The 98342-nt window shown below is 61.0% G+C and carries 93 protein-coding genes, 1 tRNA gene, 1 other RNA gene, 2 pseudogenes and 2 riboswitches; of the genes and pseudogenes, 41 read left to right on the top strand and 56 right to left on the bottom strand.

Going from position 1 to position 98342, the window contains the following annotated elements; all coding sequences use genetic code 11:
• Window positions 1-308 precede the first annotated feature (308 nt).
• The 5 genes and pseudogenes from ACTRWK_RS04090 to ACTRWK_RS04070 form a co-directional block, all read left to right on the top strand.
• Window positions 309-548, top strand: a pseudogene (locus ACTRWK_RS04090) (transposase); the annotation flags it as partial.
• 240 nt (window positions 549-788) lie between these two features.
• Complete coding sequence (locus ACTRWK_RS04085) at window positions 789-1259, top strand: IS110 family transposase (protein WP_462843801.1); 471 nt, start codon at window positions 789-791, stop codon at window positions 1257-1259.
• A 41-nt stretch (window positions 1260-1300) separates the two neighbouring features.
• Window positions 1301-2200, top strand: a complete 900-nt coding sequence (locus ACTRWK_RS04080; protein WP_462843800.1) for a transposase — start codon at window positions 1301-1303, stop codon at window positions 2198-2200.
• Window positions 2201-2208: 8 nt separating this feature from the next.
• Window positions 2209-3124, top strand: a pseudogene (locus ACTRWK_RS04075) (IS3 family transposase); the annotation flags it as partial.
• 9 nt (window positions 3125-3133) lie between these two features.
• Window positions 3134-3505 carry a hypothetical protein gene (locus tag ACTRWK_RS04070; RefSeq protein WP_081858721.1) on the top strand — a complete coding sequence of 124 codons (372 nt, stop codon included), beginning with the start codon at window positions 3134-3136 and terminating at the stop codon, window positions 3503-3505.
• A 261-nt stretch (window positions 3506-3766) separates the two neighbouring features.
• Here the strand turns inward: ACTRWK_RS04070 and ACTRWK_RS04065 are convergent, their stop codons facing one another.
• The 10 genes from ACTRWK_RS04065 to mutM all read right to left on the bottom strand — a co-directional run bounded on the left by ACTRWK_RS04065 (window position 3767) and on the right by mutM (window position 15397).
• Window positions 3767-4621: an SDR family oxidoreductase gene (locus ACTRWK_RS04065; protein ID WP_289081605.1), complete on the bottom strand. Its 855-nt coding sequence runs from the start codon at window positions 4619-4621 to the stop codon at window positions 3767-3769.
• 19 nt (window positions 4622-4640) lie between these two features.
• Window positions 4641-5213 (bottom strand): TetR/AcrR family transcriptional regulator, encoded by a 573-nt coding sequence (locus ACTRWK_RS04060; protein ID WP_289081606.1) that lies wholly within the window; start codon window positions 5211-5213, stop codon window positions 4641-4643.
• Between the two features lie 667 nt (window positions 5214-5880).
• A complete protein-coding gene (gene gyrB, locus ACTRWK_RS04055) occupies window positions 5881-8295 on the bottom strand; it encodes a DNA topoisomerase (ATP-hydrolyzing) subunit B (RefSeq protein WP_005850135.1) in 2415 nt (804 codons plus the stop codon).
• A 78-nt stretch (window positions 8296-8373) separates the two neighbouring features.
• Window positions 8374-8994, bottom strand: a complete 621-nt coding sequence (locus ACTRWK_RS04050; protein ID WP_005850134.1) for a LysE family translocator — start codon at window positions 8992-8994, stop codon at window positions 8374-8376.
• Window positions 8991-10088, bottom strand: coding sequence for a DNA replication/repair protein RecF (gene recF, locus ACTRWK_RS04045; RefSeq protein WP_037941130.1), 1098 nt, complete (start codon window positions 10086-10088; stop codon window positions 8991-8993). The genes ACTRWK_RS04050 and recF overlap by 4 nt, the downstream gene beginning before the upstream one ends.
• Window positions 10089-10134: 46 nt before the next feature.
• Window positions 10135-11253, bottom strand: coding sequence for a DNA polymerase III subunit beta (dnaN, locus tag ACTRWK_RS04040; RefSeq protein WP_462843799.1), 1119 nt, complete (start codon window positions 11251-11253; stop codon window positions 10135-10137).
• Window positions 11254-11388: 135 nt separating this feature from the next.
• Window positions 11389-12747 (bottom strand): chromosomal replication initiator protein DnaA, encoded by a 1359-nt coding sequence (dnaA, locus tag ACTRWK_RS04035; protein ID WP_289081607.1) that lies wholly within the window; start codon window positions 12745-12747, stop codon window positions 11389-11391.
• Window positions 12748-13272: 525 nt separating this feature from the next.
• Complete coding sequence (rpsT, locus tag ACTRWK_RS04030) at window positions 13273-13536, bottom strand: 30S ribosomal protein S20 (protein ID WP_005850127.1); 264 nt, start codon at window positions 13534-13536, stop codon at window positions 13273-13275.
• Window positions 13537-13704: 168 nt separating this feature from the next.
• Window positions 13705-14481 carry an enoyl-CoA hydratase gene (locus ACTRWK_RS04025; protein ID WP_005850125.1) on the bottom strand — a complete coding sequence of 259 codons (777 nt, stop codon included), beginning with the start codon at window positions 14479-14481 and terminating at the stop codon, window positions 13705-13707.
• Between the two features lie 64 nt (window positions 14482-14545).
• Entirely contained in the window at window positions 14546-15397 is an 852-nt protein-coding gene (gene mutM, locus ACTRWK_RS04020; protein ID WP_037941132.1) for a bifunctional DNA-formamidopyrimidine glycosylase/DNA-(apurinic or apyrimidinic site) lyase, read from the bottom strand.
• Window positions 15398-15486: 89 nt separating this feature from the next.
• Between mutM and ubiE the strand changes: the two genes are divergently transcribed.
• The 5 genes from ubiE to tdh all read left to right on the top strand — a co-directional run bounded on the left by ubiE (window position 15487) and on the right by tdh (window position 20733).
• Complete coding sequence (gene ubiE / locus ACTRWK_RS04015) at window positions 15487-16239, top strand: bifunctional demethylmenaquinone methyltransferase/2-methoxy-6-polyprenyl-1,4-benzoquinol methylase UbiE (RefSeq protein WP_289081608.1); 753 nt, start codon at window positions 15487-15489, stop codon at window positions 16237-16239.
• 3 nt (window positions 16240-16242) lie between these two features.
• Entirely contained in the window at window positions 16243-17775 is a 1533-nt protein-coding gene (gene ubiB / locus ACTRWK_RS04010) for a 2-polyprenylphenol 6-hydroxylase (RefSeq protein ID WP_037941134.1), read from the top strand.
• 45 nt (window positions 17776-17820) lie between these two features.
• Window positions 17821-18387: a helix-turn-helix domain-containing protein gene (locus tag ACTRWK_RS04005; RefSeq protein ID WP_009825419.1), complete on the top strand. Its 567-nt coding sequence runs from the start codon at window positions 17821-17823 to the stop codon at window positions 18385-18387.
• A gap of 118 nt (window positions 18388-18505) precedes the next feature.
• Window positions 18506-19693: a glycine C-acetyltransferase gene (locus ACTRWK_RS04000; protein ID WP_132998342.1), complete on the top strand. Its 1188-nt coding sequence runs from the start codon at window positions 18506-18508 to the stop codon at window positions 19691-19693.
• Window positions 19690-20733, top strand: a complete 1044-nt coding sequence (gene tdh / locus ACTRWK_RS03995; protein ID WP_289081609.1) for an L-threonine 3-dehydrogenase — start codon at window positions 19690-19692, stop codon at window positions 20731-20733. The genes ACTRWK_RS04000 and tdh overlap by 4 nt, the downstream gene beginning before the upstream one ends.
• Before the next feature lie 153 nt (window positions 20734-20886).
• Here tdh and serA read toward each other — a convergent pair whose 3' ends face one another.
• Both serA and ACTRWK_RS03985 read right to left on the bottom strand, forming a co-directional pair.
• Entirely contained in the window at window positions 20887-22482 is a 1596-nt protein-coding gene (gene serA / locus ACTRWK_RS03990; protein ID WP_009825417.1) for a phosphoglycerate dehydrogenase, read from the bottom strand.
• Window positions 22483-22563: 81 nt separating this feature from the next.
• Window positions 22564-23703 carry a phosphoserine transaminase gene (locus ACTRWK_RS03985; RefSeq protein WP_009825416.1) on the bottom strand — a complete coding sequence of 380 codons (1140 nt, stop codon included), beginning with the start codon at window positions 23701-23703 and terminating at the stop codon, window positions 22564-22566.
• A gap of 105 nt (window positions 23704-23808) precedes the next feature.
• On the opposite strand from ACTRWK_RS03985, the gene ACTRWK_RS03980 reads away from it, so the two are divergent.
• From ACTRWK_RS03980 to ACTRWK_RS03970, 3 genes are all read left to right on the top strand, one after another.
• Window positions 23809-25158, top strand: coding sequence for a glycosyltransferase family 4 protein (locus ACTRWK_RS03980; protein ID WP_235183664.1), 1350 nt, complete (start codon window positions 23809-23811; stop codon window positions 25156-25158).
• 211 nt (window positions 25159-25369) lie between these two features.
• Window positions 25370-26050: a sugar transferase gene (locus ACTRWK_RS03975; RefSeq protein WP_037941146.1), complete on the top strand. Its 681-nt coding sequence runs from the start codon at window positions 25370-25372 to the stop codon at window positions 26048-26050.
• A complete protein-coding gene (locus tag ACTRWK_RS03970; protein WP_037941149.1) occupies window positions 26044-27012 on the top strand; it encodes a glycosyltransferase family 2 protein in 969 nt (322 codons plus the stop codon). Before ACTRWK_RS03975 ends, ACTRWK_RS03970 begins: the two co-directional genes overlap by 7 nt.
• Here ACTRWK_RS03970 and ACTRWK_RS03965 read toward each other — a convergent pair.
• Window positions 27003-27956, bottom strand: coding sequence for a NodZ family protein (locus tag ACTRWK_RS03965; RefSeq protein WP_289081610.1), 954 nt, complete (start codon window positions 27954-27956; stop codon window positions 27003-27005). The two genes, ACTRWK_RS03970 and ACTRWK_RS03965, sit on opposite strands and share 10 nt — an antisense overlap.
• Before the next feature lie 205 nt (window positions 27957-28161).
• Between ACTRWK_RS03965 and ACTRWK_RS03960 the strand changes: the two genes are divergently transcribed.
• Together ACTRWK_RS03960 and cueR are read left to right on the top strand one after the other, a co-directional pair.
• Window positions 28162-30618, top strand: a complete 2457-nt coding sequence (locus ACTRWK_RS03960; protein ID WP_289081611.1) for a heavy metal translocating P-type ATPase — start codon at window positions 28162-28164, stop codon at window positions 30616-30618.
• Window positions 30619-30638: 20 nt separating this feature from the next.
• Window positions 30639-31025 (top strand): Cu(I)-responsive transcriptional regulator, encoded by a 387-nt coding sequence (gene cueR, locus ACTRWK_RS03955; RefSeq protein WP_005850098.1) that lies wholly within the window; start codon window positions 30639-30641, stop codon window positions 31023-31025.
• Between the two features lie 9 nt (window positions 31026-31034).
• Here cueR and cobF read toward each other — a convergent pair whose 3' ends face one another.
• From cobF to cbiE, 7 genes are all read right to left on the bottom strand, one after another.
• Window positions 31035-31787, bottom strand: a complete 753-nt coding sequence (gene cobF, locus ACTRWK_RS03950; protein ID WP_278425170.1) for a precorrin-6A synthase (deacetylating) — start codon at window positions 31785-31787, stop codon at window positions 31035-31037.
• Window positions 31788-31848: 61 nt separating this feature from the next.
• Window positions 31849-32532 (bottom strand): energy-coupling factor ABC transporter permease, encoded by a 684-nt coding sequence (locus ACTRWK_RS03945; protein ID WP_009825407.1) that lies wholly within the window; start codon window positions 32530-32532, stop codon window positions 31849-31851.
• Between the two features lie 72 nt (window positions 32533-32604).
• Window positions 32605-32818: riboswitch (cobalamin riboswitch) on the bottom strand.
• 28 nt (window positions 32819-32846) lie between these two features.
• Window positions 32847-33563 (bottom strand): uroporphyrinogen-III C-methyltransferase, encoded by a 717-nt coding sequence (cobA, locus tag ACTRWK_RS03940; RefSeq protein WP_005850092.1) that lies wholly within the window; start codon window positions 33561-33563, stop codon window positions 32847-32849.
• Window positions 33560-34885 carry a cobyrinate a,c-diamide synthase gene (locus ACTRWK_RS03935; protein WP_009825405.1) on the bottom strand — a complete coding sequence of 442 codons (1326 nt, stop codon included), beginning with the start codon at window positions 34883-34885 and terminating at the stop codon, window positions 33560-33562. Before ACTRWK_RS03935 ends, cobA begins: the two co-directional genes overlap by 4 nt.
• Complete coding sequence (cobM, locus tag ACTRWK_RS03930) at window positions 34882-35667, bottom strand: precorrin-4 C(11)-methyltransferase (RefSeq protein ID WP_037941160.1); 786 nt, start codon at window positions 35665-35667, stop codon at window positions 34882-34884. Before cobM ends, ACTRWK_RS03935 begins: the two co-directional genes overlap by 4 nt.
• On the bottom strand, window positions 35664-36023 hold the full coding sequence (locus ACTRWK_RS03925; protein WP_289081648.1) for a cobalamin biosynthesis protein: 360 nt from the start codon (window positions 36021-36023) through the stop codon (window positions 35664-35666). Before ACTRWK_RS03925 ends, cobM begins: the two co-directional genes overlap by 4 nt.
• Window positions 36020-37216 carry a precorrin-6y C5,15-methyltransferase (decarboxylating) subunit CbiE gene (gene cbiE, locus ACTRWK_RS03920; RefSeq protein ID WP_289081612.1) on the bottom strand — a complete coding sequence of 399 codons (1197 nt, stop codon included), beginning with the start codon at window positions 37214-37216 and terminating at the stop codon, window positions 36020-36022. Before cbiE ends, ACTRWK_RS03925 begins: the two co-directional genes overlap by 4 nt.
• On the opposite strand from cbiE, the gene ACTRWK_RS03915 reads away from it, so the two are divergent.
• Complete coding sequence (locus tag ACTRWK_RS03915) at window positions 37215-37964, top strand: cobalt-precorrin-6A reductase (RefSeq protein WP_289081613.1); 750 nt, start codon at window positions 37215-37217, stop codon at window positions 37962-37964. The genes cbiE and ACTRWK_RS03915 overlap by 2 nt on opposite strands.
• Here ACTRWK_RS03915 and cobJ read toward each other — a convergent pair.
• Genes cobJ through ACTRWK_RS03880 form a run of 7 tightly spaced genes read right to left on the bottom strand, consistent with a single transcriptional unit; the run spans window position 37940 to window position 45840 of the window.
• Window positions 37940-38677: a precorrin-3B C(17)-methyltransferase gene (gene cobJ / locus ACTRWK_RS03910; protein WP_288959664.1), complete on the bottom strand. Its 738-nt coding sequence runs from the start codon at window positions 38675-38677 to the stop codon at window positions 37940-37942. The genes ACTRWK_RS03915 and cobJ overlap by 25 nt on opposite strands.
• Window positions 38674-39390, bottom strand: a complete 717-nt coding sequence (locus tag ACTRWK_RS03905) for a precorrin-2 C(20)-methyltransferase (RefSeq protein WP_132998156.1) — start codon at window positions 39388-39390, stop codon at window positions 38674-38676. Before ACTRWK_RS03905 ends, cobJ begins: the two co-directional genes overlap by 4 nt.
• Window positions 39391-39392: 2 nt before the next feature.
• Window positions 39393-40022, bottom strand: a complete 630-nt coding sequence (locus tag ACTRWK_RS03900) for a precorrin-8X methylmutase (protein WP_005850082.1) — start codon at window positions 40020-40022, stop codon at window positions 39393-39395.
• A complete protein-coding gene (gene cobG, locus ACTRWK_RS03895) occupies window positions 40023-41165 on the bottom strand; it encodes a precorrin-3B synthase (RefSeq protein ID WP_462843798.1) in 1143 nt (380 codons plus the stop codon).
• Entirely contained in the window at window positions 41162-44422 is a 3261-nt protein-coding gene (gene cobN / locus ACTRWK_RS03890) for a cobaltochelatase subunit CobN (protein ID WP_462843797.1), read from the bottom strand. The genes cobG and cobN overlap by 4 nt, the downstream gene beginning before the upstream one ends.
• A 6-nt stretch (window positions 44423-44428) precedes the next feature.
• On the bottom strand, window positions 44429-45463 hold the full coding sequence (gene cobW, locus ACTRWK_RS03885) for a cobalamin biosynthesis protein CobW (RefSeq protein WP_009825395.1): 1035 nt from the start codon (window positions 45461-45463) through the stop codon (window positions 44429-44431).
• Window positions 45460-45840, bottom strand: coding sequence for a DUF1636 domain-containing protein (locus ACTRWK_RS03880; RefSeq protein ID WP_289081616.1), 381 nt, complete (start codon window positions 45838-45840; stop codon window positions 45460-45462). Before ACTRWK_RS03880 ends, cobW begins: the two co-directional genes overlap by 4 nt.
• A gap of 94 nt (window positions 45841-45934) precedes the next feature.
• A riboswitch (cobalamin riboswitch) is annotated at window positions 45935-46152 on the bottom strand.
• 167 nt (window positions 46153-46319) lie between these two features.
• Here ACTRWK_RS03880 and ACTRWK_RS03875 point away from each other — a divergent pair.
• Both ACTRWK_RS03875 and ACTRWK_RS03870 read left to right on the top strand, forming a co-directional pair.
• Window positions 46320-47780 (top strand): cobyric acid synthase, encoded by a 1461-nt coding sequence (locus ACTRWK_RS03875; RefSeq protein ID WP_289081617.1) that lies wholly within the window; start codon window positions 46320-46322, stop codon window positions 47778-47780.
• Window positions 47781-47875: 95 nt separating this feature from the next.
• Entirely contained in the window at window positions 47876-48421 is a 546-nt protein-coding gene (locus ACTRWK_RS03870; RefSeq protein ID WP_289081618.1) for a biotin transporter BioY, read from the top strand.
• Between the two features lie 75 nt (window positions 48422-48496).
• Here the strand turns inward: ACTRWK_RS03870 and ACTRWK_RS03865 are convergent, their stop codons facing one another.
• From ACTRWK_RS03865 to ACTRWK_RS03845, 5 genes are all read right to left on the bottom strand, one after another.
• Complete coding sequence (locus ACTRWK_RS03865) at window positions 48497-49918, bottom strand: mannose-1-phosphate guanylyltransferase/mannose-6-phosphate isomerase (RefSeq protein WP_289081619.1); 1422 nt, start codon at window positions 49916-49918, stop codon at window positions 48497-48499.
• 54 nt (window positions 49919-49972) lie between these two features.
• Window positions 49973-50941 (bottom strand): GDP-L-fucose synthase, encoded by a 969-nt coding sequence (gene fcl, locus ACTRWK_RS03860; protein WP_289081620.1) that lies wholly within the window; start codon window positions 50939-50941, stop codon window positions 49973-49975.
• 4 nt (window positions 50942-50945) lie between these two features.
• Window positions 50946-52070 carry a GDP-mannose 4,6-dehydratase gene (gene gmd, locus ACTRWK_RS03855; RefSeq protein WP_289081621.1) on the bottom strand — a complete coding sequence of 375 codons (1125 nt, stop codon included), beginning with the start codon at window positions 52068-52070 and terminating at the stop codon, window positions 50946-50948.
• A 91-nt stretch (window positions 52071-52161) separates the two neighbouring features.
• A complete protein-coding gene (locus ACTRWK_RS03850) occupies window positions 52162-53646 on the bottom strand; it encodes a phosphomannomutase/phosphoglucomutase (RefSeq protein WP_289081622.1) in 1485 nt (494 codons plus the stop codon).
• Between the two features lie 216 nt (window positions 53647-53862).
• A complete protein-coding gene (locus tag ACTRWK_RS03845) occupies window positions 53863-56076 on the bottom strand; it encodes an NADP-dependent isocitrate dehydrogenase (protein ID WP_289081623.1) in 2214 nt (737 codons plus the stop codon).
• Window positions 56077-56595: 519 nt separating this feature from the next.
• Here ACTRWK_RS03845 and ACTRWK_RS03840 point away from each other — a divergent pair.
• From ACTRWK_RS03840 to ACTRWK_RS03830, 3 genes are read left to right on the top strand one after another with little or no spacing between them, the layout of a single operon-like run.
• Window positions 56596-57267 carry a TetR/AcrR family transcriptional regulator gene (locus tag ACTRWK_RS03840; protein ID WP_037941187.1) on the top strand — a complete coding sequence of 224 codons (672 nt, stop codon included), beginning with the start codon at window positions 56596-56598 and terminating at the stop codon, window positions 57265-57267.
• 30 nt (window positions 57268-57297) lie between these two features.
• The gene (locus ACTRWK_RS03835; RefSeq protein ID WP_184581393.1) at window positions 57298-57876 is read left to right on the top strand and encodes a histidine phosphatase family protein; all 579 of its coding nucleotides are present in this window, start codon (window positions 57298-57300) and stop codon (window positions 57874-57876) included.
• Window positions 57869-58816, top strand: coding sequence for a 3-hydroxyacyl-CoA dehydrogenase NAD-binding domain-containing protein (locus ACTRWK_RS03830; RefSeq protein WP_462843796.1), 948 nt, complete (start codon window positions 57869-57871; stop codon window positions 58814-58816). Before ACTRWK_RS03835 ends, ACTRWK_RS03830 begins: the two co-directional genes overlap by 8 nt.
• A 12-nt stretch (window positions 58817-58828) precedes the next feature.
• Here ACTRWK_RS03830 and recR read toward each other — a convergent pair whose 3' ends face one another.
• The 4 genes from recR to ACTRWK_RS03810 form a co-directional block, all read right to left on the bottom strand.
• Entirely contained in the window at window positions 58829-59422 is a 594-nt protein-coding gene (recR, locus tag ACTRWK_RS03825; RefSeq protein ID WP_005850052.1) for a recombination mediator RecR, read from the bottom strand.
• 72 nt (window positions 59423-59494) lie between these two features.
• Entirely contained in the window at window positions 59495-59839 is a 345-nt protein-coding gene (locus tag ACTRWK_RS03820) for a YbaB/EbfC family nucleoid-associated protein (protein WP_005850050.1), read from the bottom strand.
• Window positions 59840-59949: 110 nt separating this feature from the next.
• The gene (locus ACTRWK_RS03815) at window positions 59950-61698 is read right to left on the bottom strand and encodes a DNA polymerase III subunit gamma/tau (protein WP_462843795.1); all 1749 of its coding nucleotides are present in this window, start codon (window positions 61696-61698) and stop codon (window positions 59950-59952) included.
• 34 nt (window positions 61699-61732) lie between these two features.
• Entirely contained in the window at window positions 61733-62095 is a 363-nt protein-coding gene (locus tag ACTRWK_RS03810) for a DUF202 domain-containing protein (RefSeq protein ID WP_005850045.1), read from the bottom strand.
• A gap of 63 nt (window positions 62096-62158) precedes the next feature.
• On the opposite strand from ACTRWK_RS03810, the gene ypfJ reads away from it, so the two are divergent.
• Window positions 62159-63004 (top strand): KPN_02809 family neutral zinc metallopeptidase, encoded by an 846-nt coding sequence (gene ypfJ, locus ACTRWK_RS03805; protein WP_462843794.1) that lies wholly within the window; start codon window positions 62159-62161, stop codon window positions 63002-63004.
• 254 nt (window positions 63005-63258) lie between these two features.
• Here ypfJ and ffs read toward each other — a convergent pair.
• Window positions 63259-63356, bottom strand: an RNA gene (ffs, locus tag ACTRWK_RS03800) — signal recognition particle sRNA small type.
• 148 nt (window positions 63357-63504) lie between these two features.
• On the opposite strand from ffs, the gene nudC reads away from it, so the two are divergent.
• Entirely contained in the window at window positions 63505-64473 is a 969-nt protein-coding gene (gene nudC / locus ACTRWK_RS03795) for an NAD(+) diphosphatase (protein ID WP_348001939.1), read from the top strand.
• 36 nt (window positions 64474-64509) lie between these two features.
• On the top strand, window positions 64510-64977 hold the full coding sequence (locus ACTRWK_RS03790) for an SRPBCC family protein (RefSeq protein WP_005850040.1): 468 nt from the start codon (window positions 64510-64512) through the stop codon (window positions 64975-64977).
• 23 nt (window positions 64978-65000) lie between these two features.
• Here ACTRWK_RS03790 and ACTRWK_RS03785 read toward each other — a convergent pair whose 3' ends face one another.
• On the bottom strand, window positions 65001-65849 hold the full coding sequence (locus tag ACTRWK_RS03785; protein ID WP_037941199.1) for a prephenate dehydratase: 849 nt from the start codon (window positions 65847-65849) through the stop codon (window positions 65001-65003).
• 132 nt (window positions 65850-65981) lie between these two features.
• Here ACTRWK_RS03785 and ACTRWK_RS03780 point away from each other — a divergent pair, with 132 nt between their 5' ends.
• The 5 genes from ACTRWK_RS03780 (at window position 65982) to ACTRWK_RS03760 (ending at window position 72433) form a co-directional block, all read left to right on the top strand.
• Window positions 65982-66491 carry a c-type cytochrome gene (locus ACTRWK_RS03780; protein ID WP_005850037.1) on the top strand — a complete coding sequence of 170 codons (510 nt, stop codon included), beginning with the start codon at window positions 65982-65984 and terminating at the stop codon, window positions 66489-66491.
• A gap of 187 nt (window positions 66492-66678) precedes the next feature.
• Complete coding sequence (locus ACTRWK_RS03775) at window positions 66679-68628, top strand: extracellular solute-binding protein (RefSeq protein WP_064215880.1); 1950 nt, start codon at window positions 66679-66681, stop codon at window positions 68626-68628.
• 9 nt (window positions 68629-68637) lie between these two features.
• Window positions 68638-69726 (top strand): microcin C ABC transporter permease YejB, encoded by a 1089-nt coding sequence (locus ACTRWK_RS03770; RefSeq protein ID WP_005850034.1) that lies wholly within the window; start codon window positions 68638-68640, stop codon window positions 69724-69726.
• A gap of 5 nt (window positions 69727-69731) precedes the next feature.
• The gene (locus tag ACTRWK_RS03765) at window positions 69732-70838 is read left to right on the top strand and encodes an ABC transporter permease (protein ID WP_260003896.1); all 1107 of its coding nucleotides are present in this window, start codon (window positions 69732-69734) and stop codon (window positions 70836-70838) included.
• Window positions 70835-72433 (top strand): ABC transporter ATP-binding protein, encoded by a 1599-nt coding sequence (locus tag ACTRWK_RS03760; RefSeq protein ID WP_289081628.1) that lies wholly within the window; start codon window positions 70835-70837, stop codon window positions 72431-72433. The genes ACTRWK_RS03765 and ACTRWK_RS03760 overlap by 4 nt, the downstream gene beginning before the upstream one ends.
• A gap of 11 nt (window positions 72434-72444) precedes the next feature.
• On the opposite strand, the gene ACTRWK_RS03755 is transcribed toward ACTRWK_RS03760, so the two are convergent.
• The gene (locus tag ACTRWK_RS03755) at window positions 72445-73953 is read right to left on the bottom strand and encodes a D-alanyl-D-alanine carboxypeptidase family protein (RefSeq protein WP_462843793.1); all 1509 of its coding nucleotides are present in this window, start codon (window positions 73951-73953) and stop codon (window positions 72445-72447) included.
• A 245-nt stretch (window positions 73954-74198) separates the two neighbouring features.
• On the bottom strand, window positions 74199-74891 hold the full coding sequence (locus tag ACTRWK_RS03750) for an HAD family hydrolase (RefSeq protein ID WP_132998173.1): 693 nt from the start codon (window positions 74889-74891) through the stop codon (window positions 74199-74201).
• 90 nt (window positions 74892-74981) lie between these two features.
• On the opposite strand from ACTRWK_RS03750, the gene clpS reads away from it, so the two are divergent.
• Genes clpS through hemF form a run of 4 tightly spaced genes read left to right on the top strand, consistent with a single transcriptional unit; the run spans window position 74982 to window position 78070 of the window.
• Window positions 74982-75323: an ATP-dependent Clp protease adapter ClpS gene (gene clpS / locus ACTRWK_RS03745; protein WP_005850026.1), complete on the top strand. Its 342-nt coding sequence runs from the start codon at window positions 74982-74984 to the stop codon at window positions 75321-75323.
• Window positions 75324-75326: 3 nt separating this feature from the next.
• Window positions 75327-76319, top strand: a complete 993-nt coding sequence (locus ACTRWK_RS03740; protein WP_005850024.1) for a class I SAM-dependent methyltransferase — start codon at window positions 75327-75329, stop codon at window positions 76317-76319.
• Window positions 76320-76348: 29 nt separating this feature from the next.
• Entirely contained in the window at window positions 76349-77149 is an 801-nt protein-coding gene (locus tag ACTRWK_RS03735; protein ID WP_005850022.1) for an SDR family NAD(P)-dependent oxidoreductase, read from the top strand.
• 27 nt (window positions 77150-77176) lie between these two features.
• Window positions 77177-78070, top strand: coding sequence for an oxygen-dependent coproporphyrinogen oxidase (hemF, locus tag ACTRWK_RS03730; RefSeq protein WP_289081631.1), 894 nt, complete (start codon window positions 77177-77179; stop codon window positions 78068-78070).
• Between the two features lie 107 nt (window positions 78071-78177).
• Here hemF and ACTRWK_RS03725 read toward each other — a convergent pair whose 3' ends face one another.
• Complete coding sequence (locus ACTRWK_RS03725; RefSeq protein WP_037941218.1) at window positions 78178-78744, bottom strand: fasciclin domain-containing protein; 567 nt, start codon at window positions 78742-78744, stop codon at window positions 78178-78180.
• Between the two features lie 102 nt (window positions 78745-78846).
• A complete protein-coding gene (hemC, locus tag ACTRWK_RS03720) occupies window positions 78847-79800 on the bottom strand; it encodes a hydroxymethylbilane synthase (RefSeq protein WP_289081632.1) in 954 nt (317 codons plus the stop codon).
• Window positions 79801-79909: 109 nt separating this feature from the next.
• Between hemC and hemE the strand changes: the two genes are divergently transcribed.
• From hemE to ACTRWK_RS03695, 5 genes are all read left to right on the top strand, one after another.
• Window positions 79910-80959, top strand: a complete 1050-nt coding sequence (gene hemE, locus ACTRWK_RS03715) for a uroporphyrinogen decarboxylase (protein ID WP_289081633.1) — start codon at window positions 79910-79912, stop codon at window positions 80957-80959.
• A 62-nt stretch (window positions 80960-81021) separates the two neighbouring features.
• Window positions 81022-81098 (top strand) — tRNA-Met (locus tag ACTRWK_RS03710).
• Between the two features lie 214 nt (window positions 81099-81312).
• Entirely contained in the window at window positions 81313-82347 is a 1035-nt protein-coding gene (locus ACTRWK_RS03705) for a TRAP transporter substrate-binding protein (RefSeq protein ID WP_037941222.1), read from the top strand.
• 95 nt (window positions 82348-82442) lie between these two features.
• Window positions 82443-83024 (top strand): TRAP transporter small permease, encoded by a 582-nt coding sequence (locus tag ACTRWK_RS03700; protein ID WP_005850008.1) that lies wholly within the window; start codon window positions 82443-82445, stop codon window positions 83022-83024.
• 1 nt (window position 83025) lies between these two features.
• Window positions 83026-84342 carry a TRAP transporter large permease gene (locus tag ACTRWK_RS03695; RefSeq protein ID WP_037941225.1) on the top strand — a complete coding sequence of 439 codons (1317 nt, stop codon included), beginning with the start codon at window positions 83026-83028 and terminating at the stop codon, window positions 84340-84342.
• A gap of 76 nt (window positions 84343-84418) precedes the next feature.
• Here ACTRWK_RS03695 and ACTRWK_RS03690 read toward each other — a convergent pair whose 3' ends face one another.
• Both ACTRWK_RS03690 and fahA read right to left on the bottom strand, forming a co-directional pair.
• Window positions 84419-86086 (bottom strand): ABC transporter substrate-binding protein, encoded by a 1668-nt coding sequence (locus ACTRWK_RS03690; protein ID WP_009825365.1) that lies wholly within the window; start codon window positions 86084-86086, stop codon window positions 84419-84421.
• Between the two features lie 301 nt (window positions 86087-86387).
• Window positions 86388-87641 (bottom strand): fumarylacetoacetase, encoded by a 1254-nt coding sequence (fahA, locus tag ACTRWK_RS03685; protein ID WP_289081634.1) that lies wholly within the window; start codon window positions 87639-87641, stop codon window positions 86388-86390.
• A gap of 99 nt (window positions 87642-87740) precedes the next feature.
• On the opposite strand from fahA, the gene ACTRWK_RS03680 reads away from it, so the two are divergent.
• Window positions 87741-88187: a MarR family winged helix-turn-helix transcriptional regulator gene (locus ACTRWK_RS03680; RefSeq protein WP_132998177.1), complete on the top strand. Its 447-nt coding sequence runs from the start codon at window positions 87741-87743 to the stop codon at window positions 88185-88187.
• Between the two features lie 57 nt (window positions 88188-88244).
• Here the strand turns inward: ACTRWK_RS03680 and ACTRWK_RS03675 are convergent, their stop codons facing one another.
• From ACTRWK_RS03675 to ACTRWK_RS03620, 12 genes are all read right to left on the bottom strand, one after another.
• Window positions 88245-89054, bottom strand: a complete 810-nt coding sequence (locus ACTRWK_RS03675; protein WP_005849997.1) for a division plane positioning ATPase MipZ — start codon at window positions 89052-89054, stop codon at window positions 88245-88247.
• 155 nt (window positions 89055-89209) lie between these two features.
• The gene (locus tag ACTRWK_RS03670) at window positions 89210-89527 is read right to left on the bottom strand and encodes a hypothetical protein (protein ID WP_286760259.1); all 318 of its coding nucleotides are present in this window, start codon (window positions 89525-89527) and stop codon (window positions 89210-89212) included.
• Between the two features lie 205 nt (window positions 89528-89732).
• Window positions 89733-89954 (bottom strand): 50S ribosomal protein L31, encoded by a 222-nt coding sequence (gene rpmE, locus ACTRWK_RS03665; protein WP_005849993.1) that lies wholly within the window; start codon window positions 89952-89954, stop codon window positions 89733-89735.
• Window positions 89955-89965: 11 nt separating this feature from the next.
• Window positions 89966-90349: a 50S ribosomal protein L19 gene (gene rplS / locus ACTRWK_RS03660; RefSeq protein ID WP_005849991.1), complete on the bottom strand. Its 384-nt coding sequence runs from the start codon at window positions 90347-90349 to the stop codon at window positions 89966-89968.
• Window positions 90350-90584: 235 nt separating this feature from the next.
• Window positions 90585-91544 (bottom strand): phosphoribosylaminoimidazolesuccinocarboxamide synthase, encoded by a 960-nt coding sequence (locus ACTRWK_RS03655; protein WP_260003871.1) that lies wholly within the window; start codon window positions 91542-91544, stop codon window positions 90585-90587.
• Window positions 91545-91563: 19 nt separating this feature from the next.
• Entirely contained in the window at window positions 91564-92355 is a 792-nt protein-coding gene (gene trmD, locus ACTRWK_RS03650) for a tRNA (guanosine(37)-N1)-methyltransferase TrmD (RefSeq protein WP_037941238.1), read from the bottom strand.
• A 39-nt stretch (window positions 92356-92394) separates the two neighbouring features.
• Window positions 92395-92916: a ribosome maturation factor RimM gene (gene rimM, locus ACTRWK_RS03645; RefSeq protein WP_005849988.1), complete on the bottom strand. Its 522-nt coding sequence runs from the start codon at window positions 92914-92916 to the stop codon at window positions 92395-92397.
• The gene (locus ACTRWK_RS03640; protein WP_005849987.1) at window positions 92913-93062 is read right to left on the bottom strand and encodes a hypothetical protein; all 150 of its coding nucleotides are present in this window, start codon (window positions 93060-93062) and stop codon (window positions 92913-92915) included. The genes rimM and ACTRWK_RS03640 overlap by 4 nt, the downstream gene beginning before the upstream one ends.
• A gap of 181 nt (window positions 93063-93243) precedes the next feature.
• Window positions 93244-93630: a 30S ribosomal protein S16 gene (rpsP, locus tag ACTRWK_RS03635; RefSeq protein WP_005849986.1), complete on the bottom strand. Its 387-nt coding sequence runs from the start codon at window positions 93628-93630 to the stop codon at window positions 93244-93246.
• A gap of 46 nt (window positions 93631-93676) precedes the next feature.
• Complete coding sequence (locus tag ACTRWK_RS03630; RefSeq protein ID WP_005849985.1) at window positions 93677-93973, bottom strand: chorismate mutase; 297 nt, start codon at window positions 93971-93973, stop codon at window positions 93677-93679.
• An 88-nt stretch (window positions 93974-94061) separates the two neighbouring features.
• Window positions 94062-95570 carry a signal recognition particle protein gene (gene ffh, locus ACTRWK_RS03625; protein WP_289081635.1) on the bottom strand — a complete coding sequence of 503 codons (1509 nt, stop codon included), beginning with the start codon at window positions 95568-95570 and terminating at the stop codon, window positions 94062-94064.
• A gap of 202 nt (window positions 95571-95772) precedes the next feature.
• The gene (locus ACTRWK_RS03620) at window positions 95773-96354 is read right to left on the bottom strand and encodes an FMN-dependent NADH-azoreductase (protein WP_289081636.1); all 582 of its coding nucleotides are present in this window, start codon (window positions 96352-96354) and stop codon (window positions 95773-95775) included.
• Between the two features lie 123 nt (window positions 96355-96477).
• Between ACTRWK_RS03620 and ACTRWK_RS03615 the strand changes: the two genes are divergently transcribed.
• Together ACTRWK_RS03615 and ACTRWK_RS03610 are read left to right on the top strand one after the other, a co-directional pair.
• Window positions 96478-97353 carry a LysR family transcriptional regulator gene (locus tag ACTRWK_RS03615; RefSeq protein WP_005849981.1) on the top strand — a complete coding sequence of 292 codons (876 nt, stop codon included), beginning with the start codon at window positions 96478-96480 and terminating at the stop codon, window positions 97351-97353.
• Complete coding sequence (locus ACTRWK_RS03610; RefSeq protein ID WP_462843792.1) at window positions 97353-98243, top strand: DMT family transporter; 891 nt, start codon at window positions 97353-97355, stop codon at window positions 98241-98243. The genes ACTRWK_RS03615 and ACTRWK_RS03610 overlap by 1 nt, the downstream gene beginning before the upstream one ends.
• Window positions 98244-98342 lie beyond the last annotated feature (99 nt).

Genomic DNA, 98342 nt, shown 5'->3' with positions numbered 1-98342 from the left:
GATTTAGCGAATAGGCCGCAGTCGAAAGACTCGCGGCCTTTTTGATGTACCCAAAGCGCAATAGTTTCAACAACTTACCCGCCAGCAGCGCCGTATGACCGCGCTCTGCATCGTGATGGATCGTAATGCTGTCAATAAGTTCTCCAAGGGTAATCCCCCCTAAAATTAGTGGTGTTCAAAAGTAGAATTTTTTCGGCAAGATATCTGAGGAGATTTACGATGAAGAACGGACGATTTAGCGACGCACAGAGAATAGCCCCTAGATTTGTAGACGCTTTCTTCCCTAACTTTGAGGCAAGGAGGCCGTTATGGGGAAGCCAAATTTCAGTGAAGATTTCAAGCGCGATGCAGTCCATCAGATACCAGTGCGGGGGTATGCCGTTCGCGAGGTTTCGGAACGGTTGGGCGTCAGTACATATTCGCTCTACAAATGGATGAAGCTCTACGCAAAAGCTGCGTCACAGGCATCATCTGTTGACCATGAAGCTGAGAACCGCAGGCTCAAGCGTGAGTTGGCGCGGATGACGGAGGAGCGTGACATCCTAAAAAACCGATCCGGGTTGTGGCCCGCTTGTGCGGGGTAGAAACAGCCTGTGCTATGTTGCGCTATGAAGGGCAGCGGCCGTTCGCTTATTGGTGGTCTGTCTTGGGTCAGAACCCCGTTAAAAAACGTGGTCCATGGGTTGATGCGAACTTGCGAGTGGTGAAGCTGTTTTGCAGTGATCCCGGTTGAGGCAAGATGACGGATTTGCATAGCCCACGCCCTTCGGTTGCCAACAGGAGGACAGATGATGGCAAAGCAAAAGACCGAACGGCCCCCTACCATTGAGACCGTCAACATTGGCGCTGCCGCTGTTGATATCGGTTCGCGTGAACACATGGCTGCAGTGAACCCTGACGTGACAGATGCACCCGTGCGTGCGTTTGGAACTTTCACGCATGATCTGCATGATTTGGCCTATTGGTTCAAATCGCACGGTGTGACCAGCGTCGCGATGGAGTTCACGGGCGTGTATTGGATCCCAGCCTACGAGATACTCGAACAGCATGGCTTCGAGGTTATACTGGTCAACGCCCGCTACGCCAAGAACGTCCCAGGTCGGAAGACGGACGTCAGCGACGCAAGTTGGCTGCGCCAGTTGCATTCATATGGGCTCCTGCGGGGCAGCTTTCGACCATCTGCACAGATCGCGACGTTGCGGGCTTATCTGCGCCAGCGCGAACGGTTGGTGGAATATGCAGCTGCTCACATCCATTGACCGGCAGGGTATCGCATAGCGATGTCCCGAGAGGGGAGCACATGCAGAAGGCACTGATGGAGATGAACGTCCAGCTGCATCATGTCGTCTCTGATATCACCGGCGTGACGGGGATGAAGATCATCCGTGCGATTGTTGCGGGCGAACGGGATTTGGACGTGTTAGCCGCGTATCGCGACGTGCGTTGCAAGGCTTCAACAGAGACAATCAAAGCCGCGCTCAATGGGAATGATCGCCCCGAACACATCTTCGAGCTGACCCAGTCGTTAGAACTTTATGACTTCTATCAGGCCAAGATGCTGGAATGTGATCGCCATCTTGAGGCGACACTGGCGGCATTGGGCGCGGACACCGGACATGACCCCGGCGAGTTGCCCCACCCGCGAACCAAAACCAGGCAGGTCAGCACCCCTTCGTTTGATATCAGAGCAGCGTTGTTCAACGTCCTCGGCGTTGATCTGACGCAGATCCATGGAATGGGGCCGTCCCTGTCGCTCAAGCTGGTTGGAGAATGCGGCACTGACCCGCGCGCCTGGCCAAGTGCCAAACACTTCACGTCGTGGCTCTGCCTGGCACCGGGGAACAAGATCTCCGGCGGGAAGGTCCTATCATCTCGGACGCGCCGGTCATCAAGTCGTGCTGCGGCTTTGTTGCGATTGGCAGCGGTCACGATCGGGCGCAGCGATACCGCTCTAGGGGCTTTCTACCGCCGACTGGCAGCACGCGCGGGCAAGGCCAAAGCAATCACTGCGACAGCGCGCAAGATTGCCGTCCAGTTCTACAATACCCTCCGATACGGCTTGACATACAAAGACCCCGGTGCGTCCCATTATGAAGAACGATACCGCAATCGCGTGCTTGGCAATCTCAAACGTCGAGCCAAGTCATTCGGGTATGATTTGCAAGAATTGCCACTGGAGGCTGACATGGCTGTTTCTTAGAAAGCGGCCGCGTACTTCGCAAAGGATGCAAGGTGAAGTACGCGTTCATTGCCAAGCACCGCGCTCAGTATCCGGTACGCAGGATGTGTCGTTGCCTCAATATCCATCCCAGCGGGTTCTATGCATGGATTAAAAATCCATTAAGCCACCGTGCGCGTGAGGATACGCGTCAGACCAAGCTGCTCGAAGAAGCTTGGAACGACAGTGGCAAGGTCTACGGATACCGTAAGCTGCATGACGATCTGGTGGAGTTGGGTGAGACCAGTTGCCCAAACCGTGTTACTAGGTTGGCCCGTTTGGCCGGGATCCGCGCTGAGATCGGGTACAAACGTAAGCCGGGCAAGTATGGTGGAAGGCCGTCAGTCGTCGTCGACAACACGTTAGACCGGCAGTTTGATGTGACAGCGCCAGACACCGCCTGGGTGTCTGATATTACTTATGTCAAAACCTATGAGGGGTTCCTCTATCTGGCGGTTATCATCGACCTCTACTCACGACGTGTGATCGGCTGGGCGACACAAACGCGGCAACCAACAGACCTCGTGCTGCAAGCCCTTCTGATGGCTGTCTGGCGACGCAAACCTAAGCTACGCGTCCTGATCCACACGGATCAAGGCAGCCAATACACCAGCAGGGACTGGGCGGCGTTTCTGCGGGCCCACAATATCGAACACTCGATGAGCAGGCGCGGAAATTGCCATGACAATGCGCGCGTCCATTGTCCTCGGACCAATGGCGGACAAAGACTTGCCTGAGAGCTTCTTCAACCCGCTCAAACGGGAACGCGTCCGGCATCGAACATATAAAACCCGCGAGCAGGCCAGACAGGACATCTTCGACTACATCGAAATGTTCTATAACCCGAAACGCAAACATGTCAGAAACGGTATGCTGTCGACTTCGAAAACAGACAGTCCAATGTGAACCAAGAAGGTGTCTAGGAAACCAGGGGCTATTCAGGATTGGGCGGCCAAAGGGGTTGCGCTTCTGGGTGTCAGAGCTGTTATCGCACGCAGCTTTGAGCGTATCCACCGTACTAATCTGATCGGTATGGGAATTTTGCCTGTACAAATTACTGACGATTTTGACCCGCAATCTGCTGGCTTGTCAGCGTTAGACACTTTGGAAATTGATGCGTCATTGGCAAGAATAGGTGTCCAGAAAGAGGTACCAGTTCGACTTTACCGACCAAATGGATCTGTGCAGAGTATTGTGTGTCGCGCCGCCGTGGAAACTCGACACGAGGTCGAACTCCTCAGAGTGGGTGGTGTGTTGTCTGGTATCCTGACATCTTGTTTAAGTTGACATATTGTCAGGCGTTTTTGACAGAAAACCTGCTGAGGCCACCACAGCTGGTCAAATGCTCCGCACCATTTGACGAATGACCGGTTCGGTGAAGCCGCGTTGGGGCAAGGTAAGGTGGCACCGATGTCCGGAGAAGGCCGACTTGGGCCGGTTCTGCGAAGCGTAGAAAAGGCAAATATGCGTCGCAAACGTCGCCAAATTTCATAGCGACGTTTGATTTGATTATGAAACAGAAAAAGGCAGAGGCCCCGAACGCCTAGACTATTTCAGGAACTGTTCGGCGACCAGCGATTGTTGTTTTAATCCATCCGGATCAAGGCCAGTCTTTAGTTTGCTGAAGTCTTCGGACCATTCAGAAGTCCGCGTGCGGACAGGAGGATGTTCTGAACCCATTACCTTCATGACAATCGCAGCGACCTCATCCGCGGTCTGGTAAATGCCCGTCTCTTGGCGGTTTTGAGAACCTGCAATATATTTTTGAAGGATCGGCAGGTATTCGTCCTCCAACATGCCACCCGTCTGTTCGACTTGCTCCAGCACCGTATTGGCGAACTCAGAAGCTATGCCGCCTGGCTCAACGGCGGTGAAGTGGATGCCGAACGCTGGGGTGATGTAGCTGGCCATTGCCTCTGTCAGGCCTTCGACAGCAAATTTCGCACCGCAGTAGATTTCGTTGAAAGGCTGACCAACCAAGCCACCGACAGAACTGATGTTGATCACATGGCCGGCGCGGGCTTTGCGCATGTGTGGCATGACCGCCTTGATGCAGCGCGTGACGCCTGTGTAGTTGATGTCGAGGATCTTTTGGATATCAGTTTCTTCGGCCTGCTCAAGGCTGCGCACATACCCCATGCCAGCGTTGTTGATCAGCACGTCAATGTGGCCCTGTTCGGCAATAACGGTATCGACTGCTGCGTTGACAGAGCCCGTATCCTGCACGTCGAGTTGCAGCACGTTCAGCGATACCCCCGCAACCTGTGCAGCCGCATCAAGTGTGCCGCGTTTTTGTGTGTTGCGCATGGTGGCATACACGGTGTGTCCTGCCTGTGCAGCCTGAACGGCGGTGGCCACGCCAAGGCCAGTGGATGTGCCTGTGATGAGTATAACTTTCGGCATGGTTTGATCCTTTTGATTGCTATTTTGCGATCGAAAGCCAGACCCGCTCAAAGGTCTGTTCGATCAGTGTTTCGGGGATTTTCTGACCTAAAAGGACGGCACTGCGTGCGAGCTGCATGGCGGGAGCGACCAACAAAAGCGAAAGCAGACTGGTATCAAGATCGGCCAGAGTGCCGTCATCCACCCCGCGTTTTAGGAGTGCCGCAATATCAGCGGCATATTTGTCTGTGATGGCTTGTTGCTCTGGTGAGAGTATCTTTGCAGCACTCACATAATCGAGAAACAGGAAGTCCTGCGGGCGGATACGCACAAAGTCGAACATCGCAAACCACATATTTCGTACAAGTTGCGCGCTGTCGGTCTCGACCTGGTGTTTGGTGACGGTGTGGTGGAAGTCTGCCTTGAGCTCCATGTACACCTTCCGGAGCATGTCATCCTTGTTTTCAAAATGGACGTAGATCGTGCCTGCGGAGACCTTTGCCCGCGCAACGATGCCTGCTACATTTAACGAGGAAATCCCGTTTTCCACAACTTCGGCGACCAAAGCGTCGCGGAGTTTTTCTCTGGTCTCTGATTTGCTCAGTCTTGGCATTTATCATCCTCACCGCGGGCCATGGTCAATTTAGGTAATGAATATTCATTATCAATATCGGTGTAGCAACTTTTCCTGCTTTTGTATGTTTAAGGTTTTAGGTGAGCGACCGAAGCACTCAACGTGCGGATGCTGCTGGCCAAGCGTAAGGCTCGACCTTCGCAGGTCACATGGCTATTGGTTCAGTCCGTGCAGGTGGCTTGCAGCTAAGTTCTGCCAAGGGCCATAGTAACCGTCTTGCAATGCAACGTTTGCCCGCACTGCTGACCTCATCCTGCCAAATTATGCTGCACGATGCCACCGATGGCTGGTTTGAGGAAGCAACAGCCTAGCAATGATCAGCCCAACGAATGTCAGTTTAGGGCCGTAAGCGGCCGCCTGCCCTAAGCGAATGTAGTTGTAAGCATAAAATGCGGAGCTGATTGGGGCGGGGGTAAGGGGCCAGTCCAATGTCATGGGCAATGAGCATGGAGTGATTGAAGGCTAATTGGAATGTTCACTCGGATCTGAAAGGGGAGGCGGCAAGCCTGGCGCGATCCTATAAGCCCTCCGTATTTGGATGAATCAAATAAGTTATTGAATTAAAATGATTTCATATTGCTTGGCATCATCGGCGACGCGCAAACTTATGCGCGCCACGCAATTTTACCCGCTTCCCTACAAACGCTCAAAAATCCAGGTTCTCGACGCTCAGCGCGTTTTGCTGGATGAATTCGCGGCGGGGTTCTACGACGTCGCCCATCAGCTTGGTGAACAGGTCGTCTGCTTCGGCCATATCCGCGACCTTAACCTGCAACAGGGTGCGGGCGTCGGGGTCGAGCGTGGTTTCCCACAGCTGATCGGGGTTCATTTCGCCCAGACCTTTGTAGCGTTGCAGGGACAGGCCTTTTTCACCTTCGGCAAGGATCGCTTCAAGCAGGTCCATGGGGCCGTGGATCAGCTGGCTACGGTCTTTGCGCACCAGTTTGGCGGGCGTGCCGTAGACGTCTTGCAGGTGCTCTGTGAACCCGCCCGAACGTTTGGCCTCGCCCGACCGCAGCATACGACCGTCGAGGGTACGCACCTCTTCCACGCCGCGCAGGATGCGGGCGAGGCGGACGCCGTGGTCTTGGGTGATGCGGCCTTGCCAGCCACGTTCCCATTCCAATGCGATCAGGTTCAGGCGCTCTGCGACCTTGTCGGCCACGCCTTGCAGATCAGCATCAACCGCGCCCGGCACAAAGGCACCGGCGATGGCGGCCTGTTCCAGAATATGGCGGGGGTAATGGGTCGGGAAAGCTTCGAGAACACGACGCATCTGGCGGGCCAGATCGACGACGCGGGCCAGATCCTGACCGGTGATTTCCTCGCCATTGCCCTGTTTTAGCATAGCGCCTTCAATGCCTTGCTGGATCAGGTAGTCCTCCATCGCGGCCTGATCCTTGAGGTAGACCTCGGACTTGCCACGCGACACTTTGTACAAGGGCGGCTGCGCAATATAGAGGTGGCCGTTCTCGATCAGCTGCGGCATCTGACGGTAGAAGAACGTGAGCAGCAGCGTGCGGATGTGCGCGCCGTCAACGTCCGCATCGGTCATGATGACGATCTTGTGGTAGCGCAGTTTATCGATGTTGAATTCATCGCGGCCAATTCCGGTGCCGAGCGCCATAACAAGGTTACCGATTTCCTGACTGCCCAGCATCCGGTCAAACCGGGCGCGTTCGACGTTCAGGATCTTACCTTTCAGGGGCAAGATCGCCTGTGTCTGGCGGTCACGGCCCGTTTGCGCAGAGCCCCCGGCGGAGTCACCCTCCACCAGAAAGACTTCGGTTTTGGACGGGTCTTTTTCGGAGCAATCCTTGAGCTTGCCCGCAAGGAAGTTCACATCCATCGCGGTCTTGCGGCGGGTCAGGTCGCGGGCCTTGCGCGCCGCTTCGCGGGCGTGGGCGGCTTCGATGATCTTGCCGACGACGATCTTGGCAATCTGCGGGTTTTCTTCAAACCATTCGGCCAGCTTTTCGTTCACCAAGCCTTCGACGGCGGGGCGCACTTCAGAGCTGACAAGTTTGTCCTTGGTCTGCGAGCTGAACTTTGGGTCCGGCACCTTGACCGACAGCACGCAGGTCAGGCCTTCGCGGGCGTCATCCCCGGTGAAGGATACTTTTTCCTTCTTCGCGATACCTGAAGATTGCGCGTAGTTGTTGATTGTCCGCGTCAGCGCCCCGCGGAAGCCCGCGGTGTGGGTGCCGCCGTCACGCTGCGGGATGTTGTTGGTAAAGGGCAGCACGTTTTCATGGTAGCTGTCGTTCCACCACATCGCGACTTCAACGCCGATATCGTCTTTCTCGCCCGAGATGAAAATCGGTTCGGGCATGACAGAGGTTTTCGACCGGTCGAGGTATTTCACGAATTCCTTCACGCCGCCTTCATAGAAAAGCTCGGTCCGCAGAGGTTCGGCAGGGCGTTCATCAGTCAGGATGATGCGCACACCGGAGTTCAGGAACGCCAGTTCGCGCAGACGTTTTTCCAGCGTCTCGAAGCTATAGTCGAGGTTCGAAAATGTCTCGGTCGAGGCCATGAACCGGACTTCGGTGCCGGTGCGTTCGGTGGGGCCCACGACCTCTAGGTGTTTGGTGGTGAAACCGCCTTCAAAGCGCGCGACGTGTTCCTTGCCTTCGCGCCAGATGCGCAGTTCCAGCCAATCGGACAGCGCGTTCACAACCGAAACGCCCACGCCGTGGAGACCGCCGGATACCTTGTACGAGTTGCTGTCGAACTTACCACCCGCGTGCAACTGGGTCATGATGACCTCGGCGGCGGAAACGCCTTCTTCCTGGTGGATGCCGACGGGAATGCCGCGCCCGTTGTCACTGACCGAAACAGAGCTGTCGTCGTGAATTGTGACGTTCACCGCATCCGCATGACCGGCCAGCGCCTCGTCAATACCGTTGTCCACGACCTCATAGACCATGTGGTGCAGACCCGACCCGTCATCGGTGTCACCGATATACATGCCCGGACGTTTGCGAACCGCTTCTAAGCCTTTGAGAACCTTAATGGAATCTGCGCCATATTCCTCGGGGAGCTGATCGGTGTCGGACATATTGGGAAACCTTCTTTTGTTACCCAATTTATAGTGTTTTCCGCCACGATTGTCACGCGCCTGACACAAGATTTTGCGTTAGACGAAGGGGATGAGCAAACCTACGCAGATCAGCAGCGCACCGGCCACGATGTTGATGCGTTTCAGGGTCGCCGGGTCGGTCATCAGGCCGCGCAATTTGCCCACTAAAGCGGCGATCGCAAGGTTCCCGAACAGCGGGATCGCGACGGATGCGGCGATGATCGCGCCCACGTCCAAGGCGGTGACATGGCGCAGATCAAAGAAGCCCGGCAGCACACCGATATAGAACAGAACGGCCTTGGGGTTGCCCAGAATGGCCAGCAACCCGGCACCGAAACCGGCCCACGCGCCGGGGCGGGTCAGACGGTTGTCACGGTCGATCTTGGCGTCGGCATGGCGGATCAGCAACACGCCCATGATCAGGAACACGGCACAGGCGATCCAGCGCATGCCCAGCATGAACATATCAAACACCGACAGGATCCAGCTGATGCCAAGCACCGCCACCAGCGGCCAGAGCATATCTCCGATCGCCACCCCAAGGGCGAGCGGCCAAGCCGCGCCAAACCCGCCCGACAGCGCGCGTGCCATGATGGCAAGCCATACAGGACCCGGGGTCAGAAACAGGATCACGAGCGCGCCGCAGTACAGCAGCAGATCGGGCAGGGCGATGGTCATGGAAGCATCCTTGCAGTTGAAAGGCCGAGGGTCTCTGTCACCTCAAGCCGTTGTGCGCGGGGGCCGAGCGTGTCGAACAGCTCTTCTCCGGTGCCGGTCATCCAGGCTTGGGCACCAAGGGCGGACAGTTCGTCATAGAGCGCGGCGCGACGGTTGGCGTCTAAATGGGCGGCGACCTCGTCCAGCAACAGCAGGGGCGGCGCGCCGAAATCCGCGGCCAATGCGCGGGCGTTCGCAAGGATCAGCGACACCAGCAGGGCCTTCTGCTCTCCGGTTGAACAATCACGTGCGGGCACGTCCTTGGCGGCATAGACCCCTTCAAGATCGGCGCGATGCGGCCCGATCAGGGTCCGCCCCGCTGAAAGATCCCGCATCCGGTTATCGGCGAGCGCCTGACGCAGCCCCTCGGCGGTGGTGGGCATGTCGCAGATCAGATCAAGCGTCGCGGTGGGAAAGGCGGTCTCGGCCTGCGCCTGCGCCTCGGTGATGGCTTGCAAGGCGGCAACACGGTTGGCGTGGATCGCGCTTCCGGCCTCGGCCATTTGCTGTTCCAGCGCGACATACCACGACGGTTCGCGCACCATATCCTTCAGCAGGCGGTTGCGTTCGCGCATGGCCTTTTCATAGGCAAGCGACTGATCTGCATGGTCAGGCAGAAAGCTGAGCGTCATGCGGTCAAGAAAACGGCGGCGACCTTCGGCGCCTTCGATCCACAGACGGTCCATCGACGGGATCAGCCACAGCACCCGCGCAATGCGCCCTAATCCGGTCTGCGCCGTCGCCTTGCCGTCAATCCGAACTTGCCGCGCGGCCCCCGCCTCTGACCAGATCTCGACCTCGTGGATCTGGCCCAGACTGTGCAGATGTGCGGTGATCTTCCAGCCAAGCGCCTCTGGCCGGCGCGTCATATCCGACGCGCTTGACCGGCGCAGGCCGCGGCCGGGGGACAACAAAGACACGGCTTCCAGAATATTGGTCTTTCCCGCGCCATTGGGCCCGAAAATAGACACAGGCCGCGCGTCGCAATCGATCACCGCACGTTTATGCGAGCGAAAATGCGACAGCGTCAGCCGGGAGAGGTAAAGGCCGCTCATACGATTGGTATGAATGCGTTAAGATGTTCGACGTAGCCTGTCAGCGTCACACACGCATCGGCATAACGACATAGACCGCAGACATGTCATTGCCTTCGCGCATCAACGTCGGATCACCGGAGGAGTTGAACAGGAACACCGCGTTTTCACGATCCACCTGGCTTGCGATCTCAAGCAGGTATTTCGCGTTAAACCCGATCTCCAGCCGTTCGTCGGCATAGGCGACGACCAGTTCTTCCTCGGCGGCACCGCTGTCAGGCGCGTTGACGGACAGCACCAGACGATCTTCGTCCAGTTGCAGCTTGACGGCGCGGGACCGTTCGGAGCTTACGGTCGCAACACGGTCCACGGCGCGGGTGAAATCGCTGGCGTCGACTTCCATCTTGCGGGTGTTGCCCTGCGGGATCACGCGGGTGTAGTCGGGGAACGTCCCGTCGATGACCTTGGAGGTCAGAGTGATGTCAGGTGTGGCAAAGCGGATCTTGGTCTCGGACACGGAAACGGCGATTTCCATATCGTCGTCGTCCAGCAGCTTGCGCAGCTCGCCCACGGTTTTGCGGGGCACGATCACGCCGGGCATTTCGGCGGCACCCTCGGGCATGGGCGCGTCGATGCGGGCCAGACGGTGGCCATCGGTGGCAACGCACCGCAGCACCTTGCTGCCTTCGCTGTCCGAAATATGCATGTAAACGCCGTTCAGATAGTACCGTGTTTCTTCGGTCGAGATGGCGAATTTGGATTTGTCGAACAGACGGCGCAGCACGGGGGCAGGGGCCTTGAAGTTCGACTGGTATTCAGAAGTCGCCATGACGGGGAAATCTTCGCGCGGCAGTGTCGCGAGCGAGAAGTTGGACCGGCCTGCTTCGACGGTCAGACGCCCCGCGGCGCTGTCGGCGGTCAGGCTGATCAACGCGCCATCTGGCAGCTTGCGCACGATCTCATGCAATGTGGTCGCGGAAACCGTGGTCGCACCGGCACGTTCGACCTGCGCCGCGGCCTTGTCGACCACTTCGATATCCAGATCGGTCGCGCGGAACGACGCGTCAGAGCCTTCGGCCTCGATCAGCACGTTGGCGAGGATTGGGATGGTATTGCGGCGCTCTACCACGGATTGGGCCTGTGATACGGCCTTAAGCAGCGCGGCGCGTTCAATGCTGAATTTCATATGCCATCTCCATTCCGGCAGTCCGGGAGGGCAAACTACCCGATACCAATGTATTCACAAGAGTTTTGTTGACTTTTCAGCACGAAACGAAGGCCCGTCAAGGCCTTCGCGTGTCTTCTGTGCAAGCTGGTGCTCTTAAGCCTCGAGAGAGCGGCGCAGCAGTTCCAGATCTTCGGCGATCTGACCGTCGTTCTGTTTAAGCTCTTCGATGCGTTTCACGCCGTGCATCACGGTCGTGTGGTCGCGCCCGCCAAAACGGCGGCCAATTTCGGGCAACGATCGGCTGGTCATTTTCTTGCACAGATACATGGCGACCTGACGCGGGCGGGCATAGCTGCGCAGACGCTTGGGGCCGACCATGTCGCTGAGGCGGATGTTGTAATGCTCGGACACTTTGCGCTGGATCTCTTCGACACTGACTTTGCGTTCAGAGGCGCGCAGCACGTCGGCCAGACAATCCTGCGTCAGGTCCATGTTGATCTCGCGGCCGACAAGCGACGCAAAGGCGAACAGACGGGTCAACGCGCCTTCCAGCACGCGGACGTTGGTGGTGATGCGATGCGCCAGGAACTCGAGCACACCAGCTTCGACCTCAAGACCGGGGTAGTTCTTGCGCTGCGTTTCCACTTTGTTTTGCAGAATGCCAAGACGCAGTTCGTAGTCGGTCGGATGCAGGTCAACGACCAGACCGCATTGCAGACGCGATTTTACGCGGTCCTCAAGATCCTTGATCTCGCCCGGGGCGCGGTCTGCGGAAATAATGATCTGTTTGTTCTGATCCACGAGGGCGTTGAACGTGTGAAAGAATTCTTCCTGCGTGCTATCCTTGCCCGCGATGAACTGAACATCGTCCACCATCAGCACGTCGACCGAGCGGAAGATTTCCTTGAAGTCCATCATCTTGCGATCACGCAGCGCCTGCACGAAGCGATACATGAATTGTTCAGCCGACAGATACAGCACGTTCAGTTCGGGTTTGCGGACCTGAAGCTCTTGCGCGATGGCGTGCATCAAGTGGGTTTTGCCCAAGCCGACACCACCATAAAGAAACAGCGGGTTGAAGGTGACGGGGCCACCTTCGGCAACGCGACGTGCGGCGGCGTGGGCCAGTTCGTTGGGTTTGCCGACAACAAAGTTGTCAAAGCTAAAGCGGGCGTCAAGCGGGGCGGCGTTGATCTGGCTGTTCGCAGGCTGGGCTGCGGCGGCGGGCTTGGGGCGGGCTGGGGCAGGATCAATGGCGGCGGGTTTGTCCTGTGGGGCGACCGCGAATTTCAGACGGCTGATGCTGATGTCTTCGGACTGCATTTCATGCAGCAGCAGATCGGCGAAGTTCTGGCTGACATAGTTGCCAAAGAAATTGGTCGGTACGAACAACGTGCAAATGCCGTCTTCGATGGGGCCAACAGTCAGCGGGTCAATCCAGGTGGTAAAGTTGTTCTGTCCAACCGTCTTTAAAAGCCGGTCCCGAATTGTCGTCCATTCTGCCTGCATCATGCGCCCTGCCGTCCCATTCTTTGATCGCTTCAGCACATACTGAAACGCTATTTTACCCAGTCAAAAGACAACAGACCGTTTACCCGGTCCCACACAGAGAACCGGCCCGCCGTCCTTCGGACATTTTTACATAAGGCATGCCTGACGCGTGCGTTGGCGAAGCAAATCGCCAAACGTCGCTGCCGAACACACCGTTCGTCGTTTTTAAAAAGACAGGGCAAATGTGCTGGCAGCAGCATCTGCAGACGTCAGGTGGCCCCTAGCAAGACCATCCAAATTTCCCCGGCGGCTGTTCGATATTCTAGCAAATATCTCGAACCGTTCGGGCCTGTCCCCCCAAGCGAAGTGAATCGCGTTTGATAGTGTTAGCAATCTCGGTCGGACTGATACAACACATCTTCAAACTTGACTCAGAGATTGGTGCAAAAGAATCTCATTCCCGTGATGCGAGTGCTACAGAAACAAAAAAAGCACCGCCGAAGCGGTGCTTTTAAGTTGTGAAATATGACGTTAGGTCAACCAGGCTTAGCCCAGTGCTTTGACCCGCGACGCCAGACGCGACATTTTGCGCGAGGCTGTGTTCTTGTGGAAAACGCCTTTTGTCACACCGCGCATCAGCTCGGGCTGAGCGGCGCGCAGAGCGGCAGTTGCTGCTTCTTTGTCGCCGGATGCGATGGCTTCTTCGACTTTGCGCAGGAAGGTACGGATGCGCGAACGACGTGCTTTGTTGATTTGGAAACGTGCTTCGTTCTGGCGGGCGCGTTTTTTAGCCTGAGGTGTGTTTGCCATGAGGATCAGCCTTCATCTTGGGTATGTTCAAATTGCAAATACGCGACACAAACCCAACGACCGGAACCGATATCCGATAAGGTGATTCTAGCCAGAGCGGGCTGCACGCGCATGTATTAGGGCTGCCTATAGTCCAACCCGACGCGCAATGCAAACCCGCAAAGCCATTTACTTGTCCCGGAACTGCGCTTCGCGCTTTTCAAGGAAGGCGGACATGCCTTCTTTCTGGTCTTCCGTCGCGAACAGCGAATGGAAAATACGACGCTCAAACAGCAGGCCCTCGCGCAGGGGCACTTCGAACGACCGGTTCACGGCTTCCTTTACCACCATGGTCGAGATCATCGATTTCTCGGCGATCTTGGCGGCGGCGGCCATGGCTTCTTCCATCAGTTTCTTGACGGGGACGACGCGCGATACAAGGCCCGCACGCTCTGCCTCGGCGGCATCCATGAAGCGGCCGGTCAGGTTCATGTCCATCGCTTTGGATTTGCCGATGGCGCGGGTCAGGCGCTGCGTGCCGCCAATACCTGCGACAACGCCAAGGTTAATTTCAGGCTGCCCGAATTTGGCGCTTTCGGAACAGATGATAAAGTCACACATCATCGCCAGTTCGCAGCCGCCGCCAAGGGCATAGCCCGACACAGCAGCAATGATGGGTTTGCGCACGCGCATGATCTGGTCTGTCTCGGGGGTGAAGAGGTCACCGGCAAAGACATCGACGAAGCTTTTGTCGCGCATCATGGCGATATCGGCACCGGCGGCAAAAGCCTTTTCCGAGCCGGTGATCACGATGCAGCGGACTTTTTCGTTTTCCTGAGCCGATTTCAACGCATCGGCCAGCTCGGTCATCAGCTGGTCATTTAGTGCGTTCATCGCATCGGGACGGTTCAGCGTGACAAGCGCGATGTGGTTGTCGACGTCGACCGTGATCGTTTCATAAGCCATCAAGAATGCTCTCGTTTGTTACGCTTTGAAAGATGTGCATACCACGGGGGTGGGGTGTTTCAAGTTATCTTTGGCATTGCGGGCAGTAGAAGGAAGACCGCCCCGACTGGACGATTCGCGCAATCTGATGGGTGCAGCCTTCACTGCGGCAGGGTTCTGCCTCGCGGCCGTACACGTCAAAGCTGTGCTGGAAATAGCCCAATTCACCGTCCGCGCGTTTGAAATCGCGTAAAGTAGACCCGCCTGCGGTGATCGCCTCGTTCAGCACATCGCGGATGATCGGGACCAAGCCGCCCACCCGTTTCGCCGCGATCCGCCCCGCCTTGCGCGCGGGGTGGATGCCCGCACGGTAAAGGGTTTCGCAGACATAGATATTTCCCAGCCCCGCCACGATCCGCTGGTCCAGCAGCGCAGTCTTGATCGGGGTATTCTTGCCCTTGAGCGCGGCAATCAGATGGTCCTCGTGGAAGTCATTGCCCAAAGGCTCTGGCCCGATCGATGACAGCAACTTGTGGCTGTCAGCGCTTGCAGTGTCCAACAAGTCCATCGCGCCAAAGCGGCGCGGGTCGTTAAAGGTCACCCGCGCACCGTTGCCCATATGAAACACCACATGATCGTGTTTTTCGGGGGCGGGGTGGTCATGCACGAACTGCCCCAATGGATCGCCCGAGATCAGCATCCGCCCCGACATCCCCAGATGCACCAGCAGCGATTCCCCCGACGACAGATCGGCGAGGATATATTTTGACCGCCGCCGCAGCTGGGTCACCCGTTGTCCTGTCAGCCGTGCCGCCATATCTGGGGGGAAAGGCCAGCGCAGATCGGGGCGATTTACCTCGGCGCGGGCGATCACCTCACCCTCCATCACGGGGGATAGACCGCGACGTACTGTTTCGACCTCTGGCAACTCAGGCATGGTTGTTTCCCCTGTGACAAAAGGGGCGCATTGTACCTGCCCCCTCGCGCCCTATAACAAAGGTGCAGATCAAAGGACTACAAGACCCCATGACAAACGACAGCGACAAAACCACTCATTTCGGATTTGAAACCGTAGCCGAAAGCGACAAGGCCGGGCGCGTGCAGGGTGTCTTTAACTCTGTGGCCAGCAAATACGACATCATGAACGATGTGATGAGCGTCGGCATCCACCGCGTCTGGAAAGAGGCGATGATGGATTGGCTGGCACCGCGCGCAGGTCAAAAGCTGCTGGATGTCGCCGGGGGGACCGGCGATGTGTCGTTCAAGTTTCTGGGCCGTGCCGGATCGGGCCACGCCACCGTGCTGGATCTGACCGAACCGATGCTGGTCGAAGGGCGCAAACGGGCAGAGGCCGCAGCGATGGCCGATAGCCTTGATTGGGTCGTCGGCGACGCCATGGCGCTGCCGTTCGAGGATAATACCTTTGACGTCTATACCATCAGCTTTGGCATCCGGAACGTCACCCGCCCCCAAGAAGCGCTGAACGAAGCCTACCGCGTGCTGCGTCCCGGCGGGCGTCTCATGGTGCTTGAATTCAGCCAGCTGCCCAATCCTATGATGCAGAAAGCCTATGATCTTTATAGCTTTAACGTCATCCCCCGCATGGGGCAGATGATCGCGAACGACCGCGATAGCTATCAGTACCTCGTGGAATCGATCCGCAACTTCCCTGATCAGGAAACCTTCCTCGGCATGCTGCGCACCGCGGGCTTTGGGCAGGCGAAGTACCGGAACCTGTCGCTGGGGGTCGCGGCGCTTCATTCTGGTTGGAAGATTTAACCCATGCGCGGACCTCATAATATCTGGCGGTTGATCCGCACCGGTGCAACTTTGGAGCGGACCGGCGCGATGAATGTCGTGCTGGACGCCTTTGATGCAACGCCCGCGTTGCGCTTTGTCGCCAAGGCGCTTGGCAAACCGTTCAAGTTTCTGGGCTATGCCGGTGACCCGTCCATGCCGCCCGCGACCCGTGCGCTCACCGCGCTTGGCCCGGCCTACATCAAGTTCGGTCAGGTGCTCTCTACCCGCCCCGATGTTGTGGGCGACGAGCTGGCCGTGCAACTGCGCGTGCTGCAAGACAAGCTGCCGCCGTTTTCCATCGAACAGGCCAAGGCAGAAGTCGAAAAAGAGCTCGGCCTGCCGGTCGATGCGATATTCTCTGATTTTAGCGAGCCCGTCGCCGCTGCCTCTATCGCGCAGGTGCACCGCGCCACCATCGCCGAAACGCAGGAAGACGTCGCTGTCAAAGTGCTGCGTCCGGGGATCGAGAAAGCCTTTCGCAAGGATGTCGATGCCTTCTATCTTGCCGCGCGAATGGTCGAACTTTTCTCGCCCGGATCGCGCCGCTTGCGCCCGATGGAGGTGATCGAACATTTCGATGGTGTGGTGCGGGGCGAGCTGGATCTGCGGCTCGAATCCTCCGCCGCGTCGGAGTTTGCGGCGAACACCAAGGGTGATGCCGGCTTCCAACTGCCTGCGATCAAATGGGAATATTCTGCCCGCCGCGTCATGACCCTGGGCTGGGCAGATGGCGTCCCGATGGGCGACAACGCTGCGATTGATGCCGCGGGCCATGACCGTGTGGCGCTTGGCGACCGCGTGTTGCAGCTGTTCCTGAACCACGCGCTGCGCGACGGGTATTTCCACGCGGATATGCATCAGGGCAACCTCAAGGTCGCGCCGAACGGCGATATCATCGCCTATGATTTCGGCATTATGGGCCACATCGATGAATACACTCGCCGCGTATATGCCGAGATCCTGTTCGGCTTTATCCGCAAGGATTACAAACGGGTGGCAGAGGTGCATTTCGAGGCGGGCTACGTTCCTGCCGACAAGGATGTCGACGAATTCGCCCGCGCCCTGCGCGCCGTGGGGGAGCCTATCTTTGGCATGGACGCGACCCGCATTTCGATGGCGCGGCTGCTGACCTACCTGTTCGAGGTCACGGAACGTTTCGGCATGGAAACACGGACAGAGCTGATCTTGCTACAGCGCACCATGGTTGTCGTCGAGGGCGTCGCCCGTTCGCTCAACCCGCATATCAACATCTGGGAAGTGTCGAACCCGATCGTGACGGACTACATCTCTAAGTCCATCGGCCCCCGTGCCGTGATCAAGGATCTGAGCAAGACCGCGATGGTCCTCGCCCGTTTTGGCCCGCGTTTGCCTGCGCTTGTCGAAAACGCGTTGATCCGTCAGCAAGACGAAACGCCGCCACAACGTCCTGCATTCCGCCGGTGGATCATCCTTTCCGCGATTGTCGGGGCAGGGACGGCGACGGGGATTATCGCGATTTTACAGGCGCTCAGCTAGCGCCTGCCATTGACAGCGGGGCACCCTGCGGCCCATCTATCCGGCATGACGGATAATCCAGACGCTATACTGACGCAACTTCCCGCCCGCCTGAAGGCCGCGCGCACGGCTCAGGGCCTGAGCCTTGATGCGGTGGCCAAGCTTTCGGGTGTGTCGCGGTCCATGGTCAGCCAGATCGAACGCGGTGAAAGCAGCCCCACCATCGCCACCCTGTGGAACCTGACCCGCGCGCTACAGGTGGATTTCGCGGGCCTTCTGGACAGCGCGCCAACGCCCGCGCAGATCGAGGTTTTGCGCGCGGCCGAGGTGCCGACGATCAACAATCTCGGCTCCGGCTGCCGCATCCGCATCCTGTCGCCCCCAGAAGAGGCTGGCAAACACGAGGTTTACGAACTGTTGATCGATGCAGGCGGCATGCTGGACAGCCAGCCCCATACCCGCGGCGCGCGCGAGCATCTGACCGTATCGCAAGGCACGGTAGAGCTGCGGAGCGGCGATGCCGTCGGCACTGTCCACGCTGGCGACACGGCACGATATCCCGCAGATGTCCCGCACCGGATCGCTGCGACAGATGGTCCTGTTCGGGCTTTTCTGGTCGTGCAGGACGCCTAACCGTTTGGGCTATGGCGGGAGAATCCACGATATGGGAAAAAATCCGCTATAAGGGATTTCCTCTATTTCGGAACCGTGTCCGATATGATAGAACCTGCCTGAGAAAAGGAGTTCTATCATGACCCAAGCCTACCTAGATCACGTCAACGCCACCCTGTCCGGCATCGCCGCGGACGGTATGATGAAGCAAGAGCGCATGATCACCTCGCCCCAGTCCGGTGAGATCACGGTGGGCGGGCGTCAGGTGATTAATCTTTGCGCAAACAACTACCTGGGGCTGGCAGACCACCCCGATCTCATCGCCGCTGCCCGTGATGCGATGGACCCCAAGGGGTTCGGCATGGCCTCTGTCCGTTTTATCTGTGGCACACAGGACATCCACCGCGAGCTGGAACAAAAGCTGGCGGCCTTCCTCGGGAAAGACGATTCTATCCTCTTCGCGGCTTGCTTTGACGCCAACGGCGGGCTGTTCGAGCCCCTGTTCGGGCCAGAGGACGCCATTGTCTCGGACAGTCTGAACCACGCCTCGATCATCGACGGCATCCGCCTGTGCAAAGCCAAACGCTACCGCTATGCCAACTCGGACATGGACGACCTTGAAGGTCAGCTCAAGCTCGCCCGCGAGGAAGGCGCGCGGTTTATCATGATTGCGACCGACGGTGTGTTCAGCATGGACGGCTATCTGGCGAAACTGCCCGAAATCACCAAACTGGCCGAGAAATACGAAGCGCTGGTGATGGTCGACGACTGCCACGCGACAGGCTTTATGGGCCCGAAGGGGGAGGGCACGCCAGCGCACTTCGGGGTCGATGTGGATATCCTGACTGGCACCTTGGGCAAGGCGCTTGGCGGGGCCATCGGCGGCTATATCGCAGGGCCGCAGCCGGTGATCGACCTGCTGCGCCAACGCGCGCGGCCCTATCTTTTTTCGAATTCACTGCCGCCGTCGATTGTCATGGCCGGGATCAAGGCGCTTGAACTGGTCGAACAAGGGGATGATCGTCGCAAGCAACTGTTCGAGAACGCGAAATACTGGCGCGAGGGGCTGACCAACCTCGGCTTTGACCTTCTGCCCGGTGAACATCCGATCATCCCCGTAATGCTGGGCGAGGCGCAGTTGGCGCAGGATATGGCAGCGCGCCTGTTCGAGGAAGGCGTCTATGTCAGCGGCTTTTTCTTTCCCGTTGTGCCTCGCGGTCAGGCCCGCATCCGCACCCAGATGAATGCCGCGCTGACCCGCGATGAGCTCGACCGCGCGCTCGAAGCCTTCAAGGTGGCGGGCAAAGCCTGTGGGGTTCTGTCATGAGCAACGAAATGAAGGCGCTGTGTAAGTCCGAACCCCGCGAGGGGCTGTGGATGACCCGCGCGCCGGTGCCGGAAATCGGGCCGGATGACGTGCTGATCAAGATCAACAAAACCGGGATTTGTGGCACGGATATCCACATCTGGAACTGGGATGAATGGGCGCAGAATACCGTGCCTGTCCCGCTGATCACCGGCCACGAATTTGCCGGAGAGATTGTGGAACTGGGCCGGAATGTCACGGATCTGGACATCGGGCAGCGCTGCTCGGGCGAGGGGCATCTGATCGGAAAAACCTCGCGCCAGTCGCGGTCCGGCAAGTTCCACCTTGATCCCGCCACGCGTGGGATCGGCGTGAATGAACAAGGTGCCTTCGCGCAATATCTGCGGCTGCCCGCGTTCAACGTCGTCCCGCTGCCCGACACGATCTCGGACGATATCGGAGCGATCCTCGACCCGCTTGGTAATGCGGTACACACCGCGCTGAGCTTTGATCTGGTGGGGGAAGATGTGCTGATCACCGGTGCAGGCCCCATCGGTATCATGGCCGCAGCGGTCGCCCGTCACGTCGGCGCACGTCATGTGGTGATCACGGATGTGAACCCCGCCCGGCTAGAGCTCGCCGCCAAGGTCGCCGATGTCGTCCCCGTCGACGTGCGTCACGAAGACCTTGCCGATGTCATCGCGCGGCTGAAGATGAAACAGGGCTTCGACGTCGGGATGGAGATGTCGGGCAATCAGGTCGCGCTGGATCAGATGGTAGAGGCGATGACCATGGGCGGGCGGATCGCGATGCTGGGCATCCCGCCGGGCAAATCGCCCGTCGATTGGTCGCGCATCGTGTTCAAGGCGATCACCGTCAAGGGGGTCTATGGCCGCGAGATTTTCGAGACGTGGTACAAGATGATTGCCATGCTGGAAAACGGCTTGGACGTGAGTGAGATCATCACCCATCGTTTTTACGCCGACGACTTCCAGACGGGATTTGCGACGATGAAATCGGGGGCCTCTGGCAAAGTGGTGCTGGACTGGACGGGCGCGTGATGCGTCGGGGGCAGCGGTAGGGGGGAGCCTGTAGGGGCGCTGCCCCCGCAGCCTTTGGCTGCTCCCCCGGGATTTAGGCCAATTGGAAGCAGGCAAAACAAAAGCGCCCCCGGTGATGGGGGCGCTTTGCGGTTCTTTGATGCGCTGTGGGTCTTAGGCGACTTCGAATTCGAGCTCTTTGACCTGTTTGAACAGACCTGTATCACGCAGGTCTTTCAGCGCTTTCTCGGGCAGTGGGCCGTCAATATAGAGCAAGGCAATCGCCTCCCCTTTGGCGGTGGACCGGCCGAGGGTGAAATTCGCGATGTTCACGTCGTTCGCACCCAGGGTCTGACCCAGCGTCCCGATGATGCCGGGCACGTCGTTGTTGGTGGTGTAAAGCATATGCGCACCAACTTCGGCTTCGATATTGATGCCTTTGATCTGGATGAAGCGTGGTTTGCCATCCGAGAACACGGTGCCCGCGATCGACCGTTCACGTTTCTCGGTGACAACGGTCACTTTCACATAGCCGTCGAAGACACCGGATTTGTCCTGATTGGTGGTGCTGATCTGGATGCCTTTTTCGCGCGCAACAACGGGGGCGCTGACCATGTTCACGTCGGGGTTGGCACGTTTCATGATGCCCGCCACGACCGCGCAGTTCAGCGCGTTCAGGTTCATCTCGGACACCTGACCGTCGTAAAGGATGTTGATCGCCTTCACGGCTTCATCCGTCATCTGGCCAATGAAGGCCCCAAGGTGACCCGCCAAAGTGATCCACGGGCCCATGACCTTTGCCTCTTCGGCGGTGACGGACGGCATGTTCAGGGCGTTTGTGACGGCACCGGTCAGCAGGTAGTCGGACATCTGTTCAGCGACCTGAAGTGCCACGTTTTCCTGTGCTTCCGTCGTGGCGGCCCCAAGGTGGGGGGTGCAGACGACGTTGGGGAGGCCGAACAGCGGGTTTTCGGTCGCGGGCTCTTCCTTGAAAACGTCGAAGGCTGCGCCAGCGACATGGCCGGATTTCAGCGCTTCGGCCAATGCTTCTTCGTCGACCAGACCGCCGCGGGCACAGTTGATGATCCGCACACCTTTTTTGGTTTTCGCCAAGGCTTCCTTGGACAGGATATTTGCGGTTTGATCCGTGTAAGGCACGTGCAACGTGATGAAGTCCGCGCGCGCCAACAGATCGTCCAGCTCGACTTTCTCGACACCCATCTTCTTGGCTTTTTCCTCGCTCAGGAAGGGGTCATAGGCCGCGACTTTCATCTTCAGGCCGCGGGCGCGATCGCAGACGATGCCGCCGATGTTACCGGCACCGATGACGCCAAGGGTTTTACCCGTAAGCTCGACCCCCATGAATTTGGATTTTTCCCATTTGCCGGCATGGGTGGAGGCCGATGCCTCGGGGATTTGGCGGGCGACGGCGAACATCATCGCAATCGCGTGTTCTGCAGTGGTGATCATGTTGCCGAAGGGGGTGTTCATGACGATGACACCCTTTTTCGAGGCCGCATCCTTGTCGATGTTATCGGTGCCGATACCGGCGCGGGCGATCACCTTGAGGTTGGTCGCATTGGCGAGGATCTTTTCGGTCACTTTCGTCGCGGACCGGATGGCGAGCCCGTCGTAATCGCCGATCACAGCGGCAAGCTTGTCCTTGTCTTTGCCAAGATCGGGTTGGAAGTCGACGTCAATGCCGCGGTCTTTGAAGATTTGAACGGCGGCGTCCGAGAGTTTGTCGGAAATAAGCACTTTGGGGGCCATGATTGGCGCTCCTTATTTGAATAGAAGGGGGGCGTGGTTTAGCCACCCGCCTGGCGTGATCGCCAAGCGGGGAACCCGAAATTAAGCGTTGATCTCGGCTTCGAAAGCCCATTCCAACCAAGGCAGCATGGCCTGGATGTCAGAGGTTTCGACGGTGCCGCCGCACCAGATCCGCAGACCGGCAGGGGCATCGCGGTAGGCGCCGATGTCCAATGCGACATCCTCGTCCGCGAGACGTTTCGCGACAGCTTTTGCGAAGGCTGCGCCGTCTGTGATCCGGTCGTCATTGAATTTCAGGCAGACCGATGTGTTCGACCGTGTCGCCGGATCAACCGCAAGGAATTCGATCCAGTCATGCGTGTCCACAAAATCCGTGATCGCTGCCGTATTCGCATCGGCGCGCGCGATCAGACCTTGCAGGCCGCCGACGGATTTCGCCCAATCAAGCGCCAGCAGGTAATCTTCAACGCAAAGCATCGAAGGCGTGTTGATCGTCTCGCCCTTGAAAATCCCGTCGATCAGCTTGCCACCTTTGGTCAGGCGGAAGATCTTGGGCAGGGGCCAAGCAGGCGTATAGTTTTCAAGCCGCTCGACGGCACGAGGGCTGAGGATCAGCATGCCGTGTGCTGCTTCGCCGCCCAGAACTTTCTGCCAGCTGAATGTCGTCACATCCAGTTTGTCCCACGGCAGATCCATAGCGAAGGCAGCCGATGTCGCATCGCATAGTGTCAGCCCCTTGCGGTCGGCAGGGATAACATCGCCCGTTGGGACGCGCACGCCAGAGGTTGTCCCGTTCCAAGTGAAGCACACGTCGTTGTCGTAGTTCAACGCCGACATGTCGACAATTTGACCATAATCCGCGGTATGTACCGTGTGCTCGATCTTGAGCTGTTTCACGGCGTCGGTCACCCAGCCTGCGCCGAAGGATTCCCATGCGACCATTTCCGCAGGGCGTTCGCCCAGCAACGACCACATCGCCATTTCATAAGCGCCAGTGTCAGACGCCGGAACGATGCCGATCTTATAGTCAGCAGGCACGCCCAGAATTTCGCGGGTGGTTTCAATTGCTTCAAGCAATTTCGCTTTGCCCGGTGCCGCGCGGTGGCTACGCCCCAAAGGCGCGCTCGCAAGCTTGGTCAGGTCATAAACGGGGGGTTTGGCGCACGGGCCAGAGGAAAAACGCGGATTCGTGGGCCGCGAGGTCGGTGTCGTAATAGCCATGTAGCTACCCTTTCAGATAAGCGCCCTTCGTTGGGGAAGGGTGTCCCACGTGCTGGAATACGCGGGGCGAAAGGGCGCGGCAAGCCCCCAAATCAAGCAAGATTGATGCAAATACTGGGTAATTGGCTGAACCGAGAGGTGATGTTTCCTATTGGAGACAACTTAGGGCGACGGCGCTTCGGAATTAACTTCATGTTCACCCGTGGCTGCCAAAACGGAGGCCAATCTGATTCTGATGTTGAAGGACCTATGCCCGAACCGCCCGTGCGTCATATCTTGATCGTGGTTGAAAACCTACCAGTGCCGCTCGATCGCCGGGTCTGGCTGGAAGCGACGACTTTGGTCCGCGCGGGCTACCAGGTCTCTATCATTTCGCCCACGGGTCAGGGATGGGTTGCGCCATTTGAACGGCGCGAAGGCGTAGATATTTACCGGTACCCCGCTGCTCCTGAAACCGGGGGCGGCGCGGTTTCCTATGCAAGGGAATATGCTAGCGCAATCTGGCATTGGTTTCGGCTTGCGCGGCGTATTTGGCGGCAAAGCCCTTTTCAGGCGATCCACGGGTGCAATCCACCTGATCTGATCTGCCTTCTTGCCATGTGGTACCGACGCAAGGGCGTTTTATATGTTTTTGACCAGCACGATGTCTGCCCAGAACTTTTTTTGGCCAAGTTTAATAAACAAGGCGTAGGTTACCACGTCATGCGAAAGTGTGAATTGCTCAGCTACCGTGCTGCATCGGTGGTTATATCCCCGAATGAAAGCTTTCGGGAAATCGCGATGACACGGGGCGGCAAATGCCACGACGACATATTCGTTGTGCGCTCCGCTCCGAATCTAACAGATTTTACGCCCGGGCCAGGGTCGCAGAGGTATCGGCGCGAGGGAGAGACGCTGCTTGGGTATGTCGGCGTGATCGGACAACAGGAGGGAATGGATCTGTTGCTTTCCGCGGCGCATCACCTTGTGGCCTCGGGCACGCGCGATATCCACTTTTTGATTATCGGCTTTGGTCCCTCATTGCCTGACATGAAACGTCAGGTCGATGACCTTGGGCTGACGGGTTACTTCACGTTCACCGGCGCACTTTATGGCCGTGCTTTGGTGGACGCTTTGAACACGATAGATGTTGGTCTTGCGCCAGATCCCTGCAATGCGATGAACGACATATCATCAATGAACAAGGTGGTTGAATACATGGCGCTGGGCAAACCGGTCGTTCAGTTCGACCTGACCGAAGGTCGGCGCACCGCCGAAACGGCCTCCCTCTACGCGGCTTCAAATGATCCGATTCGATTTGCCGATTGCATTAAACAGCTCATCGACGACCCGTCATTAAGAGCGGCGATGGGGAAGACCGGGCGCGAGAGGGTCGTGAATGCGCTGGCATGGTCTTCGTCCGAACCGCATCTCTTGGCGGCATATACGCGGCTTTGTGACAAGCGCCTGCGCTGAGTGGCCGGCGCAAACCATAATTTACCGTAAATTACATCATGCAGTGTAACGGGTTTATCGCCGTCTTCGCGTTTGGAACACCTCATGATGAACGGCTTTTCTACACAGTCATTCAAATTGGATGTTTTTCCTTAACCCCGTAGTAAGCCTGTCCCCATAACCATTGAAGCATCGACCTTTCCCCGGGCCTGAGCCGAAGAAGGAGTTTCCGGTGCATCATACAAATGTCTTTAAACGCCAAGCCTATCCACGCGGGAACACCCTGCAGCGGAGCGATCTGCATCGGGAGTTTTATCGTCTATATGGCAAGCGCTGCTTTGACATCGTCTTTTGCATTTTATCTGCACCGATCGTGGTTCTCGTGATCTGCCTTCTTGCCTGTCTTGTGGCAGCAACTGGGCAGTCTCCGTTCTTCACCCAGGAACGCGTCGGTAAAGATGGGCGGGTCTTCAAGATGTGGAAGCTGCGAACAATGCACCCCCACGATCCACACTCGCTAAGAGACTATTTAGCACAAAATCCAAAGGCCAGGGATGAATGGCGACAAAACCAGAAGCTGCGCCACGATCCCCGTGTCACAACGGTGGGCCGGTTCTTGCGGTGCACGTCACTGGATGAACTGCCCCAGTTCGTAAACGTGCTGAGAGGAGAGATGAGCCTCGTCGGGCCCCGACCCATGTTGGTGTCTCAAAGGGGGCTTTATCAGGGAGATCACTACGAAAGCCTGCGGCCGGGGATCAGTGGGAACTGGCAGGTCTCATCCCGGAACAGAGCAAGGTTTTCAGAGCGCGCAGTTTTCGACACGCACTACTTCAGCACCCTGTCACTGTCCGAGGATCTGCGCATACTAAAGGCAACCGTGGGTGTCGTGTTGCGGGCGACGGGGTGCTGAAGCCGGCGACGGTTGATCGCGGGACTGCCCTTAGTGTCGTGATCGTCAGCTACAACACGCGGGAATTGACGCTTAGGGCGATAGAAACGCTGTATGAACATACGCAGTTGACTCAATTTGAGTGTATTGTTTGGGATAACGCCTCCTCTGACGGTTCGGCTGACGCGATAGCTGCTGCGTTTCCGCAGGTCCGGCTGGTCCGCTCGGCGCAGAATCTGGGCTTCGCGCGCGCGAATAATCTTGTCGCGCAGCAGTGTTGTTCCGACTATTTACTGTTACTGAACCCTGATACCGAACTTCATACAGATGCGGTCGATCAACTCGTCGCCTTTGCGCGCGAAAATCCGCAGGCGGGGATATGGGGTGGGCGCACCATTTTTGCTGACGGGTCGCTTAACATCGCGTCTTGTTGGGCGCGGCCCACTGTGGCCAGCCTGTTGTTCAAAGCGATCGGGCTCAGCACTGCTTTTCCGCGCAGCGCGGTGTTTAACCCCGAAGCCTACGGGCGCTGGCCGCGGGATTCTGTGCGCCCTGTCGATATCGTTGTGGGGTGTTTTCTGTTGATCGACCGTTCCTTGTGGCATCAACTGGGCGGCTTTTCGGAGAAATATTTCATGTATGGCGAGGATGCCGATCTTTGCCTGCGCGCGATTCACTTAGGGTATCAGCCGCTGATCACGCCGAAGGCGCAGATCGTGCATCATGTCGGGGCCTCTACCACGGTGACAGAGGCAAAGGCGATCGCGGTGATGACATCGCGTGCGTCAATGGTCCGCGATCACTGGCCTGCGTGGCAACAGGGGGCTGGGGTCTTTCTGATGTGGCTTTGGTCGGCGCTGCGGTATTTGGCCACGCGGCCGTTCGTGGCTTCGCGCAATGCGCAAAGACGGGCGCGGGCGGCGCATTGGGCGGCGGTCTGGGCCGCCCGCAAGACATGGTTGCGGGGGTATGATCAAGCATAGCGTTGCAACAGTTCCTTCGCCCAAAGCGTCGGAGAATACCGTTCGACATCGTGGATACGCGCAGGGGCAAAACGCCCCAGGTAGCCGGAGGTGACAGAGAAGGTCGAGCGGCGGGAATAGATCAGGTGATCACAACGCGACAATTGCCACATGTCGATCAGGGCATTTTCCGCCTCTTGCAGCGGGTTGCATGTTGTATCCGGCCCATGCAACCGCGCGCCGGCAAGGCCTAGCCGTTTGGGATGGGTTATGACCTTGTCGAAAGCACGCTTCAAACGATCCTCGATTTCGGCACTGTCCGTCGCAAGAAAGATGGTTGCGTTCGGATGGCGGGCCTTCAGCTGCTCCAGGGTCTTTAGCACCGGGCCAAGCGGGATTTTTCGATCGGTGAACCTGATATGAACCCCGATGCTTGGCAGTTTTGCCGTGGGGCGCATGTGCGATAGCGCATGGCGGACCCGTGCGTTGGGGGTAAAATAGCGGCCAAGATAATTGGCGAAAACCTCGCGCTCCCCCCGTTTGGCAAAGCGTGCATCCCGGCGCAGGTGTTGTCGCATGCGGCCCAGCTTTGGCAGGTAAGACCAATAGACCGCCACCGCCTGAGTCTGGTCCAACCGCTTGAGCTCCACGCAAAGCCGCCGATAGCCCCACGGGTTCGAATGTGACCGCGGCATATAGGTGTCGATCATGTCTTGGGGCTGGCGATGCAGATTGCCAGCCCAGATCGGGGGGCAAACATCGGCCCCATCATCCATTGTGGCAGCCCCAATCGCTTCGCCCCCGATCGGAGACTGGAATAGCAGCGGATAAGCGTTTTCGCCAAGCGGCGCATAGCTGCCGTCGCGCCAGTCGATCACTGGCTTGCGGCCGGATAGGTCGGCGTAAACCAGACCCGAGATCGCAGACAGGATGCGGTTGCCCAATCCGCCTTTTCCTTTGATCACCAGTGTTCTTGACTGCATCCGTCGATACACACCCTCCGCTTGTCGTTTGACGCTGACCATCGTGCAAATGTCTTTCCAAAGTCTTAACCGGCCTGTGTCAGACACCGGAGTCTGCAGCGAAATCGAATAAAATCCATATCACCGCTTGACCTTCTATTAACTGGAAGCCCTATCTGAGGGGCAAGACACCCCAAGGAGACGGCTGATGGGCGATGTAGTTGCGATAAATTTTGGAATTGGCGGTATGAATTGCGCCTCTTGCGTGGGGCGGGTCGAGACCGCGCTTGGACGCGTGGAGGGTGTGCAGGACGCCCGCGTGAACCTCGCCTCGGAAACGGCGTCGCTGCAGGTGGCATCGGGTTTCGACCCCAAGGACGCCGTCGCCGCACTTGCGACCGCAGGCTACCCCGCCACCGTACAAACGCGGCGCTATGCCATTGAAAACATGTCCTGTGCGTCCTGCGTCGGGCGGGTCGAACGCGCCTTGGCGGCCGTGCCGGGTGTGGTCGATGTCAGCGTCAACCTCGCCCGGGAAGAGGCCGTGGTGCAGTCGCTTACCGCAGAGCCGGATGCCGCCATTGTGCAGGCTGCGCAAGCCGCGGGCTACCCCGCCACCCCTGTGACGGACACCGCATCTTCCCCCGCGCCGGACCGCAAGGTTGAAGAAGCCGCGCATCTTAAACGTATGACGCTGCTGGCCGCGGCGCTGACCCTGCCGGTGTTTGTGCTCGAGATGGGCGGCCATATGATCCCCGCGTTCCACCATTGGGTGATGTCGACGCTGGGGCAGCAGCTGAGCTGGTCGATCCAGTTCGTGCTGACAACCATCGTTCTGGCATGGCCCGGGTGGCGCTTTTTTGTCACCGGCGTGCCAGCGCTGTTGAAACGCACGCCTGACATGAACTCTCTGGTGTTTCTGGGGGCCACGGCGGCATGGGGCTTTTCCACCGTGGCGCTGTTCTTGCCACAGTTGCTGCCCGCCGGTGCGCAAGCGGTCTATTTCGAAGCCGCCGCGATGATCGTCACGCTGATCCTGCTGGGGCGCACGCTAGAGGCGCGGGCCAAGGGCCAAACCGGACAAGCGATCCGCAAGCTGGTCGGGCTGCGCCCCAAAACCGCGCGGGTAGAGCGAGACGGCAACGTGTCAGAGGTTGCGATCGACGCGATCTCCGTCGGCGATCTGATCCATGCGCGCCCCGGTGAAAAGATCGCGGTCGACGGGACCGTGACACGTGGCAGTTCCTATGTCGATGAAAGCATGATCACCGGCGAACCCGTGCCCGTCGAAAAACTGCCTGACACGCGTGTGGTCGGGGGGACGGTGAATGGCACCGGCGCGCTGGTCTACCGCGCGACCCATGTGGGCGCGGACACGACCCTGTCGCAGATCGTGCGCATGGTCGAGGACGCCCAAGGTGCCAAGCTGCCGGTGCAGGATATGGTCAACCGCATCACCATGTGGTTCGTGCCTGTCGTCATGGCGATTGCCGCGGCCACTTTCCTTGTCTGGCTGGCGTTCGGGCCGCAGCCGTCCTTGGGGCACGCTCTGGTGGCAAGCGTCGCGGTGCTGATCATCGCCTGCCCCTGTGCGATGGGGCTGGCAACGCCGACCTCTATCATGGTGGGCACGGGGCGAGGGGCCGAGATGGGCGTGCTGTTCCGCAAGGGGGACGCGCTTCAGGTCTTGGCCGAGGTCGATACCATCGCGCTTGATAAAACCGGCACGCTGACCGCCGGTCGGCCTGAGGTGACGGATCTGGATGTCTTCAACGGCTGGTCGCAGGCCGATGCGTTGCGGCTCGTCGCGTCGGTCGAGGCGCAGTCAGAGCACCCGATTGCCAGCGCCATCCTGCGCCATGCCGAAACACAGGGGCTGTCGCTGGCAGCGGTGACCTCTTTTGCCTCGCAAACCGGTCACGGTGTACACGCCGAGGTCGAGGGGCGTCGCGTGCTTGTCGGGGCGGACCGTTTCATGCAGGCCGAAGGGGTCTCTCTCGCCGCGGCAGAGGGGCGGTCGGCAGCATGGGGGGCAGAGGGCAAGACACCGCTTTTCGCCGCCGTGGATGGGGCGCTTGTCGCGATGATCGGCGTCGCCGACCCGATCAAGGAAACGACGCCCCAAGCGCTGGAGGCACTGCACAAAGCGGGGCTGAAAATCGCCATGATCACCGGCGATAATAAGGCGACGGCGCAGGCGATTGCCGACCGTTTGGGGATCGATACCGTGGTCGCCGAAGTGCTGCCCGACGGCAAGGTCGCCGCGCTGGAGGACCTGCAACAGGCGGGCCACAAGGTCGCCTTTGTCGGGGACGGGATCAATGATGCGCCCGCGCTGGCGGGGGTGGACGTGGGTATCGCCATCGGTACCGGAACGGATGTCGCCATCGAAGCGGCCGATGTGGTGTTGATGTCGGGCGATCTGCAAGGGGTGGTGAACGCCCTGCACATCAGCCAGCACACCATGCGCAATATCCGCCAGAACCTCTTCTGGGCCTTTGGCTATAACGCGCTGCTGATCCCCGTTGCAGCCGGTGTGCTCTATCCGCTGTTCGGCGTGCTGCTGTCGCCCGTGCTTGCCGCCGCCGCCATGGCGTTGTCGAGCGTCTTTGTCCTGTTCAACGCCCTGCGCCTGCGGTGGATCGCCGCCGCAGCAACCGCCTAATTCAACGAAAGGAGACGTCTATGAACATCGGTGACGTGTCGAAAAGCGCAGGTCTGCCTGCCAAGACCATCCGCTACTACGAAGACATCGGTCTGATCACGCCCGCGCGTGACACCAACGGGTATCGCAGCTTTTGCGACAGCGACGTGCACAAGCTGACGTTTCTGGGCCGTGCGCGGGCCTTGGGCTTCACGATCGAGAATTGCCGCGACCTGCTGGCGCTTTGGGATGATCAGGATCGCGCCAGCGCCGATGTCCGTGCCATCGCCCAGCAACATTTGGCGCAGATCGAAAGCAAGATCGCGGACCTGCAAGATATTCGTCAGACCTTGACCCATCTGGTGCATGAATGCGCTGGCGATGACCGCCCCGATTGCCCGATCTTGCAACGGCTCGAAAAGCTGTAGCGCGCGTGTCTACCGGCGCAGCAGGTAGATATCCATGATCCAGCCATGGGCGGCGCGGGCCTCTGCCCGTGTTGCGATGATGCGGTCGCAGACCTGATCCAGCGGGCCCGCGATGCGACGCTCGTTCGGCATGCCGGCATAGGCGGTCCACCAGATGTGTATGTCGCTGTGCTGCCGCAACACCTCGAAGGCGCAGGTGCCGTCCAGCATGACGGCAATCGTATCCACACCCTGCGGCCAGCCATGATCGCGCAGCTGCCGACCGGTGGTGATCGTGACGGGATTGCCGATGGTGTTCAGCGGGATCGCATGGCCCGCCGTCAGTACCTGAAGCGAGGTGATCCCCGGCACGACATCGACGGTGAGTGTGACGGCCTTTTGCAACCGCTCCGCAATGCGCAGGGTGCTGTCATACAGCGACGGATCCCCCCAGACGAGGAAACCGACACGGCCGCCTTGGGGCAGGGTGCGCTGCATCTCGGCCAGCCAGACCTGTGCAATGGCATCATGCCAATCGTGGACGCCCGCGTGATAATCAGGGTTGGCGGCGTCGCGTTTGGGCAGGGTGAATTCGTGAATTTCAGGCCCGTCCGACCGCAGCACCTGGGCGCAAATCTCGTGCCGCAGGCCAGCCAGATCATCCTTGCCCGCGCCCTTGGACGGGATCAGGATCACATCGCAGGCATTCAGCGCATCGATGGCTTGTAATGTAAGGTGTTTGGGATTGCCGGACCCGATGCCGATCAGTGAAAGCGTAAACATCTTGAGGCTCCGGCAGGGGGTGACGCGGCCCGCAGAATAGGGGGCCGCGTCGGGTCTTGGATTATTCAGCGGCAGTCTGTGTCAGACGTTTGGTGAACAGCGCGCTGCCTGCGAAATCGCGCAGGGTTTTCGCGGCGGCGAGCACGGCCAGATCCACCAGCGGCTCGATCAGGATGACCATCATATAGGCCCCGCCAAAGCTGGCCACAGCGGCGATGTTGCTGGCGGCAAAGCCCTGACCGTAGATGGCCCAGAACGCCACCCAGCCCACAACGCCCGCCTGAAACGCGGTCGACAGCTTGAGCGCTTGAACATAGGTCAGATCAACATAGGCGGTGTTGGGCGCGATGATGCGTTTGGCCAGCGCCGAGACCATGAACAAGGGCACTAGCAGCGTGGTGACGTTCATCGTGTATTGCGGCAGGTCGATGGGGGCAAAGAACACGCCCTGCGCCAGCAGACCAAGCGCCAGACCGGCAGCCGCAGGGGCCACGCCGAACAGCAGGAAAAGGGTCGAGCCGAGGATCAGGTGCACTTCGCTCACGCCCACGGGGAAATGCGGGAAGACCTGAAAAAAGACAAAGGTCAGCGCGGTGGCCACCATGGCCCCGCCAGCAAAAGGCACGACGCCTTTCTCACGGACAGAGTCCATTGCGGTTTTCGCGGTATAGGCCGCAGCACCGGCGGCGGTGCCATAGGACAGGACCAGCTTGGCGCCGGTCACGACTTCGGGTTCGATATGCATATTCAGGTCTCCTTACCGTCTTCCCCGACGGCATAATGTGAAAGCCGCCCCGGGGGGCAGCCAGTTGGATCGGGGATCATCCCCATGACGGCAGGTCTCCTGACTTTGTGCGTCCATGCGTGCCGCGCCTTCCCAGGCGGTCTGGCCCAGTGGCAATGCGGGTTGCTCTTCACTTACAGGTGCGGGGGCAGTTCCGGATTTGGCACCTTTGCTTTGGCACCGCACCGTATTCCCTTTTCACCCCGATTGCCCGAAGGCGCACGGGGAACCGTCCGGAATAGGTGGTCATTTTCGGGCCGGTTTTGTCAAGTCATCTATTCGGTCAACGGCCCGTAAAGGATCAGCGCAGGCGCTGACGTTGCGGGATCTAGCGGCAGATGGGCAAGGCTTTCAACCGTGTGGCGGCTCAGCTTTTGATCGGGGGTCGATACCGCCTCTGCCAGCAGGGCAGGGGTCGAGGGGGGCAAGCCCGCCGCGATCAGCCGCGCGGCGAAACCCGCAAAGGTGCGCCGCCCCATGTAGACGACCGTGGTCGCCGTAGGGTCGGCCAGCGCCGCCATGTTCAGATCTTCGGGCAAGGCACCCGATTCGCCGTGGCCGGTGATGAATTGCACCCGCCGTGCGGTCAGCCGCCGGGTCAGCGGGATCATCGCCGCCGCCGCCGCCGAAGACGCCGCCGTCACACCGGGGATGATCTCGAAGGCAACGCCTGCCGCTTTCAGCGCGGTCAGCTCTTCTTCAAGCCGGCCAAACACGCCCGCGTCCCCGCTTTTGAGCCGCACCACCCGCGCGCCGGTCAATGCGTGTTCGACCAGCAGGCGGCTCACGTGATCCTGCTTCGGAGACAGCCGTCCGGCGCGTTTGCCCACCCCGATCAGATCCGCCTCGGGCGAGACATGTTCAAGGATCGGACCCGCCGACAGATCGTCGAACAGAACGACTTCGGCCTCTTGCAACCGCTTTACCGCCTTCACGGTCAGCAGTTCAGGGTCACCCGGACCGGAGGAGACGAAAGAGACAAAACCGCTCATGACGCCCCCGCGATCAGGTGAAAGAAGGTGCCCGTCGCATGGCCGCGGCGCGAGCCTGTCTCGGGCACTTCGGCCCCATTGGCATCGACCACCCGCGCCAGCGGCGTGTCTGGTTGCGACAGGATGGTAGAATAGTGGAATTCATGCCCGCGCAACCGCGCGCCCGCGTCATAGCCGGGGCCGGGTTCGTTCAGCGTGGCAAGCCGGTAGCCCAGATGCATCTTGCGCTTCTCATAGCTGGTTTCCAGCCCCAGCAGCCCCGCCATCTGATGCCGCACGCCTTCCTTGTCGACCAATCCGGCCCCCATCGCCATATAGCCCCCGCATTCCCCATGCACCGGGCGCGTCGTGGCGAATTGTTGCAGGCTGTCGCGGAACTGCGCGGCAGCGGCAAGGCGTCCGGCATGCAGCTCGGGATAGCCGCCGGGCAGCCAGCAGATGTCGGCGCTGTCGTCCGGTGCCTCATCCGCCAGCGGCGAGAAGGGCAACACCTGCGCACCCGCGGCGATCCAGTGGTCCAGCAAATGCGGATAGATGAACGAAAACGCGGCATCCTTGGCCAAAGCGATCCGTTGACCGGGGGGCGGGGGCAGCACATCTGGCCCGTCGGGAATGCTGCGCCCTTGGGCGGCAGAGACGATCAGATCAAGGTCGATATGCTGCGCGATGAAATCACCTGCCGCATCCAGCAGCTTCATCAGCTCGGGCTGCTCCTCGGCCTGCACCAGACCCAAGTGGCGTTCCGGCAGCGTGACCGATCCCTGTCGGGGCAGCGCGCCCAGAACGGGGATGCCGACCTGCTCCATCCCCAGACGCAGCAGGGCCTCGTGACGGGGGCTGGCGACCTTGTTCAGCACCACACCCGCGACATGCACATCCGGGCGCATCGTCTTGAACCCAAGGGCGGTGGCCGCAGCCGATTGCGCCTGACCCGATACATCCAGCAGCAACACCACCGGCCAGCCCGTCATGGCAGAGATATCGGCGCTCGCCCCGTTCGAGGTTTCCCCCGGTTGCGCCACACCATCGAACAGCCCCATTGACCCTTCGATCAGGGCCAGATCGCCGCCATGGGCGGTGCCGATCAGATTGCACAACACACCCGATCCCATGGCCCAGCTATCGATATTATAGGACGACCGCCCGCAGGCCGCGCGGTGAAAGCCGGGGTCGATGTAATCCGGCCCGCTCTTGAACGGGCGCACGTCGACGCCGCGCCGGCTGAGCGCGTTCAACAGGCCCAGCATCAAGGTGGTCTTGCCCGTGCCCGACGCCGGGGCCGAGATCATCAGGCCCTTGGGCAGTTGCGTTGTCTCGATCATTCTGTGCCCTCGGGAAAGCGTGGCTCTGTGCCGACAGGGCGGAAGCGGCGGTCGTAATCGCCCGCGTACAGACAGCTTTCGCGGAACTCCTCAGCCGTCAGCGCGCGGCCGACAAGGATCAGCGCCGTGCGCCCGCGTTCGCCGTCGGTGGCGTCGATCACGCTGCCCAAGGTCGCCCGCACCACCCGTTGATCGGGCCAGCTGGCGCGCCAGACGATGGCGACGGGGCAGTCCTCTCCGTAATGAGGGGTGAGCCGCGCGACCACATCATCCAGCACATGTACCGACAGGTGGATCGCCAGCGTGGCACCCGTGGCGGCGAAATTCTCGAGCGTTTCACCCTCGGGCATGGCCGAGGCCCGCCCCGAGGTCCGCGTCAACACCAGCGACTGCGCCACACCGGGCAGCGTCAGCTCGTTCCCCAAAGCGGCGGCGGCAGCGGCAAAGGCGGGCACGCCGGGGGTGATGTCATAGTCGATGTCCAGCTCGCGCAAGCGGCGCAGCTGCTCGCCCATGGCGGACCAGACCGACAGATCACCCGAATGAAGCCGCGCCACATCCTGCCCCGCATCATCGGCGGCCTTGATCTCTGCCATGATCTCGTCCAGCGACAGGGACGCGGTGTTCACGATCTTCGCATCCGCAGGGCAGTAGGACAGCAGCTCAGACGGGACCAACGATCCGGCATACAGACACACAGGGCAGGCCGCGATCAGGTCGCGCCCTCGCAGGGTCAGCAGATCAGGGGCACCGGGGCCCGCGCCGATAAAGTGAACAGTCATGGGGCAATTCCTTCCGCGATAGCTGCGGTGGCCATGCCATTGGGGCTGGTCACACGCAAGGTCGTCAATTTGGCACCGCGACCGGCAACGCGCAATGCGGCGGCCTCGGCAAGTGATCCGGTCCCGAAGCGCGCCTGCACGCGCGGTGACACGGTACGCGTCGGGATGTCTGCGATATCGGCTTCCGACAGTTCGATCAGCGGCAATCCCAGACTATCGGCAAAACGCCGCAGCGCCGGCGTCACCTTGATCGCGAGGGTCGCGAGCGTGTCCGGCCTGCGCCGCGTCAACGCAAGGGCCGCGTGTAAATCCGCCTCGGTCGCATCCGCGCGCAATCCTATGCCCGCGACGATCATCGGGTCACGCTCCATTGCAGTTGCGGGCGGCTGGGGTGCCAGCCCTGCATGGTCCCCAAGGGGGCCGCCTGTGCCAGATCGATCCGCAGCAATTGCCCGCCGTGGATCCCTTGCCAGCGGATCAGCAAGGCTTGGGTTTCAAGTGCCACCGCATTCGCCACCAGCCGCGTGCCCGGCGTGATCCTGTCCCAGATCGCCTGCAAGACATCCTCTGACGCGCCACCCCCCAGAAAGACCGCAGCGGGCAGGGGCAGATCGGCCAGCGCATCGGGGGCCGTGCCCTGCACGCAGCGCATCCGACCCGCCAGACCAAAGCGGCGGGCGTTCTCGGTGATGTTATCGCAGCGGCTTTCGCGCGGCTCGATTGCAATGGACTGCGCTTGCGGCGCGGCCAGACACCATTCAACAGAGACAGAGCCCGACCCGCCCCCCACATCCCACAGTAGCTCCCCCGCGCGGGGGGCCAGCGCGGCCAGCGTCAACGCGCGCATGGGTGATTTGGTGATCTGGCTGTCATGGGCAAATAGCGCCTCGGGCCGTCCGGGTGCGTGGCTGATCCCAGCCCCCCCCGATACCGCAATCGCCACCACTACAGGGGCGGCAATGTCGCTCAGGTCAAACGTCGCGGCATCGGCATCGCGCGCGATTTCACGCGGACCGCCAAGCGCCTCCATCACCGTCAGGCGGGACGCGCCGAAACCCTGCGCAGTCAGATAGTCTGCCAGCGCCGCAGGGGCAGATCCATCGCGCAACGTGCAGATCAGCCGCGCACCTGCCGCCAGATGGGGCAGCAATACCTCGAACGGGGCAGCATGCAGGCCAAGGGTCGTGACCTCCTCCAACCGCCAGCCAAGCCGCGCAGCCGCCAGCGTCATGCAGGACGGCGCGGGAAAGCAGCGCCATTCCGACGGGTCCAGCACCTGCGCCAGCGAACCGCCCACGCCGTGCCAGAAAGGATCACCCGAGGCGAGCACCACCACCGCACGCCCGCGATGTTCCAACACCGGCGCTACACTGAACGGCAACGGCCATTCGCGCCCCCGCGCGCCCGCGGCACAAAGCGCCAGATGCCGCGCCCCGCCAAAGATCACGTCGGCCTCTGCCAGCGCCTTTCGGCTTGCATCGGTCAGCCCGCCAAGGCCATCTTCGCCCAGACCAATCAGGGTCACCCAGGCAGCAACAGGATCAGCCATGACGCGCACCCTCATTCTTGGCGGCACGACAGAGGCGTCCAACCTCGCGCGCGCGCTGGCCGACCGTGGCGATGATGCGCTGTTCAGCTATGCCGGACGCACGGCCGCCCCCGTGGCGCAGCCGCTGCCCACCCGCGTAGGTGGCTTTGGCGGCGTGGCCGGATTGCTGGCGTTTATCGCGCAAAATAACATCACCCGCGTGATCGACGCGACCCATCCCTTCGCCGCACAGATGAGCCGTAACGCCCATGCCGCCAGCACGCAGGCAGGCATCCCGCTGGCCGCTTTTGAACGGGCCCCGTGGGCCGAGACTGCCGCCGACAATTGGACCCATCTGCCAAGTATCGAAGCCGCCGCCGCATCCCTGCCGCAGGTGCCGACGCGGGTCTTTCTGGCCATCGGCAAGCAGGCGCTGTCCGTCTTTGCCAATCATCCGCAACACCATTATCTGCTGCGGCTGGTGGACCAGCCCGCCGCGCCGCTGCCCTTGCCGCATACGACCGTGACTCTCGCCCGCGGACCCTTCGACGTGGCCGGAGACATCGCCCTGCTGCGTGACCACGGGACCAAGCTGATCATCGCCAAGAACGCCGGTGGCACGGGGGCCGAGGCCAAGCTTATCGCCGCGCGCGAACTGGGGCTGCGCGTGCTGATGATCCAGCGCCCCGCGGTGCCCCCTCGCACCACATTTGCGCGGCTCGACGATATCTTGGCGTGGCTTGATCATACGACGGACCGTGGCGTGTAGATATGTGTCCCGACACGGCGGGTATCGGCGTTGCCCACGATCACAACCGTGCGCATATCGGCCATCTCCGGCGTCGCTTCGGCCAGCGTGACGGTGCGCAATGTCTCGTCCGGGTGGCTGACGTTGCGCGCGAAAGAGATCAAGGTCTCCGGCCCGCAAGCCTCGCGCAGAATATCAAGCGCGGTGGCGAACTGATGCGGCCGCGAGGCCGAGCGCGGGTTGTAGAACGCCATGGCGAACCCTGCTTCCCCCGCCAGCCGCAGCCGTTTTTCGATCAGCGACCAGGGTTTCAGATTGTCCGACAGGTTGATCGCGCAGAAATCATGCCCCAAAGGTGCCCCCAACCGCGCCGCCGCCGCGAGCATCGCGGTGATGCCGGGCAGGACGCGAATATCGATTGCCAGCCAGTCTTCAGGGCCTTTCTCCAACGCCTCGAACAGGGCAGAGGCCATGGCAAACACTCCCGGATCGCCCGAAGACACCACCACCACACGCCGCCCCGCCGCCGCCATTTCAAGCGCATGTGCGGCGCGGTCCAGCTCTACCCGGTTGTCGCTTTCATGCAGGGTCAGCCCGTCGCGCGGGGCAATCCGGCGCACATAGGGGATGTAGCCGACAATATCGGTCGCCGCGTCCACGGTGGCGCGCACCTCTGGCGTGACCAGCGCCTCGTCCCCGGGGCCAAGGCCGACAACGCGCACCCAACCGGTCATGGTCGCCGCCCCTGACCATGCACGATCGCGATCGAGAAATAGGGCACGTCGGCCGGGACTTCCGTCAGCTTTTGCACCGTCTGCCCCGCCATCGTGCCTTTCTCGACCAGCCATGCGTCCTGCAAGCGGCCCGCCTTGGTCAGCGCACGCTTCAACTTATCGAGGTTGCGCCCGATCTTCATCACCACCAGCGCGTCGGTATTGGCGGCCCGCGTGGCCAGTTCTTCCTCGTCCAGCGTGGCCATGAGCACGGTCAGCACATCATCGCCCCAGGTGATCGGATGCCCTGTCGCGGTCCAGCAGCCCGACATGCCGGTGATGCCGGGCACGATCTCGACCTCGGCGCGGCCCTGAAGGCGGCTGTGCAGATGCATGAACGACCCGTAAAAGAACGGGTCCCCTTCACAGAGCACGATCACATCTTCACTCTGCGCAAGGTCGGTCAAACGGTCAGCCCAATCGTCGTAGAAGGCCGACAGCAGACGGTTGTACTCGGGATCGCTGAAATGAATTTCGGTCGTGACGGGGTATTCCATCGCATGTTCCACCGCCGTCTGGGCCATGATGCCGTCCACGATGGTGCGGGCCTGCCCGCGCCGTCCGGGTTTGCGGAAAAACGCGACGTGCTGCGCGCCGGTCAGCAGGCGGTGCGCCTTGACGCTCATCAATTCGGGATCGCCGGGGCCAAGCCCGATGCAAATGACCTTGCCCATCGTTATTCCTTCCACGTGGCCAGCGCGTTCACCGCCGCCACTGTAATCGCCGAACCGCCCAAACGCCCCTGCACGATCATCGACGGCACGGGCAAATCCTGCATCAACGCCTCTTTCGATTCCGCCGCGCCGACAAAGCCGACGGGGCAGCCGATGATGGCCGCAGGGCGCGGGCAGTCGGGATCTTCGAGCATATTAAGCAGGTGGAACAGCGCCGTGGGCGCGTTGCCGATGGCCACCAAGGCCCCTGCCAGATGCGGCCGCCACAGTTCAAGCGCTGCGGCAGAGCGTGTGTTGCCCATCTGCTGCGCCAGCTCTGGCACCTTGGGGTCGCGCAGGGTGCAGATGATCTGGTTGTCAGCAGGCAGGCGCGTGCGGGTGATCCCTTCGGACACCATATGCGCATCACATAAGATCGGCGCACCGTCCGCCAGCGCCGCCCGTGCAATCTGCGCCATGTTTTCAGAAAACTGTACGTGCTTTTCCAGCCCGACCAGACCGGCGGCGTGGATCATCCGAACGGCGACACGTTCTTCATCGGGGGTGAACCGCGCCAGATCGGCCTCGGCGCGGATGGTGGCAAAGCTTTCCAGATAGATCGCGGCACCGTTGGTCTCGTAGGTGTGGGGCACTCAAAGCCTCCTGTCTTGAATTTGGGTCACTGTCAGCGGCGCGCTTTGCGGCGGATCGCCTGCGCGCCCGTGGCGGATAAGGGTGAAATGCCCGTCATGGCTGGCGGTCAGCGTGACGGGGGCAGGGGCGGGATGGGCGCAGCCTTTGGCACAGCCCGAGATATGGATCGTGTCGTCGCTGTCTGGCGACAGATGCGCGGCAATGGCGCGGGCGGGATCGCGTGTGTCCGACAGGGCCTGACGGCAGCCGGGGGCACCGGTGCAGACCTGCACACGGCGGCGCGGATCGCGGGCGTCGGTGATGAAATCGGGCAGCGGAGCCGAGGGGGTGACCCCTTCGATCAACACCATGCGCCAAGGGGTCAGTCGCAGCGCGCCAAGCTCCGCCAACTGCGCAAAGTTTTCTGCTGTGGTCTGGCCAAATGCAAACCCGAGAAGCGTGCCTTGCGGGGTCACACCCGGCTCAGGGACGGGCGCAGCGGGCAGGGGGACGGTATCAGCGCCCACCGGAGCCCCCCGCGTCGCGATATGCGCCGCCATGCGCCCCCGTCCGTCGGTCACGCCACCGGTGTCCAGAAACCAGCGGGCCAGCGTCAGTGCGGCATCTGCGGCTGTATCCACTGTGACTGGCTGCCCCAACTCTGTCCCGTCCGCCCGGCAGATCAGGCCAGCAGCACTACGTTCGATCCGGATATCGGCGGAGGTGCGCGTCAGCACAGGCCGCGCCCCGCAATCGATCGCAAAGCCGAACTTGCTGGGCAGGTCGGGCGCGCCATCATCGGAAAGCGCATGGGCCAGGGCTTGCGCCACGCGGTGGCTGTCGTCCCCATCCTGCCAGAACGGCGTCACGGTGATATTGCGCCGCGCCTCTGCCGCCAGATCGGCATCGACAAGGCCAATCTCGCGCAGCCCGTCGACCAGTGCGGCATGGCTATCCGTTGTCACCCCGCGCAGTTGCAGGTTCGCGCGGGCCGACAGGTCGATCATCCCGTTGCCATGGGTGCGCGCCAGCGTGGCAACGCGGCGGATCTGGTCAGGGCTCAGCCGCCCCATCGGCACACGCAGCCGCACCACCAGCCCGTCGCCGGACATCATCGGCCGCAGCGCACCGGGGCACCAGCCAAAGACCTGCGGCGCGCTCATGCGGGGGTGCCCAATTCGGCAAGGACAGAGTTGCGGCGCGACGTCCAAAGCCCCGCACGGTGCAGCGCATCAAACCGCGCGCGCAACGCAGCAAGCGCTTGCGGGTTGGCGTCCTGCATAAAGTCGACCAGATCATCGCGCCCCAGTGTCGCATCGAACATGGCGTCGAACAGATGGTCCGGCACGACGCCCGCCAGATGCGCAAAGGCGGCAAGGTGATCCAGCGTCGCGGCAATCTCGGCGGCACCGCGGAAACCATGCGCCATCATGCCAGTGGCCCAATCGGGGTTGGCGGCACGGGCGCGCACCACACGGGCGAGCTCCTCGGTCAGGGTGCGGGCACGAGGCTGGTCGGGGCGGGTGGCATCCAGATGGTACAGCGCGGCAGCCCCGCCCTTGCCCAAACGCTGCATCGCGGCGGCAAAGCCGGCTTCATGTGCGGCGTAATCCTCTGCCATCAGCAGATCGGTCTCGGGCAGGTCTTGCAGGTGCACGAAACTATCGGCCCGCGTCAGCTGCGTCTCAAGCGCGTCGCGGGCATAGGTGATCTCTCCGCGCGCGTCGATCGCGTAGGACGACGCAGCCAGCCATGCCTCGCCCGCCGCCGTGCGCGCCTCGTCGGAATAATCGTCCATCGCGGTGCCGATCCCCAAGCCATAGGATCCCGGGCGCGGGCCAAAGACACGGGGGGTCTGCACCAGATAGGGGTTATCAGCAGCCGTTTCGGGACGCTCGGCCAGCTTGGCAATTGCTGTCTCGAACAGCTGCGCCAGACCGGGGAACATATCGCGGAACAGGCCGGACACCCGCAGGGTCACATCAATGCGCGGACGGTTCAACAGCGCAAGCGGCAGAATGTCGAACCCGCTCACACGGTCGCTGCCGTCATCCCAGCGGGGGGACAGGCCCGCCAGATGCAGCGCCATGGCAAACTCCTCGCCCGCCGTGCGGATGGTGGCAGAGCCCCACATGTCCATGACCAGCCCCTTGGGCCAGTCGCCGTGATCCTGCAAATGCTTGCGCAACAATTCCTCGGCCAGCTTCACCCCTTGGGAATAGGCCGCACGCGAGGGCACGGCCCGTGGATCGGTGGTAAACAGGTTGCGCCCCGTGGGCCGCACATCGCTGCGCCCGCGATAGGGGGACCCCGACGGGCCGGGGGGCACAAACCGCGCCGAAAGCGCCGCGATCAGCCCGTCGATCTCGCCCGTCCCATGGTCGCCTGCGCCAAAGACATGCAGCCCGTCGCCATATTGCGTTTCCTTGATGTCGCAGACGAAGCGGTCGATGCGGGTCAGCGCCTCTGCCGCGCTGGCGCTGGCATCAAGGCCGAGGTCCTGTTCAACACCGCGGCCCTGCGCCTCGGCTCGGATGTCCGCGATCAGCCGGTCGCGCCGCGCAGGGTCCAGCCCGTCCGCGGTCGAGTATTCATCCAGCAGCCGTTCCAACCGTCCGAATGCATCGGGCAGTTTCGATGTCACCAAAGGGGGCGGCATATGGCCCACGGTCACGGCCCCGATACGGCGTTTGGCCTGCGCGGCCTCACCGGGGTCATTGACGATAAAGGGGTAGATCACCGGCATCGGGCCGATCAGCGCCTCGGGCCAGCAGGCGTCAGACAGGGCGACGGATTTGCCCGGCAGCCATTCCAGCGTGCCATGGGCCCCGACATGCACCATCGCATCCGCCTGCTGTTGCAGCCACAGATAGAACGCGACATAGCCCGGGCGCGGCGTGCGGCTCAGGTCGTGATAGTCATCGTCCCGTTCGGCCAGCGCCCCGCGTTCGGGTTGCAACGCGACCAGCAGCTTGCCACTGCGCAGCGCCGGAAAACAGAACGCCCCGTCGTGAAACAGCGGATCATCCTGCGGCGCGCCCCAGCTTTCGGTCAGATCCTCGCGCAACGCCTGTGGCAGCTTTGCAAGCGCGGCCTCATACTCTGCCAGCGGCCAGCGGAGCGTTTCGGTGCCAAGACGGCTGGCAACCGTTTGCGTATCGGCAAAGTCCCCCGCCTCCACGTCATAGCCCTGCGCCGCCAGCTGGGCCGTCATCTCCCGCAGGGAAGCCAGCGCATCCAACCCCAGCGCATGGGCCATGTTCCAGTCTTTGCCGGGGTAGGTGGACAGCACCACACCCACAGACTTTGCCGCGTTGTCCTGCACCCGTAGCTGGTGCAAGCGCTGTACGCGATCGGCGATGAAATTCACGCGGTTCGCGTCGGCGCGATGGGCGAAACGGCTGTATTGCAGCGCCTCGTCCCGTTTGCCGGGCTGTTTAAAGCTGACGACACCGCCGAACAGACGGCCATCCACCTCGGGCAACACGACATGCATCGCCAGATCGGTAGGCGACAGCCCGCGCTCTGATCCGGCCCAATCGCGCCGACGCGCGGTCGATAGGGCGACCTGCACCACGGGGCAATCCGATGCGCCCAGAACGGAGGGTTCATCCGGCCCGCGCTGGGCGGAGAAAGCGGTGGCGTTCACGATCACCGCCGGATCAAGCCGGGCGATCTGCTGCGCGATCCACGGCGCGGTGTCCCCCTTGAGGCTGGGCGCGAAGAGCCCCACGGCGTCAAAGCCGCGCGCGTCGAGCGCGGTGATCAGCGCATACACAGGATCGGTATCGGCAGCCGTCAAATAGGACCGGTAGAAGGTCACAATCGCGCGCGGCTTGTCGGAGGGGTCCGGCGCAGGGATCACGCCAGTGTGGGGGCGGTAGAACCCCGCCTCGGGCACGGTCTTGGCCCCTTTGGCCGGCCCCGCGTAAAGCCCTGCGGCCAGCGACAGCTGCGCCAGTGCCGCCTGCGCAGCCACCGCGCCGCCCGTATCGCACAGATGTTGCAAGCGTCTTAACGTCGAATGCGGCAGCGTCGACAGCGCGTCGAGCCGTGGGTCGGGTTGGCCGTCCGCAGGCAGCACCGCCAGCGCGATCTGCTGCTTGCGCGCCATATCCTGCAAGGTCGCCAGCCCGTAAGGCCAATAGCTTTCGCCCCCGATCAGCCGCACCAATACCGCCTTGGCCCCTGCAAGGGTCTGTTCAGCATAGGTATCGACTGACAACGGATGTTTCAGCGCGACCAGATTGGCCAGCCGCAACGACGGCAAGCCCCCTTCCGCACGATGCCAGCCCGCCGCGAAAGCCCCCAGATCACTGTCCGAAAAGGACAGCACCACCAGATCCGCCGGCGTCTGCCCCAGGTCTTGGGGCAGATCGCTTTGGTCCAGTCCGTGGCTTTCGCGAAAGACGACATGCATGGCGGCTTAGCCCTCCAGCACCGCGCGGATCGCGGCTTCGTTCACGTGGTCATGCTCTGCGATCACAACCAGCTGGCTGCGGCGCGGCATGTCCCCCCAAGGGCGGTCGAACTGGCTGCGCACGCGTTCGCCCACGGCCTGCACAAGCAGACGCATCGGTTTGTCCTGAACGGCGATATAGCCTTTGACGCGCAGGATTTTCTGTTCGCGCGCCAAGCGCAACACGGCAGCCTCAAGCGTGGCGACATCGGCGACCTCGCCCATGTCGATCACCACGCTTTCAAAGTCGTCATGTTCGTGATCGTCATGCCCGTCGTGGTGGCTGGGGCGCGCGTCGATGTCATCTTCGGCGGCGGCTTCCAGACCCAGCACAACGCGGGGGTCGATCACGCCTTCGGTCATCGGAATGATCGGCAGCTTGCGTGGGGCATGCGCCTCGATCACCTTGCGCGCGGCCTCGACGCCGTCGGGGCCTGCCAGATCGGCCTTGGACAGCAGCACGATGTCGGCGCAGGCGATCTGGTCTTCAAACACCTCGGACAAAGGCGTTTCGTGGTCCAGACTGTCATCGGCATCGCGCTGCGCGGCCACGGCCTCCAGATCGGGGGCGAACTGCCCGCTAACCACGGCTTCGGCATCGGCAAGCGTAATCACGCCGTCCACGGTGATGCGCGACCGGATCGCTGGCCAGTCAAACGCCTTGAGCAAGGGCTTTGGCAGCGCCAGCCCCGACGTCTCGATCAGGATATGATCAGGCGTTTCAGGCAGGGCCATCAGGGCTTCGATAGTGGGGATAAAGTCATCGGCCACGGTGCAGCAGATACAACCGTTTGCCAGCTCGACGATGTTCTCGGCGGGGCAGTTGTCAATCGCGCAGGATTTCAGGATGTCGCCATCCACACCGGCGGTGCCGAATTCATTGACCAGCACGGCCAGACGCTTGGAGCCCGCGTTCTCCATCAGGTGACGGATAAAGGTGGTTTTGCCAGCGCCCAGAAAGCCGGTGATCACGGTAACGGGGATTTTGGTAAGGTTGGTCATTCGGTAGGCTCCTGTGGGGGAATGCGGGCGATGGATTGTTTGCGGAAGACCACGGGGCGGTCGCGCCAGGGCACCACGCCATCAGAGGTCTGGGCATAGGCAGAGACGCCCTTCACGATATCTGGCAAATGCGCGTCCGTGTCGAGATCGCCGTACACATAAGTCCAGCGCGACGGGCCACCCGACAGGACCATCGAACAGCCCCGCGAACAGGCCGACAGACATTCGGCTCCGCGCAGCTGCACACCGTCGGGCAGATGCCCCGACAGCGCGTCAAACAGCTGTTGGCCGGGGCGCGGCGCGTCCTCGGCGGTGATCTGACCTGCGCGACAGGTGGTGCAGATGGTGACGGTGACCGGTTGATCCGTGGTGGTCATATCTTGCCTCATACGTCGATGGGCCAAGGGGGATCGCCAGCAGCGAACGACATGCGAACAGCGTTCTAGGCCAGTCGCGAAACACCCCGTTCGCCCGTTACAAACTATGCTGGCAGGTCTCCCGGCTTGCGGATCTAAGGCAGCTTGCCTTGCGAACCTTCACCTTCCCAGCCTGCGGGCCAGTGGTTGAAAGCTCTCTCCGGTCACGGTCGCGGGGGCGGCTGCGCTTGGCGCTGACCCAAGGCTGGATCAATGCGTATCGCGTTCCCTCTTCGCCTGTCTGGGACAGGAACCAACATACGCCCTGCATTGGTCATTTGCCCGCCCCTGTCAAGCTGCGCCTGTCATAACGCAGAGGCCAAACCCGCTTTGCGCCGATTTTCCCGCGGGCGACCAATGCGCAGGGGGCACCCGCGGATGCTTGACGGGATCACCGCAGGCTGACACCAAGGGCTGCACAAAAAACACGAGGTCCCGCCATGCCCACCCGCGCCATCATGATCCAGGGCACCGGATCGAATGTGGGGAAATCCATGCTGGTGGCGGGCCTGTGCCGCGCGGCCACGCGTCGGGGGCTTTCCGTCGCGCCGTTCAAGCCGCAGAACATGTCGAACAACGCCGCCGTCACCGAGGACGGCGGAGAGATCGGCCGCGCCCAGGCCCTGCAAGCGATGGCCTGCGGGCGGCCCCTCTCGGTGCATATGAACCCCATCCTGCTGAAGCCCGAAACCGACAGCGGATCGCAGGTGATCGTGCAGGGGCAGCGCCATAGCACCCTGCAAGCGCGTGACTTCAGCAAGGCCCGCGCAGGGCTGATGGCCCCCGTGCTCGAAAGCTTCGGAATCCTCGGGCAAAGCGTCGATCTGATCATCGTCGAAGGCGCCGGCAGCCCGGCAGAGGTAAACCTACGCCAGAACGACCTTGCCAATATGGGCTTTGCCCGCGCCGCAGGTGTACCCGTTGTCTTGGCCGGAGACATCAACCGTGGCGGCGTCATCGCCCAGATCGTGGGCACCCAAGTGGTGATGGACCCAAAGGACGCGGCGATGATCACCGGCTTTCTGGTCAACAAGTTCCGCGGCGATGTCAGCCTTTTTGACGACGGCTACCGCGAGATTGAACGCCGCACCGGCTGGACGGGGTTCGGCACATTGCCGTGGTTTGCCAACGCGCATCTGCTGCCGGCCGAAGACGCGGTGGACCTGTCTCGCGCCCCCTCCGACGGGGGGTTCCACATCGTCTGCCCCATGCTCTCGCGCATCTCCAACTTCGACGACCTCGACCCGCTGGCGGCGGAGCCCTCGGTGCGGCTGACCATGGTCCCCCCCGGCACGCCGCTGCCCGCGGACGCCGATCTGGTGATCCTGCCAGGCACGAAATCCACCCGCGGCGATCTGGCTTTCCTGCGCGCCCAAGGCTGGGACATCGACCTTTATGCTCATGTGCGGCGCGGCGGCGCGGTGCTGGGAATCTGCGGCGGCTACCAGATGCTGGGACGGTTTATCGAGGATCCGCAGGGCTTCGAGGGCCCCGCGGGCCGCGAAGAGGGGCTGGGCCTGCTGGATGTTGAAACCCGCATGGCCCCGGACAAGACTCTGACCCGCGTCACCGCCGACCATGCCGCCACGGGCACACAGATTGACGGCTATGAAATCCACATCGGGCAGACGGTAGGGGCCGACTGCGCCACACCCTTCGCGCATATCAACGGCACCCCCGACGGGGCAGGGTCGCGCGATGGCAAGATCACCGGCACCTATCTGCACGGGCTCTTTACCAACGATAGTTTCCGCAGTGCCTGGTTGGCGCAACTGGGGCTGGGGGCAGGGCCGACCTCCTACAGTCAGACCGTGGAAGATACGCTCGACGCGCTGGCCGACCATATGGAAACCCATCTGGACGTGTCCGCCCTGCTGGCCTGTGCCGCACCGGTTGCATAACACCCGCGCTGACCTTTGGTCACGATCACGACGCTTGCTTAATTTTGTGATCGCGGGGATACATGCCGTCAAATTTACGCAAAGGACCCTTTGTTATGGAACGTAACCTGACCCTCGTTGCGCTGTTCGCTGCCCTGATTGCAGCACTTGCGTTGATCCCGAAATTCTCGCTTGGCTTTGGCGTGCCGATCACGGCGCAAAGCTTGGGCATCATGCTTTGCGGGACTGTGCTGGGGGCCAAACGCGGCGCGATGGCCGTGCTGCTCTTCTTGCTGCTGGTCGCTTTGGGGCTGCCGCTTCTGGCCGGTGGCAACGGGGGGCTGGGTGCCTTCATGCTGCCGTCCTCCGGCTTCCTGATCGGCTTCCCCGTGGCGGCTTTTGTCACCGGCCTGATCGTCGAAAAATGGTACGGGCCCTCGCTGACCATCGTTGCGGCGGTTGCTTCGGTCATCGGCGGGATCGTCGTGCTTTATATCTTCGGGATCATCGGCCTGTCGATCGCGCTGGATAAATCGCTGCTGGAATCCGCCGCGCTGGTGACCGTGTTCATCCCCGGCGACCTGATCAAAGCAGTGCTTGCAGGCTTTATTACCAGCGGTCTGGCCAAAGCGCGCCCCGCCAGCGTCCTGTCGCGCAGCTGATCCGACGCAAAGCCTGAAACAGCGAAAGCGCCCCTAGAGGGGGGCGCTTTTTTCATTGCCAAGGCAGACGAAGCCTTACCCCCGCGCATAGATATCTTCGTAGCGGATAATATCATCCTCGCCAAAATAGCTGCCGGTCTGCACCTCGATCAGCACCATAGGTAGTTTGCCGGGGTTCTCCATCCGGTGCACGGAGCCAAGCGGGATGTAGATCGACTGGTTCTCGCTGATCAGTTTCACGGTGTCGTCCACGGTCACTTTCGCGGTGCCTTCGACCACGATCCAATGTTCCGACCGGTGGTGATGGCTTTGCAGGCTCAAGGCTGCACCGGGGTTCACCACGATGCGCTTCACCTGAAACCGCCCGCCGATCACAAGGCTTTCGTACCACCCCCACGGCCGGTAATCGCGCGGCAGTTGGACCGCTTGGCTGGCATCACGCTTTTTGAGCGCGTCCACCGCTTCCTTCACCCGCTGCGCTTGCGATTTATCCGCCACCAGCACCGCATCACCCATGGCGACGGCGATGATGTTGTCCAGCCCGATGCCGACCAGCTGCAACCCGTCGGTTTCCGATCGCAGCAGCGTGCCCGCACAATCAATCGCGGTGGCATTGTCCGAACAGACATTTCCCGCCGCGTCCGGCCCGCTTTCCAGCCAGACCGCATCCCAGCCGCCCAGGTCGGACCATCCGGCGGCGAACGGCATCACCGCGAGGTTATCCGCCTTTTCCATGATCGCATAATCGATAGAGATATCATCGGCTTGGCCCCAAGCCTCGGGCGCGAGACGGGTCAGCCCCAGATCAGAGGTCGCCCCGTCAAGCGATGCGCGCACCGCGCGCACCATCTCGGGCGCGTGGGTCTGATAGGCCGCAATTATCGTCTGCGCCGTGAACATGAAGATCCCCGCGTTCCACAGGAAATTCCCCGCCTGCAACATCCCCTGCGCCTGTGCGCGATCCGGCTTTTCGGCAAAGCGCGCAAGGGGTTGCGGGGTTTTGGCGCTCGCATCCGCCCCCTCGGCCAGCTCAAGATAGCCATAGCCCGTTTCGGCCCGCGTAGGCGTGATGCCAAAGGTGACCAGATCACCGGCCTGCGCGCGCGGCACCGCGGCCTGCACCGTCTGGGCAAAAGCATCGCAGTCGGGAATCACATGGTCCGACGGGGCGACCAGCATCAGCGCTTGCGCGTCAGTGCGCGCAATATACAGCGCCGCGGCAAGGATCGCAGGGGCGGTATTGCGTCCCTCGGGTTCGATCAGGATCGCCTGCGCCGCCCGTTCCACCTGCGCCAGTTGTTCGGTCACGATGAACCGGAACGGGTCGCCCGTCACCACAATCGGAGGGGCGAAACCGGGGCCGGTCAGACGCTTAGCCGAAATCTGGAACAGGCTTTCATCCCCCATCAGCTTGGCAAACTGTTTGGGGTAGCATTTGCGCGACAGGGGCCAAAGACGTGTGCCCGACCCGCCGCAAAGGAGAATAGCGTGCATCATGAGAGGCAGTTAATCTGAAAAATTCTAACGAGAGATTAATCAAATGCGAGAGATTTAGCTGCGCAGGTGATCCTGTCGCAAAAACCAATCATATGTCTCTGGCAGCCCGTCTTTCAGATCGTTCCGAGCGCGCCAGCCCATATCCGCCAGACACGAGACATCCATCAGCTTGCGCATCGTCCCGTCGGGCTTCGACGTATCGAACACCAGCCGCCCTTTGAACCCCGTCACCTCCGCCACCATCTGCGCCAGCGCCGCGATGCTGATGTCGCGGCCCGTGCCCACGTTGATATGGCTTTGCATCGGGTGCGTCTGCGCAGCGTAAACATCACGCGGCAGGTCGAGCACAAACAGCGACGCTTCCGCCAAATCGTCCACATGCAGGAATTCCCGCATCGGTTTGCCGCTGCCCCAAATCACAACCTCCGCCGCCCCGTCGCGCGTGGCCTCGTGGAAACGACGGATCAGGGCGGGCAAAACATGGCTGTTCTGCGGATGAAAATTATCCCCCGGTCCATAGAGATTCGTTGGCATCACACTGCGATAATCCACGCCATATTGCCGATTATAACTTTCGCAAAGTTTAATGCCCGCGATCTTGGCGATGGCGTAGGGCTCGTTCGTGGGCTCAAGCGGCCCGGTCAGCAGGGCCTCTTCGGCCATCGGCTGCGCCGCGTCGCGCGGATAGATGCAAGAGCTGCCCAGTTGCAGCAGCTGTTGAACCCCCGCCGCAAACGCCTGATGGATCACGTTGCATTCGATCATCAGGTTTTCGTAAATAAACTCGGCGGGATATGTGTTGTTCGCCATGATCCCGCCAACCTTGGCCGCGGCGAGGATCACTACGTCAGGTTCCTCAGCGCGCATAAAATCACGCACCGCCACCTGATCGGTCAGGTCCAGTTCCCCGTGGGTCCGCGTCACCAGTTCCAACGCCTCCCCAGCACCTTTTCGCGCCTGCAACTGCCGCAAGATCGCCCCGCCGACCATGCCACGATGCCCAGCGATATAGAATTTCCGCATGGGCCTACCCGTTCTCGAGCGGGATCGGCAGATCCAGCCCGTGTTCTTTCAACAGCGCATGCCGCCGCGCGACCTTAAGGTCATTCGCCACCATCTCTGCACACATCTCTTGCGCGGTGATCTGCGGTTCCCACCCGAGTTTCTTCTTCGCCTTGGCGGGCGACCCCAGCAGCGTCTCCACCTCGGCGGGGCGGAAATACTGCGGATCAATGCGCATCACCACATCGCCGGGGCTGACCGCGGGGGCATCCTCCCCAGCAACACTGTCGACAATCGCACATTCCTCCACGCCCGTCCCTTCAAACCGCAAGGTGATCCCAAGCTCAGCCGCCGACCACGTGATGAACTGGCGCACGGAATACTGCACGCCGGTGGCGATCACGAAATCCTCCGCCACGTCCTGCTGTAGCATCATCCACTGCATGCGCACGTAATCCTTGGCGTGCCCCCAATCGCGCAGCGCGTCGATATTGCCCATATAAAGACACCCCTCCAACCCCTGTGCGATATTGGCCAAGCCGCGCGTGATCTTGCGCGTGACAAAGGTTTCGCCACGGCGGGCGCTCTCATGGTTAAAAAGGATGCCGTTGCAGGCATAGATCCTATAGGCCTCGCGATAATTAACCGTGATCCAATAGGCGTACATCTTGGCAACCGCATAGGGGCTGCGCGGGTGAAAGGGTGTTTCCTCCGTCTGTGGTGTCTCTTGCACCAAGCCATACAGCTCAGAAGTTGATGCTTGGTAAAAGCGGGTCTTTTTTTCCAACCCCAGAAACCGGATCGCCTCTAACAACCGCAGGGCACCATTGGCGTTCACCTCTGTCGTATATTCGGGCGTCTCGAAACTGACCGCGACATGGCTTTGCGCGCCAAGGTTATAGACCTCGTCCGGTTGCACCTCGCGCATGATCCGCGTCAGGTTCGAACTGTCGGTGAGATCGCCATAATGCAGGATCAGATCGGGATCATCCTCGTGAGGGTCTTGATAAATATGATCAATCCGCTGCGTATTAAGAGATGACGACCGCCGCTTGATCCCGTGCACCTCGTATCCTTTGTCCAGCAACAACTCCGCCAGATAGGACCCGTCTTGACCGGTGATACCGGTGATCAGCGCGCGTTTTACCATCAGGGCCCCTAAACGAAAAATGTGCCTGCCCGAGGGGGCAGACACATCAACATTTACTCAACTTAGAGGATTCTGGCGAGTCTTGATGCAATCAGAAGGTTTGGTCGTATTCGCCAACCTCCGGCTCTGTCCGGATCACGGCGTCCAGATCGGCAAAGATCGCGCGCAATTCTTCCTCGGATTCAGAGCTTTCGCAGACCACCACAAGGTTCGGCGTGTTCGAAGAGGCGCGCACCAGCCCCCAGCTGCCGTTGTCCAGGATCACCCGCGCGCCATTTACGGCCACGACCTCTTTCACGGGGCGGCCGCCCAACTCGGTCACGTCTTTCAACTTGGTGACGATCCGGTCGAGGATATCGTATTTGTCCTCGTCCGACGCATAGGGCGACATGGTGGGGGTGGAATATGTGTGGGGCAGGGCGCGGCGCAGGTCCGACATCTTCATGTCGGGGTTGCGGTCCATCAGTTTGCAGACTTCGACCGCAACGCGCATGCCGCAGTCATAGCCACGCCCGATGGGTTCAGCCAGGAAGTAGTGGCCCGACTTCTCGAACCCCGCCAGCGCACCCAACTGTTTGACCCGCCGTTTCATGTGGCTGTGGCCGGTTTTCCAATAGTCCGCCGTAACCCCATTGGCCTGCAAAACAGGGTCAGAGGCATAAAGCCCGGTCGATTTCACATCGGCGACAAAGGTGCTGTTGGGGTAAATCGCAGACAGATCGCGCGCCATGATGACGCCCATCTTGTCGGCGAAAATCTCTTCGCCCTCGTCATCCACCACGCCGCAGCGGTCGCCGTCGCCGTCAAACCCAAGCGCGAAATCCGCGCCCGAGGCTTTTACGCTGTCGGACATATCATGCAGCATTTCCATCGCTTCGGGGTTCGGGTTGTAATGCGGGAACGTGTAATCCAGCGTGTTGTGGCTATCGACCACCTCGACCCCCAGACGGCGGAACAGTTCGGGTGCAAAGGCGGCCGCGGTGCCGTTCCCCGTGGCGCAGACGACCTTGAGCTTACGGGTCATTTTGAAGTCACCCACCAGATCATCCAGATAGGCTTCGCGCACACCGTCGACGAATTCATACTTGCCGCCGTCGCGCTGTTCGCCACGCCCTTCCAGAACGATATCGCGCAGTTCGGCCATCTCGTCGGGGCCGTGGGTCAGCGGGCGTTCAAAGCCCATCTTCACGCCGGTCCAGCCATTGGGGTTATGCGACGCGGTGACCATCGCCACCGCGGGCGCATCCAGATGGAATTGCGCGAAATAGGCCATGGGCGACAGACAGGGGCCGATATCCTTAACGTGAATACCCGCCTGCATCAGGCCCAAAATCAGCGCATTTTTAATCGATAGGGAATAGTCGCGGTAATCATTGCCGACAGCGATAACGGGCTCGATCCCGCGCTGTTGCATCTGCGTGCCCAGACCAAGGCCAAGCGCGGTGATGCCCGGCAGGTTAATCGCCTCGGGGTACTGCCAGCGCGCGTCATATTCGCGAAAACCGGTGGGGGCGATCATGGGGTCGCGCAGAAATTCCCATGTGTTCGGCGTGACTTTGGGCAACGGCTTGGTCATGAAATATCCTGATCTATCAGCGTTAAAATACTGCCCTCTTCGATAGAAGGAATGCGTGCAGGGATCAACTGACAGCAAGGGCGCGGGACGGTTTGTTGCCGACGGGGCGGCAAGGTGCCGGTCAAACAACCGGCAGTGCCTGCGAATGGTTCCCAAAGAAAACGCCCCGCCCTTTTGCAAAAGGACGGGGCGGGTAGGTCGCGATGCTGCAGTGCCTTAGCCAATGATGGCGTTCAACGTGGCCGAGGGGCGCATCACCGCTTCGGTTTTGGCGGGGTCCGAATGGAAGTACCCGCCCAGATCGACAGGCTTGCCCTGAACCTCTGCCAGCTCGGCCATGATCTTGTCCTCATTCGCCGCCAGTTTTTCGGCGATGGGGGCAAAATGTTCGGCCAATGCGGCGTCGTCGCTCTGGCTGGCCAGCGCCTGCGCCCAGTAAAGGGCAAAGTAATAGTGGCTGGCGCGGTTGTCCGGCTCGCCCACTTTACGCGATGGCGATTTGTTGTTGTCCAGAATGCCTTGGGTCGCGGCATCTACGGCTTTGCCCAGGACGGCGGCCTTGGCATTGTCTTTCTGGTCCGCGAGGAACTTGAGGCTCTCCCCAAGCGCACAGAACTCGCCCAGGCTGTCCCACCGCAGGTGGTTTTCTTCAACAAGCTGCTGCACGTGCTTGGGGGCAGACCCGCCCGCGCCCGTTTCAAACAAGCCACCGCCCTGCATCAGCTTGACGATCGACAGCATCTTGGCCGAGGTGCCCAGTTCCAGAATGGGGAACAGGTCGGTCAGATAGTCGCGCAGCACGTTGCCGGTGATCGCGATCGAATTCTCGCCTTTGCGGATTGTCTCAAGCGTCTGGCGCGTGGCCTTGGCGGGGGACATGATCTGGAACTTGTCGGCCACGCCCTTGGCTTCAAGGATCGGCTTCACATAGGCGATCAGCTCTGCGTCATGGGCGCGGTTCTCGTCCAGCCAGAAGATCGCCTCGCAGCCTTCAGCTTTCTGACGGTCGATGGCCAGCTGCACCCAGTCCTCGATCGGGGCCTTGCGGGCCGAGGCCGCGCGCCAGATGTCGTTCGCTTCGACGCTGTGCTCGGAAATCACGTCGCCATTGGCGGCGATCATTTTCACGGTGCCGTCCGCGGGGATCTCGAACGTGGTGGGGTGCGACCCGTATTCCTCGGCCTTCTGCGCCATCAAACCGATGTTCTGCACTGTGCCCGAGGTCGTCGGGTCCAGCGCGCCGGTTTCCTTGAAGTAATTAATGCTTTCTTCATAGACCGGAGCATATGAGTTGTCGGGGATCACGCAGTTGGTGTCGTGTTCCTTGTTGTCGGGGCCCCAGCCCTTGCCGCCAGCGCGGATCAGCGCGGGCATGGACGCGTCGATAATCACGTCGGATGGCACGTGCAGGTTGGTGATCCCTTTGTCCGAATTCACCATATACATCGGCGGGCGTGCATCCATCGCGTCTTTGACGGCTTGGGTGATCTCGGCGTTGTCCTTGATCCGCTCCATCATGTCGCCGATGCCTGCGTTCGGGTTCACACCCGCCGCTTTCAGTTCGTCACCGTATTTGTCGAAGACGGGCTTCAGATATTCCCGCACAGCGTGGCCAAAGATGATCGGGTCCGACACTTTCATCATCGTCGCTTTCATGTGCAACGAGAACAGCGTGCCGTCTTTCTTGGTCTCTTCGATCTGCTCGGCCAGGAATGTGTCCAGCGCCTTGGCAGACATGAAGGTGGTGTCAACCACAGTGCCCGCAGGGAAAGAAACGCCATCCTTCAACACGGTCTCGGTCCCGTCGGCGGCAACATGCACGATCTTGGCCGCACCGGCCTGCGCGTCGGTCAGCGTCAGGGATTTCTCGTTAGAGAAGAAATCACCGCCCGACATGGACGATACTTTGGTTTTGCTGTCCTTGGACCATGTGCCCATCGAATGGGGGTTCGCCATCGCGTATTTCTTGACCGCATTGGCCGCGCGACGGTCCGAGTTGCCTTCGCGCAGAACGGGGTTCACCGCAGAGCCCTTGATCGCGTCATAGGCCGCACGGGCTTTCTTTTCCGCGTCGGTGCTTGGCGCTTCGGGATAGTCGGGCAGCGCATAGCCCTGACCCTGCAATTCCTTGATCGCGGCCACCAGCTGCGGCACCGAGGCAGAGATATTCGGCAGTTTGATCACATTGGCGTCGGGCGTTTTCACCAGATCGCCCAGAATCGCCAGATCGTCGGACTGTTTTTGCGCCTCGGTCAGCGCGTCGGGGAAGGCCGCCAGAATACGCCCCGACAAAGAGATATCACGGGTGCCCACAGAAACCCCTGCCGCATCGGCAAAGCTGCGGATGATCGGCAGCAGCGAATAGCTTGCCAGTTCGGGGGCCTCATCGACCTGCGTGTAAATGATGTCGGGTGTCTGTGTCTCAGCCATGGTATCCAGCCTTTCCTGAAGTTTGGTATGCGATAGTACACTTAGTTTGAAATATCCACCTCCCCCGCGTCGCGAAGGCCGCGAAACTGCGACCAGCGGCGGCGAAACGCGCAGGGCGATGCCCAAGCCACCACATAGCGCCCCCCGCAGCATTGCAAAACGAATCACTCACCTCTCCGTGGGGCGAGCGGGGTTGATGCCGTTAACGCTCACACACGCGGTAAGTGCGGGCAGTTAGCCTATACCGTGTCGCGCTGCCCATTTGTTCAACCATCAGGGGGATGTGCCCTCTGGTAACAGGTGATTCGGTGCAATTCTTGGTCGCAAACCAAAGCCGATGTCGCTAAGCGCACCCAAATCCCGAGGCAACGAACTGGTTTACTTTGATTTTTGATAAAGTTTGTAAAAAATGCTGAAGCGCCGCAATAATATCAACTGCGGGGCATGTGTGACCACTGCCGGACCGCGCAACGCGCAGGTCATGCACCTTGATGGCCTGATCAGAGGGACCGGGGTGTCATGACGGACCGCAAGGAAGACGGCACAAGCAAGGATGGTCGCGTTGCACGCGGCGAGATCACCCGCGAACGCGTGCTCGACGCGGCAGAGCGGTGCTTCGCCGAGCTTGGCTTTGATGCGGTCAGCATCCGCCGGATCGCGCGCGAGGCCGAAGTCACGCTGGGGGTGGTCGGCTTTCACGGGGGTACAAAGCAAGAGCTTTTCGTGACCGTGCTGAAACGGCGGGTCGAAACGCTTAATGCCATGCGCATGGCACGGCTCGATGCGCTCAAATCGACAGAGCGGCTTACGCTGGAGACGCTGATCGATGCCTATGTCACCCCGTATCTCGAAATCGCCTCGCGCGGGGATCCGCAATGGCGGGCCTATGCGCAGCTGGTGGCGCGGATCATGTCTGACGAACGCTATTACCGCGAGGCAGGGCCGCTTTATGATCGCGTCGCCTCTATCTACCTTGATGAAATGGCGCGTCTGCGTCCCGATTCCGACCGTGAACAGCTTGCCGCGGTGCTGTCGCTGACCGTGTCCTCGATGGTGTCCATCGTCGCAAGCGGCATCCGCATTGCGGGCTTGTCGCAAAGTGATCGGCGCGAAAGCCCTATGGTGTATCGCCCGCTCTTGCTTGATTTTTGTGTGGGTGGCGTTCTGCGCGCGCTTGAGCCAAAGTGCTAGGCAACTCAACGCGATAAAAGGCCCCACGTCATGAAATCCTATCCCAAAGTCTGGTTCCTGCGGCACGGTGAAACCGAATGGAACGCAGAAGGGAGGGTGCAGGGCCAGACCGAATCCGTGCTTTCCGAACGGGGCAAGGTCCATGCGCAGCAGCAGGCCAAGCTGATGGCCCCGATCCTTGCGCATAACCCGCCCTGCATCGTGTCGCCGCTCAAACGCACGCGCCAGACCGCGGATATCGCCCTTGGCGGGCGGGACTACCAGACCGACGATCGCCTGAAAGAGATTTTCGCCGGCGATTGGGAAGGCCACCTGCGCGCCGATATCTTCAAGAACCTGCCCGAAGGCATCACGGCGCAAAGCCCCCATATGGAATTCTATTGCGCTGCTCCCGGTGGCGAAGGCTTTGACGTGTTTCAGGCGCGGGTGAATGCCTTTGTCGACACGCTGACCGAACCCACCGTCGTGGTCGCTCACGGGCTCAGCGGCCAGCTTTTGCGCGGTGCGCTCTGCGGGTTGAGCCGCGCCGAGCTGGGCCAGTTGTCAAACCGGCAGGGCTGCGTCTATGTGCTTGAAAACGGGCAGGAAACGGTGCTGTCGGTTGACTGACACGACCTCGATGATGCCCCCCTGTACCGTGGCCGTCATCGGCTGCGGGTTGATCGGCGCAAGCTGGGCCGCGCTGTTCCAGCACGCAGGCCACAGCGTCCGCGCGTGGGACCCTGACACAGGCGCCCGCGACGGGTTCGCCGCCCGCGTGGCGGGGCCCTTGGCGCAACTGCAAGAAATCTCGGCAGGGGCAGCCCCCCAAGGCGCGCTTTCAACCCACGAGAGTTTGCAAGACGCCCTGCAAGGCGTTATCCTGATCCAGGAAAACGCGCCCGAGAACGTGCCGCTCAAACACCAGCTTTACGCACAGATCGAAGGCATCGTCGCGCCGGATGTGATCATTGCCTCCAGCACCTCGGCGCACCCGTGGTCGGATCTTGTGCCGGGGATGCAGCACCCCGACCGGCTGATCACCGCACATCCCTTCAATCCGCCCCATCTGGTGCCGCTGGTCGAAGTCTACGGCCCCGATCCTCAGGTGCTCGACTGGGCCGAAGGGTTCTACCGCAGCCTCGGCTCTGCGCCCGTGCGGCTGAAAAAAGATGCGGTTGGGCATATCGCCAACCGGCTGTCCTCGGCGCTCTGGCGCGAGGCGGTGCATATCGTCGCCGAAGGCATCGCCGATGTCGACGCGGTGGATCAGGCGCTGGTCAACGGCCCGGGGCTGCGCTGGTCGGTGCTGGGGGCGCATATGGCCTATCACCTTGGCGGGGGCGCCGGGGGCATGGCGGGCTATCTGGCACATCTCGGGCCAAGCCAGCAGAAACGTTGGGATAATCTCGGCGCGCCAAGGCTCGACGCCGAGACATGCGCGCGTCTGGTCGACGGGGTCAACATTGAGGCCGCAGGCCGCAGCATCGCCCAGCTAGAGGCCGAACGCGACGCCGCCCTGATTGAACTTGCACAGATGCGCAAACGGCTGGCGGATCGGAAAGCCTGAGGTCACGGGGCCCTAGATGGATTTGCGCGCGCGCATCGCTGCGGTGATCGTCCCATCGTCAAGGTAATCAAGTTCCCCGCCGATCGGCACACCCTGGGCCAGAGAGGTCAACCGCACCTGTCCCTCAAGCTGGTCCGCGATGTAATGCGCCGTGGTCTGCCCGTCGATTGTGGCGTTCAGCGCCAGAATAACCTCCGACACGGCCTCGTCGCGCACACGGTCCATCAGTCGGGGGATGCGCAATTCCTGCGGGCCGATGGCATCCAGCGCCGACAGCGTGCCGCCCAGCACATGATAGCGCCCCTTGAACACGCCCGACCGCTCCATCGCCCATAGGTCCGCAACATCCTCGACCACGCAGATCTCGCCATTGGCGCGTTTCTCCGACGTGCAGATGTCGCAGATATCGGCGGTGCCCACATTGCCGCAGTTGATACATTCGCGCGCCGTCGCCGCCACGGTCTGCATCATATCGGCCAAAGGGGTCAGCAACAGCGCGCGCTTGCGGATCAGATGCAGCACCGCCCGGCGGGCCGAGCGTGGCCCCAATCCGGGCAGCCGCGCCATCAGGTCGATGAGCGCATCAATGTCGCGTGTGCTGCTCATCTGTGGACCCCCATGGCGTTGATGTGAATGAGTTTAATGCCTTCGGCGAGGATTTAACCCCATTTGGAAGGATCAGAACGGCAGCTTCATATCCGCAGGCAGACCCATGCCTTCGGTCAGCTTGCTCATCTCGGACTGGGCGCGGTCGGTGGCTTTGGTCTGCGCGTCCTTGATCGCGGCGAGGATCAGGTCCTCGACGACTTCTTTCTCGTCGCCGTTGAAGATCGACGGATCGATATCCAGCGACTTCAGCTCGCCCTTGGCAGTGCAGGTCGCCTTGACCAGACCGGCACCGGATTCCCCTTCGACGATGATATTGTGCATGTCTTCTTGCAGCTGCGCCATCTTGCCCTGCATCTGCTGCGCCGTCTTCATCATCTTGGCCATGTCACCCATGGCACCCAAACCTTTAAGCATGTGGTCGTCTCCTGTAGCTTTATTTGCTTATGTATATGCGGTCTTTGCCGCCCCCCGACAAGGGGTGCCCCGGCGTGGACAGGTCGCGGGCAGAGCAGGGGCAGGCGGGGTCAGTCGTCCTCGAAAGGGTCCCATTCATCCTCGACCTCGGGCAGCGCTTCGGACACGGCGGCGGCGGCGATTTCCTCGGGCGTGCGGATCGACAGGATCTTGGCCCCCGGAAAGCTCGCCATGACGGCCTGCATCAGCGGGTGGTTTTCCGCCTGCGATTTCAGGGCGTTTTCCTTGGCGTCGCGGACTTCGGCGATGGTTTTCGCGCTGCTGTCGCCCACGATGGTCACAGCCCAGCGGTTGCCGGTCCACAGTTGCAGCCGCGTGCCAAGGCGCTGCGCCAGATCGCGGGGGGCGCTGTCGGTGGGGGTGAATTCGATCCGCCCCGGTTGATAGGCCGCCAGCCGGACCGAGGTCTCGACCTCCACCAACAGTTTCACGTCGCGGTTGCTGCGGATGAGCTCGACCACATGTTCAAACGTCGGGTAGTGCGCCAAAGCCTGCGCCACCGCCGGCGCAAGTGCCGCCATCGTCGCGCCGCCCGCAAGCCCGCCCGACATCTGCTGGCTGCCCATAGCGCTGGTCGATCCACCTCCGGCGGGCACGGCGGCACCGCCCCCCGGACCCTGCGGCGGGGCGGGCGGGGGCGTGGTATTGGCCAGCTTGCGGGCAAGCTCTTCAGGGCTGGGCAGATCGGCGACATGGGTCAGGCGGATCACGGCCATCTCGGCGGCCATCATCGCATTGGGCGCGCTTGCCACCTCGTCCAGCGCTTTCAGCAACATCTGCCACAGACGGGTCAGCACGCGCATCGGCAGGGTTTCCGCCATGGTGACGCCACGGCTGCGTTCCTCGGGCGAGACGGTGGGATCTTCGGCGGCATCGGGGGTGATCTTGACCACCGATACCCAATGGGTGATCTCGGCCAGATCGCGCAGCACGGCCATCGGGTCGGCCCCGTCGGAATACTGGTTGCCCAGCTCGTCCAGCGCGCCGGCCGCATCGCCGCGCAGGATCATATCGAACAGGTCCAGCACCCGCCCGCGATCCGCCAGCCCCAGCATCGCCCGCACCTGCACCGCCGTCGTTTCGCCCGCCCCGTGGCTGATTGCCTGATCCAGCAAGGACGTGGCATCGCGCGCCGAGCCTTCGGCGGCACGGGTGATCAGCGCCAGCGCATCCTCCGCAATCTCGGCCCCTTCGGCGGTGGCGATCTTGCGCATCAGCGCGATCATCACCTCGGGCTCGATCCGGCGCAAATCAAAGCGTTGGCAACGCGACAGCACGGTCACGGGCACCTTGCGGATCTCGGTCGTGGCGAAGATGAATTTGACGTGCTCTGGCGGTTCCTCAAGCGTCTTCAGCAGCGCGTTGAACGCGCCGGTCGACAGCATGTGCACCTCATCGATGATATAGACTTTGTACCGGGCTGAGGCCGCGCGGTAATGCACGCTGTCGATGATCTCGCGGATATTGCCGACGCCGGTGTTCGATGCGGCGTCCATCTCCATCACGTCGACGTGGCGGCCTTCCATGATGGCGACGCAATGTTCGCAAACCCCGCAGGGTTCCGTCGTCGGCCCGCCAGTGCCGTCCGGCCCGATGCAGTTCATCCCCTTGGCGATGATCCGTGCTGTCGTCGTTTTACCGGTCCCGCGGATGCCGGTCATGATAAACGCCTGCGCGATACGATCCGCCTCGAACGCGTTTTTCAGCGTGCGCACCATCGCGTCCTGCCCGACCAGATCGGCAAAGGTTTCAGGCCGGTATTTGCGGGCCAATACGCGATAGGCAGAGGGTGCTGTCATGACGATCCTGCAAGATTCGATTGAAGCCCTGAACCTAGAGCATCCAAAGGATGCCGCCAACCGCAACCGAGGCAAAGCTGAAAATCACCGCCAGCGTCTTCATCCGCGCATTGGGTTGCGCATTGGCATGGTGGTCGTTCAGCCGGTCCAGCGTCTTGGTCGCCGCATCATGGGCCGCCCAGAAGATATAGACCGCCGCGACGACAAAGATCGTCGCCACGCTTTTCGCGGCCCAGGTCGGATCAAAATCACCGAACACCGCCTTAAGCCCGATCGCCACCGCAAGCGACGCCATCCCCGTGCGCATCCATCCTGCAAAGGTGCGCTCGTTCGCCAAAATCGTGCGGTCTTCGGCCCAGTCGGTGCGGTTCTCGGCCAGATCATTGCTTTTATTCATTGAACTATTGTGCGCGTCGCGCGTTACGCTGACAATAATATTTGACATAACGGGGACAGATTTATGCGGTTGCGCGGCATCAGAAGAAGCAAAAACGTTGAGGTCCGCCGCGGCGGGCGCGGGGGCGGTGCCGGGCGTGCGGGCGGTCTGGGGATCGTCGGCGTCTTGGCGGTGCTGGCGATCGGCTATTTCACCGGCATCGACGTATCGCCCTTGCTGAACGGGGGCGCCGCGCCGCAAACCCAGCAGGGCGCGCCGGTCTCTGACTCTGACGCGCGGGCCACGCAGTTCACCGCGCAGGTGCTTGCCACCACCGAAGATGTCTGGGGCGAGATTTTCCCACAGCAGTTGGGTCGTGAATACGTGCCGCCCAAGCTCGTTGTCTTTTCCAACGTCACGCAAAGTGCCTGTGGCGGGGCCTCTGGCGCGACGGGGCCGTTCTACTGCCCTGCGGATGAAAAGGCCTATATCGACACGCAATTCTTTGATCTTCTGGCGCAGCGCATGGGGGCAGGCGGGGATTTCGCCGCCGCCTATGTGATTGCCCACGAGGTCGCCCACCACGTTCAGAACGAACTGGGAATCCTGCCCAAGGTCAACGCGCTGCGCCGCCAATCCTCTACGGCCGAGGCGAACGCCCTGACCGTGCGGCTCGAGCTTATGGCTGATTGTTTCTCGGGGATCTGGGCCAAGAACGTCAAAGGTCTGATGGAGCGGGGCGATCTGGACGAGGCATTGAACGCTGCGCGCAAGATCGGCGATGACCACCTGCAACGTCAGGCCGGTCGCGTCCCGCAGCCGCACACCTTTACCCACGGCACGTCCGAGCAGCGTTCAAGCTGGTTCCAGCGCGGGTTCGACAGCGGTCAGGTTGGCCAATGCGACACATTCGCGGCAGAGCAGCTGTAACAGCGTTCGGTGCTATAACGGAAAAATAATGAGTATAAACAACAGGTTAAGTTACCCATGGGTAACCTGACCTGTTGCCTGTGGCTGTGCCGAAATGCCGATAGCCAAACGCATCGAGGCGCTGCGGGGCATTGAGGCACTGCGGGGCAGGGACAATAAGCAATCTATATTATGGCAGGGTGGGGTGCCCCTCTCGGGCCATCCTTTGGATGACCCTGCGGGGCGACGCGTATTTTGCTGCGCAAAATACGCTGGGGTGAGAGGCTGATAACGACCCAAGTGGGTCTCGTTACGGCTGCTTCCTTCCGGATCTGACCGGGTTGGCGAGGCACCTGCCCGCACCAACCTCTCACCGCCCATATAGTATAGGGCCGGATGGGATGCAAGACGGGCCCAAAGGCGTTTTTATCTCGGGCGTTTTTAGCGGGCACGGCGCCATGCAGCCTTGGCATCGCGCGGTTTGGCCAATAGGCATGGTGCACGCAAACGGGAGGATACGCATGAAGCACGCCGAGACGGTCACTTTCGGAGGGTCAGCGCTTGACCGCGCCGGAGAGGTTCGCGCCGACAAGGAGGCCGTGGCCGCATTGCGCGCCGATGACGCCGCCCGCGCCATTCTGTTCTGGCGGGGCAAGGTCCTGATCGACCCCGCGCGCCCCGCGTCTGTTGTGCGTTTGCCGCTGGATCACCCGGTTCTGGCGGATGCCGGCTCTGCTCCGATCTTGCTGGGGCGCGAAGAGGGGGCCGCGCGGTTTGCCTATGACCTGTCGCCGTGGATGCCCGATGACTTCGACCCGCGCCAGCTGGGGTCTTTCGTGGATCAAAGCGAACAGCGCCACCCGATGTTGCCGCCCGACTATGCTTTCGTCGAAATGCGCCGCGTGATGACGTGGCTCAATCCGCGTGACGCCGAACTCGCCGCGACCGGCAAGGCCATTCTGGCGTGGCACGAAAACCACGGCTACTGCGCCCGCTGCGGCTTTGAAACCGTGGTGAATGACGCAGGCTGGCAACGCAACTGCCCCGCGTGTCGCGCGTCGCATTTTCCGCGCACCGATCCGGTTGTGATCATGCTGATTACCCACGGCAACTCTGTCCTGATGGGGCGGTCGCCGGGCTGGCCCGAGGGGATGTTCTCGCTTTTGGCGGGGTTTGTCGAACCGGGTGAAACGCTCGAAGCCGCCGTGCGCCGCGAGGTGTTTGAAGAGGCGGGCGTGCAGGTCGGTCAGGTCAGCTACCTTGCCAGCCAGCCTTGGCCGTTTCCCGCGTCGCTCATGTTCGGTTGCGCCGGAGAGGCGACAAGCCACGAGATCACCATCGACCCCAAAGAGATCGAAGAGGCCCTTTGGGTGTCCAAAGAGGACATGATGGATGTCTTTGCCGGGCAACACCCCAAGATCAAACCGGCCCGAAAGGGGGCGATTGCGCATTTCCTGCTGGAAAACTGGCTTGCGGATACGCTGGATTAAGGCAACCTTCGGGAAAGACGACGAACAAGGCAGAACATGAAATTTTCCACCAAAGAAGACATCGACGCGCCGATTGATGCGGTATTCGACATGCTGTGCGAATTTGACCAGTTCGAACGCGCCGCCATGCGCCGCGGCGCAGAGGTGCAGCGCGTGGACCGGCTGGCGGAAGCGGGGCCGGGGATGCAGTGGGAAGCTGCCTTTGACATGCGCGGCAAACGACGCGAGCTTCAGGTCGAGATGGACCGTTTTGACCGCCCGACCGAAATGAAGCTGAACACCCGTTCGCAGGGGCTGACCGGCGACATGAGCTTTGATCTCGTCGCCCTGTCACGCAGCCGCACCCGCATCATGGTCGCGCTAGAGCTCAAGCCGCAAAACCTGTCGGCCCGTCTGCTGGTGCAGTCGTTGAAGCTGGCCAAAAATTCGCTGACCAAGAAGTTCAAGAAACGTGTCGGCGACTACGCCAAGGACATGGAAGACCGCTACCACAAACCCCGCTAGGGGGTTTGCGGTGATTGCCGCACTTACTGGCCGTGACGGTCGGGATGCGCGGGGTAGACGCCCAGAATATCGATGAAGTTGGTGAAATGCGCCAACTCCTCCAGCGCGCGGGCAACGGCGGGGTCTTCGGGGTGGCCTTCGATATCGGCATAGAACTGTGTCGCCGTGAACGACCCGCCCGCCATGTAGCTTTCCAGCTTGGTCATGTTGACGCCATTGGTCGCGAAACCGCCCATGGCCTTGTAAAGCGCCGCCGGGATGTTGCGCACCTGAAAGACAAAGGTGGTCAGCATGTTTTCCGCACGGCGGGTCTGGTCCAGCTCGGGCGACATCAGCAAAAAGCGGGTGGTGTTATGGTCCAGATCCTCGATGTCGCGAGCCAGCACCTTGAGCCCGTGAATATCCGCCGCAACCTCGCTTGCCAGCACACCGACATCGCGTTCCTCCGACACCGCAAGATCCGCCGCAGCCCCTGCGCTATCCGCCGCTGCCTCTGAGGTGATGCCATGGGCGTCCAGCCAGCTGCGCGCCTGCGGGATCAGCACCATATGCGCGCGCACGTGTTTGATGTCTTCGAGCTTCACGCCGTCATGGGCCATCAGGCTGATGCGCACGCGCACGAAGGCCTCCGCGATGATGCGCAGCCCGCTTTGCGGCAACAGCCGGTGGATGTCCGCAACCCGCCCGTAGGTCGAGTTTTCGACCGGCAGCATCGCCAGATCGGCGCGGCCTTCGCGCACGGCGCGGATCACCCCTTCGAAGGTCATGCAGGGCACGGGGATCATGTCGGGGCGGGCTTGCAGGCAGGCTTCGTGGCTATAGGCCCCCAAAGCACCTTGAAAAGCGATGCGCGGCGCGGTTTTACTGGTCATCAGGGGCATCCTTCTTCAAGCCGTTGCCAACTATGGCGTTTGGTCGCGGTAACTACACCTTGCCCCGACGAAGGGAAAGCAATAGATACGCCTGCAATACGATGCCCGAATACCAACGATGGACCTTCACGCATGTTCGATACAATGACCGTTACCAAAATCGCTGCCGGCCTGTTTGGCGCTTGGCTTGTCCTTCTGCTTGGCAAATTCGCGGGCGAAGAGCTTTATCATGCCGAAGCGCATGGCGAACAAGGCTATGTCATTGAAGTGGCAGACGCCTCTGGTGGCGGTGAGCCCGCTGAAGAAGTCGATTTCGCCGAGATCATGGCGGCCGCTGATCCGGCCAAGGGTGAAAAGGTTTTCCGCAAATGTTCGGCCTGTCACAAGGTTGAAGATGGTGCGAATGCGGTTGGTCCCTACCTCTACGGTGTTGTCGGGCGTCCGGTTGATTCCGCTGACGGGTATGCGTCCTACTCCGGCGCGCTTGAGAAAGTGGCTGAGACATGGACCCCCGAGAACCTGAACGCCTTCCTGACCAAGCCTGCCGGTTTCGCGCCAGGCACCACGATGGGTTTCGCGGGTCTGCCCAAGATCGAAGACCGGGCGAATGTGATCGCCTATCTCGACAGCCTGGACAACTGATCCACCCCATATTCCGATTGCAAGGCCGCCCCCTCGTGGGCGGCCTTTTGCTGTGAAGTGCCCTGTTTTCAGTCAGGTAACATATTCGCAACTTGTAACTTGGGCGGTCGGGCCGTTAGCGTGTATCCGGCAGTGATCTGCCGCGACGACCCTTGTCTATCGCCTGTTGTTATAAAGGATACGCCCGATGCCCCGGACCCATGCCCGCGCTGACACAAAATCGCAAACCCCCATGCTGCGCGTCGCTGGTGCGGCCTTGCTTGTTTTCGGGGCCGCGATGCTGGGCGGTGCTGCTTGGGGGCAGGATGACGCCGCGCAGGGCAGTGACAAGATCATCACCGCGCATGGCTATTCCTTTTACGGCGATCTGAAATACCCCGCCGATTACACCCATTTCGACTATGTGAACCCCGACGCCCCCAAGGGCGGCGAGATTTCGATCTCTACCCTCGGGACGTTTGATTCGATGAACCCCTATTCGCGCAAGGGTCGTGGCGGTGCGTTGAGCACGGTGATGTATGAAAGCCTGCTCGGCGAGGGCGTCGGCGGAGAGATCGTGCCCGCCGATGTTTACGGCGAAGCCTATTGCCTGCTGTGCGAGAGCCTTGAATACCCCGAGAGCAAGGATTGGGTGGTGTTCCACATGCGCAAGGACGCCAAATTCTCGACCGGTGATCCGGTGACGGCCCATGACATCGCCTTCAGCCACAACCTGCTGCTGGATCAGGGGCTGAAATCCTATGCCGATGCAGTGCGCAAGCTGATCCCCAAGGTCGAGGTGATCGACGATTATACCATCAAGTTCTATTTCAGCCCCGGCGTGTCCCGGCGCAGCCTGATCGAACAGGTCGGCGGCGTGCCGGCGTGGTCGAAAAAATGGTACGAGGAAACCGGCGCGCGGCTCGACGAATCGCGGCTGGAAACCTCGCCCGGGTCGGGCCCCTATATGATAGACAGTATCGATGTGAACCGTCGCATCGTCTATAAACGCAACCCCGATTACTGGGGCAAGGACCTGCCGTTCAACGTGGGCCGCAACAATTTCGATAAAATCCGCGTCGAATACTTCGGCGACGAGAATTCCGCTTTCGAGGCCTTCAAAGCGGGTGAATATACCTTCCGCACCGAGGGCAGCTCGAAACAATGGGCGTCGTCCTATGACTTCCCCAAGGTGACCGCGGGGCAGGTGGTCAAAGAGGATATCCCCGACGGGTCGCCTCCTACGCCCTCGGGCATCGTGTTCAACCTTGGCCGCGAGGTCTTGCAGGACAAGCGCGTGCGCGAGGCCGTGGCCCTGGGGTTCAACTTTGAATGGACCAATGAATCGCTGCAATACGGGCTGTTCAAACAGCGGGCGTCGTTTACGCAGGACACGCCCCTGATGGCCACGGGCGCACCCCAAGGGGCGGAACTGGCGCTGCTGGAAAGCCTTGGCGATGTCGTGCCGCCCGAACTGCTGACGCAAGACGCGGTGGTGCCGCATACGTCGGACGCGAGCCGCCTGTCGGACCGTCGCAACCTGCGCCGCGCAATGAAGCTGCTGGACGAGGCCGGTTGGGCCGTGGGCGATGACGGCAAACGCTATAATGCGCAGGGCAAACCCTTGCAGTTGCGGTTTTTGCTGAACTCCTCGGGGTCTGCGACGCTGTCGGCGGTGATCGAAAACTTTATGTCGAATTTGCAGAACATGGGCATTGATGCCGTGCTCGAGAAAGTCGACAGTTCCCAATACACGGCCCGCGAACGGGACCGCGATTACGACATGGTCTATGACAGCTATGGGGCGTTTCTGGGCACAGGCACCGGGCTGGAACAACGCTATGGGTCAGAGGCGGCCGCCTATTCGCTGTTTAACCCTGCGGGGCTTGCCAGCCCGCTGGTGGATGCGATTGTGACCGCGTCGCTGGCCGCCGACACGAAAGAGGAAGAGGACGCCAGCCTGATGGCGCTGGATCGGGCACTGCGCTATGAATTTTTCATGATCCCGACCTGGTATAACGACAGTTTCTGGACCGCCTATTACGACCAATACGAACACCCTGAAACGCAGCCGCCTTACGCTTTGGGCTACCTCGATTTCTGGTGGTACAATGCCGATAAAGCAGACGCCTTGCGCGCTGCAGGCGCACTGAGGTAAACGCCGGCCATGGGCGCATATATTCTTCGACGGCTGTTGCTGATCATACCGACGTTGCTTGGGATCATGCTGATCAACTTTGCACTGGTGCAGTTTGTGCCGGGTGGCCCTGTTGAGCAGGCGATTGCGCGTATTCAGGGCGGTGGGGACGTGTTCGAAGGGTTCTCTGGCGGGGGATCGGATGCGGGGAATGCCGCAGATACCGGCGGCAACGAGAATTACGTTGGCGCACGGGGCCTGCCGCCCGAATTCATCGCGGAGCTTGAGAAAGAGTTCGGCTTTGACAAACCGCCGGTAGAGCGGTTCGTGAACATGCTGTGGAACTACATGCGGTTCGATTTCGGCGACAGCTATTTCCGGTCGATCAGCGTGATCGAGTTGATCAAGGAAAAGCTGCCCGTGTCGATCACGCTGGGGCTGTGGTCCACGTTGATTGCCTATCTGGTGTCGATCCCCCTTGGCATCCGCAAGGCGGTCAAGGATGGCACGGCCTTTGATACATGGACATCGGGCGCGATTATCGCCGCCTATGCGATCCCGGGCTTTCTGTTCGCGATCCTGCTGCTGGTGCTGTTCGCGGGCGGGTCCTACTGGCAGATATTCCCGCTGCGGGGGCTGACCTCGGATAACTTTGACCAGCTGAGCCCCTTGGGCAAGGTCGCGGATTACTTCTGGCACATCACGCTGCCGGTGCTGGCCTCGACCATCTCGGCCTTTGCGACGCTGACCTTGCTGACCAAGAACAGCTTTCTCGACGAGATCAAGAAGCAATATGTCGTCACGGCGCGGGCCAAGGGGCTATCAGAGCGTAAGGTGTTGTACGGCCACGTCTTCCGCAACGCGATGCTGATCGTGATCGCGGGCTTTCCAGCGGTTTTTATCGGTGTGTTCTTTGGCGGCTCGCTGATCATCGAGACGATCTTTAGCCTTGATGGCCTGGGCCGTCTGGGGTTCGAGGCGGCGGTTGCGCGGGATTATCCGATCGTCTTCGGGACGCTGTTCATCTTTGGCCTTATCGGTCTGCTGGTCGGTATCCTGTCTGACCTGATGTATGTGGTCGTCGACCCGCGCATCGACTTTGAAAAACGCGAGGGCTGAACCCGATGGCGCTATCCCCGCTGAACCAACGCCGCTGGCGTAACTTTACCCGTAACCGTCGCGCCTATTGGAGCCTTTGGATTTTTGCGATCCTGTTTGGCATCTCGCTGTTCGCTGAATTTGTGGCCAACGACAAACCGATCCTCGTGAACTATCGCGGCGACTATTACATGCCGATCTTCAAGTTCTACCCCGAGACCGAGTTCGGCGGCGATTTCCTGACCGAAGCGGTGTACCGCGACCCCGAAGTGCAATGTCTGATTGCCTCGGGCGGGTTGATCGACTGTCTGGACGACCCCGAGGGGATCATCGAGGACGCGCAGGATGGCGAGGTCGCGGGCGAGCCGATTGCGGCGGGTTGGTCGATCTGGCCGCCCATCCCCTATAGCTTTGACACCGCCGTGGACCGGCCGGGCGCGGCCCCGCTGCCGCCGAACGGGCAGAACCTGCTGGGCACCGATGGCACCAAACGCGACGTGCTCGCGCGGGTCATTCATGGCTTCCGGCTGTCGATCATCTTTACCCTGATTGTGACGGGGGCGGCATCGTTGATCGGGATCATCGCGGGGGCGGTGCAGGGGTTCTTTGGCGGCTGGACGGATCTGATCTTCCAGCGCGTGATCGAGATCTGGACCTCGACCCCGTCGCTTTATGTGATCATCATCATGTTCGCCATTCTGGGGCGCAGTTTCTGGCTGCTGGTGTTCTTGCTGGTGCTGTTCAGTTGGACATCGCTGGTGGGTGTGGTGCGGGCCGAATTCCTGCGCGCGCGGAACCTTGAATATGTGCGTGCGGCGCGCGCGCTTGGGGTGGGGAATATGACGATCATGTTCCGCCACATGCTGCCCAATGCGATGGTCGCGATGCTGACGATGCTGCCGTTCATCATCACCGGCACGATCAGCACGCTCGCGATCCTTGATTTTCTGGGCTTCGGCCTGCCGTCGTCGGCCCCGTCCCTGGGGGAGCTGACGTTGCAAGCCAAGCAGAACCTGCAAGCGCCCTGGCTGGCGTTCACCGCGTTCTTCACCTTTGCCATCATGCTGTCGCTGCTGATCTTTATCTTTGAAGGGATCCGCGACGCCTTTGACCCGAGAAAGACGTTCTCATGACGCCTTCGACCCAGAACGCCGCGGTGCTGCAAGTGGATGACCTGCGCGTCTCCTTCCGTCAGGAAGGCGCGTTGACCCATGCGGTCAAGGGCGTGAGCTTTGCTGTGCAGCGCGGGGAGACCGTGGCGCTGGTGGGGGAGTCCGGCTCGGGTAAATCCGTATCGGCGCTGAGCACCGTATCGCTGTTGGGCGACAGTGCCGAGGTGTCGGGGTCGGTGCTGTATGACGGGCAGCAGATGGTCGGGGCGAGCGACAAGCTGCTGCGCAAGGTGCGTGGCAATGACATCAGCTTTATCTTTCAAGAGCCGATGACCTCGCTGAACCCGCTGCATACGATCGAAAAGCAGCTGGCGGAATCGCTGGCGCTGCATCAGGGCGTGGCGGGGGCCGAGGCGCGGGCGCGTATCCTTGAACTGCTGGACAAGGTCGGGATCGTGGATGCGGAAAGCCGGTTGGGTGCCTACCCGCATCAGCTGTCGGGTGGGCAACGTCAACGGGTGATGATCGCGATGGCGTTGGCCAACAAGCCCGATGTGCTGATCGCGGATGAGCCGACCACGGCCTTGGACGTGACCATTCAGGCGCAGATATTGGACCTGCTGAAAGAGCTGAAAGACAGCGAAGGCATGGGCCTGCTGTTCATCACCCATGATCTGGGTATCGTGCGCCGCATTGCCGACCGCGTCTGCGTGATGAAACAGGGCGAGATTGTCGAACACGGCCCCACGCAGGAGATTTTTGACAACCCGCAGCACCCCTATACGATCAAGCTTTTGGGGGCGGAGCCGTCGGGCCGACCGGACCCGGTTGCACCGGATGCCGAGGTGATCGCCAGCACCGATCATCTGAAGGTCTGGTTCCCGATCCAGAAGGGGTTCATGCGCAAGACGGTGGATCACGTGAAGGCGGTAAACGACGCGTCGCTGTCGGTGCGCGCGGGGGAAACCCTTGGTATCGTGGGTGAATCCGGGTCGGGCAAGACGACGCTGGCACTGGCGATCATGCGCTTGATCTCCTCTGAAGGGGGGATCAGCTTTATGGGGCAGGACGTGCGCAGTTGGTCCACGCGGCAGTTGCGGCGGTTGCGCAAGGATATGCAGATCGTGTTTCAGGATCCGTTCGGCAGCCTGTCGCCGCGGATGACCTGTATGCAGATCATCGCCGAAGGGCTGAGCGTGCATAAGGTGGACCCCGACCGCGATCCGCGCGACCTGGTGCGCGATGTGATGATCGAGGTGGGCTTGGACCCGGCCACGATGGACCGCTATCCGCACGAGTTTTCCGGCGGGCAACGTCAGCGGATCGCGATTGCGCGGGCGATGGTGCTGCGGCCCAAGCTGCTGGTGCTGGACGAGCCGACCTCGGCGCTGGATATGACCGTGCAGGTGCAGATCGTGGACCTGCTGCGCAATCTGCAGCGCAAATACGGGCTGGCCTATCTGTTCATCAGCCACGACCTGAAGGTCGTGCGCGCGATGTCGCATAAGGTGATGGTGATGAAGCGGGGGGATGTGGTCGAATACGGCGATGTCGATACGCTGTATGACAATCCGCAGTCAGACTATACGCGCACCTTGCTACAGGCGACGACCTGAGCAGGCCAAGCTTAAGAGCTTGGCCCGATCATAAAGCAGTTCACATTGCGGGCGACCAGACGGCGGCAGGCCAGATCGGCTGTCTCGCGGGTCATGCCAAGGAAGTTGGCGTCGAACCCTTGCGGGCGACGCACGACTTTGCGCAGGCTGCCGTCGAGGGTCGAGATTTCGGACAATGCGGTTTTCAGCAGCACTTTCTCGGCGGCATAGCGGCTGGGATAGCGGCCCACATTCACGCCCCAGTGACGGCCACCAGATGTCGACACGCGTGTGATGACCTCGGGGGCGGGGGGCGCTTTGGGTGTGACCTGTTTGACCGCGGCGGTTTCAACCAGCGATGCGGCAGCCGAGGGGCGCAGCGTGGGCCGGACCGAGACCGAGGCGAGCAGGGTTTCCGCCTCTGCTGCGGGTTCCGGTGTCGGGGTAGGGGCCTCTGCCACGACGGGCGGCGCGGTTTTCTGCGCCTCTTTCAGCGCGGCGGTGATGTCTGAGTTCAGGATCGGCGAGGTCGCTTGGGGCACCTCTGCGGTGGCAACCACGACCTGAGGCTGGTGGCCCGGACGCAATGTGGGACGTTTGGAGGTGGTGACGGCCCCCACGAGGCGGATGACCTTGCCCGCGGCCCCGTCAGACGCGACGGGCGTATCTTCGACATCGGCGTAAGCAGGTTTGGAGGGTTTTTTCAGCGGTGCGCTGGAGGGGGCGCGGCGGAAGCCCAGATCCATCAACTCGGCCACTTTGGCGTTCCGCGCGCTGGTGGAGGTGCCGCCGAAGACGGTCACGATAATGCGTTCATTGCCCCGTTCCGCCGAGGCGGTGAGGTTGAAGCCAGCGGCGCGGGTGTAGCCGGTCTTGATCCCGTCGGCGCCTTTGTAGGACGACAGGAAGCGACGGTTGGTGTGGCTGACCTTGCGCACGCCCGCATCGGCAGTGATGCGCGAGAACAGGTTGTAGTATTCGGGGTGATCATACAGCAGGTGGCGGCCCATGATGGTCATGTCATGTGCGGTCGACATGTGGCCGGATTCTGTCAGGCCGTGGGCGTTCTTGAAGGTGGTGTTGGTCATGCCAAGCGCCTTGGCAGTGCGGTTCATGCGGCGGGCGAACTTGGCTTCGGACCCTTCGATGGCTTCCCCGATGGCGGTGGCGGCGTCATTGGCAGATTTGACGGCCGCGGCGCGGATCAGGTAGCGCAGGGCGATGGTCTGGCCCGATTTCAGCCCCAATTTGCTGGGCGGTTCGGACGCCGCGTGGCTGGTGATCTTGACCTTGCTGTCGAGCGAGATCTCACCACGTTTAATCGCCTCGAATGCGATATAAAGTGTCATCATTTTGGTGAGGGAGGCCGGGTGCAGACGGGTATCCGCGTTTCGGGAGTGCAACACTTCGCCGGTTCGGGCGTCGATCACATAGGCGGCATAGGGGGCCGCCATTGCGCTGAGCGGCAGGATCAGCAAGATCCATATAGCCGCAAGAATAAATAGCCCATACCGGGCTGGCTGCACACGCCGCACTCTCATCATAACTGCCTTTGCTCTGCCTCGGCCGTCGATTTTTCAACTGACCATTATTATTAAGGTAAGGTTACCATAGGACGTGTTTTCGATAAAGGCGTTCGATGTGGTGCAGCCCGGAAAAGCGGCGATTTCCGCGCAGCACATATAGCGTATGCCCAAAACTCCGCCACTATAGGGGCGATTGTGGCGGGAATGTGGCAAGAGTTGGGCGGCAACGCAGCGAAGGTAAGGCGAGAATACAGCGGCGATCAGGGCAGCAGTTCTGCCACTTCGGACAGGCGCGTGATCTGGTGGAAGCGGGGCGAATCACTCGGGGCGGGGGCATGCTCCAGCGCCCAGGTGACGCCGTGGGGAATATAGACGCCATGCCCGCCCGCGTGGATCATCGGCACCACGTCCGATTTCATGGAGTTCCCGATCATCATGCCGCGGGCCGGGCCGTCGCCGTGGGTATCAAAGATGCGCTGGTAGGTTTGCGGGGTCTTGTCCGACACGATTTCAATCGCGGTGAACATATCGCGCAGCCCGGATTCAGCGAGCTTGCGTTCCTGATCCAGCAGATCGCCCTTGGTCACCAGCACCAGCCGATAATCGTCTTGCAGGGTTTCGAGGGTTTCGCGCACATCGGGCAGCAGTTCGACCGGATGGGCCAGCATATCCCGCCCCGCCGCCAGCAGTTCGGAGATGACATCGGCCGGCACGCGGCCCTCGGTAATCTCTATCGCGGTTTCGATCATCGAGAGGGTGAACCCCTTGATGCCAAAGCCGTAGTGGGGGATGTTGCGCCGCTCTGCCTCCAGCAGCCGGTCCATCAGGCTGTCGCGGTCGGTGTAATCGGCAAGAAGTTCCGCGAATTTGACCTGTGTCAAAGCAAAGAAGCGTTCGTTGTGCCATAAAGTGTCATCGGCATCAAAACCGATGGTCGTTAGCGGATTGCCCATCTTTGGCGCGCCCTCTTTTCTAATTCTGCTTTAGGGTTATATAGACGCCTACACGACTCACTTGAAACGACTTCTCAGGCAGGAGCAGCAATGCGCCTTGATGATCTTATGATGGCGGGCAAAGACCGGGACGACGACGAAACCGATCTGTTGACCAAGACCAAACCAAAGACCAAGCGGCCGCCTTTGTACAAGGTGATGCTGTTGAACGACGATTTCACCCCGATGGAATTTGTGGTGATCGTGCTTGAACGCTTCTTCGGGCTGAACCATGCCCAAGCCTTCGAGATCATGTTGACCGTGCATAAAAAAGGGCTGGCGGTCGTGGGCGTGTTCAGCCACGAGATCGCGGAAACCAAAGTCGCACAGGTGATGGATTTCGCCCGGCGTCACCAGCATCCGCTGCAATGCACCATGGAAAAAGAAGAATAACACGTGATTGATGCACGTCTGCAACTGGCGCTTGACGGCGGTGGTCTTGAGTTGCCAGCTGAAGGGACGATTGCCGTCTTTCAGCCCCCCCGTGACAGTGATTTGCCAGGTCTGGACAAAGACCGCGTGCAGATTATCCATGATTTCAAACCGGATTATGACGCATGGGCCGCGCGCGGCTATGATGTCGTGCGCACCATCAAGGACCGCTATGCGGCCTGTATCGTCTGCCTGCCACGCGCCAAGGCCGAAGCCCGCGCCGTGATCGCCGCCGCCTGCGAGGTCTGCGACGGGATCGTTGTGATCGACGGGCAAAAGACCGACGGTGCCGATAGTGTCCTGCGCGAGATGCGCGACCGTGTGACCGTGCAGGGCCCGATCTCAAAGGCTCACGGCAAGATGTTCTGGATCTCGGAACCGGCGGCGGAGTTCTTTTCCGACTGGCGTCAGGGGCCGGAGCTGACCGAAGGCGGGTTCTGGACCGCGCCGGGGGTCTTTTCTGCCGATGGCGTCGATCTGGCCTCGGCGCTGCTGGTGGATGCCTTGCCCGAGAAGCTCGGGTCCGAGGTTGCCGATCTGGGGGCCGGTTGGGGCTTTTTGTCGGCCCATGCGCTGACACGGCCTGACATCAAGAACCTTTATCTTGTTGAAGCGGGACATATGGCGCTGGAATGTGCGCGCCGCAATGTCACCGATGATCGCGCGTCCTTTGCATGGGAGGATGCCACAAGCTGGGAGCCGCCCCACCGCATGGACAGCGTGATCATGAACCCGCCCTTCCACATCGGTCGCGCGGCTGAACCGCAGATCGGGCAGGCGTTTGTTGCCACGGCAGCACGCATCCTGTCGCCCCAAGGCAAGCTGTGGATGGTCGCGAACCGTCATCTGCCCTATGAGGCAGAGCTCAAAACCCGTTTCGCCCATGTCGAGGAAATCGGCGGCGATGCGCGGTTCAAACTGTTTCACGCGGCACGGCCTTTGCGCAAACGCCGATAGGCGGGCCGCGCCTGATTAAGGAACGATTTATGTCATTCTCAATCTCTGGCAAAAGCGTCATCGTCACCGGGGCCGCGAACGGCATCGGTTTGGCGATTGCCCGGCAATTCGCCGACAAGGGCGCAAATGTGATGTGTGCCGACATCGACGAGAAAGCGCTGGTCGAACAGCTGGGCGATGCCAAGGACGACGGCAACATCCGCTTTTTCGCGGGCGATCTGCGGCAACGTCTGACGATTGCGAACCTCGTCTCTGCCACCATTGACGCCTTCGACGAGGTCGACGTGCTGGTCAATGCCTCGCGGCAGTTCCTGCCGACGGATGCGCTGGACAGTGATGATACCAGCGTTGAAACCCTGTGGCAGGAAAACGTGATGACCGCGATGCAGCTGACGCAGCAGGTCGCCAAACGCATGATCAAACAGTCCGAGGGCAAGGAAGACGGCAGCGTGGGCAGCATCGTCAACCTCAGCTCGACCACCTCGCGGCACACGCGGCCCGAGTTGATGGCCTATTCCATGGCGGCGGCAGCGCTTGAGCAGATGACACGGTCGATGGCGCTGACGCTGGCCCCGCATCGCATCCGGGTGAACGCCGTGGCCTTCGGGTCGGTGATGAGCGGGTCGCTGAAAGCGTCTTGCGCCGAGAACCGCGAGTGGCGCGACGACATCCGCAACCACACGCCGCTGGGGCGCATCGCTTCGCCGTCAGAGCTGGCCGACACGATCCAGTATCTTGCCGCCGACAGCTCCAGTTTCCTGACAGGCGAAGTGATCGTTGTGGACGGGGGGCGGTCCTTGCTGGACGCCGTGGACGCGCCGGCACATTAGAATACGCAGTAACGAAAGGCTTTGCGCATGACCGTTGATTTCGAGGCGGAGAAGACCCGCGCCGCTGAGTGGTTCCGCAGCCTGCGCGACCAGATCGTGGAGGCATTCGAGACGCTGGAGCGTGGCCACGCCGAGGGCCCGCTGTCGGATGCCGCGCCGGGCACTTTCGAGGTGACCCCGACCAAACGCAGCAGCGACGACGGCAGTGACGCGGGCGGCGGTCTGATGAGCGTGATGCGTGGCGGGCGTGTGTTCGAAAAGGTCGGCGTCAACGTCTCTACGGTGTTCGGCACCCTGGGAGAGCGCGCGCAGGTCGCGATGGCGGCGCGCAAGGGCATCCCCGGCATGGCCGAAGACCCGCGGTTCTGGGCGTCGGGCATCAGTCTGGTCGCGCATATGCAGAACCCCCATGCCCCGGCGGTCCATATGAACACCCGCATGTTCTGGACCCCCCATGCCAGCTGGTTCGGGGGCGGGTCCGATCTGAACCCCTGCATCGAATATGACGAAGACACCGCGCATTTCCACGCCGTGCAAAAGGCGCATCTGGACCCTCATGGCAGCGATCTCTACCCGCGGCTGAAGGCTTGGGCGGACGAGTATTTCTATATCCCGCACCGTCATCGCGCGCGCGGGGTCGGCGGTATCTTTATGGATGATCACGCGACAGGCGATTGGGAGGCGGATTTTGCCCTGACGCAGGATATCGGCCGCGCCTTCCTGCCCGCCTATCTGCCGCTGGTGCAAAAGCGGATCACGCAAGACTGGTCAGAGGCAGACAAAGAAGCGCAGTTGGTGCATCGCGGGCTTTATGCGGAATATAACCTTGTCTATGACCGCGGTACGAAATTCGGGCTGGAAACGGGCCATGACGCCAATGCGGTTCTCATGAGCCTGCCGCCTTTGGCGAAGTGGATCTAGGGGGCCAGCCCCCGCCCTGCGGGCTCCCCCGGGATAGCTGCCATTTGGAATGAAGAAGGCCCCCGACCGTGCAGGTCGGGGGCCTTTTCGTCTAAACCGGTATCAGCTTATTGCTTTGGCAGCATCACGCCGTTGATAACGTGGATCACACCGTTGGACTGTTTGACGTCCGCGATCTCTACGAAGGCGGCGTTGCCGTTTTCATCCACCAGCTTCATGCGGCCATCATCGGCGTAGGAGGCTTGCAGCGTGCAGCCGCCCAGTGTCGGCACGGGGTGCTCACCGCCGTCGTCCTTGATCATGCCCTGAAGCGCGTCGGACATCACGGCCTTGCCCACTACGTGGCAGGTCAGGATTTCGGTCAGACGTTCTTTGTTCTCGGGCTTGACCAGCATTTCGACGGTGCCTGGCTCAAGACGGTCGAAACCGGCGTTGGTGGGGGCGAACACGGTGAAGGGGCCTTCGCCTGCGAGGGTATCAACCAGACCGGCAGCTTTCACAGCGGCAACCAATGTGGTGTGGTCGGCAGAGTTCACGGCGTTTTCAACGATGTTCTTGTCGGCGAACATTTCAGCACCACCGACCATGGGGTTCTTCATTTCGTCGGCGAAAGCCGCACCGGCAGTCAGGGCCAGAGCTGCGGTTGCGGTCATCATCTTTTTAGCGAAAGTCATGGTGTTCTCCTCGGTTTATATCGTGATCATTTGTTGATCATGCCGAAGCAACGGGGCCATGCTGCGCTTAGTTTCAAACAGAGCGCGAATTTATTTTGGATGTTATCCTTTGACGTGCCAGTCGAAGAAGCCGGGGCCTGCCTGGGCCAGCAGGTCCTGCGCCAGATCGACGCCCATCTGACCGCCTTGCGCAATAGGGCCGCTGCGGTCGCCGGCAATCGCCTCTGACCCGTCGGGGCGCAGGACTTGGCCGCGCAGGTGGAGCGTGTCGCCGTCCAGCGTGGCCAGCCCGGCAATCGGTGTCTCGCAGGATCCGTCAAGTGTGAGCAGAAAAGCGCGTTCGGCGGCCAGACGTTGGCCCGTGGGGGTGTCGTGGATCGCGGCGAGCATGGTTTCGGTATCAAGGTCACCGGCGCGGCGTTCGATGCCAATGGCCCCTTGCGCGACCGCGGGCAGCATAAGCGTGTCGTCGATCGGCGTGGCGGGGACGTGTTGCATGCCCAAACGGTTCAGACCGGCCACGGCGAGGAAGGTACATTCGGCCACACCATCGGCGAGCTTTTTCAGCCGCGTCTGCACATTGCCGCGGAATTCGACGACCTGCAGGTCGGGACGCTGGTGCAGCAGCTGCGCCCGGCGGCGCAGGCTGGAGGTGCCGACAACCGCGCCTTCGGCCAGTTGGTCCAGCGCCGAGATGGTGGGCGCGACAAAGGCGTCGCGCGGGTCTTCGCGCGGCAGGTAGGTATCAAGCAGCAGGCCCCCCGGCTGGATCGTGGGCATGTCTTTCATCGAATGCACGGCGATGTCGATTTTGCCCGCCAGCAGGTCTTCTTCGATTTCGCGGGTGAACAGGCCCTTGCCGCCGATGTCCTTGAGCGGGCGATCCTGAATGACATCGCCGGTGACTTTGATCACGACGATTTCAAACGCCGCCTGTGGGATCTCAAACGCGGCGGCCAGACGGGCGCGGGTTTCATAGGCCTGGGCCATTGCCAAAGGCGAGCCGCGGGTGCCGATGCGCATGGGGTTTTCGGGGGTGGGCAGGTTCACAGTCATGGCTCTTCTTTAGGGGTGTGGATTTGATCTGACAAGCGGTGCCATTGCCTTGACATCGCGGCGCTACATCTTGACCTAAGACAAAACCATTGAAGAGTAGGAATCCCCGATGCCGCAGACCGACACGCAAAGCAAAACCATTCTGCGTTCATTGGCCGGAGAGACGCTGCCGGTGCCGCCGATCTGGATGATGCGGCAGGCCGGACGCTATCTGCCCGAGTATAAGGCGACGCGGGCGAAGGCGGGGGATTTCCTGTCTTTGTGCTACAACCCCGAGCTGGCGACCGAGGTCACCTTGCAGCCGATCCGTCGTTACGGGTTTGATGCGGCGATCCTCTTTGCGGATATTTTGCTTGTACCTCAGGCGCTTGGCGCTGATCTGTGGTTTGTCACCGGCGAAGGGCCGCGCCTGTCCACGGTCACCACACAGGCGGACTTTGACCAGCTGCGGCCCGTGGGCGATATCCACGAGACGTTGAACCCGATCTATCAGACGGTGCGCAACCTTGCCGGTGAACTGCCGCGCGAGACGACGTTGATCGGCTTTGCCGGTGCGCCCTGGACTGTCGCGACCTATATGATCGCGGGGCAGGGGACCAAGGATCAGGGGCCTGCGCATCTGCTGCGCACCCAGGATAACGCCCTGTTCGAGAAGCTGTTGGACCTGATTACCAAGGCAACCATCGAATATATGTCTGCGCAAATTGACGCAGGTGCCGAGGTGATGAAGATATTTGACAGCTGGGCGGGGTCGCTGCCGGGCGATGCTTTCGAGAAATACGCGCTGGCCCCTGCACGCGAGATCACGCAAGAGCTGAAGAAGCGCCACCCCAGTATTCCGATCATCGGTTTCCCGCGCGAGGCCGGCGATAAATACATCGGGTTCGCCAAGGCGACGGGGGTGGATTGTGTGGCGCTGGATAATTCCGTCTCGGCGGATTGGGCGGCCAAACATGTGCAGGTGGACGGTTGCGTGCAGGGCAACCTTGCATCGACCCATATGGTCACCGGCGGGCAGGCGCTGGTGGATGAGACGCGCCAGATCGTCAAAGCCTTTTCCAAGGGCCCGCACATCTTTAACCTAGGCCACGGGATCACGCCGGATGCCGACCCTGACAACGTGCAGCGCATGATTGATACGGTGCGCGAGGGCGAATAATCAAATAAGATTGGCTTTGGCTCTTGACGGGGGCCGAAGCCTGTCATACTCGGAGCGCCGATGGCGTTATAGCTCAGTTGGTTAGAGCGAACGACTCATAATCGTTAGGTCCCTGGTTCAAATCCAGGTAACGCCACCATCTCCCCCCCCCCGCACAGATATGACTTTTGTAGGATAGCTGTTGTTCAGCATGGCCTGTCGTGTGTCGTGTTCCCGAGCTACGTGTTTTTCATCTGCTTGTACCGGAGGTGATTGATAATCCCCTGTCGCTGGTGTCAGAGTGTCACTCAGCTAAAGGCTCGGAACTGCTCGGCAACAGAGCGGTCCGTTTTGACTGAACACGGGAGATTAGAATGATGATGAGAAGAACCCTGATGGGGATCGCGGGTGCGGCCCTTGCCGTTGGCATGAGCGCGACCGGCGCGATGGCGCAAGAGGTCACCCTGCGCATGCACCAGTTCCTGCCGCCACAGGCCAATGTGCCCAAACTTATTCTGGATGTCTGGGCCGATAAGGTCGAAGCCGCCAGCGACAACAAGATCAAGATTGAACGCTACCCCTCCATGCAGCTTGGCGGGAAGCCACCGGAGCTGATGGACCAGGCGATTGACGGTGTGGCCGATATCGTGTGGACCGTGGTGGGCTATACCCCCGGCCGCTATCCCACGACCGAAGTGTTCGAGCTGCCCTTTATGGTCACCGACGCCCGCGCGGCGAGCTCTGCCTATTGGCAGATGTTCGAAAAGCACATGAAAGACACCGAGTTCAAGGACGTACATATTCTGGGCACTTGGGTTCACGGCCCCGGCATGCTGCACACCAACACCGAAGTGCGGTCGCCCGACGATATGCAGGGTCTGAAGATTCGCGGCGGGTCGCGTCTGGTGAACCAGCTGCTCGAGATTACCGGCGCGACGCCAGTGGGCATGCCGGTTCCGGCGATTCCCGAGGGTCTGTCCAAGGGCGTGATCGACGGCACCACGATCCCGTGGGAAGTGACGCCATCGTTGAAAGTGCCGGAACTGGTGAAGAACCACACCGAATTTGACGGTGCTGCACTTTATACGCTGACCTTCGTGCTGGCGATGAACAAGGACCGTTATGACGGGCTGTCGGATGAGCTGAAAAAGGTTCTGGATGAAAACTCCGGTCTGGAATTCTCGGTCTTTGCGGGGGGCACGCAGGCGGATGCTGATGGCCCTGCGCGTCAGGTCGCGGTTGATCTGGGCAACAACATTGTCGAGCTGAACGAAGAAGAGACCCAAGTCTGGCGCGACGCGTCGCAGCCGATCTATGACAGCTGGATTGCCGATATGGACAGCAAGGGCATCGACGGTCAGGCGCTGATCAATGAGGCGCGTGAACTGATGGATGCCTACGGCAAATAATCCCTGACGACGATAGCAGGCCCGCGGTGCATTCCTGCGCCGCGGGCCTGATTGCTTGATACACCCCAAAATACCTAGACAAGATTGAGAGAACCATGCGTCGGCTGATATATTTTCTTGCCCGCTTTACCGCCGTGATCGGAGGGCTGGTGCTGATGGCACTGGTGCTGATGACCACGGCCTCTATCATCGGGCGCACGGTCAACAAGATGCTGCATAGCCCCTTCTTTCAGGAGAAGCTGACCGGCCTGTCGCAGGGGCTGATTGACATGGGCATCGGCGAGATCAACGGCAATTATGAATTGCTGGAGGCGGGGGTCGCCTTCGCCATCTTCTCGTTCCTGCCGATCTGCCAGTATTACGGCGCCCATGCCACGGTGGATGTGTTTACCTCTTTCCTGCCGGCGCGGGTGAACCGCTGGATCATGGCCTTTTGGGAGGTCGTTCTGGCCGCGGTGATCGTGCTGATCATCTGGCGTCTCTACGAGGGGATGCAACGCTATCTTGGCAATGGCGAGACGACATTGTTCCTGCAATTTCCGGTGTGGTGGGCCTATGCCGCCAGCTTTGCGTCCGGCGTGATTGCCAGTGTTGTGTCTGTCTATTGCGCCGTGATCCGCGTGATAGAGGCGATCCGCGGCACCGATATTCTTCCCAGCGAACAAGGGGCCCATTAAGATGACCAACCTAGAACTGGGCTTCTGGTCCTTTCCTGTGCTGCTGCTGATGATCTTTTTGCGCGCCCCTATCGGGCTGGCGATGCTGCTGTGCGGGTTTGGCGGCTGGTATCTGGCGATGGGGGGCAACCCCACGCCGCTGCTGTCAAAGCTCAAGTCCGAGACCTATACGACGTTTTCCAGCTATTCGCTGAGCATCATTCCCATGTTCCTGCTGATGGGCCAATTCGCGACCCTATCGGGGATGAGCCAAGCCCTGTTCAAAGCGGCAGAAAGCTTTCTGGGCCATCGTCGCGGCGGTGTGGCGATGGCGGCCGTGGGGGCCTGCGCGGGCTTTGGCGCGATCTGCGGCAGCTCGCTGGCGACAGCGGCGACCATGTCGAAGGTCGCGCTGCCCGAACTGCGCCGCTATGGCTATTCCGGCGGGTTTTCCACCGCGACACTGGCCGCGGGGGGGACATTGGGCATCCTGATCCCGCCGTCGGTCATTCTGGTGATCTATGCGATCCTGACAGAACAGAATATCGCCAAGCTGTTTCTGGCGGCCTTCCTGCCCGGTGTGCTGGCGGCCATCGGTTATGTTATCACGATCTCGATCTACGTACGTCTGAACCCCAAATCCGCGGGTGTGCGCCCTGCGGTGCCCATGGGGGACCGCTTCAAGGCGCTGGCGAATACATGGCCGGTGCTGGTGATCTTTTTCGTCGTCGTGGGCGGCATCTATCTGGGCTGGTTCACCCCGACCGAAGGCGCGGCTGTGGGCGCTGCGGGCACCGGTCTGGCGGCGTTGCTGGCGGGTAGTCTGAACTGGGCGGTCCTGCGCGAAAGCCTGATGGGCACGGCCAAAACCACGGGGATGATCTTTTTCATCGTGCTGGGGGCGGGGTTCTATAACGGCTTTCTGGCCCTGTCGGGCGTGCCGCAGTTCATGGCTGACTGGGTCGTGGGGCAGGGCTATAGCCCGTGGTTCGTGCTGGTCGTGATCCTTGTCTTCTACCTCGTTTTCGGCTGCCTGATGGATAGCCTGTCGATGATCCTGCTGACAGTGCCGATCTTTTTCCCCGTCATCTCGGCGATGGATTTCGGGATGAGCACAGAGCATCTGGCGATCTGGTTCGGCATCCTTGTGCTGATCGTGGTCGAGGTCGGTCTGATCACGCCACCGGTGGGGATGAACCTGTTCATCATCAACTCGATGGACCGTGAAACCCCGATGACAGAGACCTATAAGGCCGTGATGTATTTTGTCGGCTCCGACATCGTGCGGGTGATCATTCTGGTGATGTTCCCCGCGATCACGCTGTTCCTGCTGCCCTGACGGGGCACAGCGATGTGACATGAAAAAGGGCCGCGTCTGACGCGGCCCTTTCATTTCGGGAATGGCAAACGGGTGTTTACGACGTCCAGGCCATCCGCGCAGGGTGGTATTCAAAGCCGATGTGGTGTCCGGCCCCGACCAGCCCTTCGCGGGTGTGGTTATAAAGCGAGCGCCAGTAAGGCTGGATCGTGACGCCTTCGTTCTGGATCAACGCTTCGCCCTTGGCCATCAGAGCGCGACGTTTTTCGACATCGGCGACCGAGAGGGCCTCGGTCAGGAGGGCGTCGAATTCGGGGTTGGACCAGCCAAATTCGTTCCATGCCTCGCCCGAGCGATAGGCCAGCGCCCAGATCTGCACACCCAGCGGACGCGCGTTCCAGTTGGTCGAGGAGAAGGGGTATTTCGTCCAGTCGTTCCAGAAGGTCGACCCCGGCAGGATCGTGCGTTTCACCTTGATGCCAGCGTCGCGCAACTGTGCGGCGACCGCATCTGTGGTGTCCTTGCGCCATGCATCGTCGATCGAAAACAGCTCGTGCTCGTAGTCGGCCATGCCGGCCTCTTCCATCAGGGCGCGGGCACCTTCGGGGTCCGCCTCGCGCGGGGGAAGCTCGGCATATTCGGGGTGCATCGGGCCGACGTGGTGGTTTTCGGCCACCAGCCCGCGACCGGCATAGCCCAGTTCAAGCAGCACGGCGTTATCGACCGCCATGGCCAGCGCCCGGCGGACACGCGCATCGGCATAGGGTGTCTTGCCATCCACCTCGGCCAGTTGGTTGGGGCGGATCACAATAGTCGCACCCGTGGCGATTTCGTTCTGGTTCCAGCCGTCCAGCGTGCTGAACACGTCGATGAATTCACCCTCGATGGAATAGGTGGCGTCGATCTCTTCTGCTTCGGCGGCGGCGACAAAGGCCGAAGGGTCAGTGCCGTAGTCGATGTATTCCAGCCGGTCGATATAGGGCCCGCCGTAGACCTCGGTGCCCCACCACGTGTGGTCGGGGTTCTTGACCAACACGGCCTTGATCCCGACTTCGACAGATTCGGGCAGGTAGGCGCCGGTGCCGACAGGGTTGTCGAGCATGGTTTCCGGATCAAACCCTTCGGGGACGATGGCCGCGGGATAATCGGCCATGCCGGGGATCAGGGTGATGTCAGGGCGGGGCAGCGACAGCTTGACCGTATGGTCATCCACCACGGTGATCGCGCCTTCGATCGCCTGACCGGAGTCCTCGTCGATCAGCGTGGCAAAGCGCCCGGCCATCGAGTTGCCCTCGACCGATTTATCGCACCAGCCCGTGATGTTGCGCGCCACATCGTTGGCGGTGAAGGGCGTGCCATCGTTCCACGTGACACCTTTGCGCACATTCAGCACATATTCGGTGGCGTCTTCGTTGATCTCCCAGCTTTCGAGCAATGCGGGGGTGAATGTGCCGTCATTCTCCCAGATCGCGAGATATTCAAGCCAGCCACGGGTGATGTTGGCGATCTGCGACCAGTCGTAGGTGCGCGGGTCTTTCAACGCGCGGACCTCCATCTGCATCCGTACGGTGCCGCCGGATTTATGCGCGGCCGCATGTGCGGGCGCTGCCATGCCGATCATCGCATAGGCGGTTGTCGCCGTGGCCCCAAAGGCGCTGGCGAGGGCCAGAAACTCGCGTCGGCTGACCGGATCGCGTTTGGCAGCTTCGGCAGAGGCGTGGATGGCGGCGGGTAAGGGGGTGCCGGTACGGGTTAAGAACGTCATGATCTTCCTCTCTGGTCGGGTGCTGCCCCTGTGGTTCGGGCGGCGAATACGAAGCACAAGCACAGGCGCTGGATGCTTTGCGGTGATGCAGCTTTGCTGCGTTTATTGGCTAGAAATGTAACTAGCATGTATCACAGAGTTTCAAGCATTGCGCGGCGGTGCGTCAACCCACAGCAGCGGCGGTCTCCGGGGTTTGCGCAAAACGCAATGCGCGACCGATCCGGTTCAGGATCAGACGCGCGATCGGTGGCGCGCTGTTGGGCGCCTCCGGCGGGAGTTTGTTTGGCAAAATGAAGCGCGGTTATGGCGTGGGTTTCGCAGGCAGGATCGTACCGGCACAGGCCCCGAAGCCGATGCGATACCCGTCGCCTGCGGCGTGGCCGGTCAGGATCATCGTATCCCCGTCCTGCACAAAGCTGCGGGTGGTGCCATCGTTCAGCGCGATCGGCTCCGCGCCGCCCCAGCTGAGTTCGAGCAAGCTGCCGCGGGCATCTTTGTCGGGGCCGGAGATGGTGCCGGAGCCGAGCAGATCGCCCGCGTTCATCGCGCAGCCCGACGCCGCGTGATGCGCCAGTTGTTGCGGGGCGGAATAATACATCGTGTTGTAGTTGGTACGCGCGATGACCTGTTGTTCGCCGCCATCGGGCTGGATGATCACAGACAGGTCAATGTCATATAGCATCGGTTTCGGCTCTGCCAGATAGGGCAGCAGATCAACCTCGCGCTCGGGCGTGGCGGCGCGGAAGGGTTCAAGCGCCGCTTTCGTCACGATCCACGGAGAGATGCTGGTGGCGAAGGCCTTGGCCTGAAACGGCCCGAGCGGTTGATACTCCCACGCTTGAATGTCGCGCGCAGACCAATCATTCAGCAGCACATAGCCAAAGATCATCTCGTCCGCTTCGGCCACGCTGGGGGTGTCGCCCATATCGGTGGAGGTGCCGACGATGGCCCCCATCTCGAGCTCGATATCAAGGCGCTGGCTGGGGCCGAAATGCGGGGTCTCGGCGTCCGCCGGTTTGATCTGCCCGTTGGGCCGCCGGATGTCGGTGCCGGAGACAACAACGGTCGAGGCGCGGCCGTTATAGCCGATGGGCATATGCAGCCAGTTCGGGGGCAGCGCGTTTTCCGCGCCCCGAAACATGGTGCCGACGTTGGTGGCATGGTGCCGGCCCGCGTAGAAATCGGTATATTCCGAGACGACAATCGGCATGTGCAGGCGGATGTCAGCCATAGGGACAAGATGCGGGGCGACCTTGGCCTGGTCGGGGCTGCCGGTTGCCAGCAGATCGGTCAGGCGGTCGCGTAGGGTCGCCCAAGCGTCGGGGCCCAGATCCATGACGTCATTCCAATAGGGCACATCGAAGACAGGATCGAAGTGGAGGAGGATCAGGTCTTCGGCCTCTACCGCGGCCATGTCGAGCACCATATCCCCGATCGCCACGCCACAGCGCGGTTCGAGCGTGTCTGTGGAAAACACACCGTAGGGCAGGTTGTTGAGCGGGAAGTCGGTGTCGGCGCTGTTCGCGCTTTCAACCCAAGAGGTGAGCAATGTCATCGGTGTTCCTTGCGTGTCGCTGCGGGTGCCTGAAAGCTACCTTGCAAAATCTGCTTTGTTGGTAATAGTCCTTTGTGTAACTAACAAGCGATTGCCCTGATGCCAGACCAGAATTTCGAGCTGACCCATTTTCTGCCCTACCTTCTAAATCAGGCAGCGGAAGCGAGCAGTCTGGCGTTTCAGCGCACCTATAAAGATCGCTACGGTATGCTGCGGACCGAGTGGCGGGTGCTGTTTCATCTGGGGCTTTATGGCGAGATGACGGCCAGCGATATCGGGCAGCGGGCGAATATGCATAAGACCAAGATCAGCCGCGCGGTGCAAAAGTTGACAGAGCGACGCTTTGTGACGCGGCTGCGCGGGGATCAGGACCGGCGGACCGAGATGTTGTCCCTGACGACACAGGGTCGCGCGGCCTATGAGCATCTTTACGAGGTGGCAAAGGCCTATGACGCGCGTCTGACGGCGGATTTAACGGCGGCGGAGCGGGAGACGCTGAAGCGGTTGCTGGTCAAGCTGGCGGCGGGACAGGGCAGCGCGGGCTGACGGCGAGCTGTCGGGGGGCCGGAGGGCGAAGGGGGGCACATGCCCCCGCGCGCAGGTTCAAAAGTTGATGTCGACGCCGGGTAGGTCCAGCGCTTTCATCAGGTCGCGCAGCTCTTGCCGTGCCGCGACATTCGAGATGTTCAGCTGCTTGACGCCGATATCCTTGAGGTCGAGCAGGGTCAGGCCACGGGGGAAGAGTTCGCGGAAGATGACGCGTTCGTTAAAACCGGGGGCAATGCGAAACCCGATGCGTTTGCTCAGGTTGGCGATGGCGCGTTCCATCTTGTCCTTGTTCACCATGCGCTGCGCGCCCATGCGGTTGCGCACAACGATCCAGTCGATCGGGGCAAGGCCCGCCTGAGCCCGCAACTGCCGCGCGTTCCAGACCATTTCGGAATAGACGGAAGGGCCGGTGATCTTGTCGCCCATAGCGTCGGTGCGCGCCAGCAGATCGAAATCGATAAAGCTGTCGTTCAGCGGCGTGATCAGCGTGTCAGCCAGCGAATGCGCCACCTGGCTGAGACGGGTGTGGGACCCCGGGCAGTCGATCAGGATGAAATCGGAGGTCGGTTCAAGCTCTGCGACGGCGGCGCTAAGGCGATGGTCGTAGATGTTTTCGCCGGGTTGCAGGCTGCTTGCCTCGATCTCTGGCAATTCGTGCATCTCGGGCGAGGGGAGGTCGAGCTCGGCACTGGCGAGGAAGGATTTACGGTTGTCGACATAGCGCCCGAAGGTGCGCTGGCGCAGGTCCAGATCCAGCACGCTGGTCTTATGCCCCATCCGCGCAAGGGCTGTTGCCACATGCATCGAAACGGTGGATTTCCCCGCCCCGCCTTTTTCATTCCCGACGACGATGATATGCGCCATTGCCTTTTGTCCCTTTCACTCCCCGTTTTTATCGGGGTCACATTGGGAAAAACCATATGGCAGCGATGGCGCTTTTGAAAGCGTTTGTGGCTCTAGATTGTGGTTATTGTTGCGAAATTCACCCGCTGGAACGCGCCGCGCAGAGGCAGTGCCTGCTAGCCCGATCGGCGCAGCGGCGGGGTGTGCGCGCCCATGCCGCCGGTGTCGATCGCGACGGCGGTATCCTGGGTCACATCCAGATGGGCGCGGCAATCGGCGGCGATCTGGGTCAGCGCATCATGTGGCCCGTGCAGACGTTCCAGCGCGCCGGCAAGCACCAGCGCCTGCGCATAGCTGCCACGGGCGACCAGATCACGGGCCGCGGTCAAATCCTCGGCCGGGAGGGGGGCGGGATCAGCCTGCGCGCGCGGAGCCTTGCCGCTGTTGGCACCGCGAGGCGGTCGGGGTGGGGTAGAGAGCGGGAAAGCGGGCATCAGCGAACCTTTCGTGGAGGGCTGAGAAGACTATGGGCCGTAGTTGCTTTCTAAAACCTAAACAGCCGCCGCTTTGTTCCGTAAAATGTGACCTGACCCTTGGGCAAGGACGCGATGTCGCGCCTCGGGCTAAGTCACAGTCGTGAAACGAAAAATGGCGCGCCCTCGAGGGCACGCCATTTCTGAATTCCGCAATGGAAAGGGTTTAGAAGCCCAGACCTGCGTATTTGTTTTTGAACTTGGACACGCGGCCGCCGGTATCCATCAGGCGGGATGTGCCGCCGTTCCATGCAGGGTGCACGGAGGGGTCAATATCCAGCGCCAGTTGGTCGCCTTCTTTGCCGTAGGTCGATTTCATTTCCACAACGGTGCCATCTGTCATTTTGACGTTGATGGTGTGGTAATCGGGGTGTGTATCGGCTTTCATGACAGCTCTCCTTACGCGTTCGCGCCAGATTTTGGCTTGTAGTGTACGTTTTCAACGATACGTGCCGACTTACCACGACGCGAGCGCAGGTAGTACAGTTTCGCACGACGCACACGGCCACGACGGACAACGGTGATGCTTTCGATGTTGGTGGAGTGCAGCGGGAATACGCGCTCTACGCCTTCACCAAAGGAAATCTTGCGCACGGTGAACGAACCGGCAATGCCGTGGCCGTTGTTGCGTGCAATGCAGACGCCTTCGTAGTTCTGAACGCGGGTACGTGTACCTTCGGTCACTTTAAAGCCCACGCGGATGGTGTCACCGGCGCGGAAGTCTGGGATTTCTTTCCCCAGTTCGGCGATTTGTTCCGCCTCGATCTGTGCAATCAGGTTCATCTGATCGTCTCCTATGAATGCTCGCGGTTAGTCCACGAAGTTTTGTGCGATCCAAGAGCTTCGGTCTGTCTGGCGGGCCCGCCGTGGCGTCCCATCGAAGGTAGGGTCATCTTTGCTTGTCATCTGCGGATGCAGAAAAGACTGGAGCCGCACATGCGCGATTCCAGACTTGCGCGTCGTATAGGCGGGATGCCCCTTCAGATCAAGAGCGTATCACCCGTACGCGCGCATGTTTTCAGCCGGTGAAATAGGGGCGCAGATTGTGCCGCACGCGGTCCAGCACGGTGTCGCCCTCCAGATCGGGGACGAAACGTTGGCCGGTAATCGCCTCGAACGCGTCGATATAGACTTGCGAGGTGGCGGCGATCAGGTCGGCGGGGATTTCGGGGATGTCATCGTGATAGGGGTCGCAGCGGGCATCGACCCAGGACCGGATCACATCCTTGTCGAAGGACGGCGGGCGTGTGCCGTGTTCCAGCGCGGCGTCATAGCCATCGGCGAGCCAGAACCGCGAGCTGTCGGGGGTGTGGATTTCATCGGCCAGCAGGATATTGCCCTGCGCATCGGTGCCGAATTCATATTTTGTGTCCACGAGGATCAGCCCGTTTTTCGCCGCCATTTCCTGACCACGCGCAAAGAGTTTCAGGGCGATGTCGCTGATCTGGTCCCATTGCGCCTGGGTCAACAGCCCTTGGGTTACGATCTCTTGGGCGGTCAGCGGGGCATCGTGGCCGCCGTCGAATTCCTTGGAGGTGGGGGTGATGATCGGCGCGGGCAGCGCTTGATTGTCGCGCAGGCCATCGGGGAAGCGGTGGCCGTACATCTCCCGTTCACCTTTCTTGTATAGCGTCAGCACCGATGTCCCTGTGGAGCCGGCGAGATAGCCGCGCACGACGATCTCTACGGGCAGGATGGTCAGATGCTTGCCGATCACCACATTGGGGTCGGGGTAGTCGAGCACATGGTTGGGGCAGATGTCGGAGGTGTTGTCGAACCAGAACCGCGCGGTCTGGGTCAACACCTGACCCTTGAACGGGATGGAGGTGAGGATACGGTCAAAGGCTGAAATACGGTCAGAGGAAATCAGGATGCGCCGGTCGTCGGGCAGGTCGTAGCAGTCACGCACCTTGCCGAAATAGGGGTTCGGCAGCTCATCAATGCGGGCGTGATCAAGGGTGCGGGTCAGGTCTGTCATGGTCTGCCTTCCGTGGGGGTCACTTCTTGGACGTATATGTCGCCCACATGTCGGGGCGTCGTTGTTCTGTCAGGGTTTCTGACTGGGCCTGCCGCCATTTGGCGATCTCGCCATGGTTGCCGGACATGAGAACCGGCGGAATGGGGCGGTCTTTCCATTCGGCGGGGCGGGTGTATTGCGGATGTTCCAGCAGGCCAGAGGAATGGCTTTCCTCGACCACGCTGTCGGCGTTGCCCAAGACACCGGGCAAGAGCCGCACGGTGGCGTCGATCATGGCTTGCGCGGCCAACTCTCCGCCGGTCATGACAAAATCGCCAAGGGAGACTTCGGTGATGCCGTAATGGTCGATCACACGCTCGTCGACGCCCTCGAAACGGCCACAGAGGATGGTCACGCCGGAACAGGTGGCCAGATCCTGCGCCATCGCCTGATCAAACCGCCGTCCGCGTGGAGACATATAGAGGATCGGCCAGCGTCCGGCGGCACCGGCCATCGCATCCTCGATCGCGGGGCCGACGACATCTGCGCGCATGACCATACCTGCGCCGCCGCCCGCGGGGGTGTCGTCAACATTGCGATGCTTGCCTACGCCGTAGCCGCGCAGATCATGGGTGCGCAGCTGCCATGTGCCTTCTTGCAGGGCGCGGCCCGTCAGGCTGGCCCCCAGCACACCGGGGAATAATTCGGGGAAAAGGGTCACGATCTCGGCCCGCCAGACGCCGGCGTAATCGGGCGTGTCCTGCATCAGCTCGCGCGGCTTGAACGTCGGACGGACAGATTGCCGCCCGTGGGAGCGTGAAGGGGTGCTCATGTGATCGCGGCCTGTGTCATGCGGGCCTTTCGTACGGGCTTAGACGTCTTTTGCATCAGGCAGGATGCCCTCGGGCGGGTCGGCGATGATGCGGCCCGTGGCCAGATCGACCGTGGGCACCGCCGCCTTGGTGAAGGGCAGGAACACGGTCTGCGCGCTGCCCGCAAGCTGCGTTTCCAGCAGATCGTCAGCGCCGTGGTTCTGGACGGTCTTGACCTTGCCGATCAGCGTGCCGCCGGTGTCATAGACCTCTAGCCCGATCAGGTCGGTGTGGTAGAATTCATCGTCGGGCAGCGACGGTAGCTGGTCGCGCTGCGCAAACAGCACGGTGCCGCGCAAGGCGTCGGCCTCTTCCTTGGAGGTGACATCGGTGATGCGCGCGACAAAGCCGTTTTTGACCGGACGCACCAGCGCGAGGTTGAAGCTGCGCGTGCCATCCTCGCTCGAGAGCGGGCTGTAGCTTTCGATATCTTCGGGCACCGCGCAGTAGCTTTTGATCCGCAGTTCCCCACGGACACCGTATGCGCCAGAGATCGCGCCCACCGAAATTTTATCGCTCACTGCAAAAGCTCCGAGTTTAAGCAAATTGTACCGGTCCACTGACCCTCGCCCGCGCGGCATTCCGATTTCATCAGGGTGCGTTCGAACCAGATGCCGATGGCGACACCGATACCGAGGATGAGAAGAAGGCGCAAAAGACGAAACATTGTCAGCTTCCAATCTGGTCCAGGGGCGGGGCGCAGGGGACCGATGAGAGCGGGCCGCTGCGGCGGGACGTGTCATTTCGTGTACCACGTACATCGGACAGGCTGCACGCGCAAAGATGCGGGCTGTCGGATATACCTGAAATCCCCGGCGCGGCAGGAACCGCGCCGGGGGATGTGCCGATTATTCTTCGGCGGCGTCTTCTGCAGGTGCAGCAGCGGCTTCGGCAGCAGCGGCGGCCTTGGCTGCTTTCTCTTCAACGCGCTCTTGCGCTTTCTTGCCGGGGGTACCCTTCTTGGGGTTGTTACGCTCGGTTTTCTCTTTCACGCCAGCGGCTTCCAGCATGCGTGCAACACGGTCGGTTGGCTGCGCGCCCTGGCTGATCCAGTATTGAACGCGCTCGACGTCCATTTTCACGCGCTCTTCGCTGTCTTTCGCCAGCAGCGGGTTGTAGGTGCCCAGCTTCTCGATGAAGCGGCCGTCACGTGGCATGCGGCTGTCCGCTGCAACGATGCGGTAGAAGGGGCGTTTTTTGGAACCGCCACGGGCGAGACGAATTTTCATGGACATAGGTAGTTTCCTTTAGTTGAGACTGGGGTCAGGGACGCGCCCGGACCTATGATTGGTGTTGTTTGTGGTGCTGAATGACTTCAGCGATGATGAAGTTCAGAAACTTCTTGGCGAATTCGGGATCGAGGTCAGCCTCTTTCGCCAAATCTTCGAGCCGCTTGATCTGGTTCGCTTCGCGGTCCGGATCAGAGGGGGGAAGGTCGTGTTCGGCTTTGAGTTTCCCCACAGCCTGCGTGTGTTTGAACCGCTCGCCCAGAGTATAGACCAGGATCGCGTCCAGACGGTCGATGGAGGCGCGGTGTTCTTTCAGAACCTCGGCGGCGCGGGTGACAGGATCGGTCATGCGGCGGCTCCTTTCACGGCGAAGGGGAGGGCGCGATGCACGGGCAGGTGCCTCCGGCGGGAGTTTATTTGGCAAAATGAAGCGCGGATCATTTCTTTTTCCCGAAACCGGAAAGGCCGCCGGGCAGGCCGGCACCGCCGCCTATTCCGCCCAGACTACCAGGCAGTTTGCCGCCCATCTGTTTGGCCGCGGCTTCCAGCGCTTTGGGGTCCATCTGGGACGGGTCCATACCACCGGTCATGCCGCCTTTGCCCATCATACCCTTCATGGCTTGTTTGAGCATGCCGCCCTTGCCCATTTTGCCCATCTTTTTCATCATGTCGCCCATCTGGCGGTGCATTTTCATGAGCTTGTTGAGTTCGGACACTTCCAGACCTGCGCCTTTGGCGATGCGCTTTTTGCGGCTGGCTTGAAGCAGCGCAGGGTTGGCGCGCTCTTTCTTGGTCATGGATTGGATTAGGGCGATCTGGCGTTTGAGGATCTTGTCATCAAAGCCCGCGTCTTCGACCTGTTTGGCCATTTTGCCCATGCCGGGCATCATGCCCATCATGCCCTGCATGCCGCCCATCTTGAGCATCTGTTCAAGCTGCATTTTCAGGTCGTTCATGTTGAACTGACCTTTTGCCATGCGCTTCATCATCTTTTCGGCTTGTTCAGCCTCGATGGTTTCTTGCGCTTTCTCGACCAGGGCGACGATGTCGCCCATGCCAAGGATACGGCCCGCGATGCGTTCGGGTTCGAAGGTTTCCAGCGCGTCCATCTTTTCGCCCAGGCCGACGAATTTGATGGGTTTGCCGGTGACAGCGCGCATTGACAGTGCAGCACCGCCGCGGCCGTCGCCGTCCATGCGGGTCAGCACGACGCCGGAGATGCCAATGCGGTCGTTGAAGTTTTCGGCGGTTTGCACGGCGTCCTGGCCGGTGAGACCATCGACGACCAGCAGGGTTTCACGGGGGTTGGCGACATCGCGCACCGCTTCGACCTGGCGCATCAGCTCTTCGTCGATCGACAGGCGGCCCGCGGTGTCGAGCATATAGACGTCGTAGCCGCCCATCGATGCCTGCGTCTTTGCGCGTTTGGCAATCTGGACGGGGTTTTCGCCTTTGACGATGGGCAGCGTATCGACGCCGATCTGCACGCCGAGGATCGCCAGCTGTTCCATCGCCGCAGGGCGGTTCACATCGAGCGAGGCCATCAGCACGCGCTTGCCGTCGCGGTCTTTCAGACGTTTGGCGAGCTTGGCCGTGGTCGTGGTTTTACCGGAGCCTTGCAGACCGACCATCAAGATCGGGGCGGGGGGGCTGTCAATTTTCAGCGCGCCGGGTTCGCCTTCGCCTTTCAGCGTGTCGATCAGCGCGTCGTGGACGATCTTGACGACCTGCTGGCCCGGGGTGATCGATTTGGTGACGGCCTGACCGGTGGCCTTGTCCTGCACCGCTTTGACGAAATCACGCGCGACGGGCAGGGAAACATCGGCCTCGAGCAGGGCGACGCGGACTTCGCGCAGGGCGGTTTTCACATCCTCTTCCGAGAGGGCACCCTGTTTGGTGAGACGGTCAAAGACGCCGGAGAGGCGTTCGGAAAGATTCTCAAACATGGGCCATGGCCCCCTTCGATCGGTTGCGGTGCCCCTCAGATAGGATGCCCGCGTTGAATACGCAAATGCCCCCACGGGCGTAACACGCTGGTGGGGGGCGATCTCTGGCCGCGCCAGAGACCGGAAGACATGGTGCTTCCGGAGATTGCGGATCGTTTAGGCGAGCGGCGGGTCTGAGTCAACCCGCCGCGCCGCCCGAGGATTATGCTGCCTTGAGCGCATCCACAGCTTCGTTCGCGCGGGCGATGGTGCCTTCGGCATCTGTTGCCAGCGCGTCGGCGGCCACGATGGTCACGTCGGTCATGCCCATGAAGCCCAGAACGGCCTTGAGATAGCCGGTGTTGAAATCCGCCTCGGACCCGGCGGGCACGCCACCGGAGGCCATCGCCACGATCACGCGCTTGCCTTTGACCAGACCTTCGGGACCGTTTTCGGTATAGCGGAAGGTAACGCCGACACGGGCGACCAGATCGATCCACGCCTTCAGCGACGCGGGCACGCTAAAGTTATAGATGGGCGCGCCGATGACGATTGTGTCGGCGGCCAGAAGCTCTGCGACGAGCTTGTCGGATTCAACCAGCGCTCCGCTTTGCTCGGGCGTGCGGTCTGTCTCGGGGGTGGCGCGGGCGATCGCCCATGTTTCGGTGATCTGGGGCAGGGGTTCGAGAGCCAGATCGCGGACGGTTACATCATTGTCGCCCAGTTGCGCGATGATCCGGTCGGTGAGGCCGCGGGTCACAGAGCTGGTGGTGTTGGCAGAGGAATCGATACGCAAGATAGACATGGGAGGATATCCTTTCGTGTTAACTTTCTTCCCTCTACATGATCCTTGCCCGTACGAACGCAACTGGCGAAACTGCGGGTGATGTGTTCAATAATGCACAGTCGGGCAGACGAGGGGCCGAGAATGGACAATTGGGAAGAAATCAAGACGGCCTATCAGGTGGCGCGCATGGGCACGGTCAGTGGCGCGGCCGAGGTTCTGGGCGTTCATCATGCGACGGTGATCCGCCATGTGGATGCGCTGGAACGACGGTTGTCGGTAAAGCTATTCCAACGGCACGCGCGCGGCTACAAGACGACGGAGGCAGGCGAGGATCTGCTGCGTGTGGCCTCTGCCACGGATGACCAGTTCAGCCAGCTTGCCAGTCGCATCAAGGGGCGCGGCGAAGCGGTGTCGGGCGAGCTGGTCGTGACCTCTCTGATGGAGCTTTCAAGCTGGATGACCCCTTTGTTGGTCGCGTTCCAGAGGGAAAACCCCGATGTGACCCTGCGCTTTCTGACCGGGGAGCGATTGTTCCGACTGGAGTATGGCGAGGCGCATATCGCGATCCGCGCGGGGCAGGTGCCCGAGCAGCCGGACAATGTGGTGCAGCCTTTCTATCAGTTCCAGATGGGGCTGTTCGCGCATAAAGACTATATCGCGGCCTTCGGGATGCCGTCGGGAGTCGAGGAATATGGCAACCATCGGTTTGTCGGCCATGACGACGCGCAGATGCGTGCGCCCTTCTTCAAATGGATGCGGGAGGTGGTGCCGGCACATGCGATCTCCTTCCGCGGTCTCCATGCAGACGCGCTCCGCGTTGCTGTGCTGGAGGCGGCGGGGATCGGGTTTGTCGATCTGATCGAGGGGCGCGCCAACCCCGATCTGGTCGAGGTGCACCCGCATCTGCCGGAATGGGATTCGATGCTGTGGCTGGTCACCCATGTTGATCTGCACCGCACGCCCAAGGTGCAGGCCTTGCTGTCGTACCTGAAAAAAGCCGTCAAGACGGGGCTGTGATGCGATCTGATCTGCAGGGGCATCTGGCGATGCTGGCATTTTCGGCTCTGGTGGCAGGGTCATTTTCGCTTGGGTCGCTGTCGGCCAATCTGATCTCGCCCACGGCGTTGAATGCGGCGCGGTTCGTGATCGCGGGCATGGTGATTGCCGTGGCGGTCGCTGCGACGACAGGTGTGCCGAAAGGGGCCTCGCGCGCGCTCTGGCGCTATCTGGTGCTTGGGGGGCTTTTCGCTGTCTATTTCGTGCTGATGTTCGAGGGGTTGAAGACCGCGCGCCCCGTCAGTGCGGCGGCGGTGTTTACGCTGACGCCCGTGATTGCTGCGGGGTTTGGGTGGCTCTTGTTGCGGCAGGTAACGACAGGGCGGATGGCGCTGGCGCTGGCCATCGGTGCTGTTGGCGCGCTTTGGGTGATTTTTCGCGCTGATCTGGCCGCGCTGCGGCGGTTCGAGCTCGGGTATGGCGAAGCGGTGTATTTCGTCGGCTGCGTAAGCCATGCGCTGTATACGCCGATGGTGCGCAAGCTGAACCGCGGAGAGCCGGCGGTGGTGTTCACCTTGGGCACGCTGATCGCCGGTGGTGTGTTGTTGTTTATCTATGGCTGGCGCGATGTGCTGGGGACAGATTGGACCGCGCTGCCCGCGATTGTCTGGATCACCATCCTCTACGTCGCGATTGCTGCGTCTGCCGCGACTTTCGTATTGCTGCAATTTGCGTCCCTGCGGCTGCCGTCGGCCAAGGTGATGGCCTATACCTATCTGACGCCCAGCTGGGTTATTCTGTGGGAAGTCGCATTGGGCAATGGCGCACCCGGTCCGCTTGTTTTTGGGGGCGTGGGGCTGACGATTGTGGCGCTGTATCTGCTGTTGCGGGACGATACCAAAGCGGTTTGATCAAAAGGGCGGGAACCGATCCGACATATCCAGCGTTAAGATCACATAAAGTTTATAAAGGGACTATTCTAATGCGTAGCATTATTTATCTGATCGGTT

Source organism: Sulfitobacter sp. G5_S2_6_S6, from assembly GCF_054968505.1.
Note: the sequence above shows the minus strand (reverse complement) of the source record. Positions and strands in the feature narration are given on the sequence as shown.

Coding starts and splice junctions, on each gene's coding strand:
- ACTRWK_RS03850 (WP_289081622.1), bottom strand. CDS start 53,646: ATGACCAAGCCGTTGCCCAAAGTCACGCCGAACACATGGGAATTTCTG.
- ACTRWK_RS03780 (WP_005850037.1), top strand. CDS start 65,982: ATGTTCGATACAATGACCGTTACCAAAATCGCTGCCGGCCTGTTTGGC.
- ACTRWK_RS03615 (WP_005849981.1), top strand. CDS start 96,478: ATGGACAATTGGGAAGAAATCAAGACGGCCTATCAGGTGGCGCGCATG.
- recF (WP_037941130.1), bottom strand. CDS start 10,088: ATGAGCGGCCTTTACCTCTCCCGGCTGACGCTGTCGCATTTTCGCTCG.
- ACTRWK_RS04080 (WP_462843800.1), top strand. CDS start 1,301: ATGCAGAAGGCACTGATGGAGATGAACGTCCAGCTGCATCATGTCGTC.
- ACTRWK_RS03980 (WP_235183664.1), top strand. CDS start 23,809: ATGCAAATACTGGGTAATTGGCTGAACCGAGAGGTGATGTTTCCTATT.
- gmd (WP_289081621.1), bottom strand. CDS start 52,070: ATGGTAAAACGCGCGCTGATCACCGGTATCACCGGTCAAGACGGGTCC.
- hemE (WP_289081633.1), top strand. CDS start 79,910: ATGCCGCAGACCGACACGCAAAGCAAAACCATTCTGCGTTCATTGGCC.
- ACTRWK_RS04050 (WP_005850134.1), bottom strand. CDS start 8,994: ATGACCATCGCCCTGCCCGATCTGCTGCTGTACTGCGGCGCGCTCGTG.
- ACTRWK_RS04025 (WP_005850125.1), bottom strand. CDS start 14,481: ATGGCTTATGAAACGATCACGGTCGACGTCGACAACCACATCGCGCTT.
- ACTRWK_RS03755 (WP_462843793.1), bottom strand. CDS start 73,953: ATGAGAGTGCGGCGTGTGCAGCCAGCCCGGTATGGGCTATTTATTCTT.
- ACTRWK_RS03705 (WP_037941222.1), top strand. CDS start 81,313: ATGATGATGAGAAGAACCCTGATGGGGATCGCGGGTGCGGCCCTTGCC.
- rpsT (WP_005850127.1), bottom strand. CDS start 13,536: ATGGCAAACACACCTCAGGCTAAAAAACGCGCCCGCCAGAACGAAGCA.
- ACTRWK_RS03875 (WP_289081617.1), top strand. CDS start 46,320: ATGCCCACCCGCGCCATCATGATCCAGGGCACCGGATCGAATGTGGGG.
- cbiE (WP_289081612.1), bottom strand. CDS start 37,216: ATGGCTGATCCTGTTGCTGCCTGGGTGACCCTGATTGGTCTGGGCGAA.
- ACTRWK_RS03865 (WP_289081619.1), bottom strand. CDS start 49,918: ATGATGCACGCTATTCTCCTTTGCGGCGGGTCGGGCACACGTCTTTGG.
- ACTRWK_RS04065 (WP_289081605.1), bottom strand. CDS start 4,621: ATGCCGAAAGTTATACTCATCACAGGCACATCCACTGGCCTTGGCGTG.
- cueR (WP_005850098.1), top strand. CDS start 30,639: ATGAACATCGGTGACGTGTCGAAAAGCGCAGGTCTGCCTGCCAAGACC.
- hemC (WP_289081632.1), bottom strand. CDS start 79,800: ATGACTGTGAACCTGCCCACCCCCGAAAACCCCATGCGCATCGGCACC.
- ACTRWK_RS03655 (WP_260003871.1), bottom strand. CDS start 91,544: ATGACAGACCTGACCCGCACCCTTGATCACGCCCGCATTGATGAGCTG.
- ACTRWK_RS03750 (WP_132998173.1), bottom strand. CDS start 74,891: ATGGGCAATCCGCTAACGACCATCGGTTTTGATGCCGATGACACTTTA.
- cobW (WP_009825395.1), bottom strand. CDS start 45,463: ATGACCAACCTTACCAAAATCCCCGTTACCGTGATCACCGGCTTTCTG.
- ACTRWK_RS03610 (WP_462843792.1), top strand. CDS start 97,353: ATGCGATCTGATCTGCAGGGGCATCTGGCGATGCTGGCATTTTCGGCT.
- ACTRWK_RS03690 (WP_009825365.1), bottom strand. CDS start 86,086: ATGACGTTCTTAACCCGTACCGGCACCCCCTTACCCGCCGCCATCCAC.
- ACTRWK_RS03735 (WP_005850022.1), top strand. CDS start 76,349: ATGTCATTCTCAATCTCTGGCAAAAGCGTCATCGTCACCGGGGCCGCG.
- ACTRWK_RS03775 (WP_064215880.1), top strand. CDS start 66,679: ATGCCCCGGACCCATGCCCGCGCTGACACAAAATCGCAAACCCCCATG.
- hemF (WP_289081631.1), top strand. CDS start 77,177: ATGACCGTTGATTTCGAGGCGGAGAAGACCCGCGCCGCTGAGTGGTTC.
- ACTRWK_RS03630 (WP_005849985.1), bottom strand. CDS start 93,973: ATGACCGATCCTGTCACCCGCGCCGCCGAGGTTCTGAAAGAACACCGC.
- ACTRWK_RS03640 (WP_005849987.1), bottom strand. CDS start 93,062: ATGTTTCGTCTTTTGCGCCTTCTTCTCATCCTCGGTATCGGTGTCGCC.
- ACTRWK_RS03925 (WP_289081648.1), bottom strand. CDS start 36,023: ATGATCGTCGCGGGCATAGGATTGCGCGCGGATGCGACCGAGGCGGAT.
- cobA (WP_005850092.1), bottom strand. CDS start 33,563: ATGAGCGGTTTTGTCTCTTTCGTCTCCTCCGGTCCGGGTGACCCTGAA.
- ACTRWK_RS04060 (WP_289081606.1), bottom strand. CDS start 5,213: ATGCCAAGACTGAGCAAATCAGAGACCAGAGAAAAACTCCGCGACGCT.
- recR (WP_005850052.1), bottom strand. CDS start 59,422: ATGAGCAGCACACGCGACATTGATGCGCTCATCGACCTGATGGCGCGG.
- nudC (WP_348001939.1), top strand. CDS start 63,505: ATGAAGCACGCCGAGACGGTCACTTTCGGAGGGTCAGCGCTTGACCGC.
- ACTRWK_RS03815 (WP_462843795.1), bottom strand. CDS start 61,698: ATGACAGCACCCTCTGCCTATCGCGTATTGGCCCGCAAATACCGGCCT.
- ACTRWK_RS03880 (WP_289081616.1), bottom strand. CDS start 45,840: ATGACCACCACGGATCAACCGGTCACCGTCACCATCTGCACCACCTGT.
- tdh (WP_289081609.1), top strand. CDS start 19,690: ATGAGCAACGAAATGAAGGCGCTGTGTAAGTCCGAACCCCGCGAGGGG.
- cobG (WP_462843798.1), bottom strand. CDS start 41,165: ATGAGCGCGCCGCAGGTCTTTGGCTGGTGCCCCGGTGCGCTGCGGCCG.
- cobN (WP_462843797.1), bottom strand. CDS start 44,422: ATGCATGTCGTCTTTCGCGAAAGCCACGGACTGGACCAAAGCGATCTG.
- rpmE (WP_005849993.1), bottom strand. CDS start 89,954: ATGAAAGCCGATACACACCCCGATTACCACACCATCAACGTCAAAATG.
- ACTRWK_RS03785 (WP_037941199.1), bottom strand. CDS start 65,849: ATGACCAGTAAAACCGCGCCGCGCATCGCTTTTCAAGGTGCTTTGGGG.
- ubiB (WP_037941134.1), top strand. CDS start 16,243: ATGCGCGGACCTCATAATATCTGGCGGTTGATCCGCACCGGTGCAACT.
- cobJ (WP_288959664.1), bottom strand. CDS start 38,677: ATGACCGGTTGGGTGCGCGTTGTCGGCCTTGGCCCCGGGGACGAGGCG.
- ubiE (WP_289081608.1), top strand. CDS start 15,487: ATGACAAACGACAGCGACAAAACCACTCATTTCGGATTTGAAACCGTA.
- ACTRWK_RS03870 (WP_289081618.1), top strand. CDS start 47,876: ATGGAACGTAACCTGACCCTCGTTGCGCTGTTCGCTGCCCTGATTGCA.
- ACTRWK_RS04005 (WP_009825419.1), top strand. CDS start 17,821: ATGACGGATAATCCAGACGCTATACTGACGCAACTTCCCGCCCGCCTG.
- ACTRWK_RS03725 (WP_037941218.1), bottom strand. CDS start 78,744: ATGACTTTCGCTAAAAAGATGATGACCGCAACCGCAGCTCTGGCCCTG.
- cobM (WP_037941160.1), bottom strand. CDS start 35,667: ATGACTGTTCACTTTATCGGCGCGGGCCCCGGTGCCCCTGATCTGCTG.
- ACTRWK_RS04000 (WP_132998342.1), top strand. CDS start 18,506: ATGACCCAAGCCTACCTAGATCACGTCAACGCCACCCTGTCCGGCATC.
- clpS (WP_005850026.1), top strand. CDS start 74,982: ATGCGCCTTGATGATCTTATGATGGCGGGCAAAGACCGGGACGACGAC.
- ACTRWK_RS03840 (WP_037941187.1), top strand. CDS start 56,596: ATGACGGACCGCAAGGAAGACGGCACAAGCAAGGATGGTCGCGTTGCA.
- dnaA (WP_289081607.1), bottom strand. CDS start 12,747: ATGATGCAGGCAGAATGGACGACAATTCGGGACCGGCTTTTAAAGACG.
- fahA (WP_289081634.1), bottom strand. CDS start 87,641: ATGACATTGCTCACCTCTTGGGTTGAAAGCGCGAACAGCGCCGACACC.
- ACTRWK_RS03770 (WP_005850034.1), top strand. CDS start 68,638: ATGGGCGCATATATTCTTCGACGGCTGTTGCTGATCATACCGACGTTG.
- ACTRWK_RS03675 (WP_005849997.1), bottom strand. CDS start 89,054: ATGGCGCATATCATCGTCGTCGGGAATGAAAAAGGCGGGGCGGGGAAA.
- ACTRWK_RS03935 (WP_009825405.1), bottom strand. CDS start 34,885: ATGATCGAGACAACGCAACTGCCCAAGGGCCTGATGATCTCGGCCCCG.
- ACTRWK_RS03835 (WP_184581393.1), top strand. CDS start 57,298: ATGAAATCCTATCCCAAAGTCTGGTTCCTGCGGCACGGTGAAACCGAA.
- ACTRWK_RS03760 (WP_289081628.1), top strand. CDS start 70,835: ATGACGCCTTCGACCCAGAACGCCGCGGTGCTGCAAGTGGATGACCTG.
- ACTRWK_RS03670 (WP_286760259.1), bottom strand. CDS start 89,527: ATGCCCGCTTTCCCGCTCTCTACCCCACCCCGACCGCCTCGCGGTGCC.
- ACTRWK_RS03765 (WP_260003896.1), top strand. CDS start 69,732: ATGGCGCTATCCCCGCTGAACCAACGCCGCTGGCGTAACTTTACCCGT.
- fcl (WP_289081620.1), bottom strand. CDS start 50,941: ATGCGGAAATTCTATATCGCTGGGCATCGTGGCATGGTCGGCGGGGCG.
- ACTRWK_RS03960 (WP_289081611.1), top strand. CDS start 28,162: ATGGGCGATGTAGTTGCGATAAATTTTGGAATTGGCGGTATGAATTGC.
- ACTRWK_RS04085 (WP_462843801.1), top strand. CDS start 789: ATGATGGCAAAGCAAAAGACCGAACGGCCCCCTACCATTGAGACCGTC.
- ACTRWK_RS03905 (WP_132998156.1), bottom strand. CDS start 39,390: ATGGGCAAGGTCATTTGCATCGGGCTTGGCCCCGGCGATCCCGAATTG.
- ACTRWK_RS03810 (WP_005850045.1), bottom strand. CDS start 62,095: ATGAATAAAAGCAATGATCTGGCCGAGAACCGCACCGACTGGGCCGAA.
- serA (WP_009825417.1), bottom strand. CDS start 22,482: ATGGCCCCCAAAGTGCTTATTTCCGACAAACTCTCGGACGCCGCCGTT.
- ACTRWK_RS03680 (WP_132998177.1), top strand. CDS start 87,741: ATGCCAGACCAGAATTTCGAGCTGACCCATTTTCTGCCCTACCTTCTA.
- rpsP (WP_005849986.1), bottom strand. CDS start 93,630: ATGTCCATGAAAATTCGTCTCGCCCGTGGCGGTTCCAAAAAACGCCCC.
- ACTRWK_RS03695 (WP_037941225.1), top strand. CDS start 83,026: ATGACCAACCTAGAACTGGGCTTCTGGTCCTTTCCTGTGCTGCTGCTG.
- ACTRWK_RS03620 (WP_289081636.1), bottom strand. CDS start 96,354: ATGTCTATCTTGCGTATCGATTCCTCTGCCAACACCACCAGCTCTGTG.
- ACTRWK_RS03915 (WP_289081613.1), top strand. CDS start 37,215: ATGACGCGCACCCTCATTCTTGGCGGCACGACAGAGGCGTCCAACCTC.
- rplS (WP_005849991.1), bottom strand. CDS start 90,349: ATGAACCTGATTGCACAGATCGAGGCGGAACAAATCGCCGAACTGGGG.
- ACTRWK_RS03945 (WP_009825407.1), bottom strand. CDS start 32,532: ATGCATATCGAACCCGAAGTCGTGACCGGCGCCAAGCTGGTCCTGTCC.
- ACTRWK_RS03845 (WP_289081623.1), bottom strand. CDS start 56,076: ATGGCTGAGACACAGACACCCGACATCATTTACACGCAGGTCGATGAG.
- ACTRWK_RS03820 (WP_005850050.1), bottom strand. CDS start 59,839: ATGCTTAAAGGTTTGGGTGCCATGGGTGACATGGCCAAGATGATGAAG.
- ypfJ (WP_462843794.1), top strand. CDS start 62,159: ATGCGGTTGCGCGGCATCAGAAGAAGCAAAAACGTTGAGGTCCGCCGC.
- trmD (WP_037941238.1), bottom strand. CDS start 92,355: ATGAGCACCCCTTCACGCTCCCACGGGCGGCAATCTGTCCGTCCGACG.
- ACTRWK_RS03790 (WP_005850040.1), top strand. CDS start 64,510: ATGAAATTTTCCACCAAAGAAGACATCGACGCGCCGATTGATGCGGTA.
- ACTRWK_RS03700 (WP_005850008.1), top strand. CDS start 82,443: ATGCGTCGGCTGATATATTTTCTTGCCCGCTTTACCGCCGTGATCGGA.
- mutM (WP_037941132.1), bottom strand. CDS start 15,397: ATGCCTGAGTTGCCAGAGGTCGAAACAGTACGTCGCGGTCTATCCCCC.
- cobF (WP_278425170.1), bottom strand. CDS start 31,787: ATGTTTACGCTTTCACTGATCGGCATCGGGTCCGGCAATCCCAAACAC.
- ACTRWK_RS03985 (WP_009825416.1), bottom strand. CDS start 23,703: ATGGCTATTACGACACCGACCTCGCGGCCCACGAATCCGCGTTTTTCC.
- ffh (WP_289081635.1), bottom strand. CDS start 95,570: ATGTTTGAGAATCTTTCCGAACGCCTCTCCGGCGTCTTTGACCGTCTC.
- gyrB (WP_005850135.1), bottom strand. CDS start 8,295: ATGTCCGACACCGATCAGCTCCCCGAGGAATATGGCGCAGATTCCATT.
- dnaN (WP_462843799.1), bottom strand. CDS start 11,253: ATGAAATTCAGCATTGAACGCGCCGCGCTGCTTAAGGCCGTATCACAG.